This window comes from Planococcus sp. APC 3900, assembly GCF_030407735.1.
GTDB classification, from domain to species: domain Bacteria; phylum Bacillota; class Bacilli; order Bacillales_A; family Planococcaceae; genus Planococcus; species Planococcus notacanthi.
The window spans coordinates 288,358-403,700 of record NZ_JASDCT010000004.1; the positions used below are offsets into that span (position 1 = coordinate 288,358).

The 115,343-nt window shown below is 45.5% G+C and carries 111 protein-coding genes, 1 tRNA gene, 1 pseudogene and 1 riboswitch (2 of these 114 only partly in view); of the genes and pseudogenes, 62 read left to right on the forward strand and 51 right to left on the reverse strand.

Annotated elements, in window-relative coordinates; translation table 11 throughout:
* The 6 genes from QMA04_RS10390 to QMA04_RS10415 form a co-directional block, all read left to right on the forward strand.
* Window positions 1–1,146, forward strand: partial view of an amidohydrolase gene (locus QMA04_RS10390; protein WP_290185619.1) — the 3' portion only. 54 nt of this gene lie to the left of the window's left edge; 1,146 of the gene's 1,200 nt are visible here — the last part of the coding sequence; the start codon falls outside the window, past its left edge; the stop codon is at window positions 1,144–1,146.
* Between the two features lie 279 nt (window positions 1,147–1,425).
* On the forward strand, window positions 1,426–2,640 hold the full coding sequence (locus QMA04_RS10395) for an acyl-CoA dehydrogenase family protein (protein WP_290185792.1): 1,215 nt from the start codon (window positions 1,426–1,428) through the stop codon (window positions 2,638–2,640).
* A 170-nt stretch (window positions 2,641–2,810) separates the two neighbouring features.
* Window positions 2,811–3,527, forward strand: a complete 717-nt coding sequence (locus tag QMA04_RS10400; protein WP_290185622.1) for a PspA/IM30 family protein — start codon at window positions 2,811–2,813, stop codon at window positions 3,525–3,527.
* Between the two features lie 48 nt (window positions 3,528–3,575).
* On the forward strand, window positions 3,576–4,604 hold the full coding sequence (locus tag QMA04_RS10405; protein WP_290185624.1) for a TFIIB-type zinc ribbon-containing protein: 1,029 nt from the start codon (window positions 3,576–3,578) through the stop codon (window positions 4,602–4,604).
* Window positions 4,601–5,383 (forward strand): TPM domain-containing protein, encoded by a 783-nt coding sequence (locus QMA04_RS10410; protein ID WP_290185626.1) that lies wholly within the window; start codon window positions 4,601–4,603, stop codon window positions 5,381–5,383. Before QMA04_RS10405 ends, QMA04_RS10410 begins: the two co-directional genes overlap by 4 nt.
* 33 nt (window positions 5,384–5,416) lie before the next feature.
* Window positions 5,417–6,403, forward strand: a complete 987-nt coding sequence (locus QMA04_RS10415; protein ID WP_203340870.1) for an SPFH domain-containing protein — start codon at window positions 5,417–5,419, stop codon at window positions 6,401–6,403.
* Window positions 6,404–6,464: 61 nt separating this feature from the next.
* On the opposite strand, the gene QMA04_RS10420 is transcribed toward QMA04_RS10415, so the two are convergent.
* From QMA04_RS10420 to QMA04_RS10450, 7 genes are all read right to left on the reverse strand, one after another.
* Window positions 6,465–6,941 (reverse strand): DUF2975 domain-containing protein, encoded by a 477-nt coding sequence (locus QMA04_RS10420; RefSeq protein ID WP_191716207.1) that lies wholly within the window; start codon window positions 6,939–6,941, stop codon window positions 6,465–6,467.
* Between the two features lie 39 nt (window positions 6,942–6,980).
* Complete coding sequence (locus QMA04_RS10425; RefSeq protein ID WP_191716206.1) at window positions 6,981–7,205, reverse strand: helix-turn-helix domain-containing protein; 225 nt, start codon at window positions 7,203–7,205, stop codon at window positions 6,981–6,983.
* Between the two features lie 11 nt (window positions 7,206–7,216).
* Window positions 7,217–7,696: a DUF2975 domain-containing protein gene (locus QMA04_RS10430; protein WP_290185629.1), complete on the reverse strand. Its 480-nt coding sequence runs from the start codon at window positions 7,694–7,696 to the stop codon at window positions 7,217–7,219.
* 624 nt (window positions 7,697–8,320) lie between these two features.
* A complete protein-coding gene (locus QMA04_RS10435; protein WP_290185631.1) occupies window positions 8,321–8,638 on the reverse strand; it encodes a hypothetical protein in 318 nt (105 codons plus the stop codon).
* Between the two features lie 243 nt (window positions 8,639–8,881).
* A complete protein-coding gene (locus QMA04_RS10440) occupies window positions 8,882–10,246 on the reverse strand; it encodes a YjiH family protein (RefSeq protein ID WP_290185633.1) in 1,365 nt (454 codons plus the stop codon).
* Window positions 10,243–11,574 (reverse strand): sigma 54-interacting transcriptional regulator, encoded by a 1,332-nt coding sequence (locus QMA04_RS10445; RefSeq protein WP_290185634.1) that lies wholly within the window; start codon window positions 11,572–11,574, stop codon window positions 10,243–10,245. Before QMA04_RS10445 ends, QMA04_RS10440 begins: the two co-directional genes overlap by 4 nt.
* Window positions 11,575–11,841: 267 nt before the next feature.
* Window positions 11,842–12,591, reverse strand: coding sequence for an SDR family NAD(P)-dependent oxidoreductase (locus QMA04_RS10450; protein ID WP_191716201.1), 750 nt, complete (start codon window positions 12,589–12,591; stop codon window positions 11,842–11,844).
* Window positions 12,592–12,771: 180 nt separating this feature from the next.
* On the opposite strand from QMA04_RS10450, the gene QMA04_RS10455 reads away from it, so the two are divergent.
* Complete coding sequence (locus tag QMA04_RS10455; RefSeq protein ID WP_191716200.1) at window positions 12,772–13,272, forward strand: pyridoxamine 5'-phosphate oxidase family protein; 501 nt, start codon at window positions 12,772–12,774, stop codon at window positions 13,270–13,272.
* A gap of 58 nt (window positions 13,273–13,330) precedes the next feature.
* On the opposite strand, the gene QMA04_RS10460 is transcribed toward QMA04_RS10455, so the two are convergent.
* Both QMA04_RS10460 and QMA04_RS10465 read right to left on the reverse strand, forming a co-directional pair.
* Window positions 13,331–13,864 (reverse strand): DUF2798 domain-containing protein, encoded by a 534-nt coding sequence (locus QMA04_RS10460; RefSeq protein WP_290185636.1) that lies wholly within the window; start codon window positions 13,862–13,864, stop codon window positions 13,331–13,333.
* A gap of 367 nt (window positions 13,865–14,231) precedes the next feature.
* The gene (locus tag QMA04_RS10465) at window positions 14,232–15,311 is read right to left on the reverse strand and encodes an S-layer homology domain-containing protein (RefSeq protein ID WP_290185638.1); all 1,080 of its coding nucleotides are present in this window, start codon (window positions 15,309–15,311) and stop codon (window positions 14,232–14,234) included.
* Window positions 15,312–15,794: 483 nt separating this feature from the next.
* Here QMA04_RS10465 and gdhA point away from each other — a divergent pair, with 483 nt between their 5' ends.
* The 3 genes from gdhA to QMA04_RS10480 all read left to right on the forward strand — a co-directional run bounded on the left by gdhA (window position 15,795) and on the right by QMA04_RS10480 (window position 18,848).
* Window positions 15,795–17,150, forward strand: a complete 1,356-nt coding sequence (gene gdhA / locus QMA04_RS10470; protein WP_483313719.1) for an NADP-specific glutamate dehydrogenase — start codon at window positions 15,795–15,797, stop codon at window positions 17,148–17,150.
* Between the two features lie 139 nt (window positions 17,151–17,289).
* On the forward strand, window positions 17,290–18,261 hold the full coding sequence (locus QMA04_RS10475; protein ID WP_290185641.1) for an Abi family protein: 972 nt from the start codon (window positions 17,290–17,292) through the stop codon (window positions 18,259–18,261).
* 41 nt (window positions 18,262–18,302) lie between these two features.
* Window positions 18,303–18,848, forward strand: a complete 546-nt coding sequence (locus QMA04_RS10480; RefSeq protein WP_290185643.1) for a DUF1697 domain-containing protein — start codon at window positions 18,303–18,305, stop codon at window positions 18,846–18,848.
* A 37-nt stretch (window positions 18,849–18,885) separates the two neighbouring features.
* Here QMA04_RS10480 and mug read toward each other — a convergent pair whose 3' ends face one another.
* Both mug and QMA04_RS10490 read right to left on the reverse strand, forming a co-directional pair.
* A complete protein-coding gene (mug, locus tag QMA04_RS10485) occupies window positions 18,886–19,395 on the reverse strand; it encodes a G/U mismatch-specific DNA glycosylase (RefSeq protein ID WP_290185793.1) in 510 nt (169 codons plus the stop codon).
* Between the two features lie 38 nt (window positions 19,396–19,433).
* The gene (locus QMA04_RS10490) at window positions 19,434–19,640 is read right to left on the reverse strand and encodes a TM2 domain-containing protein (RefSeq protein ID WP_290185645.1); all 207 of its coding nucleotides are present in this window, start codon (window positions 19,638–19,640) and stop codon (window positions 19,434–19,436) included.
* Window positions 19,641–20,165: 525 nt separating this feature from the next.
* Between QMA04_RS10490 and QMA04_RS10495 the strand changes: the two genes are divergently transcribed.
* From QMA04_RS10495 to QMA04_RS10525, 7 genes are all read left to right on the forward strand, one after another.
* A complete protein-coding gene (locus QMA04_RS10495; protein WP_290185647.1) occupies window positions 20,166–21,779 on the forward strand; it encodes a glycoside hydrolase family 13 protein in 1,614 nt (537 codons plus the stop codon).
* A 628-nt stretch (window positions 21,780–22,407) separates the two neighbouring features.
* Complete coding sequence (locus tag QMA04_RS10500) at window positions 22,408–23,085, forward strand: serine/threonine protein kinase (RefSeq protein ID WP_290185649.1); 678 nt, start codon at window positions 22,408–22,410, stop codon at window positions 23,083–23,085.
* Window positions 23,086–23,217: 132 nt separating this feature from the next.
* Window positions 23,218–24,093 (forward strand): AraC family transcriptional regulator, encoded by an 876-nt coding sequence (locus tag QMA04_RS10505; RefSeq protein ID WP_290185651.1) that lies wholly within the window; start codon window positions 23,218–23,220, stop codon window positions 24,091–24,093.
* A 223-nt stretch (window positions 24,094–24,316) separates the two neighbouring features.
* Window positions 24,317–25,687: a vWA domain-containing protein gene (locus QMA04_RS10510; RefSeq protein WP_290185653.1), complete on the forward strand. Its 1,371-nt coding sequence runs from the start codon at window positions 24,317–24,319 to the stop codon at window positions 25,685–25,687.
* 115 nt (window positions 25,688–25,802) lie between these two features.
* Window positions 25,803–25,905, forward strand: a riboswitch (purine riboswitch).
* Window positions 25,906–26,066: 161 nt separating this feature from the next.
* Window positions 26,067–26,978, forward strand: coding sequence for a 5'-methylthioadenosine/S-adenosylhomocysteine nucleosidase (locus tag QMA04_RS10515; protein WP_290185655.1), 912 nt, complete (start codon window positions 26,067–26,069; stop codon window positions 26,976–26,978).
* A 164-nt stretch (window positions 26,979–27,142) separates the two neighbouring features.
* Complete coding sequence (locus QMA04_RS10520) at window positions 27,143–27,625, forward strand: DUF2975 domain-containing protein (RefSeq protein ID WP_290185657.1); 483 nt, start codon at window positions 27,143–27,145, stop codon at window positions 27,623–27,625.
* Between the two features lie 15 nt (window positions 27,626–27,640).
* Complete coding sequence (locus tag QMA04_RS10525) at window positions 27,641–27,850, forward strand: helix-turn-helix domain-containing protein (RefSeq protein ID WP_290185659.1); 210 nt, start codon at window positions 27,641–27,643, stop codon at window positions 27,848–27,850.
* A gap of 52 nt (window positions 27,851–27,902) precedes the next feature.
* On the opposite strand, the gene QMA04_RS10530 is transcribed toward QMA04_RS10525, so the two are convergent.
* Entirely contained in the window at window positions 27,903–28,403 is a 501-nt protein-coding gene (locus tag QMA04_RS10530) for a BsuPI-related putative proteinase inhibitor (protein ID WP_191716186.1), read from the reverse strand.
* Window positions 28,404–28,617: 214 nt separating this feature from the next.
* Here QMA04_RS10530 and QMA04_RS10535 point away from each other — a divergent pair, with 214 nt between their 5' ends.
* Window positions 28,618–29,838: an aminotransferase-like domain-containing protein gene (locus QMA04_RS10535; RefSeq protein WP_290185661.1), complete on the forward strand. Its 1,221-nt coding sequence runs from the start codon at window positions 28,618–28,620 to the stop codon at window positions 29,836–29,838.
* Window positions 29,839–30,084: 246 nt separating this feature from the next.
* Entirely contained in the window at window positions 30,085–31,641 is a 1,557-nt protein-coding gene (locus QMA04_RS10540) for a class I adenylate-forming enzyme family protein (protein WP_290185663.1), read from the forward strand.
* 55 nt (window positions 31,642–31,696) lie between these two features.
* On the opposite strand, the gene QMA04_RS10545 is transcribed toward QMA04_RS10540, so the two are convergent.
* On the reverse strand, window positions 31,697–32,584 hold the full coding sequence (locus tag QMA04_RS10545) for a fructose bisphosphate aldolase (protein WP_191716184.1): 888 nt from the start codon (window positions 32,582–32,584) through the stop codon (window positions 31,697–31,699).
* A gap of 256 nt (window positions 32,585–32,840) precedes the next feature.
* Window positions 32,841–34,313, reverse strand: coding sequence for a protein adenylyltransferase SelO (locus QMA04_RS10550; RefSeq protein ID WP_290185664.1), 1,473 nt, complete (start codon window positions 34,311–34,313; stop codon window positions 32,841–32,843).
* A 147-nt stretch (window positions 34,314–34,460) separates the two neighbouring features.
* Here QMA04_RS10550 and QMA04_RS10555 point away from each other — a divergent pair, with 147 nt between their 5' ends.
* Together QMA04_RS10555 and QMA04_RS10560 are read left to right on the forward strand one after the other, a co-directional pair.
* Window positions 34,461–35,072, forward strand: coding sequence for a type 1 glutamine amidotransferase family protein (locus QMA04_RS10555; RefSeq protein WP_191716182.1), 612 nt, complete (start codon window positions 34,461–34,463; stop codon window positions 35,070–35,072).
* Between the two features lie 216 nt (window positions 35,073–35,288).
* A complete protein-coding gene (locus QMA04_RS10560; RefSeq protein WP_290185666.1) occupies window positions 35,289–36,410 on the forward strand; it encodes an NADH-dependent flavin oxidoreductase in 1,122 nt (373 codons plus the stop codon).
* 101 nt (window positions 36,411–36,511) lie between these two features.
* Here QMA04_RS10560 and QMA04_RS10565 read toward each other — a convergent pair whose 3' ends face one another.
* From QMA04_RS10565 to QMA04_RS10575, 3 genes are all read right to left on the reverse strand, one after another.
* Window positions 36,512–37,423, reverse strand: a complete 912-nt coding sequence (locus QMA04_RS10565; protein WP_290185668.1) for a DMT family transporter — start codon at window positions 37,421–37,423, stop codon at window positions 36,512–36,514.
* Between the two features lie 135 nt (window positions 37,424–37,558).
* The gene (locus QMA04_RS10570; RefSeq protein WP_290185670.1) at window positions 37,559–38,572 is read right to left on the reverse strand and encodes an STAS domain-containing protein; all 1,014 of its coding nucleotides are present in this window, start codon (window positions 38,570–38,572) and stop codon (window positions 37,559–37,561) included.
* A 155-nt stretch (window positions 38,573–38,727) separates the two neighbouring features.
* On the reverse strand, window positions 38,728–39,621 hold the full coding sequence (locus tag QMA04_RS10575) for an oxidoreductase (protein WP_290185671.1): 894 nt from the start codon (window positions 39,619–39,621) through the stop codon (window positions 38,728–38,730).
* Between the two features lie 169 nt (window positions 39,622–39,790).
* On the opposite strand from QMA04_RS10575, the gene QMA04_RS10580 reads away from it, so the two are divergent.
* Genes QMA04_RS10580 through QMA04_RS10590 form a run of 3 tightly spaced genes read left to right on the forward strand, consistent with a single transcriptional unit; the run spans window position 39,791 to window position 41,765 of the window.
* Window positions 39,791–40,519, forward strand: a complete 729-nt coding sequence (locus tag QMA04_RS10580; RefSeq protein WP_290185673.1) for an ABC transporter ATP-binding protein — start codon at window positions 39,791–39,793, stop codon at window positions 40,517–40,519.
* A complete protein-coding gene (locus QMA04_RS10585; RefSeq protein ID WP_290185674.1) occupies window positions 40,516–41,241 on the forward strand; it encodes an ABC transporter permease in 726 nt (241 codons plus the stop codon). Before QMA04_RS10580 ends, QMA04_RS10585 begins: the two co-directional genes overlap by 4 nt.
* A gap of 50 nt (window positions 41,242–41,291) precedes the next feature.
* The gene (locus QMA04_RS10590; RefSeq protein ID WP_290185675.1) at window positions 41,292–41,765 is read left to right on the forward strand and encodes an NUDIX hydrolase; all 474 of its coding nucleotides are present in this window, start codon (window positions 41,292–41,294) and stop codon (window positions 41,763–41,765) included.
* A 540-nt stretch (window positions 41,766–42,305) separates the two neighbouring features.
* On the opposite strand, the gene QMA04_RS10595 is transcribed toward QMA04_RS10590, so the two are convergent.
* Window positions 42,306–43,226 (reverse strand): oxidoreductase, encoded by a 921-nt coding sequence (locus QMA04_RS10595; RefSeq protein ID WP_290185676.1) that lies wholly within the window; start codon window positions 43,224–43,226, stop codon window positions 42,306–42,308.
* 156 nt (window positions 43,227–43,382) lie between these two features.
* Between QMA04_RS10595 and QMA04_RS10600 the strand changes: the two genes are divergently transcribed.
* The 3 genes and pseudogenes from QMA04_RS10600 to cax all read left to right on the forward strand — a co-directional run bounded on the left by QMA04_RS10600 (window position 43,383) and on the right by cax (window position 46,227).
* Window positions 43,383–44,129 (forward strand): phosphatase PAP2 family protein, encoded by a 747-nt coding sequence (locus tag QMA04_RS10600; protein WP_290185677.1) that lies wholly within the window; start codon window positions 43,383–43,385, stop codon window positions 44,127–44,129.
* Window positions 44,130–44,169: 40 nt separating this feature from the next.
* The gene (locus QMA04_RS10605) at window positions 44,170–45,069 is read left to right on the forward strand and encodes a 3-hydroxyacyl-CoA dehydrogenase (RefSeq protein WP_290185678.1); all 900 of its coding nucleotides are present in this window, start codon (window positions 44,170–44,172) and stop codon (window positions 45,067–45,069) included.
* Window positions 45,070–45,172: 103 nt separating this feature from the next.
* Window positions 45,173–46,227 (forward strand): annotated as a pseudogene (cax, locus tag QMA04_RS10610) (calcium/proton exchanger).
* On the opposite strand, the gene QMA04_RS10615 reads toward cax, so the two are convergent.
* The 3 genes from QMA04_RS10615 to QMA04_RS10625 all read right to left on the reverse strand — a co-directional run bounded on the left by QMA04_RS10615 (window position 46,219) and on the right by QMA04_RS10625 (window position 49,167).
* Entirely contained in the window at window positions 46,219–46,566 is a 348-nt protein-coding gene (locus QMA04_RS10615; RefSeq protein WP_290185679.1) for a hypothetical protein, read from the reverse strand. The pseudogene cax and the gene QMA04_RS10615 sit on opposite strands and share 9 nt — an antisense overlap.
* Before the next feature lie 122 nt (window positions 46,567–46,688).
* On the reverse strand, window positions 46,689–47,204 hold the full coding sequence (locus QMA04_RS10620; protein WP_290185681.1) for a TlpA family protein disulfide reductase: 516 nt from the start codon (window positions 47,202–47,204) through the stop codon (window positions 46,689–46,691).
* Window positions 47,205–47,340: 136 nt separating this feature from the next.
* The gene (locus tag QMA04_RS10625) at window positions 47,341–49,167 is read right to left on the reverse strand and encodes an LTA synthase family protein (protein ID WP_290185682.1); all 1,827 of its coding nucleotides are present in this window, start codon (window positions 49,165–49,167) and stop codon (window positions 47,341–47,343) included.
* 242 nt (window positions 49,168–49,409) lie between these two features.
* Here QMA04_RS10625 and QMA04_RS10630 point away from each other — a divergent pair, with 242 nt between their 5' ends.
* Both QMA04_RS10630 and nhaC read left to right on the forward strand, forming a co-directional pair.
* Window positions 49,410–49,739, forward strand: coding sequence for a hypothetical protein (locus QMA04_RS10630; protein WP_290185683.1), 330 nt, complete (start codon window positions 49,410–49,412; stop codon window positions 49,737–49,739).
* Between the two features lie 184 nt (window positions 49,740–49,923).
* Entirely contained in the window at window positions 49,924–51,381 is a 1,458-nt protein-coding gene (gene nhaC / locus QMA04_RS10635) for a Na+/H+ antiporter NhaC (RefSeq protein WP_290185684.1), read from the forward strand.
* A gap of 107 nt (window positions 51,382–51,488) precedes the next feature.
* On the opposite strand, the gene QMA04_RS10640 is transcribed toward nhaC, so the two are convergent.
* A complete protein-coding gene (locus QMA04_RS10640; RefSeq protein ID WP_290185686.1) occupies window positions 51,489–52,355 on the reverse strand; it encodes a GNAT family N-acetyltransferase in 867 nt (288 codons plus the stop codon).
* Between the two features lie 178 nt (window positions 52,356–52,533).
* Between QMA04_RS10640 and QMA04_RS10645 the strand changes: the two genes are divergently transcribed.
* From QMA04_RS10645 to QMA04_RS10680, 8 genes are all read left to right on the forward strand, one after another.
* Complete coding sequence (locus QMA04_RS10645; protein ID WP_290185688.1) at window positions 52,534–53,334, forward strand: SDR family NAD(P)-dependent oxidoreductase; 801 nt, start codon at window positions 52,534–52,536, stop codon at window positions 53,332–53,334.
* A 132-nt stretch (window positions 53,335–53,466) separates the two neighbouring features.
* Window positions 53,467–54,033 (forward strand): MEDS domain-containing protein, encoded by a 567-nt coding sequence (locus QMA04_RS10650; protein ID WP_191716165.1) that lies wholly within the window; start codon window positions 53,467–53,469, stop codon window positions 54,031–54,033.
* A gap of 189 nt (window positions 54,034–54,222) precedes the next feature.
* Window positions 54,223–55,677, forward strand: a complete 1,455-nt coding sequence (locus QMA04_RS10655; protein ID WP_290185691.1) for an aldehyde dehydrogenase family protein — start codon at window positions 54,223–54,225, stop codon at window positions 55,675–55,677.
* Window positions 55,678–55,711: 34 nt separating this feature from the next.
* The gene (locus QMA04_RS10660) at window positions 55,712–56,836 is read left to right on the forward strand and encodes a zinc-dependent alcohol dehydrogenase family protein (RefSeq protein ID WP_191716163.1); all 1,125 of its coding nucleotides are present in this window, start codon (window positions 55,712–55,714) and stop codon (window positions 56,834–56,836) included.
* Between the two features lie 135 nt (window positions 56,837–56,971).
* Window positions 56,972–57,463: an SRPBCC domain-containing protein gene (locus QMA04_RS10665; protein ID WP_290185693.1), complete on the forward strand. Its 492-nt coding sequence runs from the start codon at window positions 56,972–56,974 to the stop codon at window positions 57,461–57,463.
* Between the two features lie 21 nt (window positions 57,464–57,484).
* Window positions 57,485–57,922 carry a VOC family protein gene (locus QMA04_RS10670; protein ID WP_191716161.1) on the forward strand — a complete coding sequence of 146 codons (438 nt, stop codon included), beginning with the start codon at window positions 57,485–57,487 and terminating at the stop codon, window positions 57,920–57,922.
* A gap of 193 nt (window positions 57,923–58,115) precedes the next feature.
* Window positions 58,116–58,979 carry a PPK2 family polyphosphate kinase gene (locus tag QMA04_RS10675; RefSeq protein WP_290185695.1) on the forward strand — a complete coding sequence of 288 codons (864 nt, stop codon included), beginning with the start codon at window positions 58,116–58,118 and terminating at the stop codon, window positions 58,977–58,979.
* Window positions 58,980–59,258: 279 nt separating this feature from the next.
* Complete coding sequence (locus QMA04_RS10680; protein ID WP_191716159.1) at window positions 59,259–60,101, forward strand: YitT family protein; 843 nt, start codon at window positions 59,259–59,261, stop codon at window positions 60,099–60,101.
* 77 nt (window positions 60,102–60,178) lie between these two features.
* On the opposite strand, the gene QMA04_RS10685 is transcribed toward QMA04_RS10680, so the two are convergent.
* The 3 genes from QMA04_RS10685 to QMA04_RS10695 all read right to left on the reverse strand — a co-directional run bounded on the left by QMA04_RS10685 (window position 60,179) and on the right by QMA04_RS10695 (window position 62,714).
* A complete protein-coding gene (locus QMA04_RS10685) occupies window positions 60,179–61,003 on the reverse strand; it encodes an STAS domain-containing protein (protein ID WP_290185696.1) in 825 nt (274 codons plus the stop codon).
* A 69-nt stretch (window positions 61,004–61,072) separates the two neighbouring features.
* Entirely contained in the window at window positions 61,073–62,290 is a 1,218-nt protein-coding gene (locus tag QMA04_RS10690) for an EAL domain-containing protein (RefSeq protein WP_290185698.1), read from the reverse strand.
* A gap of 46 nt (window positions 62,291–62,336) precedes the next feature.
* Window positions 62,337–62,714: a YidH family protein gene (locus QMA04_RS10695; RefSeq protein ID WP_191716156.1), complete on the reverse strand. Its 378-nt coding sequence runs from the start codon at window positions 62,712–62,714 to the stop codon at window positions 62,337–62,339.
* Between the two features lie 248 nt (window positions 62,715–62,962).
* On the opposite strand from QMA04_RS10695, the gene QMA04_RS10700 reads away from it, so the two are divergent.
* The 3 genes from QMA04_RS10700 to QMA04_RS10710 are packed head-to-tail and all read left to right on the forward strand — an operon-like array spanning window position 62,963 to window position 65,476.
* Window positions 62,963–63,733 carry an ABC transporter ATP-binding protein gene (locus tag QMA04_RS10700; RefSeq protein ID WP_225218574.1) on the forward strand — a complete coding sequence of 257 codons (771 nt, stop codon included), beginning with the start codon at window positions 62,963–62,965 and terminating at the stop codon, window positions 63,731–63,733.
* 15 nt (window positions 63,734–63,748) lie between these two features.
* The gene (locus QMA04_RS10705) at window positions 63,749–64,708 is read left to right on the forward strand and encodes an ABC transporter substrate-binding protein (RefSeq protein ID WP_290185700.1); all 960 of its coding nucleotides are present in this window, start codon (window positions 63,749–63,751) and stop codon (window positions 64,706–64,708) included.
* Between the two features lie 6 nt (window positions 64,709–64,714).
* Window positions 64,715–65,476, forward strand: coding sequence for an ABC transporter permease (locus QMA04_RS10710; RefSeq protein WP_191716155.1), 762 nt, complete (start codon window positions 64,715–64,717; stop codon window positions 65,474–65,476).
* A 65-nt stretch (window positions 65,477–65,541) separates the two neighbouring features.
* Here the strand turns inward: QMA04_RS10710 and QMA04_RS10715 are convergent, their stop codons facing one another.
* Entirely contained in the window at window positions 65,542–65,991 is a 450-nt protein-coding gene (locus QMA04_RS10715) for a winged helix-turn-helix transcriptional regulator (protein WP_191716154.1), read from the reverse strand.
* 132 nt (window positions 65,992–66,123) lie between these two features.
* Between QMA04_RS10715 and QMA04_RS10720 the strand changes: the two genes are divergently transcribed.
* Window positions 66,124–66,654: a DUF4242 domain-containing protein gene (locus QMA04_RS10720; protein ID WP_191716153.1), complete on the forward strand. Its 531-nt coding sequence runs from the start codon at window positions 66,124–66,126 to the stop codon at window positions 66,652–66,654.
* A gap of 29 nt (window positions 66,655–66,683) precedes the next feature.
* A complete protein-coding gene (locus QMA04_RS10725; protein ID WP_290185703.1) occupies window positions 66,684–67,742 on the forward strand; it encodes an acyl-CoA dehydrogenase family protein in 1,059 nt (352 codons plus the stop codon).
* A gap of 102 nt (window positions 67,743–67,844) precedes the next feature.
* Here the strand turns inward: QMA04_RS10725 and QMA04_RS10730 are convergent, their stop codons facing one another.
* Window positions 67,845–68,687: a DUF4097 family beta strand repeat-containing protein gene (locus QMA04_RS10730; RefSeq protein WP_290185704.1), complete on the reverse strand. Its 843-nt coding sequence runs from the start codon at window positions 68,685–68,687 to the stop codon at window positions 67,845–67,847.
* 49 nt (window positions 68,688–68,736) lie between these two features.
* Window positions 68,737–68,949: a helix-hairpin-helix domain-containing protein gene (locus QMA04_RS10735; RefSeq protein ID WP_290185795.1), complete on the reverse strand. Its 213-nt coding sequence runs from the start codon at window positions 68,947–68,949 to the stop codon at window positions 68,737–68,739.
* A gap of 315 nt (window positions 68,950–69,264) precedes the next feature.
* Here QMA04_RS10735 and QMA04_RS10740 point away from each other — a divergent pair, with 315 nt between their 5' ends.
* The gene (locus tag QMA04_RS10740; RefSeq protein WP_191716150.1) at window positions 69,265–69,816 is read left to right on the forward strand and encodes an alpha/beta hydrolase; all 552 of its coding nucleotides are present in this window, start codon (window positions 69,265–69,267) and stop codon (window positions 69,814–69,816) included.
* Between the two features lie 240 nt (window positions 69,817–70,056).
* Here QMA04_RS10740 and QMA04_RS10745 read toward each other — a convergent pair whose 3' ends face one another.
* The 5 genes from QMA04_RS10745 to QMA04_RS10765 all read right to left on the reverse strand — a co-directional run bounded on the left by QMA04_RS10745 (window position 70,057) and on the right by QMA04_RS10765 (window position 75,164).
* Complete coding sequence (locus QMA04_RS10745; protein ID WP_191716149.1) at window positions 70,057–71,202, reverse strand: CapA family protein; 1,146 nt, start codon at window positions 71,200–71,202, stop codon at window positions 70,057–70,059.
* A gap of 262 nt (window positions 71,203–71,464) precedes the next feature.
* Window positions 71,465–71,920, reverse strand: a complete 456-nt coding sequence (locus QMA04_RS10750) for a GtrA family protein (protein WP_191716148.1) — start codon at window positions 71,918–71,920, stop codon at window positions 71,465–71,467.
* A 34-nt stretch (window positions 71,921–71,954) separates the two neighbouring features.
* The gene (locus tag QMA04_RS10755) at window positions 71,955–73,094 is read right to left on the reverse strand and encodes a glycosyltransferase family 4 protein (RefSeq protein WP_290185705.1); all 1,140 of its coding nucleotides are present in this window, start codon (window positions 73,092–73,094) and stop codon (window positions 71,955–71,957) included.
* 43 nt (window positions 73,095–73,137) lie between these two features.
* The gene (locus QMA04_RS10760) at window positions 73,138–74,286 is read right to left on the reverse strand and encodes an NAD-dependent epimerase/dehydratase family protein (RefSeq protein WP_290185707.1); all 1,149 of its coding nucleotides are present in this window, start codon (window positions 74,284–74,286) and stop codon (window positions 73,138–73,140) included.
* Between the two features lie 140 nt (window positions 74,287–74,426).
* On the reverse strand, window positions 74,427–75,164 hold the full coding sequence (locus tag QMA04_RS10765; protein ID WP_290185708.1) for a hypothetical protein: 738 nt from the start codon (window positions 75,162–75,164) through the stop codon (window positions 74,427–74,429).
* A gap of 212 nt (window positions 75,165–75,376) precedes the next feature.
* Here QMA04_RS10765 and QMA04_RS10770 point away from each other — a divergent pair, with 212 nt between their 5' ends.
* Both QMA04_RS10770 and QMA04_RS10775 read left to right on the forward strand, forming a co-directional pair.
* Window positions 75,377–77,410: a Na+/H+ antiporter gene (locus QMA04_RS10770; RefSeq protein WP_290185710.1), complete on the forward strand. Its 2,034-nt coding sequence runs from the start codon at window positions 75,377–75,379 to the stop codon at window positions 77,408–77,410.
* Window positions 77,411–77,598: 188 nt separating this feature from the next.
* On the forward strand, window positions 77,599–78,072 hold the full coding sequence (locus QMA04_RS10775; RefSeq protein ID WP_191716143.1) for a DinB family protein: 474 nt from the start codon (window positions 77,599–77,601) through the stop codon (window positions 78,070–78,072).
* 48 nt (window positions 78,073–78,120) lie between these two features.
* Here QMA04_RS10775 and QMA04_RS10780 read toward each other — a convergent pair whose 3' ends face one another.
* From QMA04_RS10780 to QMA04_RS10810, 7 genes are all read right to left on the reverse strand, one after another.
* Window positions 78,121–78,717, reverse strand: a complete 597-nt coding sequence (locus QMA04_RS10780; RefSeq protein ID WP_290185712.1) for a polysaccharide deacetylase family protein — start codon at window positions 78,715–78,717, stop codon at window positions 78,121–78,123.
* A gap of 60 nt (window positions 78,718–78,777) precedes the next feature.
* A complete protein-coding gene (gene phnC, locus QMA04_RS10785) occupies window positions 78,778–79,548 on the reverse strand; it encodes a phosphonate ABC transporter ATP-binding protein (protein WP_290185713.1) in 771 nt (256 codons plus the stop codon).
* A gap of 12 nt (window positions 79,549–79,560) precedes the next feature.
* Window positions 79,561–80,316: a phosphonate ABC transporter, permease protein PhnE gene (phnE, locus tag QMA04_RS10790; protein WP_290185714.1), complete on the reverse strand. Its 756-nt coding sequence runs from the start codon at window positions 80,314–80,316 to the stop codon at window positions 79,561–79,563.
* A gap of 11 nt (window positions 80,317–80,327) precedes the next feature.
* Window positions 80,328–81,230 carry a phosphate/phosphite/phosphonate ABC transporter substrate-binding protein gene (gene phnD, locus QMA04_RS10795; RefSeq protein ID WP_191716140.1) on the reverse strand — a complete coding sequence of 301 codons (903 nt, stop codon included), beginning with the start codon at window positions 81,228–81,230 and terminating at the stop codon, window positions 80,328–80,330.
* 116 nt (window positions 81,231–81,346) lie between these two features.
* Window positions 81,347–82,396 (reverse strand): selenide, water dikinase SelD, encoded by a 1,050-nt coding sequence (gene selD, locus QMA04_RS10800; protein WP_191716139.1) that lies wholly within the window; start codon window positions 82,394–82,396, stop codon window positions 81,347–81,349.
* Between the two features lie 50 nt (window positions 82,397–82,446).
* Window positions 82,447–83,442, reverse strand: coding sequence for a glycosyltransferase (locus tag QMA04_RS10805; protein WP_290185716.1), 996 nt, complete (start codon window positions 83,440–83,442; stop codon window positions 82,447–82,449).
* 304 nt (window positions 83,443–83,746) lie between these two features.
* Window positions 83,747–83,843: transfer RNA gene (locus QMA04_RS10810), tRNA-Sec, on the reverse strand.
* Between the two features lie 158 nt (window positions 83,844–84,001).
* Here QMA04_RS10810 and selB point away from each other — a divergent pair.
* Entirely contained in the window at window positions 84,002–85,903 is a 1,902-nt protein-coding gene (gene selB, locus QMA04_RS10815; RefSeq protein WP_290185797.1) for a selenocysteine-specific translation elongation factor, read from the forward strand.
* The gene (gene selA / locus QMA04_RS10820; protein ID WP_290185717.1) at window positions 85,903–87,306 is read left to right on the forward strand and encodes an L-seryl-tRNA(Sec) selenium transferase; all 1,404 of its coding nucleotides are present in this window, start codon (window positions 85,903–85,905) and stop codon (window positions 87,304–87,306) included. The genes selB and selA overlap by 1 nt, the downstream gene beginning before the upstream one ends.
* Window positions 87,307–87,363: 57 nt before the next feature.
* Here selA and QMA04_RS10825 read toward each other — a convergent pair whose 3' ends face one another.
* On the reverse strand, window positions 87,364–87,897 hold the full coding sequence (locus QMA04_RS10825; protein WP_290185718.1) for a hypothetical protein: 534 nt from the start codon (window positions 87,895–87,897) through the stop codon (window positions 87,364–87,366).
* Window positions 87,898–88,053: 156 nt separating this feature from the next.
* Between QMA04_RS10825 and QMA04_RS10830 the strand changes: the two genes are divergently transcribed.
* Both QMA04_RS10830 and QMA04_RS10835 read left to right on the forward strand, forming a co-directional pair.
* Window positions 88,054–88,428, forward strand: coding sequence for a hypothetical protein (locus QMA04_RS10830; RefSeq protein ID WP_191716135.1), 375 nt, complete (start codon window positions 88,054–88,056; stop codon window positions 88,426–88,428).
* Between the two features lie 177 nt (window positions 88,429–88,605).
* Window positions 88,606–89,895: an MFS transporter gene (locus QMA04_RS10835; protein WP_290185721.1), complete on the forward strand. Its 1,290-nt coding sequence runs from the start codon at window positions 88,606–88,608 to the stop codon at window positions 89,893–89,895.
* Between the two features lie 150 nt (window positions 89,896–90,045).
* Here QMA04_RS10835 and QMA04_RS10840 read toward each other — a convergent pair whose 3' ends face one another.
* The 5 genes from QMA04_RS10840 to cysK form a co-directional block, all read right to left on the reverse strand.
* Window positions 90,046–90,762: a 3-ketoacyl-ACP reductase gene (locus QMA04_RS10840; protein WP_191716133.1), complete on the reverse strand. Its 717-nt coding sequence runs from the start codon at window positions 90,760–90,762 to the stop codon at window positions 90,046–90,048.
* A gap of 148 nt (window positions 90,763–90,910) precedes the next feature.
* On the reverse strand, window positions 90,911–91,897 hold the full coding sequence (locus tag QMA04_RS10845) for an ABC transporter substrate-binding protein (protein WP_191716132.1): 987 nt from the start codon (window positions 91,895–91,897) through the stop codon (window positions 90,911–90,913).
* A gap of 114 nt (window positions 91,898–92,011) precedes the next feature.
* Window positions 92,012–92,767 carry an ABC transporter permease gene (locus QMA04_RS10850; RefSeq protein WP_290185724.1) on the reverse strand — a complete coding sequence of 252 codons (756 nt, stop codon included), beginning with the start codon at window positions 92,765–92,767 and terminating at the stop codon, window positions 92,012–92,014.
* A complete protein-coding gene (locus QMA04_RS10855) occupies window positions 92,751–93,539 on the reverse strand; it encodes an ABC transporter ATP-binding protein (RefSeq protein ID WP_290185726.1) in 789 nt (262 codons plus the stop codon). Before QMA04_RS10855 ends, QMA04_RS10850 begins: the two co-directional genes overlap by 17 nt.
* Window positions 93,540–93,797: 258 nt before the next feature.
* Window positions 93,798–94,718, reverse strand: coding sequence for a cysteine synthase A (cysK, locus tag QMA04_RS10860; RefSeq protein ID WP_191716129.1), 921 nt, complete (start codon window positions 94,716–94,718; stop codon window positions 93,798–93,800).
* A 188-nt stretch (window positions 94,719–94,906) separates the two neighbouring features.
* Between cysK and QMA04_RS10865 the strand changes: the two genes are divergently transcribed.
* A complete protein-coding gene (locus QMA04_RS10865) occupies window positions 94,907–95,800 on the forward strand; it encodes a sulfurtransferase (RefSeq protein ID WP_290185728.1) in 894 nt (297 codons plus the stop codon).
* Window positions 95,801–95,865: 65 nt separating this feature from the next.
* On the opposite strand, the gene ade is transcribed toward QMA04_RS10865, so the two are convergent.
* Complete coding sequence (ade, locus tag QMA04_RS10870) at window positions 95,866–97,593, reverse strand: adenine deaminase (RefSeq protein WP_290185729.1); 1,728 nt, start codon at window positions 97,591–97,593, stop codon at window positions 95,866–95,868.
* Window positions 97,594–97,878: 285 nt separating this feature from the next.
* On the opposite strand from ade, the gene QMA04_RS10875 reads away from it, so the two are divergent.
* Window positions 97,879–98,937, forward strand: a complete 1,059-nt coding sequence (locus QMA04_RS10875) for an AbrB family transcriptional regulator (RefSeq protein ID WP_290185730.1) — start codon at window positions 97,879–97,881, stop codon at window positions 98,935–98,937.
* 50 nt (window positions 98,938–98,987) lie between these two features.
* Here the strand turns inward: QMA04_RS10875 and QMA04_RS10880 are convergent, their stop codons facing one another.
* Entirely contained in the window at window positions 98,988–100,601 is a 1,614-nt protein-coding gene (locus QMA04_RS10880; RefSeq protein ID WP_290185731.1) for a glycoside hydrolase family 43 protein, read from the reverse strand.
* A 390-nt stretch (window positions 100,602–100,991) separates the two neighbouring features.
* Window positions 100,992–102,200, reverse strand: a complete 1,209-nt coding sequence (locus QMA04_RS10885; RefSeq protein ID WP_290185733.1) for an ROK family protein — start codon at window positions 102,198–102,200, stop codon at window positions 100,992–100,994.
* 317 nt (window positions 102,201–102,517) lie between these two features.
* Between QMA04_RS10885 and QMA04_RS10890 the strand changes: the two genes are divergently transcribed.
* The 3 genes from QMA04_RS10890 (at window position 102,518) to QMA04_RS10900 (ending at window position 105,627) form a co-directional block, all read left to right on the forward strand.
* Window positions 102,518–103,819, forward strand: coding sequence for an extracellular solute-binding protein (locus tag QMA04_RS10890; RefSeq protein WP_191716124.1), 1,302 nt, complete (start codon window positions 102,518–102,520; stop codon window positions 103,817–103,819).
* A gap of 94 nt (window positions 103,820–103,913) precedes the next feature.
* Window positions 103,914–104,792 carry a carbohydrate ABC transporter permease gene (locus QMA04_RS10895; RefSeq protein WP_191716123.1) on the forward strand — a complete coding sequence of 293 codons (879 nt, stop codon included), beginning with the start codon at window positions 103,914–103,916 and terminating at the stop codon, window positions 104,790–104,792.
* A 13-nt stretch (window positions 104,793–104,805) separates the two neighbouring features.
* On the forward strand, window positions 104,806–105,627 hold the full coding sequence (locus QMA04_RS10900) for a carbohydrate ABC transporter permease (protein ID WP_191716122.1): 822 nt from the start codon (window positions 104,806–104,808) through the stop codon (window positions 105,625–105,627).
* A gap of 30 nt (window positions 105,628–105,657) precedes the next feature.
* Here QMA04_RS10900 and QMA04_RS10905 read toward each other — a convergent pair whose 3' ends face one another.
* The gene (locus tag QMA04_RS10905) at window positions 105,658–106,293 is read right to left on the reverse strand and encodes a YesL family protein (protein WP_290185736.1); all 636 of its coding nucleotides are present in this window, start codon (window positions 106,291–106,293) and stop codon (window positions 105,658–105,660) included.
* Between the two features lie 209 nt (window positions 106,294–106,502).
* On the opposite strand from QMA04_RS10905, the gene xylA reads away from it, so the two are divergent.
* From xylA to QMA04_RS10925, 4 genes are all read left to right on the forward strand, one after another.
* Window positions 106,503–107,825 carry a xylose isomerase gene (gene xylA / locus QMA04_RS10910; RefSeq protein ID WP_290185738.1) on the forward strand — a complete coding sequence of 441 codons (1,323 nt, stop codon included), beginning with the start codon at window positions 106,503–106,505 and terminating at the stop codon, window positions 107,823–107,825.
* 30 nt (window positions 107,826–107,855) lie between these two features.
* Window positions 107,856–109,355 (forward strand): xylulokinase, encoded by a 1,500-nt coding sequence (gene xylB, locus QMA04_RS10915; RefSeq protein WP_290185740.1) that lies wholly within the window; start codon window positions 107,856–107,858, stop codon window positions 109,353–109,355.
* Between the two features lie 78 nt (window positions 109,356–109,433).
* A complete protein-coding gene (locus tag QMA04_RS10920; protein ID WP_290185742.1) occupies window positions 109,434–110,417 on the forward strand; it encodes an aldo/keto reductase in 984 nt (327 codons plus the stop codon).
* An 83-nt stretch (window positions 110,418–110,500) separates the two neighbouring features.
* Window positions 110,501–111,514 (forward strand): Gfo/Idh/MocA family protein, encoded by a 1,014-nt coding sequence (locus QMA04_RS10925; protein ID WP_290185744.1) that lies wholly within the window; start codon window positions 110,501–110,503, stop codon window positions 111,512–111,514.
* 68 nt (window positions 111,515–111,582) lie between these two features.
* Here the strand turns inward: QMA04_RS10925 and QMA04_RS10930 are convergent, their stop codons facing one another.
* The gene (locus QMA04_RS10930) at window positions 111,583–112,503 is read right to left on the reverse strand and encodes a PhzF family phenazine biosynthesis protein (protein WP_290185745.1); all 921 of its coding nucleotides are present in this window, start codon (window positions 112,501–112,503) and stop codon (window positions 111,583–111,585) included.
* Between the two features lie 145 nt (window positions 112,504–112,648).
* On the opposite strand from QMA04_RS10930, the gene QMA04_RS10935 reads away from it, so the two are divergent.
* The 4 genes from QMA04_RS10935 to QMA04_RS10950 all read left to right on the forward strand — a co-directional run.
* Window positions 112,649–113,302: a potassium channel family protein gene (locus tag QMA04_RS10935; RefSeq protein ID WP_191716115.1), complete on the forward strand. Its 654-nt coding sequence runs from the start codon at window positions 112,649–112,651 to the stop codon at window positions 113,300–113,302.
* A gap of 39 nt (window positions 113,303–113,341) precedes the next feature.
* Window positions 113,342–114,001, forward strand: a complete 660-nt coding sequence (locus tag QMA04_RS10940) for a reverse transcriptase-like protein (RefSeq protein WP_191716114.1) — start codon at window positions 113,342–113,344, stop codon at window positions 113,999–114,001.
* 222 nt (window positions 114,002–114,223) lie between these two features.
* Complete coding sequence (locus QMA04_RS10945; RefSeq protein WP_191716113.1) at window positions 114,224–115,021, forward strand: DUF4397 domain-containing protein; 798 nt, start codon at window positions 114,224–114,226, stop codon at window positions 115,019–115,021.
* Window positions 114,981–115,343: the 5' portion of a class F sortase gene (locus tag QMA04_RS10950; RefSeq protein WP_225218572.1), read on the forward strand. 294 nt of this gene lie beyond the right edge of the window; the window shows 363 of its 657 coding nt (coding positions 1–363); its start codon is at window positions 114,981–114,983; the stop codon falls past the right edge of the window. Before QMA04_RS10945 ends, QMA04_RS10950 begins: the two co-directional genes overlap by 41 nt.

The window sequence follows — 115,343 nt, forward strand, 5'->3', positions numbered from 1 at the left end:
GACATACGGCGACACCTCCACGAACATCCGGAGCTGTCGTTTGAAGAAGAGAAGACAGCTGCCTATATTGAGGATTTCTATAAAGGGGTGGCGGTTGATTCGGTGGAGACGAATGTCGGCGGCCAACGGGGCATTGTGGTAACCATAAAAGGCGAAAAACCTGGCAAAACCATTGCGGTCCGTGCAGATTTCGATGCCTTGCCGATTCAAGAGGAAACGGATTTGCCCTTCGCATCCAAAACAAAAGGTGTTATGCATGCCTGCGGACACGATGGGCATACGGCTTATATGTTGGTTCTTGCCGAAACACTGGCTGAAATGAAAAAGCAATTGGCGGGGACGATTAAGGTTATTCATCAGCCGGCTGAAGAAATGCCGCCGGGCGGAGCCATCGGCATGATTAGAGCTGGCGTGCTTGACGATGTGTCGGCCGTATTCGGCATCCATGTTATGTCGACGATGGAAGCCGGAAAAATTTTTTACAGAAGCGGCAATACCCAAACCGGGCGTGCACGCTTTAAGCTGCATATCCAGGGAAAAGGCGGCCATGGTTCTTCTCCGCACATGGCGAATGATGCCATTGTGGCAGCAAGTTCTTTTGTCATGAATTGCCAGACCGTCATCAGCCGACGGATGGATCCGTTTGATACGGCAGTGGTGACAATCGGCTCATTCGACGGCAAAGGGCAATTTAATGTCATCAAGGATGCTGTCGCACTGGAAGGCGATGTCCGGACGATGTCCCAGGAATCCCGTGAGCTGGTTGAAGCGCAGGTGCGCCAGTTTGCGGAAGGGCTGGAAACTTCTTTCGGCGTTCAGGCGACACTGGAATATGCGAATGATTATCCGGTCCTCTATAACGATCCTGAAATTACCGGGCAAGTTCGCCAGGCGATTGAAGAAGCGAATATCCCGGAAGTAACAGCAGTTGAAGAAGTGGCGCCACAGCCCCCTTCTGAGGATTTTGCCTATTACCTGGAGGAAAAGCCGGGCTGTTTTTTCTATGTGGGTGCAAAACCCTTAGGAAAAGAAGCATATCCACACCATCATCCCAAGTTTGAAATTGACGAGAAAAGCTTGTTGATCAGCGCGAAGGCAATGGCTGCAGTGGCAGCGGATTTTTGTCGAGAAAAGAAAGATGATTGAGTTCTCTTTTTGAATAAAGATCTGAATAATCTTGCAACTTATTTACAAACCTCTAATACTGGTTTAAAGTGACAGTAAGGTGCGCGGAAGCATCAACTGTTCTTGCCGGGCACTTAGCTTATGTATACCCATGAAAAGATATTGCCAAGTCTGCAGAAATTTCACGATGAAATTTTTACGCGTAGATAGAAGCCAGTTCATCCAGACAAGCAGTCTTGCTGTTGTCTTTTTGAGCTGGCTTTTTTTGAAGAGCAAGAAAATCGGGAGGGGCGATTCATGATGGATTTTTCATTCACAGAAGAACAGGGGATGCTGCGAAGCACGACGCGCAGTTTTGTCGACAAGGAAATCATGCCGTTTATCGAAGAATGGGACCGGGCGGGCAAGTCAGACCCTGCCATTTACGGTAAGCTTGCCGACCTTGGACTGATGGGAGTTTGTATTCCGGAAAAATACGGCGGGAGCGGCATGGATTATAATTCGCTGGCGATTGTCTGCGAAGAATTGGAGCGAGGCGATACGGCATTCCGTACCGCGGTATCTGTCCATACCGGATTGAACAGCCTGACCATTCTGCAATGGGGGACAGAAGAACAAAAGCAGCAATACTTGATCCCGCAGGCGAAAGGCGAGAAAATCGGCGCTTTTGGATTGACGGAGCCAAGTGCTGGATCAGATGTGGCGGCGATGAAGACGACTGCTGTGAAGCAAGGCGACCATTACGTGTTGAATGGGCAGAAGACCTGGATTTCTCTTTGCGATGTGGCAGACCATTTTCTGGTCTTTGCCTACACAGGTGAGCAGGAGCAAAAGCATGGAGCGATTTCCGCTTTCATAGTAGAACGCACTTGGCAGGGCTTTTCTTCCAAGGCCATTAAAGGAAAACATGGCATCCGGGCGGGCAATACGGGTGAATTGTTTTTTGAGGATGTGAAAGTTCCGGCAGAAAATCTGCTGGGGCACGAAGGCGAAGGGTTTAAGATAGCTATGTCGGCCCTCGATAACGGGCGCTTTACGGTGGCCGCCGGAGCTGTTGGACAAATCATGGCGTGCCTGGAAGCGAGCGTCAGCTATTGCCATGAACGCCAAACTTTCGGCAAAGAAATCGGCAGACATCAACTGGTCCAGCAGATGATCGCAAAAATGGAAGCCGGTTTTCAAATGAGCCGGCTGCTTGTTTACCGGGCGGGCGAATTGAAAAACCAAGGAAAGCGCAACACCCGTGAAACTTCATTGGCGAAATGGCAGGCTTGTGATTTCGCCAATCAGGCAGCGGACGACGCATTCCAAATCCACGGTGCTTATGGCTACTCGGATGAATACCCGGTCAGCCGCTATTTGCGAAATTCCAAAGCGCCGGTCATCTATGAAGGGACGCGTGAAATCCACACGATCATGCAGGCGGAATATGTGCTGGGCTATAAAGAAGACAAAGCTTTGTCCAAAACATTGCCAGCCTGGGAACAGCAAGCCGATTCAACGGCAAATCGCTGATGCGGTGAAGAAGAATAGCAAGGCCAAACAGATCTTGTCGGCTGGCACACCCACAGACCGGAAATTCGGAAGAGGATGGCAGGCTTAATCTCTGCCGGTATAGGGTACTTTTTCATTAGGAAGAGAGACTGCCCGGCAGTCCAATAAACCACACAAAGAGGAGAATGATCATGGAAATTCTAAAACGGTTCAAAGACATTATGACGAGCAACATTAATGCCCTGCTGGACAAAGCAGAGGATCCGGAAAAAATGATCGATCAGTATTTGCGTGATTTGAACAGTGACTTAGGGAAAGTGAAGTCGGAGACAGCTGCGATTATGGCTGCGGAAAAACGGGAGCGCCGCGAGCTCGAGGAATTTGAGAAAGAAATCGGTGACATGCAGCGCTATGCGGTAAAAGCATTGGAAGCCGGCAATGAAGATGATGCACGCAAATTCCTGCAGCGCAAAGCAGAGCTTTCCGAGAAAGTGACGGATAAACAGATAGCTGTTGAACTTGCGGCTGCCAATACGCAACAGATGCGGCAAATGCATGACAAGCTGGAATCGGATATCGGCGAACTGGAATCCCGCCGCTCAGAGCTGAAAGGCAAAGCGTCTGTGGCAAAGACACAAAAACGCATGAACGATTTTGCTTCATCTGTGGATGGAGCGGGAGAGCGGATTTCCGCTTTCGACAAGATGGAACAGAAAATCAATCAGGAGCTTGATGAAGCCATTGCCATGTCCGAATTGAACAAGGGCTCTAGTACAGATATCAAGGACCTGGCTTCAAAATACGACAGTGATTCATCGGTTGATGACGAGTTGGAGTCGCTGAAAGCAGGCATCAATGTAGACGATGAATTGGAATCATTGAAAAGCCAATTGGGCAAAAATGAATGAGAGCGGCTGTACGGACAGTTTCCTTTGACCTGAAGGGAGGCAGACACCATGGTCATTCAGTATAAATGTCCAAACTGCGGATCAGATATGGCGTTCGACAGCGAATCCGGACATCTGTCCTGTCCGAGCTGCGGCCGGCAGGATAACATTGAAACATTTCCGGAAACCAATATCCTGCGGAAATTCGACCCGGAGGAAGCGAAGGAATATCATTGTGAAAATTGTGGGGCGGTCATTTTGACGGAAGCGGAAACCACTGCAACCCATTGCAGCTTCTGTGGGGCGCCGGTGCTATTGGCAGACCGGCTGACAGGTGATCTGGCTCCGGCCAAAGTGATTCCTTTCACCATCAGCAAAGATGAAGCCGTCGCCGCTTTTCGGAAATGGACGAAAAACGGCAGGCTGACACCACCGGGTTTTGCCAGTGGCGACCGGATCAAAAAGATGACTGGGATGTATGTGCCTTTTTGGCTGTATGACATTGATGGGAAAGCGGATGTGGCGGCACTTGCAACCCGGGTACGCAGCTATACCAGAGGGGATACAATTTACACGGAGACTGATTTCTATGACGTGCGCCGTGAAATGGACCTCAGCTATTTAAAGGTACCAGCAGATGCTTCGGAAAAAATGGACGATGAATTGATGGACAAGTTGGAGCCCTATGATTACGGAGAATTGAAGGATTTCAAAATGCCTTACTTGGCGGGATACCTTGCTGAGAAGTACGATTATGACGATGACGCGTTGTTTTCCCGGGTCGAATCGAAAATTGTCCCCTATATCGATTCGTACATAAGCAGCACCATTTCCGGCTACTCAACCGTCAGCTATACGAATAAACAAATCCTGGCGAATAAAAAGAATGTCTACTATACGTTGTTTCCAGTATGGATGGTTTATTATGATTTCGATAACAAGGAACATACCTTTGCGATGAACGGGCAAACCGGCAAAGTGGTCGGAAAGCCTCCAATCAGTGCTTTCAAGGTCGCTGCTTGGTTCGCCGGCATTGCTGCCTCCGCTTTCGCTGTGCTGAAAGCAATTTCGTTTGCGGTGGGAGGGGTGCTTTGGTGAAACAGTTTCAATTGAAAGGGCTAATGATGTTTTGCCTGCTGCTGTTTTTTATTGGCATCGGCGGAACTGCAGCTTCAGCAGCTGTGGAGCAGCGCGTATACGATAACGCCAACTTGCTGACCGGTTCAGAAATAGCCGAATTGGAAGCAGTGGCCGCAGAGCACAGCCGGAAGCAAGGAACAGACTTTCTGTTTTTGACGTCTGAAGAGCAAGCACCTTTTTTCATCGTGGATTACATGGGGGATTTCTTTGATACATGGGCAGTGGAAAATGGCCAGGAAAATGCCGTCTTGCTGACGATGAACATCGCTACACGCGACGTTTACCTGGCAGGTTTTGGAACTGCAGAAACGACATTGGATAATCAGCGTGTCAATATGGTGCTCGACCGGATCATTCCGGACATGCAGCGGGGCGATTACGCAGGAGCTTTCCGTGAAACTGTAACCACTTCAAGCCGCTACATGGAATTTCGTCCTGGGGTCAACCCGGAAAATATTTTCTTCAAGACCTGGTTCCAGCTCGCTGTTGCTTTGCTGCTGGGCGGAATTGTTGTCGGCTCGATGCTCTACAATTCGGGTGGACGTGTGACGACCACAGCCGGTACTTATTTTGACGGCGACAATTCACGGGTGACAGGCAAGCTTGACCAGTTCCGCAACAAGACCGTATCGCGCCGCAGGGTTCCGAAGAAAAGCAGTGGAGGCGGTGGTGGATTTGGCGGTGGCGGCGTCACGGGTGGCGGCCGCTCCTTCAGCGGAGGCGGGCGCAAATTCTAAAATCAGTTTGAATTAAAGGAGGAGACCGTGAGAATGGGGTTTTTCAGCAACCAATTTTCAGATGTAGTGGAATGGGAAGAATTCAGAGACGATATGATCTTCTGGAAATGGAACAACAATGAAGTCAAAAAAGGCAGCCGGCTGATTATCCGTCCAGGACAGGATGCTATCTTCATCAATAATGGCAAAATTGAAGGGATCTTTGAGGAAGAAGGCGAGTACGACATCGAATCGGAAATCGTGCCGTTCCTATCGACTTTGAAAGGCTTTCGCTTCGGCTTTAACAGCGGCATGCGCGTGGAAGTGCTGTTTGTAAACACCAAGGAATTCACCGTCAAATGGGGTACGCAGAACCCAATCAATATTCCGGCGCCACAGCTGCCCGGCGGCATGCCGATCCGGGCGAACGGCACCTTCCAGTTCAAAGTCAGCGATTACGTCGGCTTAATCGATAAAATTGCAGGTGTCCGCGACAGTTATCTGGTGGACGATGTGAAAATTCGCATCACGGCAATTCTGGATCAGCTGTTGATGCGATGGATCACAAAAGAAGGCAAGGACATGTTCAACTTGCAGGCCAATGCACATGAAATCGGCCAAGGAATCCAAGATGACTTGAATATGCAGCTGATGGACGACGGTATGAAAGTCACCGGGTTCCAGGTTATGAGCTTTAATTATCCGAAGGAAATCCAGGACATGATCAATAAAAGCGCATCGCATGGCATGGTCGGGGATGTCGGGAAATACCAGCAGATCTCAGTGGCCGATGCCATGGGCAAGTCATCGGGATCCAATACAGCATCCGACATGGCCGGCATGATGATGGGCATGAACATCGCCAAAGAAATGATGGATGGCCAGAAAGAATCTGATTCCGGCAAGCAGCAGAAAACAGCCGATGCAGGCTCGAATGATTCAGACACGAGCGGGCAAGCAGCACCGAAATTCTGTCCGAACTGCGGCCAAAAAAATGAAGGCTCCAAGTTCTGTCCGAATTGTGGGCAGAAGCTGAGTTAATGAATAGCAAAAACCGCCACCTGGATAAAAAATCGGGATGGCGGTTTTTGTCTTTGAGTTTCTAGATCGTTAACTTATTTTCTTCTTTCAATCGGATGGCTTGAACTGTCAGTTTCTCGAGCAAGGCTGCAAACACGCAGACCGTTGATGATGCAACAATGCAGATCAGGCTCATCGTGAATATGCCGGCAATGTCGCCGCCGATAAAGACAATCAGAAACACCAATCCTGCTATAAAGCAAAGAGCGATTGCGAAAGCACAGTATTTGATTTTCTTTAATGCGCTCACCGAATCCATTGAAAATGCCTTGTTTCGGCTGATGAAACCCAGCAGTTTAAAGGCCTGGTAAAGGGCGATAAAAAACAGGCTGAACAATAGATAGGCAGACAGCATAAAAGGGTACTGCAGGTAAGCAGTCTCCGGATGGGCAGCTGCGTCTCTACTGGCCATTTCAGGAATAACGAACAGACAAAAAGCAAGAGCGGGAAGGCAAAGCAGGGCCAATACAGTTCTCAGAAAAAGCAGGGAAGCTCTCATGAAGCACACCTCTTTTATCAAGTGTTGGCTGGAGCCCGATTATGAAGAGGAATCATCCTCTTCCGGCCGGTATTCCAGCACATCGCCTGGCTGACAATCCAAAGCTTTACAGATTGCCTCCAAGGTCGATAATCGAACGGCTTTTGCCTTGCCATTTTTCAGGATGGACAAGTTGGCCATGGTAATGCCGACTTTCTCTGAAAGCTCGGTTACGCTCATTTTTCGTTTAGCAAGCATCACGTCAATGTTGATTATAATTGCCATATCATTTCACCTCAGACCGTCAGATCATTTTCTGATTTTATTTCAATCGCATTTTCCAATAGCTTTTGAAGAACTGCCGCAAAGACGGCAATTACAAGGGCGCCAAAGGTAATGACCATCCCAAGCCCACCAAGGCCAGGAGCGTCATCCACTTGAGCCATGTACAAAATAATCGGCAAACACAACAAGTACAGGCCTGCGATGGTAAGGGCGCAGTATTTGATGTTCTTCAACGCTTTCACGGATCGTTCCGAGAAAGCGATGTTGCGGTCAATATAGCTCAAGAGCTTCATGGACTGGTATAAAGCAATAAAATAAGCAACGGCTGTGCCATACAGGGCAATCAGAAAGACATATTGCAGAAATGCCCATTCCGGCAAGAGTTCTCCGACAAACTGAGACAGCGGCGGCACCACAAAAATGCAGACAGCGATTACCGGAAGAACCATGAGAAATAGAACGATTTTCAAAAACAGGGTTTCCCGTTTCATTTTTTAAAGCACCTCGATTGTATAAGATTAGATTCAGTATAAAACATTATTTATCGAATTACAATATATAAATATTGATATACGGAATTAATAATCCAAATAACGATAGAGAGTAAAGTAGAAAATAACTGTTCTTCTGTAGGCTGTTGGAATAGAATACAGTTTAAAGTTCATCCCCCAAAAATATTAGATAAAGGTACCGGAATTAGAGAAATTAAAGAAAAGGCTCTGCCGCTGATCTCGATGGGTGATGGCAAAGCCCTTTGTATGGACGATAGCTTTTCAGTTCATAAAACCTAATTCAAGTAGACTGAAAAATCGAATAAATTTAATTGTTTTTTGAAAAAAGAGGAGTATGATAAAGGTAAAAGGAGGAGGAGTTAAAATGGAAGCCACCTTTGGTCTTGTGCCGATGCTGGTTTTGTCAGCCATTGTGATTCTGCTTATCGTGTTTTATTTCTTCTTCCACCACTGGGCAAAATGAATATTCAACAAGAAAGCCGCATGTCAGCATGCGGCTTTTTGTGTTGAACTGATAGGTAGTATGCAAAGCCATAGAATAGAAAAGAACCTAGATGGTCATAAAATTCAGTACCAGTCACCGCATCTGTGGTGCTTTCTTGATCAAAGAAAGCTTAAAACAAGGGCTGCGACGAGAAGAACGGCTGCCACTTTTCGGTTTGGAATTTTAAAGCGCGGCAAACTGCCGTTAACCAATGCGACAATGGCAATAATGATGACAAAAATGACCAGTAGATCGACAATGCTGCCGATGCCGCCGCCAAAGAGTCCCAGTAATACAAGCAGAGCGACCAGCAAGTAAAGTGGTGCCACAAGAACTTTCTTCCATAAAGCGTTTGAGCGAAGACCTGGAAGATCCAGGATAAAACTAGTAAAGCTGGACCTTGGTCTTCGTCTTCGAAAACGATTGGGGTCATTCATTCGGATTCCTCCTTGAGCTTTCAAATTGTAACTTAAAGATATTCTCTTATTGTGACAGAAACTCTCTAACTTAGATATGGTTTCGGCTGAACAGAAAACGCATCTAATCATGAAAGAAATCCATGTATCATCTTCTATACCTCTAAAGTTTTATCTGGCGTTTGAAGGGACGCGTTGACAATACAAAAACGTTGAATAAAAAACGCCACTTCCAGATTCGAGATGCTGGAAGTGACGTTTTTCTTATAAGAACAAATGGCCGAACAACACAAGAATCGGCAATGTGATGATGGTACGCAGTATAAAGATGACAGCCAGTTCCCAGAATTTCACCGGGATATTCGAGCGCAGGATCAAAATGCCGATTTCAGAAATATAGATGATTTGCGTCAATGAAACACCGGCTAGCACAAAGCGTGTCAATTCGCTTTCGATTCCACTGCCAAGGACAGCTGGCAGGAACATATCCGCGAATCCGACAAGGAAGGTAGGAGCGGCTTCGGCTGCTTCCGGCAATCCAAGCAAAGTCAGAACCGGAATCAGCGGATAGGAAATGATTTTGAAAAGCGGTGTGTATTCCGCTACCATCAACGCCACTGTTCCCAGAGCCATGACCAGCGGAATCAATGCCAACCAGATATCCAGAACAGTTTCAATTCCAACTTGAGCTAACTTCTTCGGGCTTGCAGCGCCGGCTGCTTTGCGGCGGGCTTCATCGAATCCCCATTTGGCTAGGGATACGCCTTTAGGAATATAATCGTCGATCTGTTTGCCTACCGGGGCGTAATAGTCATCCGGTTTGCGGGAAAGAGGCGGGATGCGCGGCATTATAATTGCAGCTACCAAGCAAGCAACCGAAACTGCTAAATAAAAGGGCAGGAACAGGTGCCCAATGCCGACCACATTTGCTACGACGAGACTGAAAGCGACAGAAGCAATGGAGAAGGTAGTGGCGATAACGGCTGCTTCGCGCTGCGTATAATTCCCTTCGTCGTATTGCTTCATGGTCACGAGTACGCCGACTGGCGCAGCACCCATCCAAGATGCCATCGCGTCGATGGACGAGCGGCCCGGCAAGGTGAATACTGGGCGCATGAACTTATTCAGCAGGGCACCGACAAATTCCATCAAGCCGAATTCAACGAGCAGCGGCAGGAGGATCCCGGCAAACAGAAACCATGTCAACAAGACCGGCGCCAAATCGTAGAGAACCACACCACCTGTATTGCGTGAGGAGATTGCTTCAGGACCGATTTCGTAATAAGCCATGATGCCGAATGCGAAAGCGAGCACACGGACGATCAACCCGAAAGGTCCATTGATGAAAGTAGCTCGCAAGAAAGGCGAGTTTCGGACGAAAGCAGGCTTTAAGGCAGTTGCCGTTAAGCTGGCGATTGCGGAGAAGCCAAGCAGGATGACGATGAATGGCGGAATGACCTCGCTGAACGTCGTCAGCAGGAACGACGCCAAAATGCCGACACCGATGGTCACTTCGCCGTTGTAGGAAATCGGGCAAAGGAATAATAGCGCGCCGATGATGGAAGGAATTAGAAACTTCCACGTATCAGCGGGTTCAATGGTCTTTTTCTTTGTTTGAAGCATGGTCATGTAATTTTCCCCCCAAGTGATGTGCTTGTGTATTTTTTCAGTTTGCGGACGACGGAAGGCTGGCTGATGCCGAGCACATTTGCCATCTCGGTAGTAGTCCGGTATCGTTTCTGTGCGTTCAGCAAAATTTTCTTTTCTACGGATTCCAGTATATCCGGAAGCGTTTGGCCATCGAGTTCAAAGCCGATGCGCTCATCTGAATCCGGCTGATAGGCGAGGGGCAGGTCGTCGAGTGTGATTAGAGCCGATTCACTTTCGATAAAGCTTCGCTCCAAAACATTGCGCAATTCCCGAAAATTTCCTTTCCAGGGCAGCTGCAGCAAACGAAAATGGAGGTCATCAGAAATTGCTTTTTGTTGGTCGTAAGTCTGGTTCAGCAATTCAAGAAAATAGCCGATGGCCTGGTCCAGATCATCCGGCCTTTCCCGCAGTGGCTTCAGGTCGATCACAGCCACATGCAGCAAATAAAACAGGTCTTCCCGGAAATTTCCGGCAGTGACTGCTTCTTCAATTAGCGCACTGCTGATGGCGATGACACGTGCCGCGTGCGGCTGCTTTAGGATCTTGAACAACGCCGCCTGTGAAGCGGCCGAAAGCTGATCCAATTCATTCAGCACCAGAGTGCCTCCGGCAGCGAGAGGGATATAGCCATCGCTATTTAATCCCGTAAAGCTGATGTCGAACACCGATTCTGGAATAGCGCTGCAATTGACCTCAATAAACGCAGCATCTCGTCTATTGCCCTGTGAGTGAATGAATTTAGCGAGTGCTGTTTTGCCGGTGCCTGGCTCTCCCTGGATCACCACTGGTACCTCCAGCTGCGCCATTTTAATTGCAGTCTGGAGTGCACGACTGGAAGAAGGGCTTTCCATAACACAGCCTTCTACTTGCAGCTGCTGGTTGCGAAGATGGGCAAGTTCTCCTTTGACTTTCGACATTTCCAGCTCCAGGTTGCCGAGGTATTCCTTCATAACCATGAGCTGTGATAGATCGTATGAATAGCTGACCACAAACTCCACATCCCCTTCGTCATTGAAAAGGGGGATGCCCGTGATCAGAACCTTTCTGCCGGAAGGCGTATCCTGCCGAAGCACGACTTTCTTCTTTTTTTCGAGAACCAGCGGTGTAATGGCCGGTGAGAAGATTCCTTCTGCTTCCAACGCATAGACGGATCTTCCGAGGAGTTCTTCAGGCGCTACTCCGTACGGTTCTCCGCTGAGTGGGGAGACTTTAATGATGCGGCCTTCCCGGGTAGTGACAATAATGTCTTCGTCATATGTATCAATGATTTCTTCATGGGTATTGGGAAGCAAAAACAAACTGTTCATTGGCGGCCTCCGTTATTCATTCTTGTATAGACTATACATGATTGAATAATCTATTTACAAGAAGAATTTATATTATTTCTCTATAACTTTACAAGAATACTGATTTATAGGGATTCTTTATTTTTTGATAGCAGGCTTGGTATGGAAAGGTGGAGTTTATTCTTATGAGAAGTAAAGTATTATTATGAATTGGGATGGTGGAAATAGGGGAATAAAAAGGCAAACCCCAAAATGGAGTTTGCCTGTAAACTTTTGATTGTCATTAATTTATTTCGTGTTTGTAAAACCGCCGTCGATACGGATGACTTCGCCGTTGATGTAATTGGCTTTTGAAGTCAGCAGGAACGCCACTAATTCAGCTACTTCTTCCGGTGTGCCAAGCCGTTTCTGAGGAATGCCGGAAGTGGCATTTTCTTTCATTTCCGGATTGTCGCGGTAAAAGGCTTCAACCATCGGCGTTTCAGTCGGACCTGGGGCAATGGAGTTGACGCGCAAGCCATCTTTTGCATATTCCGCTACCATGCTTTTCGTCATGCCGACGATGCCATGTTTCGTAGCCGAATAGGTCACGACTGAGTCCTGTCCAATTACGCCAGCGCTCGAAGCAGTATTAACAATCGAGCCGCCGCCATTTTTCAACATCACTTCAGCCACATAACGCATGCCGTACAAAGCGCCGAGCAGGTTTATGCCGACAATGCTTTCGATTTCACTGATGTCGGTATCCAGAAAGAATTTTCCGCTGCCGGAAATCCCTGCATTGTTGAAGAAATAATCGATGCTGCCGAAATGCTCCACTGTCTGGTCCACGTATTTTTTTACATCATCCGCTTTGGAAACATCTGCTTTAATGAAAATAGCGTCAGGCCCCAGTTTTTTTACCATCTCGACTGTTTCATTTCCACCTTTTTCGCTGATGTCGACCACCGCGATATTAATGCCTTCCTGTGCCAACCGAACCGCTGTAGATTGGCCCAGGCCACTTCCGCCGCCTGTAATGATTGCTGTTTTGCTCATGAAAAAATCTACCTCCAACGTATAAATGATTTTGTATCTACCTTATTACTAGTACCCGGAATTTGGGCGCTATAACCAGGTAAGAATAATGGAAACAACGTTTAAGGAAGTCCAAAAAGGGAACTATAGAAAGTAGAGACGTTTTACTTAATCTGAAATTTATAGGAGGAAAAGAATAGTATGGTAAACAATTCAACTGACAATCTGGAAGCAATCAAAACGGTAAATGAGCTGATCAAAGACATTGAAGTGGCAATGTTCACCACGATTTCTTCGGACAACAAAATCCTTTCACGCCCGATGCAGACCCAGGAAGTGGAGTTTGATGGCGAACTATGGTTCTTGACTATGAAAGACACAGATAAGTACCAGGAAATTGCCGCTAACCCACATGTAAACTTAGCTTATGCAGGGAAATCCTATGTCTCCATCAGCGGAACTGCGGAATTCATTGAAGATGAAGCGAAGAAAAAAGAATACTGGAATCCGGTGTTCGATAAAATGCTGGATACAAGCTATGACGACCCGAATGTCGTGCTCATCAAAGTGGATGCTGATTCAGCAGAGTATTGGGACTCGGGAAATACATTAAAATCCGTCAAAACGTTCGTAAAGAAATTGACGAATAATGAAACAAAAAAAGATGAAAAAGAAATAAACGATACGGTAGATTTTAAATAAAACCAGTTAATTCAAAAGCCCGCAGACAAAAACTTGTCTGCGGGCTTTTTTAAGTTGCTCAAAGAACTTCTGTTTTTAAAGCAGAATCTGTTTCTGTCGAGCTTCCTGCTTTTCTGTCTTGCGCTTCATGCAGCTTGACCATAGCGAAGCGGGCAACCGGTTGGATGACCAGGCTTTCAGCGATCAAGACGATGACAAAGTTACGTGGCCAATTTGCCAGCCAGTTGCTGAAAAGCTCCGAGTGGAAACCGTGGCCGACAATGTCGCCAATCAACGTCATCGCCGCGGACATGCCAAGGACGGTAAACAAGATCCGAAACAGGATTTTAGCGTTGAAGCTGTCTGAAGGTGTTGTCAGTTTGGCAGTCAATGCTTCTGCCAGACGCCCGAAAATAACCGGTTCGATGATCATGACGATGATCCACATGATCGGCAGCATTTTAACGATGCTCCAAGCGATGTCGGTATTGAATTCTCCTGCGAAGTAAATGACACTGAACGAAGTCATAAACAGGACAGTCATGGTAGAAATGAGGCCGCCATAAAGAAGGCCCTCTTTTCCGTTGTGTGGCAATCTTTTTTCCAGGTGCATATTCGTCTTCCTTTCAAAATACGTCTATTCGACTTGTTGTGCGTTCAATATTTGAGCTGATGGAGAGGAGGACAATCATTAAAGAGAGGACAAACGAATGGAGATGTTGAAGATTTCCGTATATCAGCCGACTGTTGTGAAGGTTTCTATCCCTTATTACAGAAGCGGCGATGCTCTTTTATAGATGGCCATGCCCAAAACTAAATATGGTACGTTTTGAAGTCTGTTGGTAACTATAACAAGCACTGCATTTTTGGTGTAAGTGTCGATTGTGTGTCATTTTTTGCAGGGCTTTATTTCTGCTCTTCTTTAAGAAAGACTGAAAAAACCGGCTGCACTCGGGCAGCCGGTTTTCGATCATTTGGGTTTATTCCACAGCAATCAATTCTTTTGTGACCGTGCCATCGAGTTTGACGGACTTCACTTCGCCGAAACCTTCAACCATATAGTAGGTGTGGCCTTCTTCCAAAAATTCGGGATCGGGGGCCACTGTTACTTCTACAGCATTCGTGAACGTTTGAAATTGGGTTTCCACGGTCACACCGATACCGCTGATGATGCGCGGAGCAGCATACATCGTATCTGTGTACCAGGCTCGGCCCACTTCAGCAGGATATTCCAATTCAGAATAGGATTCCGAATACGGCAATCCGAATGTATAGCGTTCATGCGTCTCGAATTCAGTCGAATCGGTCAACAACGAGCCATCGTCTTTATAGATGCTCCAAATGAAGCCCATCGGCAAGCCATTGCGCGCCGGCACGTAATTATAGGCGTGGCGCTCAATGCCGTATTCCGTATCATAGACATAGCTTTTTGTCTTGTCTCTCAAATAGGACTGTGCAATGGTGGCATCATTTTTAAACTTCGGTTCCAGGCCACGGGCCAAAAATGCTGAAAACTGTCCGCGTGTCACAGTGGCATTCGGGCGGAACGTCTTGTCGGGATAGCCGTTGGTGATGTTCGCCGCCAGTATTTGCTGAACCGGTTCATAGACCTCCATATTCGGCGATACATCTGTAAAGCTGACATCTGCACGGAACGGGACGATAAACAACCGCGACAGGATAAATGCCATTTCAGCTCGCGTAATCGTGTTTTCTGGGCGATAAGTTCCATCAGGATATCCTTTGATCAACTGCGCTTTTGCTGCTGCAGCGATAGAGCCGCTTGCTTTATGGGAAGCAGGTACATCCGGAAAACCGGTGGCGCGCGGCGTAACGTCAAATTTTTTCAAGCGGCTGATCATAATTGCTGCTTCTGCACGCGTCACCCCTGCGTTCGGCCGCATGGTGCCATCAGGATAGCCTTTCAACACATCACGGTCAATCAAATAGGTGATTTCGTCATAAAATTCATGGGACTCAGGAAAATCGGAAGCTCCTTCAACAGGAACGGCCAAACTCAGCATCACAATCAGTATGGTCAACCATGAAAACTTCTTCAAAGTCCTCACTCCTTACCCTTGTATTTCACCGCCCTATGCACCTCGAGCCTTGTCCTCAATTTCCCGGCTGCTGCTTTTATTTTTCCATACCCCCTAAAGGCAATTTTTAACGGGAAATTGAGAATTTTGTTCTTTGATAGAAAATACTGTTTTATAGAAGAAACAGTATAAAAATAGAGAAATTAGTATGCAGAAGACAAATGAATCTCTTAAAATTCACCTATTAATTAAAAAAAACTCAATTTGTCACAAAAAACTTAAAACAGTGAGCTACTGCCAATGATAGCGTTTTCTTGTGTTTGGAAACCTCCTGCTTTAAGGCAAGATAAGCTGTTAAAGGCAAATATTAGTTTGCGTCAGCTTTAATCAGTTTGTATAATTGAACTTAAATATTAAATAGTGCGAATAATTATTCAAATATTCCGCGTTATCATAACAAGAGGGGATTGAAAACATTTGCCATATGCACAACAAGAAAATCCAATCAAACAACAATCGTCTTCTGAATATATAAAAGCCATCCATAAAAAACTTAAAGACCGTAATCCGGGTGAATCAGAATTTCTGCAGGCTACCTGGGAAGTATTCGATTCGTTGCAGCCGGTGTTTGAACAGCATCCGGAATACGTGGAACAGGGAATTCTGGAACGCATCTCCGAGCCGGAACGCTTTATTGCTTTCCGTGTAACCTGGGAAGACGATGCGGGCAATGTCCATGTCAATAGAGGCTATCGGGTACAGTTCAATAGCACACTTGGGCCTTTCAAGGGCGGCTTGCGCTTCCACCCCTCTTTAACGGCAAGTGTTGTCAAATTCCTTGGATTTGAACAAATCTTCAAGAACGCTTTAACCGGTCTGCCAATCGGCGGCGGTAAAGGCGGTTCTGATTTCGATCCAAAAGGAAAATCGGATCGTGAAATCATGCGTTTCTGCCAAAGTTTCATGACAGAACTGACGCGCCATATTGGTCCGGATATCGATGTGCCAGCAGGCGACATCGGTGTCGGAAAACGGGAAATCGGTTATATGTTCGGACAGTATAAACGTCTTCGCAATGCTTCTGAAGCTGGCGTCTTCACCGGGAAAAATCCCGACAACGGAGGGAGCCTGATCCGAAAAGAAGCAACCGGCTATGGAACTGTCTATTTTGTTGAAGAAATGCTGAAAGAGCAAGGGCATTCATTTAAAGGCAGCAAAGTCATCGTTTCAGGTTCCGGAAACGTTTCGATTTATGCGATGGAAAAAGCCATTGAATTCGGTGCTACAGTTGTAGCCTGCAGTGACTCGGAAGGCTTCATCTACGATCCTGAAGGCATTGACGTCGAAACGGTTAAGCAATTGAAGGAAGTGGACAGAAAACGGATTTACCACTACCTTGAAACTCACCCGAGTGCCCAATACGGCAACGACAAATCGGATATCTGGAAAATCCAATGTGATATCGCATTGCCTTGTGCAACGCAAAACGAAATTGATAGAGAAAGCGCGCAGGCCATGGTCGAAAATCTGGTGAAAGCAGTAGGCGAAGGCGCCAATATGCCTTGTACGGAAGAAGCCGTTCGTGTCTTGACTCACAATGGCGTGCTATTCGCTCCAGCAAAAGCGGCCAATGCAGGCGGTGTTGCAGTTTCGGCGATGGAAATGTCCCAAAACAGCATGCGCTATTCATGGACAGCTGAAGAAGTGGATGAAAAACTGCTGCAGGTCATGAAGAACATTTATAAAACATGTACCGAAACGGCGTCGCAATATGGCGCACCGGGCAATTTGATTGTCGGTGCCAATATTGCCGGCTTTAAAAAAGTGGCCGATGCGATGGTCAGCCACGGCTTGAATTAATCTGTTCGAAATAAAATCTGATAAAGCAATTTTGCAACGCCCCTGGCATCTAATTCCGGGGGCGTTTTTTGCATTTGGTTTGATGGTTTATTAATCGCGGCAAATCGCTTACAGTAAAAGGGAGAAGAAAGTGCAAAGGATGAGTTATGTGAAAGATTTCGCCACCCACGCCGAACAATTGGAGATACTCGAAGAGCGTGGCCTGAAAATTACCGACAAAGCGGCTGCCAGACGGATTTTGTCGCGTGAGAATTATTACGCGTTGATCGATGGCTATAAAGAGCCTTTTCTCGAACACGACATAGCGCTTAATCCGTACGGCCGGGAACAGTACCAGGAAGGCAGTGAGTTTAGCCATATTTATGCGCTGCACCGGTTTGACCGGAAACTGCGTCTGCTTTTGTTGAACGATCTATTGAAATTCGAAAAAAACATCAAATCAAAAGTGGCTTACCGTTTTTCGGAGAAGTTCAAAGGCGCGGACAGCTTTTTGGATCCGAATCATTACAGTCCTGACAGCAGACATCACCACGAGCGCGACCGCATCATTTCCACGCTTGCGAACTTGATCAAAAGCCATAAAAAACGCGATAAAGTGAGATACCCAGCGATACGTGAATTTTATGATAAGCATAAGAATGTTCCGCTTTGGGTGCTCGTCAATTTTTTGTCGCTTGGCCAAATCACTCATTTCTATGCGGTGATCGACGAAGAGCTGCGTGACCGCATCGCATGGGATTTTTCGGAAGAATACAGCGACGAGTACGAAAGTATCCGTTTGAAAGCCCGTGACTTGGACGCTATCCTCCACATCGTCTTTCCGTATCGGAATAAATCCGCGCATGAGGAGGTGCTGTACCGTTACCATCTCCCGCATCCTGTAGAACTGGGCGAACTTGAATCGGTGCTGAACAAAAACAAAGGAAGTTTGAGCGGCGCTACCGTTTTTTCTGTGATCAGTCTATTGAAAATGGTTCTGGCAAAAGAGGATTACGAGTTGTTTGCGGAAGACTTGGAGAAAATCGTCAAGGAATTGGAAGCCTCAGTGCCGGTTCGGCCATTCGAAAAAATCCTGAAGGATGCGGGCTTTGCCGGAACTGATTGGAAATAAAGCGGGATCAGTCCATTCTGTAGTATGAGGAGAGGGTTTCCATGATGTATGTGGCATTGCTGAGAGGCATCAATGTAGGCGGCAAAAACAAAGTGGACATGAAGCAGCTGAAGCAGGCGTTTGAAGAGGCCGGGATGTCTTCTGTCCTTACCTATATCAATTCCGGCAATATTCTTTTTGCTGACAGCAGCCATTCAAAAGTCCAATTAGCGCCTTTATTGGAACAAGTGATCTACAAACATTTTGGTTTGCAGATCAAAGTACTGGTTTACGATGAAGACGAGTTTAGAAAAATTGCAGAGTCAGTTCCCGAAAACTGGTCAAACGACCAGCAGATGAAAAGCGATGTCTTGTTTTTATGGAAAGACGTCGACAAGGAAACCGTGCTTGACCAATTGACAGCCAAACCGGAAATCGACCGGGTCCAGTATGTCCCGGGCGCCATCCTGTGGTCTGTGGACAAAGACAAAGTCACGAGAAGCGGCCTGCTGAAGATTGTGGGATCCGAGCTTTATCAGCGCGTCACCGTCCGCAATGTCAATACGGTCCGGAAAATCCTTGGCTTGCTGCAGAAAATGGAACATTAAAATGCCGTCCTCTTTTACAGGAGGACGGCATTTTTCGCTAGATGTAACGGTTCAACCCACTGTAGATTTCTACAATGTCAGCCAGCTTCATGCGCACCAATCCGCTGGAGGAAGGTGCCACATATTCAACGATGCCGGGGATCACCGGTTCTTTCTGGACGCCCCAGGAAACTGTTTTCCGGTTGCTGAACTGCTGGTAGACGCCTTTGCCGACAAAACAAACGGCTTTTGGGCGCAACAGCCGGATTTTTTGCTCCAGCTGTTTGGCGCCTTCAGCATATTCCGCTTTGGAAATTTCTGCTGCTTCCCTGGTTGGGCGGGCAACGATATTGGTCAGGCCGTATCCGAGTGCCAGCAAGTCGCTATTTTCGTCAGGCCGGTATTTCCGAGGGGTTAACCCCGCTTGGTGAAGAATCTTCCAAAATCGGTTATTCGGATTGGCGTAATGAAAACCAGTTTCTGAAGAGCGGATGCTCGGATTGAAGCCGACGAATAAAATTTTCAGGTTTTCCTCTAAATGATCAGGAATTGGTTCAAGCTGCAAGATCTAGTGCCTCCTTAAAGCTGTGCTGATATTCTGATGGATTAAACTCTGCCGTGTTTTCTCTGGAAATCCTCTTCAGATTGCAGAAGATAGAGAATGCCTTCAATTACTCCAATGACTGCAGGTATGCCTGTCCAGAAGAACAGCAGATAGAAAATCCCCATGCCTGGTTTGCCAAGGTAAAATTTATGTGCGCCGAAGTCGCCAAGGAAAATGGCGAGAAGTGCGGCTGCCAATTTGCTTTTCATTGTCCATCATCCTTTCTTATCTATAATAATGTATTCCCAAATTTTAAAGAACTAACAGCTAAAAGTTATTCTTTCCAAATGAAAAAGATGAGGGATAAATAAAACAGCTGCGGTAATTTAGGCCTTGGGTTTTATTGAGGAAAAGACAGATTGAGGAAATGAACACCATTTATATATCAGTAAGTGTGAAGAATTAAAAATGAAAACGGTATCATTAATTTATTGTAAAAAAGTTTATGGATTCAGGTTTTTTTATTTGTACAGGGGTTATACAGAAAGATATTAAAAAGGAAGAAGGTGGCTGCTCCAGCTAGTGTCCATAAAAAGTTCAAGAAGATGCCTTGGTAATTATTTGCGGTTTCTGCTACACTATCAACTTGTAAATAGTTTTTCTAGAAAAATGTTGCTGGATAATGGAAAAGAACAAAAGTTGAAATAGGCGTTCGGACATCTTCAAAAAAGATCAGGGGTTACGGCCGATTGATTGATAGGGAGACTGGCCAAGGTCTTTGTGAGGGATCAGTTATGAACAAAAAATGGTGGAAAGAAGCAGTCGCGTATCAGGTATATCCGAGAAGTTTTAAGGATTCGAACGGTGACGGCGTTGGCGACATCAACGGCCTGACCAGCAAGCTGGATTATTTAAAAGACCTTGGGATTGATGTTATCTGGATTTGTCCGATGTATAAATCACCCAATGATGACAACGGTTACGACATAAGCGACTATCAGGAAATTATGGAAGAGTTCGGAACGATGGCGGATTTTGACCGCCTGCTTGAAGAAGCGCACGCGCGGGATATGAAGTTGATCATCGACTTGGTGATCAACCATACAAGCGACGAGCATCCGTGGTTCATGGAATCACGTGCTTCACGCGATAACGACAAACGCGATTGGTATATCTGGAGCGATGAACCGACCAACTGGGAAAGTATTTTTGGCGGTTCTGCCTGGGAATACGATCAGCAAACCAAACAGTATTATTTGCATCTATTCTCCAAAAAACAGCCGGATTTGAACTGGGAGAACCCGGAAGTGCGGCAGTCCTTATACGATATGGTCAATTGGTGGCTGGACAAAGGGATCGATGGATTCCGAGTGGACGCCATCAGCCATATCAAAAAAGAAATGAGCGATATCGAAGACCCGGAACAGAATTTGTATGTGCCGGCTTGGGAAAAAATGATGAACGTCAAAGGCATCCAGCCGCTGCTTGCGGAATTGCGCGACGAGACGTTTGCGAAATACGACATCATGACGGTCGGTGAAGCGAATGGTGTGAAAGCTGACAACATTAAAGAATGGATTTCCGAAGACGATGGAAAATTCGATATGGTGTTCCAGTTTGAAAGTATGGGACTTTGGGATACTGACTCCACAACGGGAATTGATGTGCCGAAGCTGAAAGAAGTGCTTACGAAATGGCAGAAAGCGGTGGAAGGCCATGGCTGGAACGCGCTGTTCGTGGAAAACCACGACAAGCCGCGCATCGTATCCTCGTGGGGCAACGATCAGCAATACTGGCGGGAAAGTGCGACAGCCATCGCCTGTATGTATTTCTTCATGCAAGGGACACCGTTCATCTATCAGGGGCAGGAAATCGGCATGACTAATGCGCCGTTTGAAGAATTGGCGCATTACAACGATATCCAAACCCACAACCTGTACCATTTCAACCGTTCGGAAGGCATGGAACATGACGCCGTGATGACGATCATCAAAGCGCAAAGCCGCGACCATTCCCGCACGCCGATGCAATGGGATGCCAGCCCGAACGCAGGATTCTCAAATGCTGAGCCCTGGCTGCGGGTCAATCCGAATTACGAGGAAATCAATGTGGCGGCACAGTTGCGCGATCCGCATTCGATTCTTTGGTTCTACCGGAAGATGATCTGGCTGCGCAAGCAGCAAGACGTCCTCGTCTACGGAAACTACGAGCTGCAGGATGTCGGGCACGAATCGATTTATGCCTATACACGCACAGATGAAGAAAAGACCTTATTGGTCATCACCAATTTGACGGAGTACGCCTGCTACTGGGACGAACCGGAAGCAGCGCGCTGCCTGCTCGGAAATTATCAACAGCAGGATCCGAAACAATTGCTGCCTTTTGAAGCACGCGTTTACGAATTGTGAATTTAAAAGCCCCCGTCCTTAAGCAATTTGCTTGAAGACGGGGCTTTCTTCTTTAGGAGAGAGGCGGATGTTTTATTTTCGGCTAAAATAAGCCATTGCGCAAACAAAGTAGGGGATTCTGCAACCAAGCCTCAATATTCCGCAGATAAAGTCAATTATTCCACAAACAACCACGCCTATTCCGCAAACAAATCAAGAATTCCGCAAACAACCACACTTCAAGTGCTATAACTATAAAAACAACGTGAAAACAGTTTTATTCCATTTCACGCACTATAAATGCGGCTTTCCAGTTAAATGACTAAAATTTCGTCTCTATCTGCCAGTGAAACAGAAAAAAACACCTTGCCCGAGGGCAAGATGTTTTCGATAGTTTGCGGCGTATCAAGCCACGCTCCACAACGTGTTTCCAAAAAGGAGTGCTTGTCCGTCTTACGCAAACGAGCTCATCGCGTAGTTAACAATAGAGGATATTGATGAGTCTGTCAATGTTTTTGCAGGTAAAGCGCAATCGCCGCAGTATTTTTTGCATATATTTATCACTATCGAGACGGATCTTGGCACGGGTCTAGTTCGTCAACCTATACACACTGGCCGCAATGGATTTTTAGAAATAAGGAGAGATGTTATGGATCAATCATGGCAAGAGATAGCGAAATTGCTTTCAGCGATTAATGTAGTGGCGCATCCGAATAATGAACCGGTAACGATAGAAGGCATTGCGGAAGGGTTTCGCTGTATTGGAGTAGGGACCGATGCAGCAGTGTTTCAATTTTTAGAAGCTCCGGAGTATGCCTTCAAGTTATATGCGGAAGGAAAAGAAGGGAAACTTGACGCAGAAGCGAAAGTTTATGATGAAATCGGCTCTTCGTTCTACTTCTCCACTTGTTATGGCGCAACTGACCGCATGTTAGCCATTAAGTATGAACATGGCATAACCTTGTTCGATTGTCTGTTGCAGGGAATCCACGTACCGGAACAGGTAATTGCAGATGTAGAAGAGGCACGGGACTACATCCGGAAAATCGGATTAAATCCACGGGATATCCACTTGAAGAACATATTATTGCAGAACGGCCGGGCAAAGTTGCTTGATGTTTCCGAGTATATTAAGCAGGGCAATGATTTTAGATGGGAGCATTTGAAAAAAGCATACGAAGAGTATTATCCAATTATCGACAGCAAGCCGATGCCGTTCTGGCTGTTGGATACCATCAGGAAATGGTACCATCACTGGAACCGCTACTCTTCTTCCTTTGATGAATTCATGAAGGTAGTTTCGAAACAGATGAGCTATTGGAATTAAAGGCACTGCCTTAAAATTATCTCCCTGACCCCAAAAAGGCAGGAACAAGAGTAAAGCGACCATATCCGTACAGGAAAAATCGGATGCGCCGTTTTTATTCCTCTTAAAATAGAAAAGGAAGGAGGGGTGTGCATGGACATGCTGAAAGATATGAATGAAGCGCTCCGCTATATCGAGGAACACTTGGACAGCGATATTGATTTCGGCAAAGTGGCGAAGATTGCCGGCGTGTCGGAATTTCATTTCCGTAAATTGTTTTCGTATTTATCGGGGATGGGGTTGAGCAGTTATATCCGCAGCCGGCGCTTGTCACAGGCAGCCAGCGATTTGCAGCGGGGGAAGGAACGGGTTCTGGATGTGGCCATCAAGTACGGCTACGACTCGGCAGACGGCTTTAGCCGGGCGTTTCGTGAATGGTCGGGGATGAACCCATCTGAAGTGAAGAACAGCGATCAGTTTAAAGCATTTCCCCGCCTTACTTTCCAATTGACGATTCGAGGAGGAATGGATATGGAATACCGCATTGCAGAAAAAGACGCCTTTAAACTGGTGGGCATTAAAGAACGGGTGCCCATCGTTTTTGAAGGACAGAATCCTGAAATTATGAAAATGGTGCAGGCTATCACAGTGGACCAGCGTGAGCAGCTGCAAAAATGGCGCAACACAGAAGTTCAAACGGTAGTCAATGCCTCCTTTCATTTTGATGAGGGCCGCTTAGAAGAAAAAGGCCAGCTGGATCATTTGATTGGATCGATTACGACTTTAGAAGGTGATTTCGATGATTTTGATGTTGTGGAGGTGCCAGCGGGAAGCTGGGCCGTCTTCAGTCTGGAAGGTCCGTTTCCTCAAAAGCTGCAGGATACTTGGAGCAAAATTTTTTCCGACTGGCTGCCCTCGTCGAATTACGAATTGGTCGAAGGTCCGGAAATTTCCTTCAACGGCGATATGGCGAATCTGCTGAACGTCTATAGTGAAATTTGGATTCCGGTAACAGAACGGAATGAATAAAACATGCTCTCTGCGCATTCTCGGTTTAAAAACCATTGAAGGCTGCAGAGAGTTTTCTTGTTCAAGAAAATAAAGTATGTCTTTTCTCTTATTAACGCTTATATTTCCAAATGGTAGAATAAGACTATTCAAGTTATTTTTCCAATAACAGGTGAAAATGAAACTTCTCTACAGACAGAACCGTAAACTTATGAAAGAAAAACGAATGGAGTGAATTCCCAGTATGACGAAATTCAATAAACTGATGCTGTTCGGGGTATTAACCGCTGGAATCCTTACAGGTTGCTCGGATAATCAAAATGCAGGTGCAGCAGAAGAACCAGCTGTAAAGGAAGAGCAACCTTCTGAAGAAGAAGCAGTTGAAGAACAACAGGCGGAAGAGCCGGCCGCAGCAGAAGCGGCTGTACATAATGTGGAAGAGATCGTAAAGGAAAAAGGCAAATACGTCCTACAAGAAACGGATCAGCAAAAGGAACAATTGCAGGCAGAGCTGGAAGCGGCGCCTGAAGGGATGACAGGAGAGGAAGCGTATTCCTTCGCAGTATCATTAGTGGCAGCGGATGTTGAAGAAGCTGCAGAAAAGTTTGAAGCCATTGATCCAGTAATCACCATCGATTCCGCTACGCCGGAAGACAGCATCACCTTGCCTGAAGAAGAGACAATCAATGTGGCCATCTTGTTGGATGCCAGCGGAAGCATGGCTGGCCATGTATCGGGCGGCGAAAAGATGAAGCTGGCCAAAGAAGCGGTGCAGACCTATGCAGGAGATTTGCCGGAAGGATCGAACGTCATGCTGCGTGTCTATGGGCATGAAGGAAGCGGTACGAACGCGGACCGGGAAATGTCCTGCAGCAGCAACGAAGTAGTGTATGAACTAGGGGCTTACGATGAGCAGCATTTCAGCGAATCCTTGGATCAGTTTGCACCGGCTGGCTGGACGCCTTTAGCGGGTGCCATCCAAGCTGCTGAAGAAGACTTGAAAGAACAAAAAGGTGAACATGTACGCAATGTGGTGTATGTGGTCAGCGATGGAATTGAAACCTGTGATGGAGATCCGGTGGCAGCTGCGGCTTCATTAAACGCATCCGATATCCAAGCGGAAGTGAACATCATCGGTTTTGATGTCGACAACGAAGGCCAGGCGCAGCTGGAAGCTGTAGCCAAAGCAGGGAATGGACAATATAAGTCCGTTTACTCGGAAAGCGATTTGAATGATTATCTGAAGCAGGAGCACAGCCGGCTTTACTGGGAATGGCTGGCCTGGAGCAATGACCGTTATTTGGAAATTCTCCAGCAAAGCAATGACATTGCAGGGGATCTATTGAAGTACAATAACGAAATTTACGGTAAATCCCTTTCGGAAAACAATAGAATGCACAGCCTGCAATACAAGCTGACAGAGCTTGGAAAATTTAAAGACAATGAAGCCGCTGATAAGTTTAACGAATTGGCAAACATCAGGCATAAAACCCTTACTCAATATTTCAGACAGGAAAAAGATCGGAAAGATACGATCCGCAAAGAGATGCATGAAGAACTGGAGAAGAAAGTGAAAGAGACAAGTGAGGAAAAAGAAGGAGATTATGCTTCTTAACGAAGGAAACTACTCTTTATCACCTATTTTAGCGAACATTAAACCGTTACTTACGGTTTAATGTTCGCTTTTTAGGTTGACCCTTTGTTTTGCCTTTGCTATAGTTGCCAAGTGACAGACAAACAACATAATCGCTCGTATAAATTCGGTAATACGGTCCGAATGTTTCTACCAGGTTCCCTTTAAAGAATCGGACTACGAGTCGAAGTATGCGGTCAGCCGGCTTTTCAGCTGGCGGCTGTTTGATTGGTGTGCCTCATCTTGATGCATTCAAACGTGCTTCGGCTTTCTGGATTCCACAGGCAGAAATAAATGACTGTTTTAGGCGCTATTTTTTGGTTCCAATACCGGCAGAGCAGACATCAAGGGGGAAGTTCGAATGAAAAAGATGCAAATGAAGACAAAATTCAGCAATCCAGTTTTATTAACCATCATGGCTGTGATCTTATTGGCCGTAATGGCTGGGTGCAGTTCAGCGGGAGAAGCTGAAGCAACTGAAGATAAAGAAGCGGCTGGAGAAACCAAACGCCCGATCCTGATTCAAGGGCCGATGCCGATTGAAGCGGAAACCTTCGCGGAGCGCCTGGAGAACGTTACTATAGAAGAATCAGGTTCGACCTATGAATTTTACATCGGCACAGTAGACGGCTACCCGGTCATCGTTTCAAAAACCGGCAAAGGCATGGAAAATGCTGCAGCTTCTACAGCGATCGCTATTGAAAAATACAATCCGGCCGCCATCATCAACCAAGGCACGTCTGGCGGACACGATCCGGAATTGAATGTATTTGATATCGTTCTCGGTGAACGTACCGTCAACATCGGTTCGATGAAAACTGGAGACCGTGCAGCAGGTGAAGGCATTGAACCGACTGAATGGAAGCCGATGGACGTCATGGCATCTGAAGGCAGTGCTGGGGAAGATCCAAATGCAGAAAAAGCCCGTTATTACGAAGGGGACGCTGACTTGTTGGCTGCAGCGAAAGCAGTGAAAGACAGCTACACCAAAGGCAAGATCGTTGAAGGCACGATTGGTTCGGCTGATCTTTGGAATAACGAAGTGGATCGCATCAAGTGGTTCCATGAAAACTACGGCACATCTGTCGAAGAGATGGAATCGGCATCTGTTGCCATGATTTCAAAAGCATACGATGTACCATTCCTGGCAATTCGCGTTCTGTCGAACAATAAAACCAACGACGGTGCCTATAATGCAGATACAGCCATAGCGAACCAGGAATATGTTTACGAAGTTGTGAAAGAGTATATTTCCTTTTTGGAAAGCAACTAACAAAAGGCATCCTGTCTCTCTGAAAAGGAGGTGACAGGATGCTTTTTTTATTCAAAGGAAATATGAAAACAATAATTTAATGTCTAAAAGCAATATTTATTTATTGTAATACAATAAATAATAAGCTATTATAAAGGCAATACCAAATAAGTGAGGTGCTTTTCATGAGCCGAGGATCTACTCTATTTTTAAAAACAGTTATTATTCTTATGGGATTGCCGGTACTGGCCGGCTGCATATACGGCTTATCAAGGTTTAATCCAAATTCCCCTTATTGGGCTTCTCCTGAACTGGAAAAACTGCAATATCCATTATTGATCGGCATGTACTTGGCGATGATTCCATTTTTCGTTGCCTTGTATCAGACATTGAAGCTTCTCAGCTATATTGACAGGAACGAGGCATTTTCAAAGCTGTCAGTCAAAGCGTTAAAGACCATCAAGTATTGTGCAGTCGCCATCATTATTATGTTTGCGCTGGAAATGCCATTTTTCTATCTATTGACAAAAGCTGACGATGCTCCAGGCATTTTGATTGGCCTAGTAATCATATTTGCTTCGCTTGTCATTGCTGTATTTGCGGCTGTGCTTCAACGGCTCCTGCAGGACGCCATCGATATAAAAGAAGAAAACGATTTAATCGTCTGAGCTGAGGAGAATTCCATGGCAATAATCATCCATATCGATGTGATGTTGGCTAAGTGGAAAATGAGCGTTACAGAACTTTCGGAAAGAATCGGCATCACTATGGCTAACCTTTCGATCCTGAAGAACGGCAGAGCAAAAGCCATTCGCTTGTCCACTTTGGAAGCTGTCTGCAAGGCGTTGGACTGCCAACCGGGGGACGCGCTGGAGTACCGGCCAGAAGAATGAAATAACATACAATCAAAAAGACCACCCAGGGTGGTCTTTTTGATTGCCTATTTTATTCCACGACATGTTCGGTGGTGACTTCATACGTTTCGCCTTGTCGGGGTGTCAGCCAGGCCGTCAGTTCATAGGTTCCGGGTTCAAGGTCGAGCTGCGGAATTTCGAATTCGTAACTCAACTTGTCGCCCTGGTCGACAGATTCTTCACCTAAAGCCTGCAGATAAGTGCTGACGGATGAAAAGAGGAAAACTTCTTCGCCGCTTTCATTTGCTAGGGAAAAATCATAGCGTTGGCTGCTGGTAAATTCAAAGGTATGCGGTTCGCCGCTTTCGTTGATCACAGTATAGCGATAAACATCGCCATCGACGTGTTCGATTTCAGGTTTCATTTCCCCATCTGTACTGCCTCCTGTGGTTTCATCGTTCGTTCCGGATTCTTCAGTGTTCGGATCTTCAGGAGAGGTTTCTGTTTCGTCTCCTTGCCCGGTGCCGCACGCTGCGAGAATCAAAGCGGCCATCAAGATCAAAAAGGCTCCCAGCCAAAATTTATTTTTCATGGATATTCCTCCTCGTGGATAGAGAGATAAGTGAATCACTTACACATAAGAACGTTATAGCGCCTGAAAAGTTACAATGTCCATTTAGGATAGGACAGTCTAAATATCGGATGGATTTCACTGACAGCCTACACATTAAGAGAACTACCCTGTAGAATGAAGAATAAGAGATTTCACATAATTCCATCAGCTAGATGAAAGGGGCACAACCTACTTGAAAACAACATTCCATTTTTCAAAAGATATTGAAATGGCTTTTAAAAACGATCCACCCGGGCAATGGCTTTCCACCTTGCCGGCAGGCTGTCTTCGTCTCAGCTCAGGTTATCCTGAACCGGCATTGGTTCCTTCTGAAGAAATCAAACTGGCAGTGGCACGGTTGCTGGATGAGGAACGTGATTTACCGCTTCATTATTTGGGCAGCCCAAGGATTCCGCAGCTGAAGGAGTTTCTTCGCAAACGAATGGCGACGCGCGGGGCAGAAGCTGCAGAGGACGAATTGCTGGTGACTTCAGGAGCCTGCCAGGCTATTGATCTGATTGCCCGTGTCCTTTTAGATGACGAAGCTCTAGTGGCTGTTGAAGCACCGACCTATATGGAGGCTTTGGAGATTTTCCAGAACTACACTGAGCACTATCTGACGATCCCGATAGATGAAAAAGGGCTGCAGACAGAATTGTTGGCGGATTTGTTGGCAGACCGGAAAGAACAGGGACAGCCGCTGCCGCGATTGCTTTATACGATTCCGACCTATCAAAATCCGACAGGCACTACGCTGTCTCCTGAACGCCGGAAGCATTTGCTTGAACTGGCGGAACAATACGACTTCCTGATATTGGAGGATGACGCATACGGAGAACTGGGCTTTCAGAATCGCCCACAACTTCTGAAAGCGATGGATACCAACAACCGTGTCCTGTATGTCGGTTCTTTATCAAAAGTCGTGGCTCCTGGCATGCGGATTGGCTGGGTGGTGGCAGATCAACGCATCATCGACCCGTTGAATTGGTTCAAGAAAGACCTGAACCACCCATTTGACCAGGCAACGATGGCGTCATTCCTTGAAGCCATCAACTTTGATGAGCACCTGGATGGATTGGCGTCCGTCTATGAAGCCAAATGCGCCACGATGTTGTCGGCGTTGGAAGAATTTCTGCCTCCTGCGGTTTCATGGTTCACGCCAAAAGGAGGATATTTCGTGTGGGTTAAAATTCCGGGTGTCGATACCTCAGAACTGCTTCCGAAGGCATTGGCTGCAGGCGTTTCTTTCGTGCCGGGCAAATACTTTTTCCTGGACCAGCAGGAGGGGCTGCCCTATCTTCGTTTGTCGTTCAGCTATGCCAGTGAAGAAGAAATTGTCAAAGGTGTGGAATTACTGGCACAAGTCATCGGCATAAATATTCCGGAGCCTGAACAAGAGACGGACCGGCAGTAAAGAAACTATCTATTTTGAACGCGTTCGGTTGCATCTGCAGCCGGACGCGTTTTTTAATCTTCTAAGCTTTTCGGGAAAACCGTTTTACAAATCTTTAATTGACTATATTTTCTGAATACGATACAGTTAAATATACTAATTAAGGAAATAAGGAAATTTCTAACGTCTTTCGAAGCTTTGGAGATTTCAAAGGCAGGAGGGTTGATTATCGGGACAGTCGATTACTAAAAAGAGGGGGAAATCCAAATGAACATTACGACAACACTTGCACAGAATGCGAAGCGTTTTCCGGATAAAATGGCCATCGCTTTCGAAGGACAACGTTATTCCTACCAGGAGCTGAACGAAGAAGTAAATCGGCTGGCCAATGGTTTACTCGAAACAGGGATGCAAAAAGGGGATAAGGTTTCGCTGTTCCTGAAAAATTCCGATCATTATGTACTGGCTTTTTTTGCTGTGCTAAAGGCTGGGGGTGTGGCAGTGCCGGTTAATTACCAGCTAAGTGCAGATGAAAGCGGCTATATTTTCGGACAATCTGAAAGCGTATTCGTCATATGCGACCACGAATTTGAAAAGACCGTAACTGAAGCGAAAAAGCAGGCAGCTCAGCTTCGACAAGTTATCGTCCACCCGGCACCTGATAATAATGATTATCTGAGTTGGGAAAGTGTATTGAGTGATAATGCGCTGGAGCCTTCTGTTGAAGTATTGAGCAGTGATGATGCGGAAATCCTTTATACTTCCGGTACAACCGGGAAACCAAAAGGGGCATTATTTGACCATCAGCGGCTGACCGCTGCCAGTTCGTCATTCGTGTTTGGCGTGGAACTCGGGGCAAAGGACCGCATTCTTCATGCAGTGCCTTTATTCCATTCGGTTCAATTGAATCTGTTTTTGGTAACCGGCATCATGTTGGGGACATCCAACATCATTCTGCGTGATTTCAATCCGGAAAAAGTGGCTGAGGCCATCACCGAATTCCAGATTTCCATATTCTTCGGCTTGCCGGAAACGTACACCAGGTTGTTGCAGTTGCCGAATATCGAAGAGGCAGATCTGTCTTCGGTTAAAAAATGCATGTACGGGGCAGATCCGATTGATCCGGAACTTGTCAAGCGGGCAATGGAGGTTTTCGGCCATCAGCAGTTCTATAACCTATGCCTGTTGACGGAAGGCGGGCCGGGAGGTGTTTTCTTATTGCCTGAGCAGCATGAACACAAGGTGGGATCAGGTGGAAAACCGATGTACTTCACAGAAGTGCGGGTGGTGGACGATGAATTTTTGGATGTCCAGCCGGGAACCATCGGTGAATTTGTCATCAAAGGCGATACGGTCATGAAGGAATACTTCAATAAACCTGAAGAAACCGCAGAGGCTTTCCGAAACGGCTGGCTGTTGACGGGCGATTTGGCCACAATTGATGAGGATGGCTTTATCTCTCTCGTGGACCGAAAAGCGGACCGCATCATTTCAGCCGGAGAAAATATCTATTCCATTGAAGTGGAACAGGTCATCAACAGTCATCCTCAAGTGGAAGAAGCTGCGACAGTCGGCTTGCCGGAAGAGGAATGGGGAGAAATTGTCGGTGTGATCATTGTTCCGAAAGAAGGTGAGACCATCGACGAAGACCAATTGATGGACTACCTCCTGGAAAAACTTCCAGGCTACAAGATTCCGCGCAAGTACTTGGTCACCGATTCCTTGCCGCGGAACTTCTCGGGGAAAATCATGAAATACCAATTGCGTGAACTTCACATCAGTGAATTCGAATGGTTCCGGAAAACTCCGGCCAGCCGTTACTGATTCTCAAAACAAAAATGCCCTGCAGCGTTAATCGCTGCAGGGCATTTTCGTGGAGTCATGTAATGGAAGCTTCGTAAATGCCTTTGATGGAGTTTTCCAGCATGGCATTGAATTCTTCATCGGATTGGCTGGCGCTGACGCCTTCGGACAAGGCGCGAGAAAAGCTGGCGATCAGCCCTTCGTTGGCAGCCAATTTCTGATTGGCATCATCTCGTTTATAGCCGCCGGACAAAGCCACTACGCGGAGTACACGAGGGTGGTCAATCAATTCCTTGAAGAAGTTATCGACTGTTGGAATGGTGATTTTGATCATGATATTTTGATCCTCACTCAATTGGTCCAAGTGCTTCAACATTTCCTCTTTCAGGATTTGTTCGATCTGTTCTTTGTCCGTGCTGTTGATATCGACTTCCGGTTCAAGAATCGGCACCAAGCCAGCTGCCAGAATCTGCTTGCCGACTTCGAATTGCTGCTCGACTACTTTCTTGATGCCTTCCGGATTGGCTTCCTTAATGACCGAACGCATTTTGGTGCCGAAGATGTTTCGTTCGTTGGCGCGTTTCAGCACATCGTCCAAATCCGGAATCAGCTTCATGACCTGAACGCCGTTTTCTTCATCTGCAAGGCCCTTGTCGACTTTCAAGAAAGGCACAACCCCTTTTTGCTGCCATAAATAATCAGCTGTGTATTGGCCCTCGACTTTACGGTCCATCGTCTGTTCAAAAAGGATTGCGCCGATAATCGAATCGGAATTGAAGGAAGGAGCCGTCATGACGCGTGTCCGCATTTCGTGGATCAGGTCATACATTTCCTCTTCTGTTGAATATTGGTCTTCTGACACGCCATAAAGTGCCAGTGCTTTTGGTGTGCTGCCACCACTTTGGTCAAGCGCAGCAATAAAACCTTTCCCATTTTTCACGAATTCCAATTGTTCTTGATTCATCGTCCCAGCTCCTTAGATAAATTTTTAGAAAGTTAACCGCTTGATTATAAAAAATTTACTGCAAAGAACCTCTTTCACTGAATATTGTAACAATATAAAGAGGAAACTACAAAAAGAAATTTTTTACTGATTAAGCTGTACTTAGGATGTTCCCTTATTGAAGTTCTACAAACGTTAGCTGGGCAGATGAAAGAGAAGAAATTATAGATCTACTGCCCCTTAAACCCTAGAGAATAGAGAGCTTGTTGAATCATCATTACGTTCCGCAGAAAGTCTGATAAGGCCCGTTTGTCGGCTCCGGCGGTTCCGTATAGGCTTCCTGTTCGGCAGAATGGGCATAAGGGTCAGCCAGGACTGTGAGCAGCCGGTGAAGGACGCTGTAATCTCCCTGGAATTCTGCTGCGGCCAGGGCTTCTTCCACCCGGTGATTGCGGGGGATGATGACCGGATTGTTGTTGCGCATCAATTGCTGGCTCTCTTCCTGCGACTCCTTCTGGCGCTCCAGACGTGCCTGCCAAGAACTGTGCCATTCCTTGAACTCTGGCGTTTCTAACAATTCACTGCCCTGGAGTTTCGTGAAAGTCAGCGCACGGAACAGATTGGTGTAATCGGCATCATGTTGGTGCATCAGATTCAGCAATGCTTCCACCAATGTGGAATCTTCAGCTTCTTCATTGAAGATCCCAAGTTTTTTGCGCATGCCGGATAGCCAGTGGTTCTGGAACTGCTCAATATAGCCGGTGAGTTCTTCCTGTGCCATATTGACCGCTTCCTCCGGAGTATCATGCAGCAAAGGCAACAGGCTCTCCGCAAAACGTGCCAAGTTCCATCCGGCAATCATCGGCTGATTGCCGTAAGCATAGCGGCCTTGAACATCGATGGAGCTGAAAACCGTCTTCGGATCATAGCTATCCATGAATGCGCAAGGTCCATAATCGATGGTTTCTCCACTAATCGCCATGTTGTCGGTATTCATAACTCCGTGAATAAAACCGACGAGCTGCCATTTGGCAAGCAAAGCTGCTTGCCGTTTGATGACTTCCTGGAATAAGGCAAGATACGGGTGCGAAGCGTCTTGGACATGCGGAAAGTGGCGCTCCAGCGCATAGTCGGCCAGTGCTTTCAAGTCTTCTTTGGTACCGAATCTTGCAGCGTATTGGAATGTGCCGACGCGCAGATGGCTGTCAGCAATCCGTGTCATGACCGCTCCAGGCAGCGCTGTTTCCCGACGGACCATTTCACCGGTTTCGACAACGGACAAGCTGCGGGTCGTCGCAATGCCCAGACCGTGCATCGCTTCACTGATGAGGTACTCGCGAAGCATAGGCCTTAATGCAGCACGACCGTCGCCGCCGCGGGAATAAGGCGTTCTGCCCGAGCCTTTCAACTGGATATCCAATCGTTTGCCGGATGGTGTGAGCTGTTCGCCAATCAATAAAGCACGGCCATCTCCAAGCATCGTGAAATTGCCGAATTGATGACCCGCATAAGCCTGGGCAATCGGTGTGCTGCCTTCAGGAACCTGATTTCCAGCCAGGATGGCGACCCCGTCTTCAGCTGTTAATTCTGCAGGATCCAGACCAAGTTTTTCTGCCAATGCCTCATTAAAGATGACCAATTTAGGCGACTTCACCGGATGGACCGTGATTTTTCTATAAAAAACTTCAGGCAACCGCGAATAGCTATTTTCCAGCTGCCAGCCGGTATGGGTTAGTTCCTTTTTATTCATAATGGACCTCCTTATTTTGTTGAAGTGTTACTTATATTATACCCGCTCTGTCCGTCGATCATGTCTTTGCTGTTTAAGGGATTCTTTGCCTGTGCTATAATCTCTTTAATAATAAATCGAATATTCAATCGAAAAGGAGGCGAGAAAATGAGCGATCAAAAAGTTTTGTTTGTGTTGCTGGACGAGTATGCCGACTGGGAAGCAGCTTCACTCGCTGCGGCGCTTAACGAAGAGCCGGAGGGCCAGGGACGAAGATTCGATGTCAAGACGGTGTCGCTGACAAAGGAACCGATCCGATCAATCGGCGGCTTTACGGTGCTCCCGGATTACGGACTGGATGATGCACCGGAAGAGTTTGCGGGACTGATTCTGATCGGCGGTAATTCTTGGCGAAAAGAAGGCAGCGAACGGATCATGAAACTGGTCGGCAAAGCCATCGAAAAGAAAGTGGTGTTTGGTGCAATTTGCGATGCTACGGTATTTCTGGGAAGAAATGGGCTGTTGAATGAAATTCCGCACACCAGCAATTACCTGGAAGACTTAAAGGAAACAGCAGGGGACAGCTATACGAATGAAGCAGGCTACCTGCAGCAGCAGGCGGTCCGGAGCGGAAACGTCATCACTGCCAACGGCTCGGCATTTTTGGAGTTCGGCAAAGAAGTGATGGAAGCCCTTCAATCGGCTCCACAGGAAGAAATCGATGAGTGGTACGACTTTTTTAAACAAGGCTATCACGAATACATGAATACTAAACAATAATGTCAGCTGAATAGGTCACCTTCGATTGTGAGATTAGGCACAATCGAAGGTGGTTTGTTTTTGACGGTGCTTTTGCATGTCAGCCAAAAGGCTGAATTTATCTATTGCAAAGCAGATGCGCTTTCAACTGGCTGCTAATCGGATACGATGTAAATAAAGGGGCCAGGCTTGTCGGCACCAGTGTAAGGGTAAAGAGATAGTCAAGGAGGAATTTAAATGGCCATTACCACACAAAATATATTTGAACCGTATACGTTTACATCCGGTTTGTCTGTCAAAAACCGCATTCTGATGGCACCGATGACCACATCATCTTCAGATCCGAATGGCGATGTGACAGAAGACGAACTAATCTATTACAAAAGGCGTGCCGAAAGCGGACTGGGAGCTGTCATTACGGCTTGTGCACATGTCGAGCCGTTGGGTGTCGGATTTCCGAATCCATTAGGGGCAGACAGCGATGAACGAATTGCCAGTCTGACCCGTTTAGCAACATCCATTCAAGACGGAGGCGCTAAAGCAATCCTGCAGCTTTATCATGCCGGACGCATGTCGAATGAAGACTTGCTGAAAGGCGAACAGCCGGTTGGACCAAGCGCAGTGCCGGCGCCGCGCCCCAATGCGGCGGTTCCGCGTGAAATGACCGAGGAAGAAATTGAAGCAACGATTGCGGCATTCGGAGAAGCCGCCAGACGGGCTATCAAAGCAGGCTTTGATGGAGTCGAAATACACGGCGCCAATACGTATTTGATCCAGCAATTCTTTTCTCCCCATTCCAATGTCCGCACCGACAAATGGGGAGGCGATGTGACTGCGCGCATGGCGTTTCCGATAGCCGTCATCAGATCGATCCAGCAAGCTGTTGCTGAATATGCAGAGAAGCCTTTTGTCGTGGGTTACCGGATCAGTCCGGAAGAACGTGAAGAACCGGGCATCACAATGGATGATACATTGAAGTTTTTGGAGGCCATTGCTGACGAAGGCATCGACTACATCCATGCGTCAGTCGGCAAATTTTTCGGCGGATCGATCCGTGAGGAAGACAACCGGTCACGTGTGGAAATGATCCAACAGCATATTGGCAACCGTGTACCGGTGATCGGGGTAGGGGGCTTACAGACGCTTAAGCAAGTGAAAGAAGCATTGGAAGTCACGCCGTTGGTGTCGCTTGGCCATGCCTTGATCATGGACCCGGACTGGTTGGCGAAAGTGAAAAAAAGCCGGGACGAAGAGATTTTTCAGGCAATCCATTTGAGCAAAAAAGAACAGCTGGATATTCCAGAGAACTTATGGAATATGGTGACCAAGGCACCGGGCTGGTTCCGGATTGAAGAGTAAGAAAACAAGGGACTAAAGGAAGCCGGGGAATTCCGCACTTTAGGGCTGATCTAATAAAAAACGCTGTCTGGATTGATTCCAGACAGCGTTTTTTTGAGTTTCTATAACGAGTTTTCCGCAGTTTTACCGGAAAGTACCGGGCGTTTTCTGCCCATTAGATTGACGATCATGACCCCGCCGATTGCAATGACGCCACCGATAAGCGACAAAGCAGTCGGCAGTTCATGGAGCCACATCCAGGCAACGATAATCGCTACTGCCGGTTCCAGATAAATCAGGCTTGAAACAGAGCTGGCATTAGCAAGTGACAAAGCTGTTGCCCATGTGACATAGGCGATTGCCGCAGGGAATATGCCCACATAAAGAATCGCTAAATGGGCTTCCAGTGTGGCGCTTTGCATGGCACTGAAGAGGCCCGGTGAAAAAATAAGAAATGGCAAAGTGCCGGCCCATGTAAAGTAAGCGGTCAATTCAATCGCCGAGTAGCGTGTCAGCAGCGGCTTCTGGAAAACAAAGAAAATTGCTGATGCAAACGCAGCGACCAATACCAGCAATGCACCATTGGTCAAAGTGAGGGATGCACCTGCAGATCCGAAAGCGATAAACAGAATACCGATAAACCCAATGCCCAGACCCATCCAGCCAAGGCCAGTCAATCTTTCCTTTAAAACAAAAGCCGCAATCAGCGCTGTAAAAATCGGTCCGGAACCGACCAGCATGCCGGCGGTGCCGGCAGAAATCGTTTCCATGCCAAATGTAACGAAGATATGGTACACGCTGATGCCGATCCAACCGAGAATAAGGATCCGAACGGCATCGCCTTTTTCGGGCAGCCGAAATTTGGTTCCCGGCCACAGTGCATAAATCAGGAACAATGCCGAGGCAATCAGGAAACGGACCAGCACATTCTGTCCTGCGTCATAGCCGCCCTGCAGTCCAACGCGAATGGCGGCAAAGGAAGAGCCCCATATTAAAACTGAGAATAATGCCAATGAAAAAGCTTTTGCGTTCAAGTGATCTCCTCCATTAACCATTGATTGAACCAATGGCTATCCTGCCTGCAATCATAAAACAGACAAAGATTATTATATTCTTTTCAGGAGGAAAAGTCTTCAAGAAGAAACGGCCATTTTGGAAACTCGAACCTGTCAGACAATTTTTCGTCCGCTTCGGCCAAGTGCATAGTAGATGCCATGCTGGAGGCTTTGCAGCGATTCAAAAGTATTCAGGCTGTTTTGGGATTGTGCAATGATAATGGCGAGTTCCGGGGAGATGCCGACAAGAATGACTTCAGTTCCCAACAGCCTCGCAGAAGCGCCAAGTTTATCGATCAACGATGCGGTATGCTCCGTGATGTGCTGATTCAGCCCGCTTAGATCTACCAACAGGTAATCCGCTTTATGCTTCGGCAACTCGGTCAGAGTTTTAAAAATCAAATCTTCAGTCCGCTGTTCATCGTAGCTGCCGATCATCGGCACCACAATAATGCCTTCCAGCACAGGGATGATGGGAGAGGATAGTTCCTTCACCAGGTTCTGAAGAGATTGTGTATGCTCATTGACCCGGGCTTCCAGCTTTCGGATTTGTTCAGCTTCCTGTTTGCGGGACAGCTCATGGATGTTTTGCTGGACGGTCACGGTTGAAGGGGAGTACTCCACAATGCTATATGGCGTACTGTCATTTTGATGCTGAATGATTTTATACCAGAAATTGATGCCGAACAAGCCGGTTAGGACACCGGCGTAGTGCGAAGGCACAAAAATGCCTTTTGAGTTTTTGTTTTTCAGCAGGTTCATCTTATACTCCCAATCGTTCTGGATATGCATCGTAAATGTATTTTTTTCATTATCCATTTCAACGATTTCAACTTTGCCCCAACCGGCAGGAGCGTATGTATTGGAGATCCATTCAACAACATTTGATGTATCAATTTGCTTCATGTCTTTGAACCCTTCTCCAACAATGACGCCTTGGCGAAATCCGGTGGTTTCCAAAACCAATTGTGTGGCTTCGATTCCAGAAATGTCTTTAATTGTGTCAAAGAACGTTTCCATTGCCGAGGTCCAAAAGAGAACCACATCTCCTCCTTCAAACAGAACTTCGCCAGTTTCCAAATTCCATTCCAATTCGATGCCACCGACCGTAATGTTTTTTTGGTTCATACCATAAATTCCTCCATCTTTTAAAAATAATTGCAACGTAAATCCTAACTCGTCTTTTCAGTATTCCCGCAAGAATAAACAATATGTCTGGATATGGAATTTTTTTACCCCGGATGAAGCTTCTTCTTTGAGAAATGGTATGCAGTAAATATCTTTTAATGGGAGAGATCAAAAGGATAACTGACCTGAGTCAATTTTTCCGATACGTCCCACAGCCTTCGGGAGATTTCCTGGTCGGTTGCATTGGCATGGGGCGTGCCAAGAGCAGGGTAGCCTTTTCGTTGAAACTGGCCGAGAGGACCGATGTATTCGCCGCCTGTCATGTTCGGTTCTGTCGCCGCATAGATTGTCGATAAAGCGCCCATGCCGGGAGGCTGGAGGAAAAGATTGGCGATGCGTTTAAGAGCTGACGGTATTTCACGCGTGCCAAGCTTTAGGATATTGGTGGCAGAGACGCCCGGATGGCAGGCGATGCTGATGGTTGGGAAGCCATGTGCTTTCAAGCGTTTATCCAGTTCCAAAGCGAAGTACAAATTGGCCAGCTTGCTCTGGTTATAGAATTTCTTTGTGTGGTATCCTTTTGCTCCGTCGAGGTTGTCAAAGTCGATTGAACCCCGGCTGTGTGCCCGGCTGCTGATGGTGACAATCCGGGAGCCAGGGGTGTTTGCCAACAGCGGCAAAAGCAGGCCGGTTAATGCAAAATGCCCCAGGTGGTTGCTGCCGAACTGCATTTCAAAACCGTCTTTTGTTTTGGCATAAGGCGGTGCCATGATGCCGGCGTTATTAATCAGAATATCGAGCTGGTCAAAAGAACTTTGGAACTTGTCGGCAAAGGTTCTCACACTTTGCAGGTCCGCTAAGTCGAGTTGCATCACATCGATTTGAGCCCTGGGGTGGAGTTCAGCCAATAGTGCTCTTGCGGCATTTCCTTTTTCCGTATTACGCACAGCCAAGATGGTTCTTGCCCCCATTGCCAGTAGCCCTTTGGCCGTTTCCAATCCAATGCCGCTGTTGCCGCCCGTGATGATGACTGTATTTCCTGTAAGCAAACGATCACTTCCTTTTTTTCAGCCCATTCAATTGGGTTTAGTCTTTAAAGGTTATTTTATCGGTTGTGCGGATTTTTTGGAAATCCCAGGGGAAAGATGTGAATATCACTTTATTATTTATTCAGGAGACTTAGCGGTAGAATGGAGAAAAGGAGGCGGGAACCGGTTTATGGAGATTAAAATTATGGAATTGACCAAAACGTTCAAAGATCGAGTTGCCGTTGACCAGCTTTCCCTGACAATTGGGAAAGGGGAGTTTTTTGCCCTGTTAGGTGAAAATGGAGCGGGGAAGACCACCACCATCAAAATGCTGAGTTGCCTCATGGAACCGACAAGTGGGGACGCCATCATGCTGGGCGACAGCATTGTGGGGAATCCGCAAGCGGTTAAGAAAAAGCTGAACATTTCACCTCAGGAAACGGCAGTGGCGCGAAACTTGTCTGTACAGGAAAACCTGGAGTTCATTGCCAGGATTTATGGCAGCACGAAACAGGATGCAGAGCAAAAAGCGATTCGGCTGATGGAGATGTTCGGCTTGGCGGAAAGGGCCAAAAGCAAAGGAAGAAATCTGTCAGGAGGAATGGAGCGCCGCTTGAGCATCGCAATGGCGATGATTTCAGAACCGGAAATCATTTTTTTGGATGAGCCGACCGTCGGGCTGGATGTCCGGGCACGTTTGGATCTGTGGCAGATTTTGTTGAATTTGAAAGGGCAGATTACTATTATTTTGACGACGCATTATTTAGAAGAAGTGGAAGCGCTGGCGGATCGCATTGGCATTATGCATAAAGGCAGGCTGCAGGCGCTGGGGACACTGGAGGAATTGAAACACCAGACCGGGCAAATCAAGCTGCAGGATGTATTCCTCCAGCTGACAGCTGAGGAGGAAAATCCATGAAGGCTCTGACATTCGCACAGCGCAATCGAAAGGAAATTTTGCGCGATCCCATGACGCTGCTTTTTGGAATGGTTTTGCCGGTCCTGATGCTATGGCTGTTTTCGATGATGTCCGAAAACATGCCGTTTGATCTCTTTACGCTGGAGAAGCTGGCTCCTGCCATCATCGTCTTCAGTTTTTCGTTCATCACTTTATTTACCGGCATGCTCATTGGCCGTGACAAAAGCAGCTCTTTTTTAATGAGGATTTTCGCATCACCGATGGCTGCCACCGATTACCTGATCGGCTATGCATTGCCGCTATTGCCGGTAGCGTTTATCCAGATGTCTGCCTGTTACGGAGCAGCGCTGCTTTTGGGGATGCCATTTACATATGACGCTATTCCTGCATTTGGTTTGCTGGTCATCATTTCATTTCTTTATATCGCATTCGGCCTGTTCTTCGGCACCTTTTTCACGGATCGTCAAGTCGGGGCGATCTTTGCGATCTTCGTCAATGTCACGACCTGGTTTAGCGGAACCTGGTTTGGGCTCGAAATGATCGGCGGTACGTTCGAGACGGTTGCTTACCTGCTGCCATTCGCCCATGCGGTAGATGCTGTGAGGGCGGCGTTTGCCGGCAATTACAGCGAGGTCTTCATACCGATGCTGTGGGTTATTGCGTATACAGTAGTGATTTTCGGCGTAGCGGTATGGGGATTTAGGAAAAGGATGCGCGGATAACTCGGTTTTTGGATGGAACTGTTTAAATTAAAAGACAAGGAGTTTTGAAAATGGGTTATGTAGAAGAACTTCGTGCAGTCGTCGGTCACCGGCCGCTCATCTTCGTGGGCGCAGTTGTGGTGATTGTGGATGGGGAAGGGCGCTTGCTTTTGGAGGAGCGGAAATTTCCGAAAGATTTATGGGGGCTGCCAGGCGGATTGATGGAACTGGGAGAGTCGACGGAAGACACCGCAAAGCGGGAAGTCATGGAAGAAACCGGCTTGACGGTCGATGAGCTGAATTTGATCAATGTCTATTCAGGGCCACAGCATTTTGTGGTAGCTGAAAACGGAGACGAGTTCTACGTCGTAACGCTTGCCTATTATTCGAATAAATACAAGGGTGAATTAATTGTTGACCAAAAAGAATCCTTGAGTTTCAAATTCTTTTCGCCAACTGAGCTTCCGGATAAGATGGTCGGCAGCCACCGCGTTGTGATTAAGGAATTTCTCCACAAGCATTATTCATCTGTATTTGCAGAGTGACAAGACAATAGTGAACAGAAAAAGCCACTTTCATGAATGAACATGAAAGTGGCTTCAGCTTGTAGACAAAAGAATATTTATGTCGTTCAAAAGTTGAATATGCAATTTATTGTCTTTCTATTGGATCCTGCACTCCAGGCGGACGCTTTCCTGCGGGCTTGCGCCGAACTAACTCGGACTAGCGCCCGAGTGGATTTCGGCACTTCGCTATCCCGCTGGAAGCGAGTCGGGCTATGCCTGACTCGTTTGCGACGAAGCTAGCGAAGCGATGCAGGAGCATATCTTTGCCCTTCGCCGCCTTGCGCTTCGGATCTTTGTATGAAGGAGTTACCAAGTTTATTGGGACGATGGTTTCCGGATCCTGACTAGCAGGCCATTTCCTTTGAATGAAGCTACACGCCCCCGATCGGGTCGGCCACGGAGACTCCTTTGCGACGAAGCTAGCGCAGCGATTCAGGAGCACGGGTTTTTCCAGTGACGAGGAGGCTGAAGCTGAGTCCACGGAACGCGAAGTGGCCGGACCGGTTGGGGTATGCACCGCTATTCTTTTTGGAAAGACTGTGCAGAGGCATTACTGAAATCAAACGTTACGCCGGTCAGTTTTTCTGAGACTTCCCAAAGTTTCCGGGAAACGGCTTCATCACCGGCTGATGCATGGGGTGTATCCAGGGCCGGATAACCTTTGCGCTGGCCTTTGCCGTCAGGGCCGATATATTCGCCGCCTTTCAAATTCGGATCTGTAGCCGCATAAATGGTCGGCAAAGCCCCCATGTCAGGCGGCTGCAGAAAGTTATGCATTAAGGTTTTCAAGAATTTGGGCGCATCTCGCTTGCCGAACTTAAATAGGTTGGTTGCGGAAATGCCGGGATGGCAGGCCAGACTCATTGACTGCAAGCCGTACTGCTTGAAGCGCTTGTCCAATTCCTGTGCGAACAGCAGATTGGCCAATTTGCTTTGGCTGTAGAACTTCATTGGCTTATAGCCTTTTGTGCCATCAAGGTTATCGAAATCGATACTAGCTCCTTTATGGGCCAGGCTGCTAAGAGAGACGACGCGTGAACCAGGCGTATTCTTTAGCAAGGGCAGCAGCAGTCCGGTTAATGCGAAATGGCCAAGGTGGTTGCTGCCGAACTGCAATTCAAATCCATCTTTCGTTTTGGAGTAAGGAGGAGTCATGACGCCGGCGTTATTGATCAGCAGGTCGAGTGAATTATGTTGGCGCTTAAAACTGTCCGCAAACCCATTGACGCTCGCCAGGTCCGATAAATCCAATTTCATTACAGATATCGATGCTTCTTTATTGTCGTTAAGGATTAACTGGCGCGCAGCTTCACCTTTCTCCGTATCGCGCACGGCCATGACGATGGTTGCACCGCGTTCTGCCAATACTTTAGCGGCTTCCAATCCAATTCCACTGTTGGCGCCAGTGATGATGGCGGTCTTTCCGGTTAACTGTTCCAAACAATCAGCTCCTGAGTAATTTACTTATTCTGCTGATAAAAATACCATGGAGTCCTTCCTACAACAAATTATTGGATCCATAAAATTGATTTTTTTACATATTCGGCTGAAGAGAAGGGTAAAGAGAAAGTATCTGCAAGAAATGGGAGCGATAAGATGGAGAAAAATGAGAAGTTGGCGGGCTTGGCTTTTTTGTTGCTGCTGGGCGGACTTGGTCTGGCTGCCTTGTTTATTGTGTTGTTTGCAGAACTTGCTGAAGAAGTGATGGAAAAGGAACTTGGCCAATTTGACAGTTCGATCATTGACAGCTTTGGGGCCATAGCGGGCGGAACAATGGATAATGTGATGTTCATTATCACAGAAACGGGATCGGCTTGGTTTTTGACTGTGTTATCCATAATTGCCTTGACTATACTAGGCATTAAAATGAAAGATAAATGGGGCGTGTTGTTTTTTATTATTGCAGTCGGAGGCGGTTCGCTCTTAACGCTGTTGCTGAAAAATGTATATGACAGACAGCGTCCGAGCATCAATGCTGAAATTGATGCTGTCGGATACAGCTTTCCAAGCGGACATTCGATGGGTTCACTGATTTTTTATGGTTTTGTGATTTACCTGGTTGTCCGGACGCACCAACGGCGGTGGATCCAATGGCTGACTGTCACTTTGTTGGGGATGCTCGTCTTGTTGATCGGCAGCAGTAGAATCTACCTCGGCGCCCATTTTCCCAGTGACGTACTCGCCGGCTATGCAGCAGGTCTTATCTGGTTGATTTTAAGCTTGATCGCTTTAGAGTGGATTCAATGGCATAGCAGAAGTCCGGTGCCGCCAGTCCAGGCATTGCGAAAATTATTAGGTCCTCTCTACAGAACAGTGCGGACAAAAATACCTTTCTTCAGGTAAAGAAGAAGTAGTTGGGTGAATCGATAAGGAGGAAAAGAGGATGGATTACAAAAAGATTACAGTGGCAGGAAGCGGCGTGTTGGGAAGCCAAATCGCCTATCAAACAGCGTTTAAAGGATTCGATGTGGTGATCTATGACATCAATGAAGAAGCGATCGAGAAGTCGAAACAACGATTGGCCAAGCTGATGAAAAACTACCGCAAAGATTTTGGCTCAAGTGAAGCGGAAGTGGAGGCTGCATATGGCCGATTGTCTTTCAAAACCAATTTGGCTGAAGCAGTATCCGATGCGGATTTGGTGATCGAGGCAATTCCTGAAGTGACAGACATTAAGACGGCTTTCTATAAGGAGCTTGGCAAAGTGGCTCCTGAAAAGACCGTGTTTGCCACCAATTCTTCGACCTTGCTGCCCAGCCAATTCGCAGACGCGACAGGACGGCCGGAAAAGTTCCTGGCTTTGCATTTTGCCAATACGATCCGCATCAACAACACTGCTGAAATCATGAAGCACCCCGTAACAGCTGACTATGTGTTTAACGATATGATCAAATTTGCTGAAGCGATTGGCATGGTGCCGCTGCCTTTACATAAAGAACAGCCGGGCTATATTTTGAATTCCCTATTGGTTCCGTTCCTGGAAGCAGCGGAACTGCTGCTGGTCAAAGAAGTTGCAGATATTGAGACGGTAGATAAAACCTGGATGATCGCAACGGGTGCGCCGCTTGGGCCATTTGCCATATTGGATGTGGTGGGCATCAATACAGCCCATAATATTGTTCAGGCGAAAGCTGCCGCTACCGGCAAAGAAGAATTCGTAAAACTAGCCGACATGCTGAAGACCGAATACCTCGATAAAGGCAAACTTGGAAGAGAAACTGGTGAAGGGTTTTACAGCTATCCGAATCCGGCTTTCATGAAAGCAGATTTCTTGAAAAATTGACGAAAAACCACGTTTGGCCAGCTGCGGCCAAACGTGGTTTTTTAGGTTAGGAAATTCAGAAAACTGGGTATCCATTATTATCAAAATGAAAAGAAGGGATTTTATGAATCGGATATTCGGAATTTTGGTGGCAGTAGGAGTGCCTTTAACGGTAATCGGCTCATTTCTGGATTGGCCGAGCATGCCATGTTTTTCATTTGTTCGGTCAGTGTCGTGGCACTCTCCAGCTTCATGGGGAGAGCAACAGAAAGTCTGGCGATTGTCAGCGGGCCGCGTATCGGTGGTTTGCTGAATGCGACGTTCGGAAATGCTGTGGAATTGATCATCTCTATTTTTGCATTGCAGGCAGGGCTGATCGGCGTAGTATTGGCTTCCCTGACAGGTTCCGTATTAGGGAATCTTCTGCTGGTTGGTGGATTGTCATTTTTTCTTGGCGGCATCAAATTCAAGCGGCAGATGTTCAATGTCCACGACGCCACCCATAATTCCGGATTGCTGATCTTTGCTGTGGTCGTGGCATTCGTCATTCCGGAAATCTTTTCGATGACCATGAATGAAACCGAAACCATTCAATTGAGTGTCGGCATTTCGATTATCATGATCTTATTGTATTTGGCAGGGCTCTTTTTCAAGCTGGTTACGCATCGCGGCGTATACAGCCATGCAGACGCCGCACAGGATACCGAACATGAAGAGCCAGAATGGCCCAAAAAGAAAGCATTGATAATTTTGCTGCTTGCCACATTGGTAGTAGCTTATGTATCAGAAAACCTGGTGCATACCTTTGAAGAAGTGGGCGAGCAATTCGGCTGGTCTGAGTTGTTTATCGGCGTCATCATCGTGGCCATTGTCGGAAATGCCGCTGAACATGCTTCCGCCCTCATTATGGCAATGAAAAATAAAATGGATGTTGCAGTGGAAATAGCGATTGGTTCCACTTTGCAGATTGCCATGTTTGTTGCACCAATCTTGGTGCTGATTTCACTTATCATGCCGCAGCAGATGCCGTTGGTGTTTACAATTTCAGAGCTGGTCGCCATGATCACAGCGGTATTTCTTGCCATCAATGTTATGAACGACGGGGAGTCGAATTGGTTTGAAGGCCTGACATTACTAGCTGCTTATCTCATCATGGGCATCGGGTTTTATTTATTGTAAGAAAGCGGAATCCTGTTTTTTTCTGGGACGGGTAAACAGATACAGCAGGACATTCATCACCCCCATAAAAGCGATAGCAAGAAACAGGTAAAGAGAAACGGCGTCTCCGCCTAAACCAATTTCGTCTACAATAATCGCGTGGTAATAAACGACTTGCACAGCGACAGCGATGGTCACAAGTGATAAGCTAATCACTGCAAATCCGTTGAGCAGGTGGGTGCGGATTTTTGGAATGAGCTGCGCAATACACAAAATCAGGGCCACGCCTAACAATAGAAAGAGGATAGGCCTAAGCAATGTGAATGTGCCAAAGCTTTCAAATGAGCTGTAGGTATACATGATGGGAACCTCCTTACTAAAACTGACTTCTGTTAAGCTAGAACGATAACCAGCCGGAATAGGTTTCCAGAAAAAAACAAGCGGTACACGAAAGAAATTCATCGTGTACCGCTTGTTTTGTATTACTGGATCGATTGGAAGCTGTCTTTAATTTCAGCATTGCCGACATGGCCGGTCAGGCTTTTGACGAGTGTACCGTCTGAGCCGATATAGACAGATGTCGGGTAGCCGATGACGCCGTATTCATCGAAAAAGGTTCCGCCTTCGTCCAATAACACGGTAACATTTTCAGCATTCGGGAGCCCTTCAAACCATTTGGCGAAGGACTCGGCGCTTTTTTCTGCATTGGAGCTGGGGGACACAATCGTCAACACAGCAAAATCATTTTCTTCAGCAGCTAAGGTATTCAGTTCTTCCATGCCTCCGAGGCAAATTGAACACCAGGATGCCCAAAATTTCACGTAGACTTTTTGGCCGGCATAATCGGCAAGGTTATGCTGGTTGCCATCCAAATCGATCAGTTCAAAGGAAGGGGCAGGATTGCCATCGTTCAATTCTCCAGCACCTTGGGAACTGCTGCAGGCGCTCAATACGATAAGAAGAACGAGCAGCAAGATGGATTTTATCGATGCGTTCATTGCAATCATCCTTTACTGTGGAATTGCGGCTCATCTCTTTATACCCCCATCATATAGTGGAACTCCGATAAAAGAAATTAGAGCGCCTCAGGAAGTTTAGAAAACCCCTCTTCTTCTTTATGCGAAGAGGGGGGAGTCAGTCTCCAGCGTTATTCAATTGGTCCAGGGCATTCTTCTGGATAATCAGATCCGAAATCTGCAGCTGTTCTGCTGCTGTTTTGATATGGGGTTCACATTCTGCAAATTCAACTTTCTCGCCGGATGACGTGTCGTAACATGTGCCGCTTCCGCTTGGAGAAGTGAGGTCAGGCTTGAAATAAAATTCCTCGACGCGGAACGAACCATCACGAAAAACGGTCAAATTATTGTCTTCGTCGAGCAGAGATTGTCCAAGCATATAAGGAGGGTCGATGTTTACGATATCCAAAATGGTTGGGGCAATATCAATTTGGCCACCGCTGTTTTCAATGACGCGACCCTCTTCCATGCGAGGTTCTTTAATGAAGAGAGGGACCCGTTGATCCAGTTCGAATAACTCGACTTCGCTTTCAGCTCCTGATTCCCGTGCCATTTCACTATCGGCTTGCGTCAATCCACTGTCATGGTCGCCATAAAACACGATAAGGGAATCATCCCACATGTCCTTTTCCTTCAATTTTTCAATCATCACCCCAACAGCTCCATCCACGTAATGGATGGTTTCGTAATAACCTTTCAGCAACGGATCTTCATAACCGGTCAAATCCAATTGTTTCAAATCCTCTGGAATCTCATAAGGGGTATGGCTCGACAATGCAACTAAGAAAGCGAAATAAGGTTCTTTCAACTGTGCTGCATGGTCGATGGATGTTGTGAAGAAGTCCTCATCATTCACAGCCATGCCGATTTTCTGGTTATCCGGGAAATCAGGTTGGCTGAAGAATTGATTAAAACCGATGTTTTGATAGAAATCATCACGATTCCAGAAATCCTTCTCGAAAGCATGCATGGCCGCAGTATCGTAGCCGGCATCTTTCAACAATTCTGGCAGCCCGTCAAATTCATTTTCCGCATATTGCGTATAAACGGATCCAGATTTTAATGGTTGCAACGAAGCCAATGTAATGAATTCAGCATCTGACGTTCGGCCTTCGTGCGTCTGATGGTAAAACGATGGGAAGAACAAAGTTTCTTCTTTTAAGGCATTTAAATGGGGAGTCAGTTCCTGCCCATTCACTTGTTGTCCAATCACTGAAGTCTGGAAAGATTCCAGTTGCACAAGGATGATGTTGGGTTTTTCAGAGTCGGATACAGCTGAAGGTGTCTCGGGATCCAGGTCTTTGATCCATGAGGCTTCCTGTGCTGTGATGCTGTCATTAGTGAACAGTCCACTGACACCTTTTGCAAAATCCAATCCATGGTAACCCCAAAATCCAAGCTGGTAATACTCACGCATATTTGAAATCGGTTCATCGACCAGCCACTTTTCTTCGTTGATGTAGCTATTTGCCAACGGAATGGCAAACAAGAGAAAACCAAGGGCAAAGCCAGCTCCCGCAAGAAGTCTTTTTGTCTTACGGGTTGAGGTTTCCTGATTTTTACGGCCAGCAAAAAGGACCAGGGAAAAGAGGAGCAAATCAGCAAAAAAGAATAGATCTTCGGCTTGGATCAAAGTCATAAAGCCGCCCCCGACATCACTCATCTGCGTGACATCAGAAAGCAGACTGATGGACAACAGATCATCAAAATAACGGTAGTACCAAAGGTCGGAAACAAGCAGTGTACTGTGTAAAAACAATAAAAGCATTAAAATCCACCGGCGTTTCCGATAGCTTAGTAAAAGCGTCCAACTGGACAAAACGACGATGGAAGCAAGGTTTAGGATAAAGAAACTGAATTGGAACTCAGTTCCGGAATAAACACTGAAGAGGAAAATTTTTGATATGGACAATACCAGGTAGATCCAGTATTCAAGGAATTTCATGGCGCACCTCCGAACAAGTTAAGCCGCTTTGCCTATGTAAATGAAGCACTTGCCAGTGAACCATTTTTTCTTCCTGCAAAACGAGTCTGTTCTTTTTCATTACCACTTAGCGGGCAAGCAGAAACCTGTAGAGATGTCTGTATTGTGTCAACTAGAGGAGGTTCCTGTTTAGTTTGAATGGAAGGGGGTTTCGGGTATTTAGAAAGAGAGGATAATATCAGATTTAAAGGGATGTTCAGCCAGTGGGATTGCCATTATCAACAGTTGAATTACAGCAGTTAAATGAAGGAGTGTTTAATGTGGATCTATATAGGAACATGCACAACGGCCCGCCGCCAGCCCGCGCAGAATGCCAGTATCCCGTGTTGCCTGTCGGGCAGAACTTTGTAGTGGACTTTGGTAGGCAAAAAGCGCTTCATGGCAAATGGCAAGTCGTAGTGAACGACGAAGCCCCCTTTTACTTGTGCCAGCGTGTTTTTGAAAATGGTACATTGTCAAGGCGAAAATCAGCAGACCATCGACGCAAATTTTTCGAAAGGGAAATTTATCTGGCATTGGAAAAGGAAGAATGAGGAAGAAGAACAGACCGATGAAACCGTCCTGTAACCAGTGGACGGTTTTTTTGTGAGGTTTGGTTTCCGGCAGCTGCAGGGATTTACATCAAGGACTGAAGGAACTCTTTAAAATATAGATAGATTATTTCAAATTTTGCTGTAATATAAAAACATACAACATACAGTAAGGGGAATACATAAAATGAAGAAAAAACACCAAGAGATCGAAACACCTTTTTTATTGGCACTTATTCCGTTAGTGGCCATGATTGCATTGATGGCCGTCACCATTATCGTATTCGAAGGCAGTCCGCATATTCCGTTGGCTGTCGGCACGGTGATTGCGGGAGTCATCGCCTGGCGTCTAGGCTATAAATGGGAAACTATTGAAGAGGGCGCGTATAAAGGGATCCGCCTTGCTTTGCCTGCAGTTCTCATCATCATTGTGGTCGGAATGATCATTGCCTCTTGGATTGGCGGTGGGATTATCGCTACCATGATTTATTATGGTCTGCAGATCATCACACCTTCTTTATTCTTGCTGACGATTTGCATCATTTGCGCCATCGTGGCACTTGCCATCGGAAGTTCCTGGTCCACAATGGGAACTATCGGTGTTGCCGGCATGGGGATTGGCGCAAGTATGGGGATCCCGGTTGCCATGGTAGCGGGAGCCGTGATATCCGGTTCTTACTTTGGAGACAAAATGTCACCTTTATCGGATACCACAAATCTGGCGGCGGGCATTACCGACACCAATCTATTCGAACACATCAAACATATGATGTATACGACAATTCCAGGATTGGTTATTGCATTGGTGGTGTACTTTTTCCTTGGCCGCCAATTTGCAGGAGCAGCTATTGACGAAGGGAATATACAGAACATCTTGTCAGCATTGAACAGTAACTTTGTGATATCTCCTTGGCTCTTGCTCGTGCCTGCATCGATTGTTGTATTGGTGGCGTTGAAAGTACCGGCTTTGCCAGCATTGGTGGTCGGGGTATTCCTAGGTTTCATCTGCCAGATTTTTGTGCAAGGCGGAAATATCGGAGAGGCTGTCAATACACTTCACGACGGTTTTGCCATTGCTTCGGGCAATGAAATGGTTGACGAGTTGTTTAACCGCGGCGGCATCGCTTCTATGATGTTCACGGTTTCGCTGACGATTTTTGCCATGGTCTTTGGCGGTGTGCTGGAACATACCGGCATGCTGAAAGCCATTGTTAAACAAATTCTGAAAGTAGCCAAATCAGCCGGCAGTCTGATTGCAGCGACAATCGTTTCCGCATTCTTCACAAACGCTACTGCTTCCGAGCAGTACATTTCCATCCTGTTGCCGGGAAGAATGTATGCTACAGCTTTCCAGGACAAAGGCCTGCATTCGAAAAACCTTTCACGGGCCCTTGAAGACGGAGGAACATTGACTTCACCATTTATCCCCTGGAATACTTGCGGGGTCTTCATACTTGCCACTTTATCGGTCAGTCCATTTGCGTATGCTCCCTATGCGGTGCTGAATTACGCAGTACCGATCATCGGCATCGTCATGGCTATAATCGGCTATAAAGTTCAATTTTTAACAGAAGATGAAATGCAGCAGTTGAAAATAAAACAGCAACGAATCGATCGCGAAAACGAATTGACAGAAGGCGTTTAGTTTTTCCTTTCCTGCTCTTATGCAAATAAAGCGAGCCACCCTCTTTTGACATTGAAGAGGGTATGGCTCGCTTTTATTTTTATTCTATCCTCGAGCAGGCTCCAAGCCTACAGCCGATTGCTGCGGTTAGTTCCATACAATATCCAGGGAGATGGGAGGTCAAAGGGATGATGTGCCGGCAAACTGCTGACTTGATCAGGGGTTAGATCCATCCAGATCAATGTTTCGGATTTCACTTTTTCGCTTAAGCGATGCTGCGCTGTTGAAATGGTTTCCCAAAGCCCAGGCTGTTCCATGAGGTCATCCCATGGATAGACGGCATGCAGGTAATAATTCCGTTTATAATCCTTTTTGGCAATCAACACACGGCTCTTATCCCGATTTTCAAAAAATGCCCATTGGGACAAATCGGCATCAGCAAACAAGGCTTGAGAAGCTGGGAACGTGTAGTAGCACTCATAAGGGAATACTTCCCCAGTTTGAATATATAGCTGATTGATCCACTCTTGCTTCTGTGTGAGGTCTGAGAGTTCCTGCCAAACAGCATCACAGGCTGCAAGTGAAGCAACATTCGAGGAAACAGCACTGTAGAGCGTAGACACTTCTGTGAGCCCCAATTTGTCCATGACGCGACGGGCAGAGCCGTTTTCCACTTGTGTATTCGCACCCACCCATTGCACAGCAGGCAGGGACAAAACCTCTTCCATGATATGGGCCATCAATTGTGTGGATAGATTGTTGCCGCGGTAGCGCAGATCACTCCGCATTCGGCCGAGCATAGCATATTGATTGGCGAAAATTGTGTATCCCCCAATGCTGGCAAGCTGGCCATCTTGGAACAGGCCGAATAAGCGGCTGGAGCCTCCGGCTATGCGGTTGTATACCCGGAGAATGTAGTCATCTTCTATTCCAGTCTTCATTTTTTCCAGGTAATGCAGATCTTCCAGGTCCAGCTGGCGAATTAATTTTTCCATGTATGGGCACCCCTTGCTCATGTTGAAAATACTACTTGTATTATATACGGAAAAAACCGTAGCGTGCATGCATGAGACCTGCCACGTTCAGGAAATGAGAAGCTTGCAGAGGACCATATGTTTGAGGAACGCGAGCGAGCGGGAAAAGAAAAGGCATATTCTAAAGGAGGTTGCCGGCATGACTGTTTTTTCACCGGAAGCATTAGCGTATAAACACGTATTGATTACCGGGGCCACTGGAGGCATCGGCATGGAAACAGCTCGCATATTGGCGGGGATGGGTGCGCGCATCACCATTACGGGCCGGAATAGAGATAAGCTGAAAGAGTTAGAGATGGAGCTTCTCGATCAGGTGTCAGCTGATCGGATTTGTGTGGTGGAAGCGGATTTGACCAAACCGGAAGACCGGTTGCGCCTGATTGAACGAGCAGAAAGTGAACTTGGCTTCATCAATGGGCTGGTGAATTCAGCCGGCGTTTCGGGAGGAAGAGTCGTGGAAGACATTGATGAGGCATTTCTTACCGATATGATCAACTTGAACTTCGTATCGACGTTCCTTCTGACGCAAGAGGTATACCGGAAGATGATGGAACGTAAAGAAGGGGACATCGTCAATTTGGCTTCCTTATCGGGACTGAGGGGGACCTACGCCAACACGGCTTATTCAGCCAGCAAATTTGCGGTTGTCGGCTGGACCCAATCGATGGCGGTAGAAGCCATTGAATACGGCATTCGTGTCAATGCTGTCTGCCCAGGGTATGTGGATACTGAAATGGCGCGAAATAGCCTGCGCAGAAAAGCGGAAAGAAATCAAACCAGCTTTACGGAAGAATTGGAGCTGGCTGAAAAGTCGATTCCCTCTGGGCGCTTGTCGACTGCTTTGGAAGTCGCTAATACCATCGCTTTTTTACTGACGGATGCTGCCCGGAATATCGTGGGTGAATCGGTTAAAATCTCAGGTGGAAGCGTCTTGAGATGAAGCAGCAGCAGTACTGCTTAGTGGCAAGTACAGCGTTGTATTATCTTTTGCCCTTATACTTGTGTATAGTTAATAGAGTAAAAAAGGAATTTGGACCATTAATGACTTGTTGATTAAAAGGAGACCAGCCATTTGAAAAAAGAAATTGCAGATATTCAGGACATTTTAAAAAAGTCTGAAGGTGTCCATATTTTTTATTATGTGGAAGAACTGGAGCGGTATATTGATAATGCTGTTTCTTATATCGTTTCAGGAATTGAACATGGAGATCAGGTTCTATTCGTCGAAAGCGAACGTTTGTATCCGATCATCTTTAAGCGTGTGAAGGACCTCGTTTCAGAAGAACAGCTAAAGAATATTCATTTCGTCAATAATTTCACCTTTTATTGGCGGAAGGGGAACTTTCATCCTCCTACTATTCTTGCTTATTTTTCAGATTTGGTCAGCCCTTTTATGGAAGAAAATTTGAGCTTCCGTACATGGGGGCACGTCGAGTGGCGGGATGAAACGGAGATTAAACAGAAGATCAAGGAATATGAAAGTGCTGTGGATCAGCTTGTTCCTCAAATCAAGGCCGTTTCGGTATGTGCCTACGATGCGCCAAGGGTTTCAGATTCACTCAAGGAAATTTTGATGAACTCCCATAAATTTCTTATGACAGACGATGACTTTTCATCGATTTCTATAAATGCGATTTAGCATCAATACAAACAGAAAAACCTTTCCTTATTTTATTATCAGGAAAGGTTTTTTGTCGCAAAAAATATTGACAGAATATTGACAATTATACAAAAGGGCATACTATATTAAGTAACAAGACCTTAAAAATGAAAATTGTTCTTGGGAATAAAGGCGAAGTTTGATGGAACGAAGAAAGGAGGAGCCACAATGGCTGAAACTGGAAATAACCGTCTTTCTTCCATCATAAACGGTATGGAATTGCCTGAAGATGGCCGCAGTAAATTGATGGGCGTTAATCCGTTCACCCATGAAATCATTTCCAAGATTATCTGTGCTACACCTGAGGATGCAAGGAATGCAGTGGCAGGCGCTCATCGTGCATACAGTATGAATATAAAGAAAGTGCCTGCTCATCTGCGGGCTGAAATATTGAAGAAAACAGCCGAATATCTGCAGGCTGAAAGTGATGAATTTATACATCTCCTGTCAAACGAAACTGGCAAGACCGTTAAAGAAAGCCGTCAGGAAGTGGAACGTGCCATTCAAGTGCTGCTTTTTTCTTCGACAGGAGCACAGTCAATCTACAGAGAATTGATTCCTTTGGGAAGTTCGGGAGGTGCAGAAAGCCGACTCGGCATGTCGAAGCGGGTTTCAATCGGAACAGTGGTCATTGTCATGCCGTTTAATCTTCCGCTCAACCTTGTGCTTTATCATATAGCGCCAGCAATAGCAGCAGGAAATACAGTAGTCTTTAGGCCTTCATTAAAAACGGCACGTTCTTCCATATATCTGTACAGGTTATTCGAAAAGGCCGGATTGCCGAAGGGAGCTTTTACCATCGTTCTGGGAGTGGGAGAGGACCTAACTCAAGCATTGGTGACTCATCCGAAAGTAAAAAAAGTGTTTTTTACTGGGAAAGATGAGACGGGTTGGAAAGTGAAGGAAATGGTGAAACGGAAAAAGTTGAAACTGGAGACGGAATCGAAAGTCGTGAATGTCATCTTTGATGATGCTGATTTGGATACGGCGGTCAATGCAGTCGTCATTGGCGGATTTAGGTTTGCCGGACAATCCTTTGTATCCACTCAACGGGTTTACGTACAGGAGATTGTCTATATGGAATTTTTGGATAAGCTGTCTTCCAAAGTGAAAACGCTTAAAATTGGTGATCCACTGGATGAATTAACCGATATAGGCCCGATGATCACCAAAGAGTCCGCTGAAAAAGCGATGGCTTGGGTGAGGGAAGCTATTGAACAAGGTGCGACTCTTTTAACCGGGGGGAACCGGCGTGAAGCTGTGATGGAACCGACCCTTATCAGTCATGCGACAATCCGTATGAAAGTCGTCAGTAAACAGATGCTGGCGCCGGTTGTCAGTGTCATGCCTTTCGATAAAGAAGAACAAGCCCTGACTGGTATCACGGAGTTGAACTTAGACAGATATGCAGCCGTATTCACAGCAGACATCAGAAAGGCGGTGCGTGTGGCTGATGTTCTGGGGAAGGAGGCAGTCTGGATCAACGAAGTGGCAGTCAACCGTTATGATCAAATGCCATATGGTGGTGTAAACAATAGTGGCATGAGACGAAAAGAGACGTATCGTGCTATTGAAGACATGACAGAATTGAAATTAGTCAGTATGCAATTGAAACAGCAATGAGTTTGGAAAATTTGGCGGAGGAGAGGGTGGCAATATGCAAGTGAAATCAGCGGTACTGCGTGAAATTGGGGCATCTGTCCCTTATGAGGAGAGCCAGCCAATAAAGATTGAAACATTGGAATTGGATTCACCGGAAAAAGACGAAGTATTGATTCAAATAAAGGCGGCCAGCTTGTGCCATTCCGATTTATCGGTGATGAATGGCAGCCGGCCACGGCCGGTACCGATGGCGCTGGGCCATGAAGCAGCAGGAGTGGTCGTTGACATAGGGCAAGAAGTTACGGATTTGGAGCCGGGAGATCATGTTGTCTGCGTCTTTGTTCCAAGCTGCGGACAATGCGGACCATGCCGGGAAGGACGCCCAGCTTTATGTGAGCGAGGGGCCGCTGCCAATACAGCTGGGACATTGCTGGGTGGCGGGCAGCGTCTTCATAAGGAATCCGAAACCATCAACCACCATCTAGGCGTCTCTGCATTTTCGGAATACGCAGTGGTTTCAAGAAATTCCATCATTAAAATAAGCAAAGACATCCCTTTTGAAAAAGCGGCATTGTTTGGTTGTGCTGTCATAACAGGAGTTGGTGCAGTAGTGAATACTGCAAGTATTAAATTGGGCAGCACAGTCGCAGTGGTCGGACTTGGTGGGGTAGGGCTGAGCGCACTGCTGGGGGCCATCGCTGCTGGGGCGAGCCGGATTGTCGCCGTGGATATCAACGAAACCAAGTTGAAGCAAGCAAAAGAATTGGGGGCTGCCGATGTCTTCAATTCCAAAGACCCAAATGTCATTGAACAGATACGTCAAGCGACAGGCGGGGGCTTGGATTATGCTTTTGAAACAGCAGGTGCCGTACCGGCAATGGAAGTCGCATATGGGATAACCAAACGAGGGGGAACTACTGTAACAACCGGTTTGCCTCATCCGGAACATCAATTTTCATTTCCATATGTGTCGCTGACCGCTGAAGAGCGCACATTGAAGGGATCCTATCTGGGAAGCTGTGTGCCGAGCCGGGATATTCCGCGTTATATGAATCTGTTTCAGGAAGACCGGCTGCCTGTCGATAAATTAATCACGGACTTTATCACTTTGGATGAAGTGAATAAAGGATTCGATATTTTGGCAAAAGGCGAATCTTCACGGATCATCATTAAGTTTTAACTGATTCGATTACCGGCAGTATTTTTCGCCTGTTCAAATGAAATTCGCAACGGGGATAGAAAATAAGAAAGGAGGCAGCCCGAGTTTCTGTTGCCGCAGAGCCAAGGGAGCAAGTACAAACAAGGAGGATTTACCATGTCTGCAAATAAGGTTTCTTCAAGAGTTGAGGGGTTGGCACTTTTGATGGAAAGATCGTTTGACGCGCCAAAAGATCTGGTGTTTTCAATGTTTACAGAACCTGATCATCTTGTTCGTTGGTGGGGACCGTTTGATTGGGAAACAGCTGTTTATAAAATGGATGTCAAACCAGGCGGCATCTGGCATTATTGTATGCGCTCGCCGGATGGACAGGAAGCCTGGGGGAAATCCATTTACCAAGAAGTCGACCCGCCGAACAAATTGGTTTATACCGATGTTTTTTCCGATGAGCAAGGAAACGAAGTTGATGGTATGCCGAAAATGCTGATTACGATGGTTTTTTCTTCCGATGGACCTGGATGCACCGTTAGTTCCAGCACGAAGTTCGATTCAAAAGAAGAATTGCAAAAGGTAATCGATATGCAGGCTGTAGAGGGCATGTCCCAAACTTATGACCGACTTAGCTTCAGCCATCCGAATAAAATCTGATTTTTGGAGAGTGGAACTCTAATGATTACAAAAGTTTTTCCCTATCTGAACTTTGAAGGCGAGGGACAGGAAGCTACTCATTTTTATGCGGAGGTCCTTGGTGGAGAATTGGCTGGAATATCCACATACGGCGAAGCCCCTGATATGGGTGGTGGTGAGGTGCCGGAAGAAGCAAAAGACATGGTCATGAATGCGCAGATCAATTTTAATGACGGCAATACCTTAATGATTTCAGATGTGCCTCCCGGAATGGGCATGCCATTCAAAAAAGGAAACAATGTATCAATTACTATCCTTTATGACGACATAGAGGAAGCAAGAACCGTGTTCGGCAAGTTGGCTGAGGGCGGCACTGTCATCATGGAATTGCAGGAAACGTTTTGGAGTCCATTGTATGGGAATTTGACAGATCGTTTCGGAATCGACTGGCAGATTTCCGTGGAAGGGGAGATGGAATAGATTTTTGTAAACCGCACTCCTTTCAAGGGTTGCGGTTTTTTGTCAGTTTTTTTTGGATAGCAGGAGGTGAAGAAACTTTTTTCTGTTTTAAGGATCCTCTGTATCAGTGTGTTAGAGTCTTCACATATGAGGGTATGGAAGAAAGGGACAGCCAATCAAGCTAAAGCTACAAAAAGCACGAAGGAGGATGACCATGGATACCGATAAATACTTTGTAAAAAAAGACAAGAAGATCAAACTCTCTGATTATCCCACGACAGAAAAAGATAAATACAGTGAAGAAGAACTGAAAGAAAAATTAATTCCGGAAAGTCTTGAAAAGCTCAAGGAATTGCATATGAAACTGCATGCTCAAGAAGAGAAAGGAATTGTAGTGGTGCTACAGGCGATGGATGCTGCTGGGAAAGATGAAGCCATTACATACATCTTTTCGAACTTGACGGCACAGGGACTGAAAGTGACGTCATTTAAAAAACCATCAGACACTGAACTTGCCCATGACTACTTATGGCGTTTCAAGGAAGGCATGCCATCTAGAGGGCAAATCGGTGTCTTGAACCGATCCTATTACGAAGAAGTGATTGCACCAAGGGTTCATGACCTGCTCGGAGAGACACCGCTTCCGGACGAACTGATTGACGAGAATATTTGGGCAGTCCGTTATCGCCAAATTACGGATTTTGAACGCTATATGGGGGAAAACGGTTTCCCCGTAGTGAAGTTCTTTTTTAATATGTCTTTTGAAGAACAGCGGAACCGCTTGCTTGAACGCATGAAAAACCCGGAGAAAAACTGGGAGTTTTCGTTCAATGATGTAAAAGAACGTGAGCATTGGGACGGCTATCAAGAAATATTCGAAGATCTGTTGAACCATACGTCGACTGAGTATGCGCCGTGGTATGCCCTTCCTGCCGACGATGAATGGTTTTCACGCTATATCATATCAGAAGTGATGGTCAAAACCTTGGAGCAAATCGATCCGCAGTACCCCGAAATTACGGGCGAGGAAAAAGAAGAACTGGAAAAAGCGATACGCAAGCTGGAAGAAGAGGATTAACTAAGAGGGTTCGGAATTGTCATTCCGAGTCCTTTTTTAATATGTGAAAAGAACGTGTCCAAAAGAAGAAAGGCTTGCATTTGTATCCATAAAGCTACTATAATATGAAACGTTGGTTCACTATAAAAAGAACAATTTATCTTTTTCACGTAGTTTTTATTGCAAAGTAAGATTACATAAAAATAAATGCTCTTAAGGTGACGTGCCTCTGCACGGCCTTTTTTTGTGGCTTGAACAAAATAGAATGATTAAGAATATCCTTAAGAATGGAGTATGGACATGAATAAATGGACGAGATTAATGATTATTTTTATTTCTTCAATAGTGCTTGGATTTGCGTTTAATATGTTTTTGCTGCCCCACGAAATACTGGCGGGCGGAGTAACGGGAATTGCGATGATGCTGGGCTTAGTGACGCCTTTGAATGCCGGGATTTGGATGATTATTTTGAATATCCCGATTCTGATTGTGGGCTGGATGAAACTGGGCAAGACGTTCATCGCCAATAGCCTGTTTTCTGTAGTCGTGACATCCGTTTCAATGCTGTACATTCCAGTAGTCAAGTTGACGGAAGATGCATTGCTGTCATCCGTTTTTGGAGGAGTAGTGGCAGGAGTGGCCATTGGGCTTATCATCCGTTTCTACAGCTCGACCGGCGGTTTTGATGTGATTGGATTGTTGTTGTCGATGAAGCGCGATATTCCGCTTGGAACCTTGGTATTTATCTTGAACAGTGCTGTGGTTTTTGTATCTGGATTTATCTTTTCATGGGAATTGGCGATGTATACGATGGCTTCCATCTACATCACCGGTTTGGTGATCGACCGAGTCCATACCCGCCACATTAAGCTGAGCTTGATGGTAGTGACAAATCAAGGCGAAGCAGTCAAAAAAGAGTTGCTTGATAACCTTTACCGCGGCATCACCGTAGTTGATGGTGAGGGGGCTTATTCATCGGCAAAAGTAAAAGTGCTTTATAGCGTAATCAGCCGCCATGAATTGGCTTTTGTACGGCCATTGATTAAAAACATTGACCCGAAAGCATTTGTCAGCATCAGCGAAACGATGGAAGTCATGGGGAACTTCAGAAAAGACGATAACTTCATGAAACTTCCGATGTAACGAAAAACCACCTTTTCTGTAAGCCGAGCTTACAGAAAAGGTGGTTTTTATTTTAATGAAACCGAGCTTAACCAGTGCTAGAAAATCAAGTATTCTTTCAGTGCTTGCTGCAGGGTACCAGCAGTTTTCGTTTTTTCGTCGAATTTCATCCCTGAATGAATCATTTGGCGGACTACTTCTGCACGCAATCCTGTGATGATTGTGCTGCACCCCATTAAGCTTGTCCCATCGATAAGTTTCATCAAGTGGTGGATGACCTGCGCTTCCATTTCAGCAATCCCGGACAAATCGATGATCAATGTCTGGATCTGCAGTTTTCCTATTTCAGTCAACACTTTTTCTTCGATAATCGAGGCCCGTTGAGCATCGACTGCACCGATAACCGGCAGGATACAGACCGTACTGTTAATCGGGATGATGGGAACTGAAAGGTTTTCAACCAATTGGCGATGTGCCTTCAACAAAGTGTCTTTGTATGTAGAATAGTTCAGGAAAAAAGAATTCAAAAATGAGTCGATTCGCGTGTTAACATCTTTTTCCATGCGGAAAAAATCCATGTCTTTTCCTGCTGGAACATCCTGATTGAACTTTTCAATGAATTTCCATAAAGTACGGCGAATGGCTTGCACCCATTCGAGCTTGAATGAAAGTTCAATCGAATGAGTTGCCCATGCAATTCCTTCTTGTTTTGCGAATAATTCCAGTTCTGCTTCCTGTCCATCAATAATATAAATAACCAGTTTATGGGCGTTCGTCACCAAATCAATGTTGCCAATCGATAAAATTTCCTCAATTTTATCTTTGACGTTCACAGCCTCCATTAAGAGGCTATCTTCAAATTCTTGATTATGGGTATCAAAAAAAATTTGCAGCTCTAAAGAATTCTGCAGAGAGTGTGCCATTTCTTTTCTCCTTCTTTCTTTCAAATCTAACAAACTGCTATGATGATTTTCTAATTAATATCAAATCGTTTATTGAAACAGCAGGTAGTCTGATTCGGACAAAAAATCATTGCTGATATCAACGAATAAATAACAGTCCTCTGATAAAGGATAACTGAATGTACGAATTATTTCACCTGTTTCAATATCCGAATAGATGTCCGATAATATCCCTTTATGCCAGGTTTTCATCTGCATCGTGTTTTCCAGGAAGAAAGGGCGGAATGCCCAATGAGACCCAGTTTGATCCCGTTCAAATCCCCACTGCTTATTGTGTTTTCTGAAGTTGGATGACACTTGTTGCCCATCGCTGTTGCAGATATACAAACGGAAACTTTCTTCATCGAAAGCCTCGGAGACCAATTCAATAAAATCATCAGCTTTTTCAGGTCCGTGCCAGTTGGAAAGCAATTTTTTTACTTTTTCTTCACGGCTCACTACAAAAGCATAGCGCCCTTCCACCATCGATTTTTCCCGTTGGACAAAAGCCTTAATCTTATCTCCCACATCAAGTGACATGGCACCGTTTATCGGCAAGTCAAAATCAGGTTTAGCCAAATAGAACCCCTGATAATAATGGCCGCCGTGTTTCCAAGCAAAATACAATTGGTAGTCGTCTTCAATATTTTCATAAGACAGCTTAGCTCCGATGCGGCGTGCCAGTACTGACAATGTCTGAATGACGTCTTGGAACACGTCTGAATTAACATTTCGGACAAAACTGGTATCAATTTTTAAGATGTGGGGTCTGAGTTGGCGGATCCGGTCAATATTGGAGCTTTTTGCTCCTACATGATCAACGGCAATTTGTATGCCGTAGGTTTTATAGTAAATCAATAAATGCGCCAGTTGATCAAAGTCTTCATCAAAGTCATGTTCAGTGATTTCAAGAACGATCCGGTCCATGGCAAAACCCTTCTCCACAAACGCTTGCAGCGTTTTCAAAAAATCTTCCCCATTGTTGATCATCAATTGCCTGGCGTTGCGGTTGATGAATAGCAGTCCTTCATTGCCGGAATCGAGCATACGGCTAATCGCCAACTTCAATAAATGTTGATCGACTTCTACTTTGTATTCATCCGGAACATCATTGTCTTGAAAAAAATCACCCAAGCTGCTCCAGTCGTTCTCAACTTGGAACCGTCCCAAAACTTCATAGCCAATAACAGTATGCTTAACTGCACTGACAATCGGTTGGAAAGCAGGTTTTACTTTATCTAAGTTCTCGAGTATATCTAATGGGTCCATAATTTGTTCTCCTTTGCTGCCAATCTGTAAAGCATCAATGGACAGCCTACATGATCATAAAGAAATAAATGATGACCATGATGATCATGACTGCCAACATTGATGAAATCAATGTGATGTGCATATTTGATGGTGTAAAGGTCTCGTTGATGATTTGCTGGCGTTTCTTTTTATAATTTTGTGTTGCTGAAAAAATAACAGTGAGCCCGAAAATACAGGCAAAAATGCCGAGAGCGATGGTAAAGACATCGACAAATTGATTGCGCGTCACGCCCATCGTGAAATGCAGGCTTGTAGCCAGAAAACCGACGCCGACAATTGAAATAACAGTCCGGATCCATGCCAGATAAGTGCGTTCATTGGCAAGGTGCTGTTGAGTGTACATCAGCTGATTTTTTTCTTTTCGATATGATTGTCGCGACATTTCATTTCTCCTCCCGAAAATAAGTGGTTTCAGAAATTCGGCAATCCGAAATCGGAAAAACTGATGATCTTTTAAGTATAAAGGAATGAGGAATAAAAAGAAATTTCGAATAATGGGGTGATTAAGTTTCTGGCAAATCATAAAAGTGGGTTGTTTTTTTATATTCAGTATATTAAGATGACTTAAAGCATACTAAGTTGATAGGGTTTATTTGCATTGAGAAAGAGGTGTTGAAAATAGCTATTCCTATGATGGAAGTAATAAATGTTGATAAGTCGTTCGGTTCCGGAGAAAAACAGGTGAAGGTCCTTTCACAGGCAACATTCCATGTGAAGAAAGGAGAAATCGTCACTTTATTCGGGAAAAGCGGATGCGGAAAAAGTACATTGTTGAATATCCTCGGAGGCTTTGAAAAAGCAGACAAAGGATCAATCCGGCATAATGGTGAACCGGTTTTAAAACCGACCAAGACGTGTGTAATGCTTTTCCAACAAATTAATTTATTGCCTTGGCGTTCGGTGCTGAAGAATGTAGAGCTTGGACTTGAAGGTGAGAAATTGAAGCCAAAGGAAAAGTGGGCACGCGTCATGGATGCCTTAAAACTAGTCGGCCTTGAGAATTCGTTGGATAAGTTCCCGCATGAATTGTCAGGCGGAATGCAGCAGCGGGTGGCAATTGCACGAGCTTTAGCAATTCAACCTGATGTGATTTTAATGGACGAGCCGTTTGCTGCACTAGATTCGTTTAATCGCTATAACCTTCAGCAAGAGTTGCTGCGTATCCAAAAGAAGAAGAATACAACTATTGTTCTTGTCACTCATGATATTGATGAAGCGGTGTATCTATCAGATCGCGTAATCATAATGAGTTCACATCCTGGCAGAATTCAAAAGGAAATTACAATTACTCAGATGAAACCAAGAAGCCGAACGCATGCTGATTTTCAGTATTTCAGAAGAAAAATTCTGGACGAATTCCAATTGAGTACGGAATTAATAGCTCCTGAATACAACATTTAGGGAAGAGGTGGATGCGTGAAGAAAAGAAAAATCATCTTGTCTTTATTAATGGTTACTTTATTGTTTTTTTTATCGGCTTGTGGGCAAGCAAGGATGCAGGCAGCAGTAGAGAAGCCAGTTATCAAAATCGGCTACTTGCCCATTACGCACGCCGGGCCTCTTTATATGGACGAACATATGGAAGAAGGGAAGTACGGGGAGTATGAAATTGAAATGGTCAAATTCAATTCCTGGCCAGATCTTATGGATGCTTTAAATACAGGTCGGATAGACGGGGCATCGGTATTGGTTGAACTGGCGATGAAAGCTAAAGAAAAAGGCATTGATTTGAAAGCTGTTGCACTCGGCCATAAAGACGGGAATGTCGTGATTGCAGCTGAGGAAATTGAAAGTGCAAAAGATCTGAAAGGGGAGACATTTGCAATTCCCCACACATACTCGAGCCATAATATTCTTTTGTATGAGATGTTGAAAAAAGAAGGTCTTTCACTCGAGGATGTCAATATAGTGGAGATGGCCCCCGCCGAAATGCCGGCTGCATTATCGGAAAAGCGGATAGCCGGTTATGTAGTGGCTGAACCTTTCGGCGCCTTGGCCGTAGAAAATGAAATCGGTAAAGTGCTTCACCATTCTGATGAGATATGGGCCGATTCTTATTGCTGTGTCTTAGTGTTAAGACAGGAGTTTATGGAACGTCAGCCGAAAGCTACGCAATCGCTGGTTAGCCAATATGTAGAGTCCGGGGAGCATGCGGAGAAGAAGGATGAAGCGGTTTATGGCGCGTTTAGCCAATACATGAAGATGGAAAGAGAAGTGCTTGAACTTTCCCTTGGCTGGATATCATTTGAAAATCTGCGGATTGAAGAAGATGAATATAATACATTGCGTGATTTTGTTCTTGAAATGGAATTGATGGAAAATCCTCCTGTTTTCGAAGACTTTGTAGACAATACTTATATTGATGAAGCGATGTGACAGCAGATGAATGTGATGAAGAAGCTTATGAATTTCGCCATTGGAATGGCAATCCTTGTATTCATTTGGCAAGCGGTGATTTGGATAGGGGATTATCAGGAAGCGTTGCTTCCTTCCCCATTGAGTGTTGGCAATGCAATTATTGACTTGATCGTTGATGGCATCATTTTTGTCCACCTGCAGGTAAGCCTGGGTAGATTTGCAGCAGGCTACTTAATGGCTGCGATTCCCGCAATTCTACTAGGGATGTTTTTGGGGAGATCTCCAAAAATTTGGCAGCTTATCGACCCGATTGTCCAAGTGCTTCGCCCGGTAGCTCCGGTCGCTTGGTCTCCGTTTATTGTGTTATGGTTCGGAATCGGAAATATGCCGGCAATCGCCATTATTTTTATTGCTGCATTCTTTCCAGTCCTGCTCTCAACGGTAGCAGGAGTGAAAAAAATCAACCCTTCGTATTTGAAAATTGCAGAGAACTTGGAAATCCGCAATTGGGAGCTGATGTATAAATTTATTTTTCCTGCCGCTTTTCCGGCTGTGGTGAGTGGTTTGCGTCTTGCACTAGGCACGGCCTGGATATTCCTTGTTGCCGGCGAAATGATTGGTGCACAATCCGGGCTTGGTTTTCTGATAGTGGATTCTCGGAATACGCTGAACCTTGACTATGTGCTGGCAGGTATTATTTTTATAGGAGTCTGTGGGTTCTTGCTGGATCGCTTAATCAGCTTGCTGGAGCGGTGGGTGGGTAAACAATATGGAATTACCGCATAAGTAAATTTAATTCGTCTGATTGATTCCTAGTTTTGGCATGGAAAATAAAAACAGAATGGAGAGGATCATTCTCCATTCTGTTGCAATTCGTATTCAACTGACTTGACCTGAATTGTTTCTACCCGTTCACCTGTTTTTTTCGAGTAATAGCCGATTTCAAGCTCTTCACCAGTCGCAGGATCTACCAATGTCTTATAGCATTTCTCCAGATTACTGCTTCCCCAGACGACTAGCGCATTAAAAACAGGCTCCAGTTCTTTGCCTTTTTCGGTTAGGGAGTATTGATAGCGGGGCGGATGTGCAGAATAGAGTTCGGAAACGACTATTCCTTCTTCTTCCAACTCTCTCAGCCGTTCAGATAAAAGATTGGATGATATGCCATCCAAGGATTTCTTAATGTTATTGAAGGTCTGTTGACCAATTAAAATTTCATGGATAATCAATAAAGTCCAGCGATCGCCGATGATATTTAATGATTGGGCGATATTGCAAGGCAAATTGTATCTTGTTTTCATATTCAGCACCCCTTTAATTTATATAGTAACATAAGCTAAATAAAAGTGAACAAGGTTGATTTAACTAACTAAGTATAATAATATTACTTAATAGAAGAGAGAATCTTCCAAAAAAAGAAAAGAGGGATTAGCATGACATTATATCTTATTGAATCATCATTAAAAGAAGTCGTTTCGAATAAAGAAGAATTGGAACAGAAGGTGACTGCTTTACAGGGACAGTTGAAACAAAATTCTGCTGAATTGATTGAAGTTCAAGTATCAAAAGATTTCGCGCGTTCATTCTTCATCATTGAAGGCACTGACCAGTCGACAGCGGTTAACGTATTGAAAAATGAAGGAATCGCTGCAGAACTAGTAAAGGATGTACGTTTGGTCGGTAAAGAATTGGACGATGTAAAATCCGGCAACGATGTCATCAACTATCTAGTGGAATGGAATTTGCCTGAAGATTTGACAATGGATCAATATTTAGCAAGAAAGAAAAAGAATTCAGTCCACTATGAAGAGGTACCGGAAGTGGCATTCTCCAGAACCTATGTCTGTGAAGATATGTCCAAATGCCTTTGCTTCTACGATGCTCCGGATGAAGCTGCCGTTAAACGCGCTCGTGAAGCAGTAAAAACACCGATTGATTCTATTACTGAAATTCAGTCAAACTAAGAAAAAACAAACAGCAGGAGTTGGTTGAGATGGTAAAAAGCGGATTGGAAAACACTTTAACGCTTGAACAGATAATTGAGCAGGAGTTAAAGCCTTATGTGAAGAAAATCGATACGGAAGCTTTTTATGCTGAAGGTTTTCTGAAGAAAATCGGACAGGCTGGCTTGTTGTCATCTGATGGGAAATCACAGAAGGATCTCTTGTTTGATGAAATGGAATTGGTGGAACGTGTTGCACGAGTATGTATGACAACCGCTTTTTGTCTTTGGTGCCATCTTGCTGCTCTAACATATCTTCGGAATACGGAAAATATACAACTGAAAGAAAGGCTTTTATTTTCATTGGAAAGTGGCCAAGTGCTTGGAGCGACAGGACTGTCAAATCCGATGAAGCATTTTGCAGGACTTGAAAAACTTCATCTGAAAGCAGAATCGACAGATGGAGGTTATACCGTTTCGGGAATTCTTCCTTCTGTTTCAAACCTTGGTGAAGGCCATTGGATGGGTTTTGTAGCAAAAGTGAACGACAACAAGAAAATTATGGGTCTAGTCCAATGTGGAACTGATGGGTTGAGCATGAAGGAAAAAGTGAATTACCTGGCAGTGAATGGCAGTGCAACCTATGCCTGTTCATTCAAAGATGTCTTTATTCCAAACGCGTGGATTGTTTCTGAAGATGCGGGAAGCTATGTCGAAAAAATACGTCCCGCATTTATCTCGTATCAGATTCCGCTTGGCCTTGGAGTCACTCAAGCATCCATCGAATCGATTGATAAAGTCAGCAAAAAGCAGAATGGCTGCAACAGCTTTTTGCAGACACAATCGAATGAACTGCAGCAAAAAGAAATGCTTTTGAAAGGGAAAATAAGCGAGTTACTGAATCAGGAAGACATACACTGGAAAGACATTGCGGGCCTTCGGCTTGAAACCGCGTATCTAACATTGGAAGCGGTCCAAGCAAGCATGCTGCACAATGGCAGCGCAGGTTATATCCAGGACAGTGCACCATCTCGACGGATGCGGGAAGCCTATTTCTTTGCGAACCTGACCCCGACTATTAAGCATTTGGAGAAGCTGCGCCAATTATAGATTTTGCAGAAAACCGCCGATGAAATCGATACTGATTTCATCGGCGGTTTTCATCGGGTTTCTGATTTGAATTTGGCATCATTCAAAGGACTATAAGATTCTTTACTCCATGACAATATCACCATTCACAACATCCACTTTTAGCTTAGGGAACTCCCCGCCAAATGACACGTTCCCAGAATCATCACCGAAAATGTCGATCATGCCATTTGAAGCTTTCGCTTCAACATAACCTTGCGTGGGTTTGTTTTCTGTATGAATAGTGACATCTCCATTATCTGTTGTAAACTCGATAGAAGAATTCAGCATTTCAGTTTTCATTTCGATGCTGCCATTGGAGGAGTGGGCGATTAAATTTACGTCTGAAGTTATATTCTCCAGTTGGATATCGCCATTTGAAGAGTTTGCCGAAATCCCTTGCGCTGCACTGTCTTTCATGAAAATCGAGCCATTCGCTGTTTCTGCTGAGAAATATTTGGCATAGACATTTTGTATGGCAATATCTCCATTGGCTGTGTATGCTTCGAATTCATAGGGACCGATATCAGCCAGATTCAAATTGCCGTCGCCGCTATTGACTTTGAGAATCGTGGTGTTGGCTAAAGGAATATGGACCGTTAAGACGGGGGGATTGGAAGAGCCAAAATCAAAAAAACTTGAGTTGCTTCTGGCTTCAACAGTAAGCTGCGTTCCCTTAAGTTGGGTCAATAATTTGGAGTCATTGTTGCTGTCGGACAATTCGATCGTGGTGCTTTCGTTTTCAGAAGAGAGCATGATGACATTCGCATTTTCAACCTTGATGGTGATGTCACGGATTTCTTCATCGAAAAAAACTTCCTGTGAACTGCCGCTTGCAGTAAAGGTGTTGAATAAGAAGATGATTAATCCGATGGCCAAGAGTAAAAAGAAGACAATCAATAAAATGATTCTTCCAGATTTCCTCATAAATGACCTCTCCTTTATTCAAATCTTAAGAGCGAGGGGGAACTGGCATTCACGATTTGAAGCTCTTTCCTTGGGCAGCAAGAGTCTCGCGCAAAATCCGCAACGCCTTTGGTCCGAAGCCATGCAGTTTCAGTAAATCCTGTTCAGTAGCAGAGGTCAAATCCTGCAAGTGTAGATAGCCCGCTGCCAGTAAAGCCCGCTGTGCCGGCTTGCCGATGGTGCTTGGGAAGTCGTGCACTGTGTCAGATGATTTTCCTTCCATCACAATTCCACCTCCTATTTAATGAGTGCTGCACATAGGTTGACGCCATATTCGAGACAAGCGTTGAGGAAGGCAATGGATAAATCTTTCCTTCCTTATGATCGATCAGTTCAGAGATGAATTCTATAGCGGCTTCGTCAAATACTTCTTCTATAACTTTGTATTTCCAGCACCATTCGTTACCGCTATTTTATCAGGAATGGTGCAAGAAAGGTATGTTTGAAAAAACGGGTAACGGAGAAACAAGTAGTGAAATGATCTTTTGGGTGAGCAGTTTGATGTACTGACAGGAGAAAAGATAAGGAGGTGGCTGCGATGGTGCAGCAGGTTTTGTTCATTCACAGCGCCGGCCCTCAAGGTGAGCAGGAGGGGAGTTGGGGCTTAGTGCACTATTTGCGAAACGAATTAGGAACAGCTTATGAAGTACGTGCTCCAGCCATGCCAAACCCGGAAGACCCAAAGTACGAAAACTGGAAGAAAAGATTAAAGGAAGAGATTGCTTCTTTGGGTGATGGAGCCGTTTTGGTCGGGCATTCCATCGGTGGGTCGGCTTTATTGAAATTCTTATCTGAAGAAGAAATGGGCAAGTCATTCGCAAAGCTCATTTCGGTGGCCGCACCATTTTGGGGAAAGGATGAAGATTGGCAATTAGAAGATTTTACTTTGGCGGAAGATTTTGTTTCCCGAAATTCACTTTTGCCGGATGTTGTTCTTTTCCACAGTATTGGAGATGACACGGTCCCTTTCAAGCACTTGGAAAAATACATGGAAAATCTGCCAAGCGCAACCATCAAGCAAATCCCCGGTAATGATCATGTTTTTCAGGAAGGCCTTCAGGAGCTGGTGGACGAAATTCGAAGGAACTGATCAGCAAACCCGCTCTCATGACTAAGAGGGCGGGTTTGTTTTTTTGTCTAAAAAAACAGCAGGTTCAATAAAATCGTCAAAATAATCGAGAGAATAATTGAAATGAGCAGGCTGCCCATACAGGAAATTCGCATAACCATCCCACCTTTTTAATGATAATATCAAATACCCGAACTATAAAGGAGTTCAAACCCCGTTTGTTTTTATAAAAAAACACATAGAGCTATTGGCTCTATGTGTTTATTCAATAAACTGAAGATCGCTGATCCAAGTGGAGAGATGATTTTTGGTGACTGTGTTTAAAGCGGGATCAACGTTTTTCAATAAATCCACGTGATAGCCTTTTTCATTTGAGCTTCGGACAAATGTTGGTGTAAAAGCTGGATTCTGAATGGTGATGGCAGTTGAATCAGCCGTCACTTTTTTTTCAATATCAAGATGGAGAATCGCGCCGATTTGACGGTCCGGTTCATCTTGGCCAGACAGAAAATTCCCCAGAGAATAAACCACGAACACTTTGCGGCCATCTGCAGTGTCAATCCATTCAGGGGGCTGCAGCACATGCGGATGATGCCCGAGTATAATATCGGCTCCATTTTCAGCGGCAAACTGTGCCAGTTCAATCTGTTCGGCATTTGGCATTTTTTGATATTCTACTCCAAAGTGAAGGTTTAAAACGACTACATCTGATTTCTCTCGTGCGCGTTTCAAATCTTGCTGAATGATAGCCGGATCAATCCGGTTAACCAAATAGTCCCTGCCAGCGGGTGTCTCGATTCCATTCGTTCCATAGGTATAGGATAAGAAAGAAAACGTGATATCATTTCGCGTCATCAAAGCGATTGCCGAGCGGTCATCAGCGGATAAATAAGAGCCAGCATGGACCATTCCGATTTGGTCCCAATAACGGACAGCATTTTCAATGGCTGGAACTCCACGATCGAGTGTATGGTTATTGGCGAGAGTCACGACATCAACGCCTGCCTGCTTTAAAGCATCTCCCACTTCGTAAGGGCTGTTGAAAGCAGGATAGGTGGAGAGGCCGATTTCGCTTCCTCCAATTATACTTTCCGAATTGGCGACGGTAATATCCGCTTGTTCCATGAAAGGTTTCACTGTTTCGAGCATAGGATTGAAATCATAGCCTTCTTCGGTTAAGGCATCTTTATAGACGCGTTCGTGTATGAGTATGTCTCCGACTGCTGACAATGTCGCAGACGCAGTCAAGCCCACTTCCGAAGGAGAGGTGGCAATTGGTAGCTTGCGGCCTTCAAAAACAAGCTCGTGGTTTTCATCGGCAACGGAGGTCTGCTCGGTGGCACACCCAGTTAGAAAAAGCGCTGCGGCAATTATGGATGGAATAATATATTTTCTGCGGGAATTCACTGATTTCACTCCTTGAAGTTAATAAGATGGCGAGCGGAATGTCCCTGAGTAAAAGTCAAATAAATTCCATCTGTTTATCTTTACCAATAATAAAATTATTAGTTGGTCGGTACATCTAGAATACTACGAAATTGAGATTTTAACCATATGCGTGGATCGGATTATTTCAGGCTAATATTGTTTTAAAGCGACTGTTTCCCATATCTCTGAGAATTGTCTCAAACGCCTATCTAATGTCGACAGGCGTTTGGGCTGTAACTTCTTATGGACGATGGTTTCTTCTTGGTTGTTCTTCAAAAACAAAGTACTTCATCATAAAGAAACTGGCTGTAAAGGAAGCGAACATTGCCAAAGCTTTTGCTGAATTATGGCGAATCCATGTTGGCATGCCAATGAATTGGAAAAAGAAATTAAATACCAAGAAAACGCTGTTATTAATCAATAGACTGAACAAGCCCTGCAGGATAAAGCCGAAGCGCTGCTTGGAACTTCCACGTGCGGCATAACGAAATGTAATCATGGAATTCCAGATATAGCTATTGCCCACCGCTAAGCAATAGGCAACAGTATTGAAAATCGTCAAAGTAAGGTTATGGTTAGTTGGGTGCAGCAGCAGCAATAGATTGAGCGAACCGATATCCACCGCCGCATTCGATAAACCGATAATCGTAAACTGCAAAGTTTGGATAGAAGTTTTTGATTTTTCGTTGTTTCCCATGAGGCTCCTCAGTTCTGGCGGAATGCTGAATCCCCTATTCAGCTGCTTCCAAGGAATTCGCGGTCTTCGCATCGGCTACCTGTCTGTACAAATCCCGAATTTGTTCTGCGGCGGCAGCCCAGCCCAATTCTGCCACATCAGCAACTGCTTGTTGAGCCAGCTGTTTTCGAAACACGCTGTTCTCCAATAAGTGAATGGTTTCCTTGAAACTGTCCGGATCTTTTGAATTATAGAGCAGTCCGTTTCTCTGATGGGTAACTTGTTCTTTTGTAGGTCCACTTTCAGCTGCCACTACCGGAAGACCCGAAGCCATCGCTTCCATGATGACCAGCCCCAAGGTTTCGGTAGTGGAAGGGAAGATGAACGCATCAGATGAAGCAAAAGCTGAAGCCAGTTCCTGTCCATGAATAAAGCCGGTAAATACGGTGGGTGTACCAGCAAAATGTTTTTCGAGTTGCTTTCGGTGCGGGCCATCTCCGACAAGTGCCAAACAAAATTGGTTTGAGGCAGTTAAGACATCCCGGATTTTTTCGATTTCTTTTTCAGCTGCCAGGCGGCCAACGTAGAGAAGGAGGATTTTATCAGGTTGTCCCCTGGATAACCTGTTACGCATAGCTGTACTGGAATGCTTTGGATGGAATTGCTGGGTATCAACGCCGCGCTTCCAGACCTGCATCCGTTCAAAGCCCTTTTGATTTAACTCCTCCAAAACAGTGTGAGAAGTACATAAATTGAGGTCAGCCTGATTGTGCATCTTTTTCATAAACCACCACATCAGCCAATCTAATTTGCCCAATTTGTAATAGGACATATACTGAGGGATATGGGTATGGTAGGAAGCAATCAATGGAATGTCCAGTTTTTTCGCGTAAGTGACTCCGGAATAACCGACAACTGCAGGATTGACGACGTGAACGATATCCGGATTAAACGCTGCCATATATTTTTTGACTACAGGATTGGGGAAAGCGAATTTTTTGGAACGATAAAATGGGAATGCAAAAGCAGGGACTCCTTTTATGAAAGCCCCGTCAAATTCACGAACACCTAAATCTGGTGCAACGATTTGGACTTCGTGGCCATCACGGTGAAGCCAACGGATACAGGCTGTCAATCGCGTAACGATTCCGTCCGTAGAAGGCAGAAAAGTTTCGGTGACGATCATGATCTTCATAGAAACAGCTCCCTCCGGAAATATTCGGTTCGGCGCCGACTACTTACTTCCAGGTAACAGTCGGCAGGACGTTTTCTTTGATGACACGATCTTTATGATCAATAGCGGTCTTTAAAATACTTCCAATAACATCTTCAGTCAATAGATGCGGTTTTAATCCCAGATCTAGCAAGCTCGTATTGGTTGCTTCATAGAAATGCTCTTCCTTTTCAACCCGAGGATTTTCCAGATGAGCAATGTTCACGGACAATCCTACTTTTGCTGCTGCTTTTTTGACCATCTGAGCCAGTTCCATGACCGAGAATTCTTCTGTAAACTGATTGAAAACACGGAACTCCCCGACGTCAGCTGGGTTTTCAGCTGCAATTTCAATGCAGCGCACGGTGTCTTCGATATTCAAAAAACCGCGTGTCTGTCCGCCTTTTCCGTAGACAGTCAGGTCATGGCCAATGGCAGCCTGAATGATAAAGCGGTTCAGCGCAGTACCGAACACAGAATCGTAATCGAGGCGGTTGGCAAGAATTGGGTCCAAGCTGGTTTCGTTTGTAGATAGCCCGTATACGACCCCTTGGTTCAAATCAGTTGCACGAATTCCCCAAATACGGCAGGCGAACATGATGTTATGGCTGTCATGGACTTTTGATAAGTGATAGTAGGAACCTGGTTGCTTTGGAAAAGGCAACCGATCTTTTCGGCCTTTGTGCTCGATATCCAAATAACCTTCTTCAATCGGAATATTCGGTGTCCCGTATTCACCCATGGTCCCCAGCTTGATCAAATGGCAATCCGGTACAATGTCTTTTATCCCATAAAGCACATTGAGTGTTCCGACCACATTGTTGACCTGGGTATAAATCGCGTGTTTCCTGTCAATCATCGAGTACGGTGCAGACCGCTGCTCCGCATAATGGACAAATGCTTCGGGCTGCTCTTTTTCAAGGACCATCTTCAAGAAATCAAAATCCTGCAGATCGCCTTCATATGTACGTATTTCTTTTCCGGTTAACTCCTTCCATTTAGCTACCCGTTCTTCGAGGGCGGCAATCGGTGTGAGTGAATTGGATCCTAATTCTTCATCAATATGCCTTCTCACCTTACTATCCACAATTGATATGTCGTGTCCTTTTTGAGATAAATACAAAGCAGTGGGCCATCCGCAAAATCCGTCTCCGCCTGCTACAATAATCTTCATCTGAAATTCCCCCATTCCGACAATTTGTCTGACGGTCCTGATGTTACTCTTTTATTAATATCAGATTTTTCAGATTAATACGTATATCTTTTGTACCACTTTAAGGTGAAAAGTAAACATTCAAACCGAAAAGCCATCCCTTACAGGATGACTTGCAATAATACAGTGATAATAACTAGGCCAGCGACGAATGAAGGATAGCTGCTGTTTTTCTCGACTGGAAGTTCATCGTTTAAGATATTCAAAATGACGCCTCCAGTAAGGAAGGCAGAGAAAAACGCAATATTCAACTCGGTAGTTTCCGTGAAATTATAAAGTACCCATCCAGCTAATACGGACAAAGCAAGGGTCCAGCGGCCAATTCGGGTATAAAGTTCTTCATGGGTCAAATGCAGGACCCGATTATTGGCGATAAAATGAAAGGAAAAAACAATAAAGTAAATGAAGTAATCGATGAGCTTATCGCCGCTCAAATCAATAAGCAGATAGCCGATCAGCACGTTATAAAGGGAGAACGAAAGAATATCCAATGCGAAAACCGGTTTGCTCGGTCGTGTGAGGTCTTTTTGTCTTTTGTTTTTTTCTTGGGATTTGTCATTCAATTGACTGATCCCGTAGAAAAAAGCGATGCCGGCAAGAGTCGCAAGGTAAGTCACATAATCAAGGTTTTCCAACCAAGTCGGCAAATGAGCCTCTTCGGCTACTTCTTGATAATGGGTCAACTCAGGGACCAGGTGCAGGAAGACGTAAGCAATCGAGCCGCCGGATACAAAAGACATTAACCTGTTTTTCGGTTTGCGATCCAGGAACTTAATGTAATTCGTAAAGATATGAATTATCATGAAACCGATAATAAACGCCAGGCTCAGATAGAACATGGAAGCACCTCCTGAGTATTTTAACTACCTATACCCGAATTCACATAACAAGATCTTTGAGTTGAAGAAAATAGTTTAACGGAAACAAAGGGCTGCAAGATCAAAACTCTGAACGAAATACTCCGAATCTGCGTATGCAGCAACAGATTTTGGGTATACATAAACTACTCATATTGAGAAGGCTCAAAATTAGAGCGGAATGGAGAACAGTTATGGACTTATTGCTTACCATCTTTCTTTTGCTGATTTGTCTACTTATTTCAAATGTCGTGAGCCATTATATTCCTTTTATCCCTACCGCATTAATCCAAGTGGCTCTTGGAATTATTTTGGTTTTGGTTTATCAGGACATTTCCTTTGAAATCGAAACGGAATGGTTTTTGCTGCTGTTTATTGCACCGTTGTTATTTAATGACGGCCGCCATTTTCCGCGGGAAGAACTCTGGCAAATGAAAGGTCCTATCTTAGGCAATGCCATTATTCTAGTGTTGCTGACAACCATCGTCGGCGGTTATTTTATTCACTGGCTGATTGATGAGATTCCGCTTGCTGCTGCATTTGCCTTAGCGGCTATCCTGTCGCCTACGGATCCGGTGGCAGTGAACGGTATTGCACAGCGAATTCGGATTCCGCAGAAAGTGCTGAGTCTGGTGAGAGGCGAGTCACTGATTAATGACGCCTCAGGTCTTGTGGCATTTAACTATGCGGTGACGGCTGTTGTCACGGGGTATTTTTCGTTGTCGGAAGCTGTTTTGGACTTTTCTTATAAATTTTTTGCTGGCGGTTTGTTGGGTCTCCTACTCGGATTGCTGATTATTGGAATCCGTTTGGTTCTCCGTAAGCAAGGCATCAATGATGTAACGTTTCATACCCTGTTGCAGATCATGACTCCGTTTTTGATTTTCATTGTCACAGAAGATATTCTCCATGCTTCCGGTGTCATCGCGGTGGTGGTTGCGGGAATTGTGCATTCCCTGGTTAGGGAGCAGACTGAAACCTTTATAGCCGAAGAACAAGTGGCGACTGAGAATATTTGGACAATCATTCTCTTTGTTTTGAACGGTATTGTGTTCCTGTTGCTTGGCTTGAATATCCCCACCTCAATGAGCGGTGTTCTGGAAAATCCGAATTCCAGCTTATGGCTGATTTTTTCATATGTGGTTGCTATCGGTTTAATGATTCTTGGAATCCGTTTTGTTTGGGCTTATCTGTTTTCCGTTTACGAATACCGCTTCGGTAAAATGGAAGAAGCCGCTAAACCAAGTTTGAAATTAACGTTATACGTCAGTTTAACGGGAGTACGCGGAACAGTAACGATGGTCGGGGTCTTGTCATTGCCTTTTCTATTGGATACCGGAGAGGCCTTTCCCAATCGTTCACTCATTCTCTTTTTAGCTGCAGGGACGATTTTATTCACGTTGATCGTTGCGACGATTCTGCTGCCGCTGCTCAGCAAGGGGCAGCTGTCCGAAGGGAAAGAAGAATTGAAAATGGATTTGGAAGAAGCACGGCGCCGCATTTTGCTTGATTCAATCAAAAAAATCAAATCTGAAATAACAGAAGAAAATGAAGCCGCCGCTTACGAATTGATGGATGAATACAAATTGCGGTTCCAGCAGATTCAGCCAGAAGAAGATGCGGCAGAGCAAGAGAATAAAAAATATCAGCGGAAAATGCGGGAAGTCCGCCTACAGGCACTGAAGCTTGAACGAAAATACATTCAGGAGCTCCATCGCAAAAAAGAGCTGACTGGTGAAGTTTACGAAGCCTTTGAAAGTTCTTTGGACCGACGGGAAGAAGTGATTGCTGATACTACGCGTTCAACGTTCTTGTATTTGCAAGGTAAGCTGATTCGGGCATGGCGGCGCTTTAGAGGACAGAATCTCAAAGAAGAAGAGACGCGTTTGGTTGAATTCCAGGAAGGGCGCGAAATTCAGTTGCACGCATTGCAGGCAGCGTTGCAAGGGCTTGAAAAAACAGCTGGAAAATATAAACCTAAAAAAATTGTGGATGCAGTCATCTCTGATTACAAGCAGATGATCAGCCGTTTGAAAAAGCCGGAAGCTTTGTATGATGAGAAATATGAGCTGCAGAAAGAAGAATTGCGGGTCATTGTCATGGATATGGGCCGCTCAGAGATTTATCAGATGTATGCTGCAGGCGACATCACAAGAGAGCAATCCAAAGAATTGAGGCGCTTCATCAATTACATTGAAAGTGTCACGTTGCACGAGCACGGAGAATGATTGGCATCTGTATAAGAAATTTTGTTAGTAGAGCTATCTGGTCTATCCACAGTTCTCCCGCTGGCTTGTTTATCACATGTAGCAAAAAAACAGTTCTCGGCCTAACTGAATAGGGTTCAACGCTTTTGAAAGGGATTTAGACTTTTTCGTTGAATCTTTATTAATAATATGCGAAGGAGGAATGTTGGATGATCAATCGTTATTTACAGAACGGGCTGCAAGGAAAGTATGCACATTATCAGACGGACATGCTATTTGATGGTTTGAGTTGGGAACAGGCTGGCGAAAAACCGGAAGGCAGTCCCCATTCTGTCTGGGAACTGTTGTTTCATATGAATTACTGGCAGGATTTTATATTGGTGGAGTTGAATGAAGAAAAAACGGAAAGTCCTGAAGATTTAAAATCATGGCCCAGTTCTCCGTCTCCTTCAAACGAAAAAGAATATACAGACGCGGTAACCCGATTTTTGAAAGGCTTGGGAAGAGCGACGCAGCAAGCTTCCAAAGATTCATTGGAAGAAGGAATCGGGGGAAGAAAAAGAACGCCTGCAGATTTGTTGATGGTTCTCATCAATCACAATAGCTACCATGGTGGACAGGTAGTCTTTGCCCGCCGTTTGATCGGTGCCTGGCCACCGCCTTCTACTCAAGACGACAATTAAAACGAGTGTCAATAAAAAAACAGCGCCGGAAATCGGCGCTGTTTTTTACTATTCATGAAGCAAAGAGAAGCTGTAGCCCTGTTTTTTGATGGCTTGGATCAGTTGAGGCAGGATAGCTACGGTTTGCTCTAATTCATGCAAGAGAATGATGGCGCCATCCTCCAGGTTTTCTGCCACATAGCGAATGATTTGATCGGGATTGTCTTTCAGTTCCCAATCCATCGAGGCAATTCGCCACAAGACGGTTGTTAAGCCTAATGCCTTTGCTGCTTTTAAGGTATTGGAATCAAAACGTCCATAGGGCGGACGGAAATAATGAACCGGTGTGCCGGTGATGCTTTCAATATGGGTTACGCTGTTCTTGAGATCCAGGTATTGTTCCTCGTAGGACAGCTGCACCAAATTGCGGTGTTTCATGGAATGTGTGCCGACAACATGTCCCTCGTCCAGCAGCCGTTGCCATGGCCTTGCCGGATATAACAGGCGAGACTGCCAAAAGAACAGGGCAGGCACGGCTTCCTGTTTCAGGATGTCTAAAATCTGCGACAGCACTTTGCTTGGGCCATCGTCAAAACTGAGGACCACAGACTTGTTGCTGCCGTCTTGATTGAGCGTTACGATTTGCGGGTGAGTAGAGTCGTACACGACCCTGGATTGGTCAACTGCTCATGGACTTTTAATCACGAAGATCATCTCCTTTTGCTGTCAAATTCCAGCATCGAAATAAGCCGTTTGCGGTTCGGATGTATAAGTTTCCCGGTATTGGGAATCAGAGAATTTTTCAGGTGGCCCGTCGAAGATCAACTTGCCGTCTTTTAACGCCAGGATGCGGGTAGCATAGCGTTTCGCCAATTCAATGTCATGAACATTGATGATGGTCAGCAGGTTCAAACGCTCATGCATTTCCGTCAGCAGCGTGAAGATATGATTGGAAGTGCCGGGGTCCAAGCTTGCAACCGGTTCATCTCCAAGCAAAATTTTTGGTTGTTGGGCCAAGGCACGGGCAATGCCCACACGCTGTTTCTGTCCGCCGCTCAGGTGCTCGACTTTCCGATATGCCATTTCCGACAAGCCGACATCTTCAATGACTTTTTTAGCTAAAGCCAACTCCTCAGCTGTGAACCAACCAATCAGGTTTTTGAAAGAAGAACGGTAGCCGAACATGCCGGTCAGGACATTTTGCATGACGCTTAAGCGGGGAATCAGGCTGAAATGTTGAAAGATCATCCCGGTCTGGCGGCGTACTTTGCGCAGCTGTTCTTCGTTATGAAAAGAAATGTCTTGCCCATCAAAATGGATTTCCCCGCCAGTGGGCTTTTGGAGGCCGTTCAAGCAACGGATGAATGTTGACTTTCCTGCACCACTTTTGCCTAGTACACAGACAAAATCGCCTTTTTCGAGAGACAGGCTGACATCAGCAAGCGCTTCGGTTTTCATATTTGGGTAACGTACAGTTAAATTTTTCACTTGAATCATATAGCCACTCCTTTAAATGACGCGATTTCGAATGGTGCTGGCCAAAAAGTCGATGGCAATAACCATGATCATAATGATCAAGACATCCAGCGATACGGAAGAGTATTGAAACGTTTTAAAGTCATTGAACAAGCGCTGGCCAATACCGCCGCCGCCGATAAACCCTAAAATAAGCGAGGTGCGGATGGCGACTTCAAAACGATAGAAAAACTGGGACAGCACATTCGGCCAAATTTGTGGAAGGATGCTGAACAGATTGGCCAGCCATTTTTTAGCCCCGACTGCACGCATCGCTTCCTGCGGACCTGGGTCCGCTGCTTCAATCAACTCGGAAACAAGTTTCCCGAAAACACCAATATTGTGGAACATGATGGCAATGACAGCGGGAAATGGCCCAAGACCAAGCGTAGTCAGCAAAATCAAGCCGAATACAATTTCAGGGATGGAACGTACAAAGCTGAGTGTGACACGTGTAAATTGGAAAAGGGCCTTTGAAGGCGCGGTATTGCGTGCCGCAAGGAAGCTGATCGGCAAAGCGATCAATAAACCGAATACACTTCCCAGAAAGGCCATTGCCAAAGTTTCGAATGTATCTTCCAGCATACCCGGCAACTTGGAAAAATCCATCGGCCACCATTGGGCCAGGAAGTCGATCATGTTGCGGAAATCCTTGAACTTAGTGAGGTCGAACTCCGTAATCCTCATGCTGAAATAAATCAGCACCAGAACGATTAATACTGTAATAAAATTGCTTTTCTTAAACCACAAGCTGATCAACTCTATTCTTCAATGATTCCTTGCTTTATCGCGGCTTGTTTGATGCTTTCGTAATCTGCATTGTCAGCTTCCGTAAAACCGGTTGCGCCGAATGCATCAAGGATTTCGGGATCTTCTATCGCCAAAAATGCTTCCCGCAGTTTTGCGACAGTTTCATCATCAGTGCTTTCAAGCACAGCCCATGGGTATTGGAACAAAGGCTCAGACTCCCAGATGATTTTTAATTGGTCTTCATCGATTTTACCTGATTCCAATAATTGATTATAAATGGCGCTGTCGATAGCACCTGCATCAACTTGTTTGTTTTGAACAGCCAATGCCGTTGCATCGTGTGATCCGGTAAAACGGACAGTTTCAAATTCATTTTCCTGCTCAGACTCATAGACACCGCGGTCCTGCAGTTCAATAGATGGAATCAAGGAACCGGAAGTTGAATTTGGATCGCCGAAAGCGAACTGCACTTCACCGGGATTTTCCAATAACTCGTCTAAAGAAGCAACTGGATTGTCTGTATGGGTGATGACATAGGCATTGTAGAAAGGTTCGCCATCAACCAATTGGGTAATGATGGCTTTGGCGTTGCTGTTTGCTTCAGCGATTACATAGGTTAACGGACCAAGGTAAGCCATATCAATTTGATCGTAATTCATGGATTCAACGACGCCATTGTAGTCGGGATATACTTCAATTTCGACTTCGCGATCCAATTCTTCAGCAAGGATAGTTTGCAGTTTATCCATTGCCGTCTGCATTTCACCTTCTGTTTGGGCTGGAATTACACCGATAGTGAAGGGTTCCTGGGTGTCGCCTGTTGTTGAACTTTCTTCTTCAGCTGAATCGTTTCCGCAGGCTGACAGGAACAAGGCCAGCAAAAGTATAGAAACGGTTAAAATCCATTTTTTCAATACAAGCACCTCTTTATCGTTTTGGGTATAGAGCATATATCAAAACAAGGACTCCTGCAGAGTCCTTGCACAAAGCTTAATTTTAAGCTTTTCATTCTTTTGAACAGCCGGTGATCTTAAACTACTTGGATCCGTCCGGCATTGTCACTGCTTACATTGCCGATAATGGCTGATTGGACGTGGTTTTCCAACAGCTCCTGCTGCAAAGCCTCGGCTTCTGATTCAGGGACTGATATCAGCAGTCCTCCAGAAGTGACAGCATCACATAAGATCAATTGATCGATTTCACTGATGTTATCGGCATAATCGATGTCATCTGCAAGCCATTGACGGTTTTTTCTCGTGCCGCCTGGAATGACATTTTGTTCGGCGAGCTCTTTTGCACGCTTCAGGACAGGGACATCCTGGTTTGTCACGGTTACGCCGACATTGCCGCCTTTGGCGATTTCCATCGTATGGCCAAGCAAGCCAAATCCGGTCACGTCCGTACAGGCATTGACGGTGTATTTTTCCATCACTTCTGCTGCGGTTTTATTCAATGTGGCCATGACATTCATGACTTCATCCAAATCCTCTTTTTCCAAAATACCCTGTTTGATGGCAGTCGTTAAGATGCCAACACCAATCGGTTTGGTCAAAATCAGCCGGTCTCCCGGTTTTGCACCGGCGTTGGAACGGATCCGGTCGGGGTGGATTGTGCCGGTTACGGAAAGTCCGAATTTCGGTTCCTGATCATCGATTGAATGGCCGCCGACCAAAGTGGCGCCTGATTCCTTGACCTTGTCAGAAGCACCAGCCAGGATATCAGCTAAAATACTTTTATCCAATGTGTTGATTGGGAAAGCGACAATATTCATGACAGTCAGCGGCTTGCCACCCATCGCATAAACATCGCTTAAGGCATTGGCTGCACCAATTTGGCCGAACATATAGGCATCGTCCACAATCGGGGTAAAGAAATCCAAAGTCTGTACCAATGCTGTTTCATCATTGATTTTATAAACACCTGCATCGTCAGCTGTTTCCAGGCCGACCAAAAGGTTGGGATCATCTACATTTTTCGGTAAGTGACGCAGAACCTGCGCCAGGTCCTCAGGACCAATTTTGCAGCCTCAACCGCCTTTTGTAGATAAAGAAGTTAGTTTTACAGTTTCTTTTTCAACCATGTCAATCTCTCCTTTTCAAAATCATATTCTATTATACAATGTAAATTTTTTTATTTTACAATACGCTTGTAAATTTCCAGCAAAGTTTCGGCTTCGCGTTCACTTGAATGATGTTTTCTCACATAAGCTTCAGCGGCATGGCCAATACTTTCCCTTATTTTGTTATTATTCATGAGCTTTTCAGCATAATCAAGGAATTCGTTTCGGCTTTTGTATAAAAGCCCTGTTTCCCCATTGGAAAGGATGCTGCTGTTGCCGGGAATATCCGAAGCAAGCACAGGCACAGCATAGCCCATCGCTTCAAGTATCGTTGCAGGTTGCCCTTCTGACAGGGAAGTGTTCAAGACCACGTCTGCCTGTTGATAAATAGCCGCCATGTCTTCATGCGGCACTTGACCAAGATAACGAATCCATTCTTGGTGGCGGTTAACAAGGCCGAGAACGGTTTGCCCTTCCGCTTCTTCCAGAACGGGTCCCACCAGCCAGAGCCGAAGCTGTGGATAGCGCAAATGCAAATCATGGAGCATTGAAATTGCAGCAGGTATGTTTTTGACTTTTCGAATGCCTGCAGGCAAGAAAAACAAAAAACTGCCCGGTTCTTTTTTGACAGGAGAAGTTCCTTCGGGAGCAGGGAGATTGCCTTGGGGCATAATAAACACTTTATCAGCCACTCCCGGAACTTCTTTCAACAACAGATTTTTGGCTTTTTCATCGAATACATGAATGGCTTCTGCTCCGTGCAAAGAAGCGAGGACATCTTTTCGTTTCTCCGGATCAAAAAGGTCATGGTTGAGATCAGTGCCTGTGATCGTGACAATGTAATGGTCGGGCATTCGATCCAGCTTTTGCAGAAATTTATAGAAATTATAAGCATGAAATCCATGGACAATGTCGGCTGGTGGAAATGAACGAATGATGTTGTCGTCTGTAGTCGAGATGATTTCTGTATTTATACCCAATTTTTCCAGGTTATCTGCAATACGCTGAACGGTAATTGTATTGCCGCGCAATTGTGGGTAATTTGGTGAAGCTAAAACAATTTTCATCTTCTTCATCCTTTAACTCGGTGATTAGAAGTTATAAACACTTCTGGTCTATTAGATTATCCGTAAGCCTTTATGGCTTGTCACTTAACTTGTCTTTCAGCAAGAAAAAAAGACTGCCTAAGAGGCAATCTTTTGGTGGCTGTGCGGCTGAAAATGTGCCTCAGCATTTCGGTATGTCCAGCTTCGGCGCCCAGATTCTAGGGTCATAAGCCACTCTGGCTGGGCGGCTGAAAAGATGCCGCTTCGCCAGTGCGTCTTATGCCCGTCGAATCTACACAGGCGCCTCAGCATTTCGGTATGTATTTGGCGGGATTGTGTGGGAATCGAACCCACCGAGCCTGGCACGCAGGCCCCTCAGGGTTTTGAAGACCCAGGAAGACACCAGTCACCCATCCAACCCCATACAGTAGTAGCGGACTTGTACAAGTTTATACTGAAAAAAAGTTCTGTGCAAGACAGGTGCTTAAATATGCGTTTGGATGTGAGGCTCAGGCTTGAAACCGCCTTTAGTGAAGACTAAAGTAAAGGGAGAAGCAATAAGAGAAGGCGTGTGAAGAAAATGGAAGAACGGTATTTTACCATCGGCATGGCTGGGCATATCGATCATGGCAAAACGAGTTTGACGAAAGCTTTGACGAATGTTGATACGGACCGATTAAAAGAAGAGAAAGAACGGGGCATTTCCATTGAATTGGGCTATGCGCCTTTGCAGTTGGAAAACGGTGTCTTCGCGTCGATTGTGGATGTGCCGGGTCATGAGCGGTTTATCCGCCAGATGATTGCGGGCGTTGCGGGAATTGATTTGGTGATTTTGGTGGTGGCAGCGGACGAAGGCATTATGCCGCAGACAGAAGAACATCTGGAAATTCTGCAGTTTTTGGGAGTGAAACGCTGCATTGTGGCCATTTCAAAAATCGATCGGGTTGATGAAGTGATGCTCGAATTGGTGATGGATGATATCAAAGAACGGTTGTCGGGAACTGTTTTTCACGGAGCGCCTTATGTCACGCTCGATAGCCTTTCAGGTAGTGGGGTGGATGAATTGAAGCAGACGATTCTAACAGAATTGAATACTGCCGAATTCCGCGACGCTTACGGTTCTTTCCGGTTGCCGATTGATCAGGTTTTTTCGGTTCAAGGACAAGGGACAGTAGTCAGAGGGACCGTGTATGAAGGAGTAGTCCGGAAAGCGGCGCAGCTGCTGATCTTGCCGGGAGAAATTCCCGTGAAAGCGAGACAAATTCAAGTGCATCACGAAGAACGCGAACAGGCACGGGCAGGGCAGCGGACAGCCATCAATCTTGGCGGCATCGATCGGACAGCTGTAAAACGTGGAGATGTATTGGTGGATTCCGAGAATTTCCTGGTGACGGATACTCTCGATGTTGCATTGCAGGTGATTGGCCGTAAATTCACTCCTTTAAAACAACGCACAGCTGTCAAAGTTCATATCGGCACATCTGAAGTGATGGGGAAGATTGTCTTTTTTGACCGCAAGGAACTGGAGCAGACACCGGACGAAGTACTATGCCAAATTCGCTTGGATGAAAAAATTGTAGTCCGCCGGGGCGACCGGTTTATTTTGCGCCGGCCAAGTCCAATGGAGACGATTGGAGGCGGTTGGGTGATCCAGCCAACTGGCGGCAAGTACCGCTTTGGCACAGAAACCATTGAAATGCTTCGCCAATACCAACAAGGGACGCCGCAGGATTTGGTGGCGGATGCACTGAACAAATATCAGCTGCTTGATGAACAGCAGCTGATGCAACAGACTTCACTGGATGCTGGCATCCTGAAAACTGTTTTAGGAGAAGGAGTGGCTTCGGGATTGTGGATGGAAATTCCGCGACAAGGCTATAGCTTAAGCAAAACCTTCATTAAAATAAAAGATGAGTTTCTGGAAAGGCTGCGGGAATTTCATGAGGAGTTTCCAATGCGCACCGGCATGGGCAAAGCGGAAATGATTCAGTCGGCGAGTGGGGCCTATCCGAAGCCGCTTCTTGAATACAGTTTGAACTTATTGGGTGAACAACAGGAAATCAAGCGAACTGGTCAATTTGTAGCGATTGCACATTTCCAGCCGCATTTACCGAAAAAGTGGCGTGCGCGAATGGAACAGGTAATTGTTGCGTTAGAGAAGGACGGTTTCCAAGTGAAGAAATGGGAAGAGTATTTCCTTGGATCACCGTTGCCTAAAATGGAAATCGCTGAATTGACAGTTTATTTGCTCGAAACTTCTCAAGCTTATCGATTAAAGGAAGATACGTTGATCCACCGGACTGCGTTTCAAGAAGCGTTTCAGCTGTTGAAAAATAACACGGGATCTTCATTTGATTTGAAACAGGCAAAGGATATCCTTAATTTATCGAGAAAATACATGATCCCGTTTTTGGAATTGCTGGATGAGCAAAACTATACGAGACGGGCAGAAGACCAGCGTTACTGGATGGAGGAGAAGTGATGAAACAGTATTTGCGGCAGCTTCCGGCGATCCATGAATTACAGAAAGATCCTCGCTTTAAAGAATTGAAAATGCTGTTCCAGCTGAGCGATGTGCAGCTGACTGAATTCCTGCAAAAAGAAATAGGCAAACTGCGGCAGAGTATGCTGGCGGAAGAGACGCTGGTTAAAGAAAAAGTTCCGGATTTTGCCGGGCAGCTTTTCAACTTGGTTGAAGACCGGATCAGTGAGTGGCAGAAAGACCGTTTGGAACGGGTAATCAATGCGACGGGTACGGTTCTGCACACCAATTTAGGGCGTTCCCGTTTAAGTGCCGCGTCTATCGCCCATGTTGTAAAAACAGCAGAAAATTATTCGAACCTGGAATATCGCTTAACGGAAGGAAAGCGTGGATCGCGCCACGATATTATTGAAGATTTATTAGTGGAAGCAACCGGTGCTGAAGCTGCAATGGTCGTAAATAATAATGCAGCAGCTGTGTTTCTTGTTCTAAGTGCATTGGCCAAAGAGCAGGAAGTTATTGTCTCTCGCGGCCAATTGGTGGAGATCGGCGGTTCTTTCCGCGTTTCGTCTATTATGGAAGAAAGCGGCGCCCGGCTTGTCGAAGTCGGAACGACCAACAAAACCCATCTTTTTGATTACGAGCAGGCAATGAACGAAGAAACCGCCATGATCATGAAAGTCCATACCAGCAATTTCAAGATGATCGGTTTCACGGAAACTGTGGAAACAGCTGAATTAGCCGCATTGGCGAAAAAGCATCATGACGTCATTTTCTATGAAGACTTGGGCAGTGGTGCGCTATATGACTTTAAAAAACACGGAATCGGGGATGAACCGGTTGTCCGTGAAGTGATCGAAAGCGGTGCAGACCTCGTTTCCTTCAGTGGCGACAAGCTGTTGGGCGGTCCACAGGCAGGGTTGATCGCCGGTAAAAAAGAGTTGATCGCCCGCTTGAAAAAGCATCAGTTGGCACGTGTCCTGCGCGTCGATAAAATGACTTTGGCGGCACTGGAAGAAACCCTGAAACAGTATTTGGGCGATCCTGAAAAAATCAATGAGCTGCCCACGGTCCGGGATATAATCCGGCCGGCTGCAGCTATTCAAGTGCAGGCACAGTCCTTTGTGGATAGGTTGCAGTCAGAGTCTTCGAACTATCATAGTGAACTCATGGCAAGCACTTCCCAAATAGGCGGCGGCACAATGCCGGGAGTGGAAATCCCCACCTATGTGGCAGCAGTGAAACATCACTCTTTAAGTTCCGAACAATTAGCGGCTCGCTTAAGGCGGGCCAAGCCGGCCATCATAACCCGTATTCAAGATGATCGGGTATGTCTGGATTTTCGGACCATCGAAAATACAGAGATGATGGCTCTGGTCGCGGGATTTGTGGCTTGTGAATAATCGTGCAGGATGGAAAAGGTGAACCGGGAATAATCCGGTTCACCTTTTTGATTGCTGTTATTCATTCAAAACGGAATGTTCTTTGTAATCAAATGCAATATCAGGGAGGAGAGAGGGCTCGACATTTTCCCAAATCAATTGATCGCGTGTAGTCTTGTCCAACCTGAAGGACATGACACTTTGGTCAGTTACTTTATCGTTTGGCCCAGCCACTGGGTAAACCCAGGAAATAGAGATATCCTTCAGTTCCCCGAATTCCGATAAAGGCGCCAGGATGGCGATTGCCTGCTGCCACATGAGCTGTTTGGTTGAAATAGTGGTGAATCCTTTATCCGCATTTAAGATAAACTCTGCATCCCACCCCGATGACACCTGATAAACTGAGATATCTACGATACGTTCTTTATCCATATTGCTCTTTTCTCCAAGTTCTTCAATGACGGTTTTCTGCAGTCTGGCTGTTAAGTTTTTTGCTTCCTCGGATTCGGGCTTTAGCATCCAGCCACCGACAACAAGAAGAATAAGGACCAGCCCCAATACCCATGGCCAGGCAAAAGAGAGGCCTGACTTCTTTTTTTGCATATTCGCCATTGGCTCACAACTCCATTTCAGTCTATTCATCTTATATTATATAGAAGATTTCTAAAGATCTTTGTTTATTAGGACCAAAGAAGGGTATTTTTTAATACATACAGAACAAAAAGAATCAATGAAAACTCTCGCGCGGCTGAAAAGGAGGAAGAACAGATGAGTGAATTGCATGCTGACGAAATGTCGCCAGTGAAACTGGAGGAATTGAACGGTCTTTATGGAGATATGAAAAAATTTTATTATAAATACAGACCAGATTTGGAACAGCTCAAAGACCAAGAGGAAGCGGCACGGATGATCGGCAATTTGAATATGCTGGCACCGTACAATCAAGAAGAGCATATTGAAGCTATCCAGTTTCTGTATTATTTCTTAACCAAGTATTGCTGGCCAGAAAATCTGCAGGCGGAAGCAGAGATGGAATCTTTATTGCAGCGTGCTAAAAAAGTTATGCCGAGAGAAAAGCGGCAACGCCAAAAGATGAGAAAATGGCTGCGCCCGATAGATGCAGGAGAACAGCCGCTTGCCTAAAAGACAAGCACAATAGAATGGGAAGCCAAGAAGGGCCTGCAAAGGTCCTTTTTATTTTGGAAAGGCAATGATTGACAGTAAGGAAACCGTTATACTGAGAATAGAATTGGATTTTTTAGATGCAAAGCTTTAATGACAAAATCCTTTAAGAAAATTGGCATAGAAACGAGGGAAAACATGAACAGAAAAACCAATCAACAGATGCTGCAGGGCTATATCGAATCTCCGGAAAAAATCAAGGAGCTGTATCGGCGAACCTTATGGATTGTTGTGCTGTCGCAGATTTTTGGAGGAGCCGGCCTGGCAGCTGGGGTGACAGTGGGCGCACTTCTTGCGCAGGATATGCTGGGGACGGATCGCTTTGCAGGGTTGCCGGTGGCACTGTTTACGCTGGGATCGGCTGCAGCGGCGCTCATGATCGGCAGAGTATCCCAACGTTTCAGCCGAAGAACCGGTTTGGCTTCCGGATTTTTAGCTGGCGGAATCGGTGCAATTGGAGTAATTTTGGCAGCCCTCTCAACTAATGTCTGGTTGCTGTTTGCCGCTTTGCTGATTTATGGTGCCGGAACAGCCGCTAATTTGCAGGCGCGCTATGCAGGGACAGATTTGGCGAGTGCCAAACAGCGCGGTACAGCTATCAGCATTGCCTTAGTGTCGACAACGTTTGGTGCATTTGCCGGCCCTAATTTGGTGGGAGTGATGGGTCGTTTTGCCGAATCCATCGGCATTCCGGCTCTAGCCGGACCTTTTATTTTGGCGGCGATTGCCTATCTTCTGGCTGGGATTGTTCTGCTGATTTTCTTGCGGCCGGATCCGTTGCTGGTGTCACTGGCAATCCAGGAGCTTCGGCAAGTTCGCCAAGAGAGTAAAGCGGATATGGAACCTGTAGATTCAACCATCAATAAGAAAGGCGTGTATCTGGGAGCTACAGTTATGGTGTTGACGCAATTGATCATGTTTGCCATTATGACTATGACGCCGATCCATATGGGGCATCATGGCCACGATTTGGGAGCCGTTGGGCTGGTCATCAGCATCCATATTGCTGCGATGTATCTGCCATCCATCGTCACGGGAATCCTTGTCGACAAATTAGGAAGGGTAGTCATGGCAACAGCAGCTGGTGTGACATTTATGGCAGCTGGAGTTGTAGCCGCATTGGCGCCGGCTGATTCTTTAGCCGTTCTGATTGTTGCGCTTGCGTTGTTGGGACTGGGTTGGAATTTCGGATTGATCAGCGGCACTACGCTTATTGTCGATTCAACCCATCGATCTACGCGCGCCAAAACACAAGGAACCGTTGATGTGCTGGTTGCTTTAGCAGGCGCTGCAGGCGGCGGGTTTTCGGGAATGGTCATGGCCCAGTCAAGCTACGCAGTGATGTCTTTGGGCGGCGGGTTTCTTGCGCTTCTCTTGATTCCGGTTGTTGTTTGGTCTATGAAAAAGACGGCACAGGTGGATACTTGAAATGAAAAAAATTCAGGCGGCAGTCCCAGCCGGTTTATCGCGAGTCTGCTGAAGCGAATGAAACGGCATGGATATTATACAAAAAAAGAGGCTGTCCTTTTGTCAATTATAAATGACATTTGGGACAGTCTCTTTTATAGGATTTAGGTTTTAAGGGTTGGTCGACCAAAGTCCAGCCGATTTCAATAAAACACGGGGATGCAGCTTCAATTGAGCAACCATCATTTCAGCGAGATCTTCCGGCTGAATAACTTTGTCGGGGTTGCCATCGGTCAGATTTGCTTCAACTGCCAAGTCAGTGGCAACGGTACTCGGGGTTAAAGCACTGACACGGATATTGTGTTTTCTGACTTCCAGCATCAATGATTCCGTCAATCCCATGACACCGAATTTCGATGCACTATAAGCACTTGTCACCGGCGCTCCTTTTTGTCCGGCTGTTGATGAAATATTGATGATATCCCCTGATTGGCGCTCGATCATTTGCGGCAGGACGGCACGTGTCACATAGTAGACACCCATCAAGTTGGTATCGATAATCCCTTTGAATTCTTCAGCCGACAGTTCCAGGAATTTGCCGAATTTGCCGATCCCGGCATTGTTGATCAGAATGTCAATTGATCCCAGCTCGCTTGCAATATGCTCGACTGCTGCATTGACCGCTTCAGGGTCAGCTACATCAGCAACAGCAAATACAGTTTTCACACCGTACTGCTCCAGCTCTGCTGCAACTTTCTCCAAATTGCTTGCAGTGCGTCCCACAAGTCCGACGTTGATTCCTTCTGCAGCAAAAGCAATCGCGGTTGCTCTTCCAATCCCTCTCCCAGCTCCTGTAATCAACGCATTTTTTCCTGTTAAGTTTTGCATATAGACAGCTCCTTTTTTCACAAATCATTTCCATCTTCTAGTGTAGCAAAACCAACTTAGAAAACCTTCAGGAAGAGCTCAAAAAGGAGTTTTTTGTTAAAAGGATACAAAAAAGCAGCAGAAAAAATTTCTGCTGCTAATTGAAGTTTTAATCAAGGAATTGTGTATCCGTCAATAAAGCGAAATCCGGTTGCTCTTTCAGGAACTTCAAGTCGAACGATGAATCGCCGAATGCTTGAATTTCTTCAGGTGCAAGAGCAGTATCAAAAATCATGTTTTCCCATGCACCGTCAATGATAGAGGCTTCGAGCTTTTGGCCGGTGATATCATCGATTGTGTTGATCGTGATCTCTTTTGCCTGATCCGGATTTTGTGCGATAAATTCTGTCGCTTCTTTATGTGCATCAACAATGCCTTGCACCATTTCAGGATTTTCCTCAATCAGTTTGCTTGAAGTCACCAAAACGGAAGCCGGCAAGGTCGTTCCGAATGAAATTTCATCCGGCTCAATAATCACTTTAGCGCCAGTTTTTTGCTTCAGTACAGAAGCCCAAGGTTCAGGAGCAACGGCAACATCGACTTTTTCAGTAGCGAACATCGCTTCATACTGAGCCGGGTTGCCAGTTTGGTGTAGCATTTCTCCGCCGATCCGGTTAGAAGTGATGCCATGCTCTTTCATGAAAGTTTCAAATTGCACATCGTGTGTGCAGCCGACGCGTGGCGTAATGAACGTCTTGCCTGCGAAATCTTCAACAGACTCAACGCCGCTGCCATTTCTGGCCATGACTACGGTACCGCCTGAAGCGCCGCCAGCAATCATGGTAACGTCTGCACCGTTCGTGTAGTTGTTCATCGCGGGGCCAGGTCCAACAAGGCCGGCATCAATATCTCCGGTTTTCAGTGCTGTCATAAAGTCGGCTCCATCAGCGAAAGTTACATATTCGACAGCTGTGCCGTCTTCCAGGTTCTTTTCATACATTTCCTGGTCTTTTGCAACCATTGCAGGAACGTGGTCCAGGTTAGGGAAATAGCCGATAGTGACAGAAGATGAGTCGTCGCCAGCTTCAGGTGAACCACAAGCTGCCAGCACGCCGACCATAGCGACAGGTGCAATAAGTGAAAAGATACGTTTCATAAGATGAGTTCCTCCTGTATAAAATAATTTTTTATTTAATAAAGTATTCGTGGCGAATATTCGTAAGGTCAATAGCTGAAAGTGCTTTTCCTGGTGAACATCTGTTAAATAAGTTTATGTTTCCAATCCCCAACGCTTGAGGACGTTTTTCTCGATTCGCTGGAATATCATCAGATCGACAATCGCGCCGACGACACCAATGATGATCATCACGCCGATGACCAGTGACATATTGCCGAAATCGGATGCATAGCGGAGCGTATATCCGAGTCCGGGACCGGAACTGAGAAGTTCTCCGGCCATCAATGCCCGCCAGGCGAAAGCCCAGGCAAGGCGTGCGCCTGTCACGAAATAAGGAACGGAAGCGGGAATGATCACTTTAATAAAAAGGTCCAGTCCGTTCGACCCCATTGTCCGTGCGGCTTTGATGAAAAGGGGATCGACGTTCTTGATGCCGGTTCGGACATTCAGAATCATCACGAACGTTCCGCCCAAGATGACGACGAAAATGATGGAACCTTCGCCAAGGCCGAACCACATCATTGCCAGAGGCAGCCAAACGATACTTGGTACACTTTGCAGAGCAAGCACCAATGTTCCAAGTGTTTCATCTGCTGTTTTCGAGCGTGCCAGCAGGATACCGATACCGGTTCCGATAATGACAGCTGCAGCCAAGCCGATCAACAATCTGCGGAAACTCGCAATCAGGTCGTAGACCAATGTCATATCGGCAAATCCGGCTACCAGCGAATCGTAAACGCTGACGGGGGAAGGAAGGATGGTTTCATGCCACAGTTCAAAGCGGGAACCGAGTTCCCAGAAGACAATGAGCGCGGCGAAGAAAATGATTCGTTTAACGGCCGGCTTCATATGCTTGCTCCTCGTCTATGACTTTATCGATTTCTGTTTTCAACAGCCCCATGATTTGTTCTTCCAAAGCAGCGATTTCCTGGCGGTGCTGTTCGCGGGGACGGGGAATATCAACGGTGATGTCGGTCAGAATAGTGCCGGGCCGTGTGCCCATGACGATGATGCGGTCCGACAATTTAATCGATTCGGAAATGCTATGGGTGACAAAGACAATGGTCTTTTTCGTATCAATCCAAATTTCTTCGAGCTGACCATGAAGGCGGCTTCTTGTTTGTTCATCCAAAGCGCCAAAAGGTTCGTCCATCAACAGGACAGCTGGGTCCATGGCTAACGAACGGGCAATGGATACCCGCTGCTGCATGCCTCCCGAAAGTTCGTGTGGATAATGGGAAGGATAGTTGCTGAGCTGCACCATTTTCAAGAAATGTTGGGCACGTTCCAGACCTTCTTTTTTGGACATTTCTTTGCGCAAAGGAAACATGACGTTTTCAGTTACATTCATCCATGGAAAGAGGGCAGCTTGCTGAAACACCATGCCCCGGTCTTTTCCAGGTTTGGTGACTTTCTTGCCATCCACAATAATATCCCCTGAAGTCGAGCTGACAAGCCCGGCAATCATCGACAACAAAGTGGACTTGCCACAGCCGGAAGGTCCGAGGATAGAGACAAATTCTCCTTTTTGGATCGATAAGTCGATATCTTTCAAAACCGTATTCGGTTTATTGTTTTTATCGTAATAAACTTTATTGATTTGCTTGGCTTCAATAAACAAAATAGATCACGGCAATAAAACCTACCTTTCCTATCGGATAATATTATTAAAGTATAGTAGAATGATAGGAATTGTCAAGATGAAAACGCTGAAAAAACAGTTTCTTTACTTTTTCAAATAATATAGCGATAGGGATAAGGATAAGTAGTTGCATCCATTTCTTCGATAACGTAGATTCATGCCAAAATTGAGAGCAAAAAAAACAGGCAGACCCAACTTGCAGGTCTGCCTGTTTAAATAAGAAAAGAGTCTGTGTTTTTATTCGCCGAACAGATTCATGCTCAAATACCGTTCGCCTGTATCAGGAGCGATGCACAATACTTTTTTGCCTGTGCCGAGGCGTTTGGCCAATTCAATGGCAGCGTAGATGGTAGCACCGGCAGAAGGGCCAACGAAAATTCCTTCTTCACGAGCCACTCTTTTAAAGATATCAATGGCATCTTCATCGTTGATGGCCATAATCTCGTCGTATACGTCCGTGTTTAAAATATCAGGAATGAAACCGGGGCTCGTACCCACTAGCAGGTGCTTGCCGGGTTTTCCGCCTGACAATACAGGCGATCCTTTTGGTTCTACAACCGCAATATACAGCTCCGGAAGATGCTCTTTCAAGGTTTCTCCAGTGCCTGTGATGGTGCCGCCAGTTCCAGCGGATGCCACAAACGCATCCAGTTTGCCATCCATCTGCTCGAGGATTTCCATCGCTGTTGTTGTGCGGTGGATATCAGGATTGGCTTTATTTTCGAATTGCTGCGGGATAAAGCTGTTTGGAATCTCTTTTTGCAGCTCCAGTGCTTTGCTGATTGCTCCAGGCATTTTGGCATCGCTAGGGGTCAACACCACCTCAGAACCAAATGCCTTCAATAGATTGATGCGTTCTTTTGTGGCATTATCCGGCAAGACCAGAATAGAGCGGTAGCCTTTTGCAGCAGCGACCATTGCCAAGCCGATGCCTGTATTGCCGCTGGTCGGTTCGATGATGGTAGCTCCTTCTTCAATCAAGCCTTCTTTTTCAGCCATTTCAATCATGTTGAAGGCAGCACGGTCTTTGACGCTTTTTGATGGATTGAACATTTCGAGTTTTACGTATACATCAGCCGCACCTTGGGGCACAATGCGGTTTAATTTTACAACCGGCGTATCGCCGATCAGTTCAATGATATTATTGTATGGTTTCATAGAGAAAACAACCTTTCTAAAATGATGGAATCAACAGCGTTTTCATTGGATCTATTGTTGAATAGGAAGGAATGTACGCGCTGAAGTTTTTCAGTTGACGAAGTTAAACCCAAACTTTATTGTACTAGTATAACGCATTTTTGTTAATCGTATTGGATTGGTCGGTTTAAAAGTGAGGAGAATGCTAAATGGAAAGAATACCGTTAATCGTCAGTACAGATTGGTTGGAACAACGATTGGATGATCCGAAACTGCGTATTGTGGATGCAACGACGTTCATGGACATTCCTGAAAATGGCGGACCGCCATCAGTTGAGTCAGGAAGAGCTTCTTATGATGAAGGACACATTCCAGGAGCGGTGTATGCGGACTTGTTGAATGAATTGTCGGACCCTGAATCATCGCTGCCATTTATGGCGCCTCCACATGAGCATTTTGTCAAAAAGATGACGGAACTGGGGGTAGGGGACGGGACATATACTGTCATCTACGACCAGGGCGCATTGGTGGAAAATCCAGTGGTGGCGGCTTATTGGGCGTCTAGACTGGCTTGGCAAATGCAGTATGAAGGATATGACAATATTGCGATTCTGGATGGCGGGTTGCCGAAATGGAAAGAAGAAGGCCGTCCGTTGACAGCTGTTCCCGGAAATTATTCGCCTGCAGTTTTTACCGGACAGCGTCGTCCGGAATTGATTGCGACAAAAGAAGATGTACGGCAAGCGATGGAGGATGACAATGTCGTCTTGATCAACAGCTTGTCTCCTGAAGATTTCAGAGGTGAAACAGATACTTACCCAAGAAAAGGGCATATACCCAACAGCGTCAATATCTTCTTCGGCATCCATGGCGACCAGCAAACGAAACAAGTGTATGCGGATTCGATTTTGCGGGAGCCATTCGAAAAAGTGGGCGCCTTGGATCCAGGTAAAAAAGTCATTACGTATTGCGGCGGCGGAATTGCGGCAACTTGGAATGCTTTATTGCTCAATAAGCTTGGGCAGAAAAATGTGGCTGTCTATGACGGTTCGATGAATGAATGGGCGAGCGATCCATCTTGTCCACTAGTAACTGGAAACTGAATGAAAACCCGCGCTGGCTTTGAAGGCAGCGCGGGTTTTTTTCATTTCACAAAATGCCAATCACTTCATCCTTCGGCCACAGCAACTCGGATATGCTGGAAGCTGTTGACGTCGAACAAGCCACAATCCGTCAGTTTCAGATGTGGAATGACCGGTAAAGACAGGAACGACAAGGTTAAAAAGGCATTAAATTCTGTACTAGCGCCAATCTTCAAGAGACTGTCGCCGATGGCTTTGAGTTGTTCATACACGATTTCATAAGGCTCTTCAGACATCAAGCCGGCAATGGCAAGAGGCAGGCTTGCCAACACTTTTCCATCCTGCACGACCACCAACCCGCCTGTTAAGTTTTGCAGGGCTTCAGCTGCAGCTTTGATGTCTTGGTCAGTTGTCCCGACTGCAATGATGTTATGAGAATCGTGTGCAACGGTAGTCGCAATGGCGCCATTTTTAAGGCCCAGCCCGTGGACAATGCCGAGGCCGATATTGCCGGTTGCTTTATGGCGTTCTATCACCGCAATTTTCAATAGATCCCTTTCTGTGTTTGAAATAAAATAGCCATCTATTACAGGTGTTTCAATTATCAAATGCTCGGTGATCAGGTTGTTGGGATTGATGCCGATAACATGGGCCTTGGAGCTGCTGCCCATTGGAATCTGGAAACTGTCATTGGATAATTCTGCTATGCGAACGGTATCCTTTACCGCTGATACATCGGTCTTTTCTTGAACCGGTCCCACATACTGTCCGTTTTGCGCCACCAATTGTCCGCCTTTATAGACCTCCGCAATCGCCAAATCTTCCAGATTATCGAGCAACAGAAAATCGGCATCGTAACCGGGAGCGATGGCGCCTTTACCGCGCAGTCCGAAACATTGCGCGGCATTGATGGTGGCCATCGAAATGGCAGTGATCGGATCGATTCCCTGTTTGATGGCAACCCGGACATTGTAATCGACACTGCCTTCTTCAATCAAATCATCCAAATGTTTGTCGTCGGTGCAAAACAAACAGCGGTGGGCATTTTTTTCTGTTACACCTTCAAGCAAAGCGTGAAGGTTTTTAGCGACGGACCCTTCACGGAGCATGACATACATCCCACGCTCTAAGCGGATGATCATTTCCTCTTTTGTGACACATTCATGATCTGTGAGAATTCCTGCAGTTCCGTAGACATTGATGTCATTTTCGCTGAGTCCGGCAGCATGTCCATCGATTTGTCGGCTTAGCATCAACTTATCCAGCATCGCATCATCTCCACGAAGGACAGCGGGAAAATCCATCACCTCTGCCAATCCCAATACCGCCTTATGATTCAAGAAAGGTTCCAGGTCTTCAGCGGAAAGTTTGGCCCCTGCATTTTCAAAAGAGGTGGATGGCACACAGGAGGGAAGCATCAATTTGATATCGAGCAATGGCGATTGCGCATCTTTCAGCATGAAATCCAGTCCCGCTGTCCCGCTGACATTAGCGATTTCGTGCGGATCGGTGATAACGGTAGTGACGCCGTGAGGCAAAACAACTTTCGAAAACTCCTGTGGTGTCACCATCGAAGATTCAATGTGAACATGTGCCTCAATCAAACCAGGTGCAATGAATTTGCCTGCTGCATCGATTTCCTGAAAGCCTTCATAGCCGCCGATGCCAACAATGGTATGCCCATTGATTGCAACATCGCCGGTAGTGAAGCTTTTTGTGAATACGTTGACGATAGTAGCATTGCGAATGACCAAATCAGCTTTTTGTTGTTTATTGGCAGCATCAATGCGGCTTTTCAATAATTTTTTATTCACTGGGATTCAAGCTCCTTTAAAGTGGTTTTGAATAATGCGCAAGCAATCAACTGGACAAGCCGAATCCCATAAATGAAGAGTTGAACTTTGCCTCATTTTACACGAGATGGGGGATAAGCTCTAGCGAAAAGCGGGAAGAATATGCTCAGGCATCCAAAGCGCGGAAGGGAAAAGTGAGCTCGCATAAAGAGGGCTTTTTAGCTGGAAAAGGTACAGCGGTTTTACTTGGAGCCTGAAAAAGTTATAATAAAGAAATTAGCTAAGTTTTAGAAAGAAGATGACAAGATGATGATTTCCCCAATGGCAAAATCGTTTGTAATCGGTTTAGCCGGTGCCGGGGTGTTTGTTCTGGCAGGAGCTCCAATGCCTTGGTTACTGGGCCCTTTGTTTGCCGTTTTGTTGATGCAATTATTGACGCCGGTGAAACTGGAATGGCATTCCCGTTTCCGCAACGGCGGATTGGTAGTGGCCGGTTATGTAATCGGTTTTGCTTTCACTTTAGAAGCCTTACAGGGAATGAAAGACTATTTTGGAGCTATGGTATTAATCAATATCGCCTTTTTTCTGCTGTTTCTATTCATCAGTGCATTGATGGCTTCGCGGACAAAAGTTGATCAGGCAACAGCAATGACTTGCTGTGTACCCGGTGGTTTATCGCAGATCATCACTTTTGCTGAAGAGCAGAAAGACATCGATTTGACGGCTGTCACGTTCTATCATATTCTTCGCGTCTTGATGATAGTTGCCATCGTACCGTTTATTGTGGCTAGCGGTGAACCGGCGTATGTGGAACAGTCGGGGCAAGGCAATTATTCCCTGCTGTTGCTTGGGTTGCTTATACTGTGTTACGGCGCAGGAATCTTGGCGCAGAAAGTCAAAGTGCCGACAGCTTTTTTGCTGGGTCCTGTTTTTCTAATCATGCTTTTCAATCTGGCAGGTATAGCGGTGCCGATCATGCCAAGCTCGTTGCTCCATATCGCGCAGCTGTTTATCGGCATTTATATTGGGCTTTTGTTGAAAAAAGAGGACTTGAAATTGACGAAGCGCATGATTTTCTATTCGTTTTTCTCAAGCGCTGTACTGATCGCTTTTGCTTATGGCCTCAGTTTTCTTTTGCAAGACCTTTACGGCCTCAGTTTTTCAACCAGCTTCTTAAGTGTGGTACCGGGCGGCCTTGACCAGATGGGGCTCATTGCAGCATCGGTCCATGCAGATGTAACCATCGTGACGGCGTTTCAGCTGTTTCGCATTTTGTTCTTATCCGTATTGATTGTGCCGTTTGTTAAAATAGTTGCGGCTCGAAACAAGAAACAGACAAGAGTAGCGGAAGAGAATATCGGATGATACAAAAAGGCAGCCCTGGACATATGAGTCCGGAGCTGCCTTTTATAGGGTTATTCGTTTGTTTCTTTATAAATGAAATAATCGAAATCGGCCGGTAGTTGCTGACCGGATAGATCCTGGCATTGCATGCCGACAAATGCGCCGGTGAAAAATCCTCCGCCTTGAATATAATCATCGGACAGCTTGGCGGACTCGAACTTGATCGGCAATGTCGTCCAGTTCTCGCCATCAAAAGAATAGGAGTACGTATAGGTTTTGGTTTTCACTTCTACACGCATGTAGACTGATTCGACATGTTCAGGGATGTTGATTTCTTCACCTTGCAGCGGCTGCGCGAAAGAAAAATTATCACATACCGTAAGATCCAGGATCCGTCCTTTTTCTTCGTGCCAGGAAATCTGCAATGCCGTCCAGTTTTCCGTATTGTAATAGTTCACAAGCCCAGCACCTTGCTGGAAAGTAGTTGGCTGGAAATCGACTTTTGTTTCAGCAATGAAATTGAAATGCTGCCAGCGTCTTGCTACAAAGGACTGCGTGAATTTGGAGGTCAGTGATTCACGCCCGTACAGGCGAAGGTGTCCAGGGTTGTCCGTTAAAGAGACGATTTCTTCACCAAGCGGAATGCGCAAGGTTTGAAAATGGCTGTTCAATTCTGCAGAATCGAAGTCGTCCTTTTCAGGAAAGTCTGCAGGCCATGGGACTTCTTCGATAGCCGGGCCTTCAATTTGAGCAGCGGGTTGGTTGCCGCCGACAACGTAGGGCCAATCATTTTTCCATTCCAGACGCTGGATGGCCGTTTCTCTGCCAAGCGGACAAAAGCCTCGCGGATCCAATAAAGCCTGGCCGTCCTGCGGTAAGGGCCGTCCAGTTAAGTGGACGAGAAACCATTCATCTGTATGTGTTTGGACCATGGAGGCGTGCCCGGCTTTTTGAAGAGGATTTCTTGGATATGGCCAAGAAGTAATCAATGGATTTTCCGGATGGACCTCATAAGGGCCGTCGATTTGACGCGAGCGGGCAATGGTTGCCTGATGATCGTATTTTGTTCCGCCTTCTGCAGTCAGCAGGTAATAATAGTCACCGATCTTATAAAGGTGAGGCGCTTCGGTCAGCTTGATATCCGTGCCTTTAAAGATGATTTTGGAATCGCCGACGAGCTTGCGCGTTGCAGGATCGAATTCCTGCAGGACAATGCCGTAAAAAGCATGGTGTCCAACGCGATGGTCCCAGTACATATTGACGAAATATTTTTTTCCGGATTCATCGTGGAAAAGGGAAGGATCGAATCCAGAACTGTTCAGATAAGAAGGCTCAGACCATTCGCCATCGATGGTTTCACAGGTCACCAAGTAATTATGGCAGTCTTTCCATTGCCCTTCAGTCACCTTCACATCCGTATAGATTAGCCAAAACTGGCCGTCGCTATAGGATAAAGCAGGTGCCCAAACGCCTCCTGAGTTTGGATTTCCGGACATGTTCAATTGGCTTAGGCGATTTAGTGGACGGGAAATCAAACGCCAGTTCTTTAAGTCTTTTGAGTGATAGATGCCGACTCCAGGAAACCACTCGAATGTAGAGACAGCAATGTAATAATCTTCCCCCACACGGCAAATTGATGGATCAGGGTTGAAACCGGTCAAAATCGGATTTTGGATTACGCTCATTCTTCTTCATCCTCCATTCAAATATGTAAGTGCTTACAAATTTTTAAATTTAACTTATATCCGATCATACCTTACTTAGTCTATTGAGTAAACTAAGTATTTGAAAAGTTGACTTAAAAAGATAAAAGGCGCTGCCCTATAAGTCTTTAAAAATAAAACAGCCGGAGAGAAAGAAAGCCTTTTTCTCCCGCTGTTATTTGATGGGGGAATACGTTTTCTGAGAACAGCTGGCTGATGGGAATGGAAGCGGCAGAAGCCGTGCCCGCGGAACGCGTCCGCCGCAATGGACATCTGCCGGGTCTTTCGGGAACGACAAAAGGGTTGTCACCAAAAGTCATTTTTCATGACCTTTTGGGACAGCCCCATAACCAACAACTCGGGTGTGCATTCTTAAACGTTCATGCTAATTTTCTGCTGAATACTGACACTGAGGAAGTTCTCGATAGAAAACGCGGAGGCCCCTAATGCGCTGGAAAACGTACTCAATTCAGAAAAACAGATAGTCAAATCATTCTGTTGGAACCACAGAGCCTGATTGGACACTCGCTCAGTCAATGTCTTATTGAGCCATTTGTAAGAAGAAGCCATTCGGTTGCCGATAATCACTTGCTGGGGGTTAAAGCTGTTGATGATATTATTGATGCCGACTCCAAGAAAATCACCTGCTTGTTCGAACAAAGCAATTACTTTTGGATCGCCTTGTTCGGCAAGGCTCAATAGGTCACTCAGCTCTAATTCTTTCTTTGTTGGAAGAGTCAACTGCATTTTTTCTGCAGCTGTCAACAACGCCTGTTCAGAAGCATACAATTCCCAGCATCCTTTATTTCCGCAACGGCAGGTAGGGCCATTTACTTGAATCGTCATATGCCCAAGTTCGCCTGAAAAGCCGTTTGAGCCTTTATACAATGATCCATTCAAGATTAGCCCGACACCTATGCCAATTCCTGCGCTTACATAAATGATATGCTCGGAATCTTTCCCTGCCCCGTATTTCTTTTCCCCGTATGCGCCAGCATTTGCTTCGTTTTCGATAATGACAGGGAGCTGATACTTGTTTTCCAAGATCAACTTTAAATTCAGGTTTTTCCATTTGAGGTTTGGGGCAAGCAGGATTTCGCCATGGTTGTCGACGATTCCCGGCACACCAACGCCGATTCCAACAATTCCATGAGGGCTTTCAGGGGCGGAAGCCATCAAGTAATCAATGGTATTGAAAAGTTGGTTTTCAATTTCTTCATACGAAAGGTTTTTAAAAGTGACTTCTTTTTCATGGCAAATCGTGCCGCTCAAATCTGTCAAAACGCCCAGCAGGTAATTGACTCCGATATCAATCCCGATAGAGTAGCCAGCTTTTTCATTGAAAAGCAGCATGACAGGACGCCTTCCGCCACTGGATTTGCCTGGACCGGATTCACAAATCAAATGGTCTTCCAGAAGATCATTTACTAAGGAAGACACTGTCCCTTTATTCAACCCGACTTCCTGGGCCACTGCTGCTCTGGAAATAGGTGAGTGGTTGATAATTTTTTTCAGTACAAGGGATTTGTTGCCTTCTTTGACTACTTGATGATTCCAGGTTTTATTTACTCTAGGATTCATGGCCATCAACTCCTTCTGCGCAATTTTTTTAACATGACGATATTCCCCAATCGCGTTGACGGCTACTTCTTCAGAGCGGCACAATAAAAATCAACAATTGAACACGGGAATGGAATTATAAGTTTTAACTATTTCTACTAACATTGTAACGTGATTTCTTTAATTAATGTGAAAAAGCTTACTCTCGCCTGTAGTTTATCATGAAAATAAAACTTTGTTTAGCCACTAGACTAACAAAAATAATTTTGCTACAATGAAACCGCATACAACAATCTGAAAATTGTTGTAATAACAAAATTTGCAAGGGGGAGAGAAATATGGGGAAGAAGAAAACGCTTACACTTCTATCGTCTGCTTTAGCTTTATCAATGTTATTGGCTGGTTGTTCAGATTCTGAAGAAGCAGGAGGATCATCGGGATCGGCTGAAAAAGAGATAAAATTCATGCATTTATGGCCTGAAGGCAGTTCAAAAAAACATTTTGATGTAGTAAACGAAATTATTGCTGAATACGAAGCTGAAAATGAAGGGGTTTCAGTGGATCTTGAAGTATTAAGCAACGAACAATATAAAGATAAACTAAGAGTTCTCTCTACGTCCGGAGATCTTCCAGATGTCGGCTTGACTTGGGCTGCCGGATTCTTGGAGCCTTACGTTGGCGGGAATATGTTTGCGCCACTGGATGATGTAATCGAAGAAGACTTGAGTGACGCTTTTGTACCAGGAACCACAGAAGCTTATGCAATGGATGGCGCAACTTACGGATTGCCATTGGAATTAAACATTGTGTCGCTGTATTACAATAAAGCAATGTTCGAAGAACAAGGCATTACGCCTCCTGAAACCTACGAAGAACTTGAGACGGCAGTGAAAGAGTTCAACGATGCTGGAATCCAGCCGATTGCTCTAGGGAACCGTGATTCATGGACAGGCTCGATGTGGTATATGTACCTGGCTGACCGAATTGGCGGCGCTGATGTTTTGAATAAAGCAATTGACCGTTCCGGATCTTTTGAAGATCCTGCATTGGTTGAAGCAGCTGCAAAAACACAGGAATTAGTTGATATGGATGCTTTCGTCAATGGCTTTAACGGCCTTGCAGATGAAGAAGCTAAATCCATGTTCATGAGTGGGCAAACACCGATGTATTTGATCGCCACTTGGGATCTTCCTAACTTCACAACCAATGAAAGTGTGCCACAGGAATTCAGAGATTCAATCGGCTATCTGAACTTCCCGACTGTTGATGGAGAAGGCGATACAAGCAGCTTTGTCGGTGGACCTGGAGTTGGATTATTTGTCGCTGAGGAATCAGAAGTAAAAGAAGAAGCAAAAGATTTCGCTTCATACTTTGTTAAAGCCTGGGGAGAAGAAGCAGTAACCAAAGCAGGCGTTATTCCTGCTACTAAAGTGGATGCTGGATCTTTAGATCTTCCAGAAATGTATGTAGATATCCTTGATGAATTGAATGGCGCAACGAACATTACATTGTTCGCAGATGTTCAGATGAGCCCGGATGTTGCTCAAGTGCACCTGGATTCAATTCAAGCCCTTTTCGGCAATGAAATAACGCCGGAAGAGTTCGCTAAAAATCATGAAGAAGCTCTGTCGAAAGAGTAATAAAGCTTCTTAAAAAAATCTAATTAAAAAGAGGGGACATATCCTAACTTGTGGAATGTCCCCTTCTATTTTCTAAGATGTGGGGTTGAATGGTATGAACAAAGTAATGTCCAATAAATTCTATATCGCTTTCTATATTGCACCGGCTCTTCTCCTGCTTCTGATCCTCGTTTTCATCCCCTTGGGTTTATCAGGGTATTATGGCTTGATGGATTGGGATGGCATAGGAGAAAAAACCTTTATCGGGTTAGAGAATTACATCCAAGGAATTCAAGACAAGCTTTTCTGGAACAGTGCCTTCCATTCGTTTTTACTGGCAATCTTTTCTACGTTAAGTTTGGTCATTTATTTGACGGTCTCCTTTATATTGGCTTCCAAAATTAAAGGAGCAGATTTGCTGCGCAAAATCTATTTGATTCCCATGCTGTTGTCTTCGGTTGCCATTGCACAACTATGGGTAAAAATCTACAATCCTTCCAATGGTATTCTAAACGTCTTCCTGATGAGCATCGGGGTGGAGAATCCGCCATTGTGGTTAGCGAATCCTTCTATTGTATTGTTTGCCATATTCGTTCCGATCCTATGGCAATATGCCGGCTTTTATATCTTGATCTATTATGCGGCATTAAAGAATATTCCCGAGTCGTTGATAGAGGCTGCCCGAATCGATGGGGCTTCTGCTTTCCAGATTGCGACACGCATTAAGTTGCCGCTGATCAAAGAAGTGGTCAGTGTGACAATTGTGTTAGCCATTGTGGGATCACTGAAATACTTCGATTTGATTTATGTAATGACTGCAGGCGGACCGAACGGAGCCAGTGAAGTTATGGCATCTTATATGTACAAACTCGCTTTCTCCAATTATAACTTTGGATACGGCAGTGCCATCGGCTTCCTGTTATTGATCATTACGTTGATCGTTACACTGATCATCCGCAAACTGACCGAAACCAAAGACAAGCTCGAATACTAAAGGAGGCATGAAAATGCGCCGCATTGGTTATTTCTTTCTTTACCTGGCTTTGATCATCGTTGGATTGTTTCAAATCCTGCCATTGATTTGGCTGTTCCTATTCTCATTAAAAGACAATAATGAAATTTTTGCGGGTTCTCCATTTGCTCTGCCATCAGAATTCAGATGGGAAAATTACGAGAAAGTCTGGAACGGCGGCATTGGAACCTATTTCTTCAACAGTGTTTGGATTACTGTGCTTGCCATCATTTTGACGGTCCTTTTTGCCAGCATGGCGGCTTTTGCAATTACGCGGTTAAAGTGGAAATTGAGCGGACTCGTGCTCGGCCTTTTCATGGTTGGCTTGATGATTCCGATTCATTCAGCCCTGATTCCGCTTTACAGCATGTTCTTGAGTGTGGATTTGATCGACAATCCGATATCGATTGTCATTACGTATACGGCATATAATTTGCCCATCACTTTAATGATCCTGTTAGGCTTCTACTACACTTTGCCTCACGAAATAGAAGAAGCTGCCATAATCGACGGTTGCTCCATTCACCGGATGTTTTTCCAAATCATCTTGCCGATGACATCACCGATTTTGGCGACAACTGTGGTCATTAACATGATCTATAACTGGAATGAGTTTGTATTTGTCAACACGTTCATCAGTTCAGAAAAGTATAAGACGTTGACAGTAGGTATCCAAAACTTTATCGGACAGTACATGACCGATTGGGGGGCGATTGGAGCGACGTTGGTCATCAGCGTACTGCCGATCATTGTGGCCTTTATCTTCTTCAGTAATAAAGTGGTTGAGGGGATTTCCTCGAGTGCAGTAAAAGGTTAAAGTGGGATAAATGAAAAAAAGCTTCACACCTTAAGGAAGAGATTCCTTTTGGTGTGAAGCTTTTTTATGGGTTTTTCCGAAGGCATACATCGCCATCCACGTGGTAAGAAAAGCATATAAGCTGCCGCCGAAAAGAAAGGCCAAAGCTGGAAACAACCTCATGATAAAGAATAATGGAACGAAGCATAGCACGATGACTGCAGTGGCTACTGGACTGACGAGCATAAGAAGAAAAGCATTTTTGATGACCTGGGGCACCTTGACATCAAAGTGCACAAAGGACGGGAACAGATAAAACAGAAAAAAAGTGAATAGCAAGATGAATGCAAAAAGCGGAACATACGTCCAATCCAATTGTTCATTCGGGCTTGTTTGGATGTAGAAGATATCCAACGCAATAAACAAAAGCAGTACATTGATAAAGACGCCAAGAAGATTGCTTTTCAGAAACTCTTTCTTATAGAATTCCCAGAAAGAGTTGAAAAGCTGAAGATCCGCATTGCCTTTCAGCCATTCACGGCAAATGGCAAACATGGAAGTAGTGGCAGGATAAAATCCGAGCAAGACCCCACCCAATAGGGTAAAGACAACCCATAGTAAATTCAAATAAGCGAAACGGGTGATCCATTCCAATGCCGTATAGATATAATTGCTTACAGTATTCATTAACAACCGCCTCTATCCTAAATTTCAATGATTTATAAAAGCATACCTCACGTGCCAAAAAAACTCATTTAAAAGCTTATAGAAACTTTGTTTAATCAATAGACAAACTAATTATAACTTGCTATAATCCTTAATGAAAGCCTTTTCACTAACAAGTCTAAATATTAGTACATATTCGTAGAACTAAAATTATATTGGAGGTATGGAACATGGCACATTTCACAGGAATTGAAAAGATAAAATTTGAAGGAGCAACTTCAAAAAATCCATTCGCTTTCAAATTCTACAACCCGGAAGAAAAAATCGGTGGAAAAACAATGGAGGAAACTCTTCGCTATGCAGTGTCTTATTGGCATACATTTACAATGGACGGTTCTGATCCATTCGGTGCCGGAAGTATGGTCCGTTCATGGGATCGTTTACAAGGGATGGACTTAGCAAAAGCGAGAGTTGAAGCTTCTTTTGAATTTTATGAAAAAATGGATGTACCATTTTTCTGCTTCCATGATGTTGACATTGCACCGGAAGGCAGCAATTTGAGAGAGTCCAATAAAAACTTGGACGAAATCGTTGGGATGATCAAAGATTACATGAAAGACAGCAAAGCGAAATTGCTGTGGAATACAGCTAACAACTTTACGCATCCACGCTTTGTTCACGGAGCAGCAACTTCAAGCCATGCAGATGTCTTTGCCTATTCTGCGGCAAAAGTGAAAAAAGGACTTGAAGTCGGTAAGGAGCTTGGCGCTGAAAACTACGTATTCTGGGGCGGCCGTGAAGGGTACGAAACGCTGTTGAATACCGATATGAAACTGGAGCTGGACAACTTGGGCCGCTTCTATCACATGGCTGCGGACTACGCGAAGGAAATCGGTTTTGATGCCCAATTCCTGATCGAACCAAAACCGAAAGAGCCTTCCACACATCAATATGATTATGATGTAGCGACAGCGCATGCTTTCTTGCAGAGCTATAACTTGGACGATAAATTCAAATTCAACATCGAGGCCAATCACGCGACGCTTGCTGGCCATACATTTGAACACGAACTTCATTATGCACGCATCAACAATATGCTGGGATCTGTCGATGCCAACCAGGGCGATCCGTTATTGGGCTGGGATACGGATGAGTTTCCGACTGATCTGTGGTCAACCACTTTGGCCATGTATGAAATCCTTCAAAATGGCGGACTTGGGCGCGGCGGCTTGAACTTTGATGCCAAAGTAAGAAGAGGATCATTTGAACAGGACGATTTGTTCCATGCGCACATTGCAGGAATGGACGCTTTTGCAGTCGGCTTGAAAGTCGCTCAGCAGCTGATTGACGATAAAGTGCTTGAAAATGTAGTCAGCAACCGCTACGAGACGTATACATCTGGCATTGGACTGGATATCGTCAATGGCAACACGGACTTCCACCAACTTGAAGATTATGCATTCGGCATTACCGATATCAAGCAAACGTCTGGACGCCTTGAACAAATCAAAGCGACAATCAACCAATACTTGCTGCAGGCTTTCGCGAAATAAGAAAGTTTCCAGAGTGGGAGAGCTGACTTTATGAAATATGTAATGGGCGTCGATTTGGGAACAAGCGCTGTAAAGATTTTATTGGTGGACCAGCAAGGGACGGTCGTTGAAACGGTTTCAAAACCATACCCGCTGATCCATGAAAAGAACGGCTACAGCGAACAGGATCCGCAGCATTGGGTGGACCAGACGGCTGCTGGTCTAAAAGAATTGCTGGGCATCTTCGGCGGAAATGCAGAAGATATCGAAGGCATCAGTTTTTCCGGCCAAATGCATGGACTGGTTTTGCTGGACGAGAACAATGAAGTGCTGCGTCCGGCCATCTTGTGGAATGATACGCGGACGACAGCCGAGTGCCAGAAAATTTATGATGTGATTGGACAGGAAAAGCTGCTGGAAATCACGAAAAACCCGGCATTGGAAGGTTTTACTTTACCGAAAATACTGTGGGTTCAGAAACATGAACCGGAAATTTTCAAAAAGGTGAAATCCTTTGTACTGCCGAAAGATTATTTGCGCTATAAATTAACAGGCAAACTCCAAATGGAATTGTCGGATGCAGCCGGTACGCTTTTGCTGGATGTCACTCACAAACAGTGGAGCCAGGAAATCTGTGATTTATTGGAACTGGATTTTTCGATGTGCCCTCCCTTAGTCGAATCGCATGAAGAAGTGGGGACTGTTGTAAGCGAATTTGCTTCAGCTTCCGGATTGTCCGAATCTACTCGCGTTTTTGCTGGTGGTGCCGATAATGCTTGTGGCGCGATTGGAGCGGGAATTTTAGAAGAAGGCAAAACGTTATGCAGCATCGGCACTTCCGGTGTTGTCTTATCTTATGAAGCGCAAGGAGACAAGGATTTTGGCGGCAAAGTCCATTATTTCAATCATGCTGCACCGAATGTATTCTATACAATGGGTGTAACTTTAGCAGCTGGGTATAGCTTAAGCTGGTTCAAAGAAACTTTCGCGCCGGAAGTGTCATTTGATGAGCTGTTGTCTGACATCGACCAAGTACCAGCCGGATCTAATGGATTGGTGTTTACACCGTATCTGGTCGGGGAAAGAACTCCACATGCGGATGCTATGATTCGCGGCAGTTTTATCGGAATGGACGGCTCACATCGCCGGAAAGATTTTGCGCGTGCAGTTCTGGAAGGAATCACGTTTTCGCTGCAAGAGTCCATTTCGATCTTCAGAGAAAACGGCAAAACGATTGATACCATTGTATCCATCGGAGGCGGAGCACAAAATGCAGACTGGCTTCAAATGCAAGCCGACATCTTCGATGCGAAAATTGTTCGCCTAACCAGTGAACAAGGCCCAGGGATGGGGGCAGCAATGCTCGCAGCTTTTGGTTGTTCCTGGTTCCCGATATTGCAGGAATGCGCGGATGCATTTTTGCAGGAAGATAAGCAATATCTCCCGATCGAAGAAAATGTTCTGGCTTATAAAAAGCTGTTTCCAATTTATCAGCAAGTTTATGAAAACACGAAAGATTTGAATAGCAAACTTTTGGAATTTCGCAAGTGACTGCCAAAATAGAACCTCAACTAAACAGTTGAGGTTTTTTGGGTAATAAAACCCCAATCTTAAGAAGAGGTGACTGGAATGAACTATCGCGAACTGGGCAAGACAGGCATGAAAATCAGTGAATTGAGTTTCGGGACTTGGGCAATTGGAGGGTCTTGGGGAAATACCAATGATCAGGAATCTTTAAAAGCATTGGAATACGCCATGGAACAAGGTGTAAATTTCTTTGATACGGCAGATGTCTATGGCGACGGACACAGTGAAGAGTTATTGGGAAAAGCGACTAAAGGGAAACACGAAGAAATCCATATCGCCACTAAGTTTTGCCGGGCTGGAGATATTCATGACCCTAAGACTTACTCGATGGAACAAGTTTCAAAATACACTGAAGCGAGCTTGAAGCGTCTAGGGCGTGAGCAACTTGACCTGCTTCAAATTCATTGCCCGCCAATGGAAATTTTACAGGATGGCAGTGTATTTGAAGTGCTGGATAAACTGAAAGTGCAAGGGAAAATCCGTGCATACGGAGTCAGCGTTGAAACCGTGGAAGAAGGGCTTCTCTGTCTGGAAAATCCGAATGTCAGCAGTCTGCAGGTGATTTTCAATTTATTCCGCCAAAAACCGCTGGAACAACTCTTTCCAAAAGCAATTGAAAAGAATGTCGGCATACTGGCACGTGTTCCTCTTGCCAGCGGATTATTAACTGGTAAATTCAAGGTGGATTCACAGTTTGAAGCTGACGATCACCGAAACTTCAACCGTGACGGCGAGGCGTTCAATGTCGGAGAAACGTTTGCGGGACTTGAGTTTGCTAAAGGCGTAGAATTAAGCGACGAGCTTGCATGGATTGCAGACGGCCGTGGAAACCGGACGCAAGCTGCATTGAAATGGATCTTGCAGCAGGAAGCGGTCACTTCCGTTATTCCGGGATTCCGAAGTGTTGCGCAGGCAGAAGACAACCTGAAGGCATTGGATGCCCGGGAATATACCGCTGAAGAAATCGACCGATTGGCGCAATTCTATAAAGAACGCGTACACCCGGAAATCAGAGGCGTGTACTAATAGTCGAATCTTACCGCTAAAGGGCAGAACAGCCCCTTTAGCGGTTTATTTGAATACCTATACGTTTAAAAGGAGAGAAGGCTATGAAAAAAATTCGATGGGGAGTCGTCAGTACAGCCCAGATTGGAAGAACGCAAGTCATTCCAGCGATTTGCCGCGCTGACAATGCTGAAATCATCGCCATAGCGAGCCGAACCAGCAAAGTGCATGCGATAGCTGAGGAACTGCAAATACCCAAAGCTTACGAAAGTTATGAAGAACTGTTGGATGACCCTGAAATTGATGCGGTTTATATTCCGCTTCCCAACCATCTGCATAAAGAATGGGTGATCCGCTCGGCACAAAAAGGCAAGCACATTCTTTGTGAAAAACCGATCGCATTGTCTGAATTGGAAGCAGATGAAATGTTTGCCGCTTGCAAGGAAGCTGGCGTCAAATTGATGGAAGCCTTCATGTACCAATTGCACCCGCAGCATGCCCGTGCCAAAGAAATCATTGCTTCAGGAGAAATCGGCGAAATCAAATTGATGAAATCCAGCCACTCGTTTTATTTGGAGAATCGTTCAACGGATATCCGGATGGATGCCGCAATGGGAGGGGGCAGCATCTATGACGTCGGATGTTATGCCATACAGGCGATCCGCCATTTGACAGATGCTGAACCAGTGGAAGTACAGGCAGAAGGCGATATTGATCCGTCAACTGGAATCGATTTGACTGGAATTGTGCGCATGAAAATGAGCAACGGCGTCCATGCCTTGTTCGATTGCAGTTTTGATATGGTCAGCAGAAATGACTATGAACTGATTGGTACTGAAGGCAGCCTTAAAGTGCCATTTGCTTTCCGTCCGGATCTCAATGGCCATATCGGCACCGTACTGGTTCATAAAAATGGCGTTAAACGCGAAGAACGAATTTTAGGCGATAGTTACAGGCTGGAAATTGAACAGTTTTCAAATGCGATTTTAACGGATACGGATCCGGCCATCACTGCGGATTCGACATTAAAGAACATGCGGACCATTAATGCCTGCTACCGTTCGTTGGAAACTGGAGAAAAAGTCCATATTGAAGAAACGGAAGAAACCTTCTACTAAAAGAAGGTTTTGTCCGTTCTGATTGAGTTCAGGCGCAGAGCTTTTTAAAAGTCACTGTCCAGCCAGGTTTACGGAACATAAAGTTCCCCTTGCCCTACCACAATAGCGGAACCGCCAATTTTCACTTCTCTGTATTTCTGTTTTTTCTTCACTACCGTAATGTCGATAAAACTCGGCCTCCCCATTTCGATGCCTTGCTCGCTGCGGATTGTGTAGAGCCCTTCTTCCATGTGGCTAACAGCACCATGCTCGACTAGAAATGCGCCGAGAGGTCCTGAGGCGGCACCTGTTGCCGGATCTTCAGAAATGCCCATGGCAGGAGCGAACATCCGGCAGTGCACAGTGGAATTGTCTTCTTCCGTTTCATTAGTAAAGGCGAAGATATGCTGGCGATCGGGATCTCCGCTAAAATGGCGTTCCCATACATCGGTGCGGAAGTTGATTTCCCGCATAGCAGCAAGTGAACGGATAGGGACAAACAGGAAAGGCAACCCAGAAGAAACGGTCTGAATCGGATAACGGAAGTCCAGCTCGCTCTTTGGCAGTGACAGCAGATCCGCGACGAGAGCTTGCCGCGTCAAGGTCTCGCCAAAAACAGGGAGAGGCTGAATCATTTCAATTTTGATGATTTTCTCAGCTTCTTTTTGCACAGTGACGTTGATATCTCCGAAATGCTCTTCGATGGTCCATTCATTGATTCCATCCTGTGTAGGCAGCATTTTCAAATACGCCAGTACATAAGCTGTTCCAATGGTGGGGTGGCCCGCTATCGGCAATTCAACCTGGGGCGTGAAAATTCGGAGACTGACCTGATTTTGCGGTTTTTGGGGCGGACAGATAAAGGCTGTCTCCGATAAATTCAGTTCATTGGCTATTTTTTGCATGGTCTTTGATTTCAATCCTGATCCATCATGGAAAACCGCTAATGGATTTCCACCAAAAGCCTTTGCAGTGAAGACGTCGACTAAAGTATACTTCAAGGTTTGCATAGATACCCTCCTTTGTTAGAATAGTGAGACTTTAGATTTTCTTTGTATCAATTCGCCATTTAAAAGTCCAACACCTTTTATTGCAATCTTTTCAATTTGAGAATACAGTGAATGTAATGAACTGGAAAAGAAAAGAGGAAAACGTGTGAAAAAACAGATTGTGGTTATTGGGCTAGGCCGTTTCGGCAGCAGTGTTTGTAAAGAATTGCACAGCATGGGACATGAAATCATGGCCATCGATACAGATCCAGAGAAAGTCGATACTTTAAGAGATTATGCGTCTTTTACCGTCATTGCAGATGCAACGGACAAAAATCAGCTGAACTCTTTGGGAGTCCGCAACTTTGAGCATGCCATTGTTGCAATTGGAGACAACCTCCAGGCCAGTGTTTTGTGCACATTGATGTTGAAGGAACTCGGATTGCCCAAGGTCTGGGTGAAAGCTCGCGATCTCCAGCATGAAAAAATCCTTCACAAAGTCGGGGCTGACCGTGTTATTCAACCAGAAAAGGAAATGGGAATACGTGTCGCCCATCATGTAGACTCGGAAAGCATTGTGGATTATATCGATCTTTCACATGATTACAGCATCATCGAGCTGGTCGCCTCTAAAAAAATGGCCAATAAAAACTTAGTGGACTTGAACATCCGCAAAGAATTCAATTGCATTGTATTGGCAATCAAAAAACAGGAAGAAGTCAATATCGCACCGGCGATTGATGAAGTGATTGAACAAAGTGATGTTTTGATTGTCATGGGGCATAAAGACGATTTGAAACGCCTGGAAGACAAAGCTTAAGAATGCTTAAGCAGAATAGGCGGGAAATGGGGACTGAGATTGAAAATCCGAATTGAGTGGACCTATAAGGTTCCTAAAAGCCGGGAAGCGGTTTTTGTTTCTGAAGAAATGGCGGCAGCTGAAGCATTGGTGATAGCAGAGGATTTGGAGCGTACCGGACGTGTCAAAAATCTTCATTTTTCCGATCAGTTCGACAGCAGCTGGACCGTTAAGGAACTCAAGGCTTATTTGAAGGGGATTGAAACCGAACCGCATAATATCACTGTCTATTTTGATGGAGGATATGAGCGGACAACCCGGACTGCAGGTCTTGGCTGTGCGATTTATTACGAGCAGAACAGCAAAGCGTATCGCTTGCGGACCAATGCCAAACTGGATGGGCTGACATCGAATAATGAATCGGAATACGCTGCCCTCCATTTCTGTTTGCAGGAGCTCGAATACCTGGAAGTCCATCATTTGCCCGTCCGTTTTATGGGAGATTCACGCATCGTCATCAATGGACTGACAAATGAATGGCCTACAATTGAAGAACAGCTGATTCCTTGGGCCAATCGAATTGAAGAAAAAATAACGAAGTTGGGTATACAAGCCGAATACGAGTTAATTCCGCGTAAAGAAAATGCAGAGGCTGACAAATTAGCCACACAGGCTTTACATGGCGTAACGATTGCGGCAACCAGTGAAGTTATCCGGTAAGGCATCTCATACGGTCTGCAGAACCAGAGCATATAGCTCTGGTTCTTTTTAAATTCTTCTTCAATAAATTAGGGTAAGTGCTCCAGGTTTGTATAGTTTACTGCGCCTATTTAATTAAATATCTAAATAGTCAGTTTATTGCTTGCGGAATGATTGTGTATAGGTTATAAATGAGTTGTACAATAATTGTGCAAAAACTATACACATGAAGGAGAGGAAGAAATGAAGAAGATTCTGGTTTCATTCTCAGTCGCAATGGCCCTCGTATTTTCGCTTCTCGCTGCTGGAGTTATGGCAGATAGTCATACTGCTAAAGTACGGGTGCTCCATGCTTCACCGGATGCTCCTGCTGTCGATGTTTACGTCAACGGAGATTTAACGCTTGAAGAGGTACCGTTTAAAACAGATTCAGGTTATTTGGAAGTACCAGCCGGTACACATGATGTAGAAGTTTTTGCTAGTGGAACAGAATATGCAGCAGGCGAAGGGGTATTGCAGGCGGATCTTGCAGTAGAAGCCGGCAAAGCGTATACCGTTGCTGCAGCAAACTTATTGGAATCGATTGAATTTGTTGTTGCAGAAGACTCGATGGAAGTCACTGAAGGAAAAACAAAAGTCCGTGTTGGCCATTTGTCACCGGATGCACCGGCAGTTGATGTCGGCTTGATCGGTGGAGACGCTTTATTCAGTGGAGCAGAATTCCCTGGAATTACGGATTATGCAGAATTGGATGCCGGTACTTATGATTTGGAAATCCGTTTGCCGGACGGAACACAAGTATTGCCGTTGGAAGGCACTGAATTAGCCGCAGATACTGTCTACAGTGTTTTTGCAGTAAACACAGTGGATTCGTTGGAAGTCATCGCGTTGGTTGATTATGAAGCTGCGGGATCTCCTGATGGGATGCCAACTACTGGACTTGGAACACCTGACCAGTCACAATCCATGTGGTTGTTAATCGGTGGAGCACTCGTTCTTTTTGGAACAAGTACCCTTGTTTGGAAAAGACGGTTTCAATAAGCAGCTGATGGCACTCCTGCTTCTTTTCTTATTGGCGGGGTGCCAACAGCCTGTTGATGAAGTGAGTATCCGTTCAGAAAATGTGGGCTTTACACTGGATGAACCGGCTGCCGTCACTATTCAACAGCCGGCTCCTCTCAGCAATCCCATCAACGGATTAAAACGTACAGGTATTCAACCCGACACTCTGAAAATTCCTGCAATTGATGTGGAAGCACAAGTCCAGCATCTTGGAATGACAAAAACAGGTGAAATGGCAGTTCCGGACAATATCGAAGACGTCAGTTGGTTTTCTCCAGGCTACCAGCCAGGCCAAAACGGC

Bases quoted from the DNA above. Each gene is read 5' to 3' on its own strand.
- QMA04_RS10760 (WP_290185707.1), bottom strand. From the start codon at position 74,286: ATGAAGATTATTGTAGCAGGCGGAGACGGATTTTGCGGATGGCCCACT.
- QMA04_RS10710 (WP_191716155.1), top strand. From the start codon at position 64,715: ATGAATGTGATGAAGAAGCTTATGAATTTCGCCATTGGAATGGCAATC.
- QMA04_RS10450 (WP_191716201.1), bottom strand. From the start codon at position 12,591: ATGAGCAAAACAGCAATCATTACAGGCGGCGGAAGTGGCCTGGGCCAA.
- cysK (WP_191716129.1), bottom strand. From the start codon at position 94,718: ATGAAACCATACAATAATATCATTGAACTGATCGGCGATACGCCGGTT.
- QMA04_RS10490 (WP_290185645.1), bottom strand. From the start codon at position 19,640: ATGAAAAGCAAATTGGCAGCCGCACTTCTCGCCATTTTCCTTGGCGAC.
- QMA04_RS10830 (WP_191716135.1), top strand. From the start codon at position 88,054: ATGAGTGAATTGCATGCTGACGAAATGTCGCCAGTGAAACTGGAGGAA.
- QMA04_RS10560 (WP_290185666.1), top strand. From the start codon at position 35,289: ATGGCCATTACCACACAAAATATATTTGAACCGTATACGTTTACATCC.
- QMA04_RS10765 (WP_290185708.1), bottom strand. From the start codon at position 75,164: ATGTTCTATCTGAGCCTGGCGTTTATTATCGGTTTCATGATAATTCAT.
- QMA04_RS10775 (WP_191716143.1), top strand. From the start codon at position 77,599: ATGATCAATCGTTATTTACAGAACGGGCTGCAAGGAAAGTATGCACAT.
- QMA04_RS10460 (WP_290185636.1), bottom strand. From the start codon at position 13,864: ATGCACCTGGAAAAAAGATTGCCACACAACGGAAAAGAGGGCCTTCTT.
- QMA04_RS10655 (WP_290185691.1), top strand. From the start codon at position 54,223: ATGGCTGAAACTGGAAATAACCGTCTTTCTTCCATCATAAACGGTATG.
- QMA04_RS10400 (WP_290185622.1), top strand. From the start codon at position 2,811: ATGGAAATTCTAAAACGGTTCAAAGACATTATGACGAGCAACATTAAT.
- QMA04_RS10680 (WP_191716159.1), top strand. From the start codon at position 59,259: ATGAATAAATGGACGAGATTAATGATTATTTTTATTTCTTCAATAGTG.
- QMA04_RS10690 (WP_290185698.1), bottom strand. From the start codon at position 62,290: ATGGACCCATTAGATATACTCGAGAACTTAGATAAAGTAAAACCTGCT.
- QMA04_RS10700 (WP_225218574.1), top strand. From the start codon at position 62,963: ATGATGGAAGTAATAAATGTTGATAAGTCGTTCGGTTCCGGAGAAAAA.
- QMA04_RS10835 (WP_290185721.1), top strand. From the start codon at position 88,606: ATGAACAGAAAAACCAATCAACAGATGCTGCAGGGCTATATCGAATCT.
- QMA04_RS10895 (WP_191716123.1), top strand. From the start codon at position 103,914: ATGAACAAAGTAATGTCCAATAAATTCTATATCGCTTTCTATATTGCA.
- QMA04_RS10590 (WP_290185675.1), top strand. From the start codon at position 41,292: ATGGGTTATGTAGAAGAACTTCGTGCAGTCGTCGGTCACCGGCCGCTC.
- QMA04_RS10420 (WP_191716207.1), bottom strand. From the start codon at position 6,941: ATGAGAGCTTCCCTGCTTTTTCTGAGAACTGTATTGGCCCTGCTTTGC.
- QMA04_RS10425 (WP_191716206.1), bottom strand. From the start codon at position 7,205: ATGGCAATTATAATCAACATTGACGTGATGCTTGCTAAACGAAAAATG.
- QMA04_RS10880 (WP_290185731.1), bottom strand. From the start codon at position 100,601: ATGAGCGTAATCCAAAATCCGATTTTGACCGGTTTCAACCCTGATCCA.
- QMA04_RS10675 (WP_290185695.1), top strand. From the start codon at position 58,116: ATGGATACCGATAAATACTTTGTAAAAAAAGACAAGAAGATCAAACTC.
- QMA04_RS10455 (WP_191716200.1), top strand. From the start codon at position 12,772: ATGGTAAACAATTCAACTGACAATCTGGAAGCAATCAAAACGGTAAAT.
- QMA04_RS10825 (WP_290185718.1), bottom strand. From the start codon at position 87,897: ATGGCGAATATGCAAAAAAAGAAGTCAGGCCTCTCTTTTGCCTGGCCA.
- QMA04_RS10480 (WP_290185643.1), top strand. From the start codon at position 18,303: ATGATGTATGTGGCATTGCTGAGAGGCATCAATGTAGGCGGCAAAAAC.
- QMA04_RS10695 (WP_191716156.1), bottom strand. From the start codon at position 62,714: ATGTCGCGACAATCATATCGAAAAGAAAAAAATCAGCTGATGTACACT.
- QMA04_RS10625 (WP_290185682.1), bottom strand. From the start codon at position 49,167: ATGAAATTCCTTGAATACTGGATCTACCTGGTATTGTCCATATCAAAA.
- QMA04_RS10445 (WP_290185634.1), bottom strand. From the start codon at position 11,574: ATGAACAGTTTGTTTTTGCTTCCCAATACCCATGAAGAAATCATTGAT.
- selB (WP_290185797.1), top strand. From the start codon at position 84,002: ATGGAAGAACGGTATTTTACCATCGGCATGGCTGGGCATATCGATCAT.
- QMA04_RS10570 (WP_290185670.1), bottom strand. From the start codon at position 38,572: ATGAACCAAAAAAACATTACGGTCGGTGGCATCGAATTGGAATGGAAT.
- QMA04_RS10750 (WP_191716148.1), bottom strand. From the start codon at position 71,920: ATGGGAAACAACGAAAAATCAAAAACTTCTATCCAAACTTTGCAGTTT.
- QMA04_RS10435 (WP_290185631.1), bottom strand. From the start codon at position 8,638: ATGAATGACCCCAATCGTTTTCGAAGACGAAGACCAAGGTCCAGCTTT.
- QMA04_RS10840 (WP_191716133.1), bottom strand. From the start codon at position 90,762: ATGCAAAACTTAACAGGAAAAAATGCGTTGATTACAGGAGCTGGGAGA.
- QMA04_RS10875 (WP_290185730.1), top strand. From the start codon at position 97,879: ATGATGATTTCCCCAATGGCAAAATCGTTTGTAATCGGTTTAGCCGGT.
- QMA04_RS10900 (WP_191716122.1), top strand. From the start codon at position 104,806: ATGCGCCGCATTGGTTATTTCTTTCTTTACCTGGCTTTGATCATCGTT.
- QMA04_RS10850 (WP_290185724.1), bottom strand. From the start codon at position 92,767: ATGAAGCCGGCCGTTAAACGAATCATTTTCTTCGCCGCGCTCATTGTC.
- QMA04_RS10580 (WP_290185673.1), top strand. From the start codon at position 39,791: ATGGAGATTAAAATTATGGAATTGACCAAAACGTTCAAAGATCGAGTT.
- QMA04_RS10530 (WP_191716186.1), bottom strand. From the start codon at position 28,403: ATGAAAAATAAATTTTGGCTGGGAGCCTTTTTGATCTTGATGGCCGCT.
- QMA04_RS10905 (WP_290185736.1), bottom strand. From the start codon at position 106,293: ATGAATACTGTAAGCAATTATATCTATACGGCATTGGAATGGATCACC.
- phnC (WP_290185713.1), bottom strand. From the start codon at position 79,548: ATGATTCAAGTGAAAAATTTAACTGTACGTTACCCAAATATGAAAACC.
- QMA04_RS10550 (WP_290185664.1), bottom strand. From the start codon at position 34,313: ATGAATAAAAAGGAACTAACCCATACCGGCTGGCAGCTGGAAAATAGC.
- QMA04_RS10865 (WP_290185728.1), top strand. From the start codon at position 94,907: ATGGAAAGAATACCGTTAATCGTCAGTACAGATTGGTTGGAACAACGA.
- QMA04_RS10755 (WP_290185705.1), bottom strand. From the start codon at position 73,094: ATGAAGATCATGATCGTCACCGAAACTTTTCTGCCTTCTACGGACGGA.
- QMA04_RS10885 (WP_290185733.1), bottom strand. From the start codon at position 102,200: ATGAATCCTAGAGTAAATAAAACCTGGAATCATCAAGTAGTCAAAGAA.
- xylA (WP_290185738.1), top strand. From the start codon at position 106,503: ATGGCACATTTCACAGGAATTGAAAAGATAAAATTTGAAGGAGCAACT.
- QMA04_RS10525 (WP_290185659.1), top strand. From the start codon at position 27,641: ATGGCAATAATCATCCATATCGATGTGATGTTGGCTAAGTGGAAAATG.
- QMA04_RS10615 (WP_290185679.1), bottom strand. From the start codon at position 46,566: ATGTATACCTACAGCTCATTTGAAAGCTTTGGCACATTCACATTGCTT.
- QMA04_RS10515 (WP_290185655.1), top strand. From the start codon at position 26,067: ATGAAAAAGATGCAAATGAAGACAAAATTCAGCAATCCAGTTTTATTA.
- QMA04_RS10475 (WP_290185641.1), top strand. From the start codon at position 17,290: ATGAGTTATGTGAAAGATTTCGCCACCCACGCCGAACAATTGGAGATA.
- QMA04_RS10730 (WP_290185704.1), bottom strand. From the start codon at position 68,687: ATGAGGAAATCTGGAAGAATCATTTTATTGATTGTCTTCTTTTTACTC.
- QMA04_RS10645 (WP_290185688.1), top strand. From the start codon at position 52,534: ATGACTGTTTTTTCACCGGAAGCATTAGCGTATAAACACGTATTGATT.
- QMA04_RS10600 (WP_290185677.1), top strand. From the start codon at position 43,383: ATGGAGAAAAATGAGAAGTTGGCGGGCTTGGCTTTTTTGTTGCTGCTG.
- selA (WP_290185717.1), top strand. From the start codon at position 85,903: ATGAAACAGTATTTGCGGCAGCTTCCGGCGATCCATGAATTACAGAAA.
- QMA04_RS10685 (WP_290185696.1), bottom strand. From the start codon at position 61,003: ATGGCACACTCTCTGCAGAATTCTTTAGAGCTGCAAATTTTTTTTGAT.
- QMA04_RS10665 (WP_290185693.1), top strand. From the start codon at position 56,972: ATGTCTGCAAATAAGGTTTCTTCAAGAGTTGAGGGGTTGGCACTTTTG.
- nhaC (WP_290185684.1), top strand. From the start codon at position 49,924: ATGAAGAAAAAACACCAAGAGATCGAAACACCTTTTTTATTGGCACTT.
- QMA04_RS10920 (WP_290185742.1), top strand. From the start codon at position 109,434: ATGAACTATCGCGAACTGGGCAAGACAGGCATGAAAATCAGTGAATTG.
- QMA04_RS10500 (WP_290185649.1), top strand. From the start codon at position 22,408: ATGGATCAATCATGGCAAGAGATAGCGAAATTGCTTTCAGCGATTAAT.
- QMA04_RS10945 (WP_191716113.1), top strand. From the start codon at position 114,224: ATGAAGAAGATTCTGGTTTCATTCTCAGTCGCAATGGCCCTCGTATTT.
- QMA04_RS10545 (WP_191716184.1), bottom strand. From the start codon at position 32,584: ATGAATCAAGAACAATTGGAATTCGTGAAAAATGGGAAAGGTTTTATT.
- QMA04_RS10605 (WP_290185678.1), top strand. From the start codon at position 44,170: ATGGATTACAAAAAGATTACAGTGGCAGGAAGCGGCGTGTTGGGAAGC.
- QMA04_RS10495 (WP_290185647.1), top strand. From the start codon at position 20,166: ATGAACAAAAAATGGTGGAAAGAAGCAGTCGCGTATCAGGTATATCCG.
- xylB (WP_290185740.1), top strand. From the start codon at position 107,856: ATGAAATATGTAATGGGCGTCGATTTGGGAACAAGCGCTGTAAAGATT.
- QMA04_RS10555 (WP_191716182.1), top strand. From the start codon at position 34,461: ATGAGCGATCAAAAAGTTTTGTTTGTGTTGCTGGACGAGTATGCCGAC.
- QMA04_RS10640 (WP_290185686.1), bottom strand. From the start codon at position 52,355: ATGGAAAAATTAATTCGCCAGCTGGACCTGGAAGATCTGCATTACCTG.
- QMA04_RS10770 (WP_290185710.1), top strand. From the start codon at position 75,377: ATGGACTTATTGCTTACCATCTTTCTTTTGCTGATTTGTCTACTTATT.
- QMA04_RS10395 (WP_290185792.1), top strand. From the start codon at position 1,426: ATGGATTTTTCATTCACAGAAGAACAGGGGATGCTGCGAAGCACGACG.
- QMA04_RS10405 (WP_290185624.1), top strand. From the start codon at position 3,576: ATGGTCATTCAGTATAAATGTCCAAACTGCGGATCAGATATGGCGTTC.
- QMA04_RS10925 (WP_290185744.1), top strand. From the start codon at position 110,501: ATGAAAAAAATTCGATGGGGAGTCGTCAGTACAGCCCAGATTGGAAGA.
- QMA04_RS10585 (WP_290185674.1), top strand. From the start codon at position 40,516: ATGAAGGCTCTGACATTCGCACAGCGCAATCGAAAGGAAATTTTGCGC.
- QMA04_RS10845 (WP_191716132.1), bottom strand. From the start codon at position 91,897: ATGAAACGTATCTTTTCACTTATTGCACCTGTCGCTATGGTCGGCGTG.
- QMA04_RS10510 (WP_290185653.1), top strand. From the start codon at position 24,317: ATGACGAAATTCAATAAACTGATGCTGTTCGGGGTATTAACCGCTGGA.
- QMA04_RS10740 (WP_191716150.1), top strand. From the start codon at position 69,265: ATGGTGCAGCAGGTTTTGTTCATTCACAGCGCCGGCCCTCAAGGTGAG.
- QMA04_RS10725 (WP_290185703.1), top strand. From the start codon at position 66,684: ATGGTAAAAAGCGGATTGGAAAACACTTTAACGCTTGAACAGATAATT.
- QMA04_RS10620 (WP_290185681.1), bottom strand. From the start codon at position 47,204: ATGAACGCATCGATAAAATCCATCTTGCTGCTCGTTCTTCTTATCGTA.
- QMA04_RS10540 (WP_290185663.1), top strand. From the start codon at position 30,085: ATGAACATTACGACAACACTTGCACAGAATGCGAAGCGTTTTCCGGAT.
- QMA04_RS10805 (WP_290185716.1), bottom strand. From the start codon at position 83,442: ATGAAAATTGTTTTAGCTTCACCAAATTACCCACAATTGCGCGGCAAT.
- QMA04_RS10660 (WP_191716163.1), top strand. From the start codon at position 55,712: ATGCAAGTGAAATCAGCGGTACTGCGTGAAATTGGGGCATCTGTCCCT.
- QMA04_RS10670 (WP_191716161.1), top strand. From the start codon at position 57,485: ATGATTACAAAAGTTTTTCCCTATCTGAACTTTGAAGGCGAGGGACAG.
- QMA04_RS10720 (WP_191716153.1), top strand. From the start codon at position 66,124: ATGACATTATATCTTATTGAATCATCATTAAAAGAAGTCGTTTCGAAT.
- QMA04_RS10415 (WP_203340870.1), top strand. From the start codon at position 5,417: ATGGGGTTTTTCAGCAACCAATTTTCAGATGTAGTGGAATGGGAAGAA.
- QMA04_RS10735 (WP_290185795.1), bottom strand. From the start codon at position 68,949: ATGGAAGGAAAATCATCTGACACAGTGCACGACTTCCCAAGCACCATC.
- QMA04_RS10440 (WP_290185633.1), bottom strand. From the start codon at position 10,246: ATGACCATGCTTCAAACAAAGAAAAAGACCATTGAACCCGCTGATACG.
- QMA04_RS10430 (WP_290185629.1), bottom strand. From the start codon at position 7,696: ATGAAACGGGAAACCCTGTTTTTGAAAATCGTTCTATTTCTCATGGTT.
- QMA04_RS10890 (WP_191716124.1), top strand. From the start codon at position 102,518: ATGGGGAAGAAGAAAACGCTTACACTTCTATCGTCTGCTTTAGCTTTA.
- QMA04_RS10930 (WP_290185745.1), bottom strand. From the start codon at position 112,503: ATGCAAACCTTGAAGTATACTTTAGTCGACGTCTTCACTGCAAAGGCT.
- QMA04_RS10505 (WP_290185651.1), top strand. From the start codon at position 23,218: ATGGACATGCTGAAAGATATGAATGAAGCGCTCCGCTATATCGAGGAA.
- QMA04_RS10715 (WP_191716154.1), bottom strand. From the start codon at position 65,991: ATGAAAACAAGATACAATTTGCCTTGCAATATCGCCCAATCATTAAAT.
- QMA04_RS10520 (WP_290185657.1), top strand. From the start codon at position 27,143: ATGAGCCGAGGATCTACTCTATTTTTAAAAACAGTTATTATTCTTATG.